This window comes from Methylobacterium sp. 2A (assembly GCF_009806555.1).
Lineage (GTDB): Bacteria > Pseudomonadota > Alphaproteobacteria > Rhizobiales > Beijerinckiaceae > Methylobacterium.
Genome location: NZ_VUOK01000019.1, coordinates 1 through 112,429 on the forward strand (window position 1 = coordinate 1; position 112,429 = coordinate 112,429).

Consider the following 112,429-nt stretch of genomic DNA (forward strand, 5'->3'; position numbering starts at 1 on the left):
CCCACCAGCCTACCCGCCACGCCCGCTTCGTCACCTCACACCCTCGACAACCCGTCAAAATTGGCCAAAGTCGAGCTTAGTCACCGTCCGGTGCGAAGCAGATCAAAGCGGGTCCGCGGGAACTCTGCGGTGGCTCGACCGACAAACATCGCGCGCAGCAGCCGACGCACTCGCTGCCCCTAGAAATCGCGGTCAACGACATCAAGGATTTGATGAGGAACGCGTCGACAAACTTCGGCTACCAGCACATGATTTGTGCGCGCGCCGGACGTTCGTCGGCAGGCGCGGGTATCGGGATTGCCCCGGATTGGTGGACGATCAGGGGACTTGGCTGAGCCGGGGTTCTTTAGCTGGTTCTGACCCGGCGTCCTGTTCGTAGACGGCGGGCGAGCGGTATCCGAGCGCCGAGTGACGGCGCAGCGGGTTGTGGAAGGCCTCGATGTAGCTGAAGATCGCCATGCGCGCCTCCGCCTGCGAGCGGAAGCGGCGGCGGGCCAGTAGTTCGCATTCGAGGGTCGAGAAGAAGCTCTCGACCAGGGCGTTGTCGTAGGCCTCACCGACCAAGCCCATCGCAGGGTTCTGCCCCATAGGCGCTAAGATAGTCGTTTTCTGTTGTAATGGATGGCCTGTCGTCGCTTACGTTTTGGGTTGGCGATGCGCGCGTGCAGATCGGCGGAGGCTGTCGTGAGCTGGCACAGGCCGATGGCTGGCGCGATCGCCGATCGGATAGCCTCCAGCGCCAGCCGTAGACCCGCCACAGCGACGGGCTCGCGCCCGCCGCCTCAAGCGCCGGGGGAAAAACGTCCAGGACATCCCGGCTCAGATCTTCGGTCAGCAGGGCGACCACCAGCAGCCCGTAGAGCCAGCAACGGGTCCCGGCCTCGGTCCGGGTCCGGATCTCGTCGACCCGGATCAGGGATTTCAGCCGCTTGAACGCCCGTTCGATCTGCCAGCGCAGGCGATAGACCGCCAGCACCTCGGGGTCGGGGAAGGCCTCGGCCGGCAGCGTGGTCGCCAGGATGATCCACTCCGCCGCGATCAGGCTGCGCGGATCGAGCGCATGCTGGCGGCGGCTGGTGTTGCGGCGCAGCGCCTTGGGGGCGGCCGCGATGGCCTCCGGCGTCTTGCGCTGCGCGATCAGGCGGATCGGGATCGGAGCCTGCCCTCGGCCGGGATCGGCCTGGACCACGACGGCGCGGATGGTGCCCGCCTCGGGGGGCGGATCCTGCGTCAGCCAAGCGATGAGGTCGAACGCGTCGCCGGCCGGCGTGGTCAGGCGGACCGACGACCAGCGCATCCGGACGATGAAGTCGCACCCCGCGTCGCCCTCCATGTCGCCCTCCTGCGCACCAGCCTCCCGCAGGAAGCGCTGCCAGGCTCGGGCGGCGGCATAGCCGCGGTCGGCGATGCGGATCTCACCCGCGGCCGGCTGCGCGCGGTCCAGGCTCTCCCCGCCGTGCCGGTCGGTGACCTGCAGGCTCGTGAACCGGCCCAGGGCCAGATCGAACACGCCGTGGATCCGCCAGTCGGTGCCGGAACTGGCCGGCCCGCTCAGGCTGGTGCTGTCGGCCACGCGCAGGACCCGGCCGTGCCAGCACGGCACCGGGCCGATCCGGCGCAGGAGCTGCTGGCTCAGGGCCTCGAGGAACGGCCCGGTCCGGTGCAGGCGCTGGCTCAGCGCCTCGTCGGTCAGCGCAGCGATGCCGTGCGCGCCGGCCCAGGCGGCCACGTGCTGCATTGAGGGGCCGCACGCCCAGGCCAGGGCCAAGCGCAGCAGATCGGTGCCGGAGCGGATCCCCCGCGGGCGCTGGAACGCCTTGGTCTGCCGGGCCAGGGCCTCGATGTCGAGGTCGGGCGGCAGGCGCGCGAGCAGGTCGGGGAACGCATCGGAGCGATGGGAAGCGGCGACCAGCATCGCACCGGTGAGTCACAACCCACACCCACCTGTCCAGGCTAACTTAGTGCTTATGGGGGCGCACACCCGCCTCCCGGCAGTGGTTCCCGAGGGCCAGCGACGTGTACTGCAAGCCTTGGTCTGAGTGATGGATCACGTCGCGCGGCTTGCGCTGCGTGACGGCCATCTCCAGGGCGTCCAGCACCAATTCCGCGCGCAGCTGGTTGGCCATCGCCCATCCCACGAGCCGCCGGCTGAAGGCGTCGAATACGACGGCGAGATAGAGGAAGCCGGCCGCCGTCGGTACGTAGGTGATGTCCGCGACCCAGAGCCGGTTCGGCGCCTCGGTCGCGAAGTCACGATCGACGAGGTCAGGGGCGGGCCGCGCCTCCGGATCGCGCCGGGTCGTGATGGGGCCGCCGCGCCGATGGCTGGCCCCAACGAGGCCAGCCGCGCGCATCAGACGGGCGACGCGCTTTCGAGAATGCCGCCCCCCTGCTCGTGCAGGTCGGCGCGGACGCGCGGCGCGCCGTAGGTCTCATGCGAGCCGAGATGCACGGTGCGGATGCGCTTCAACAGCGCGGCGTCCGCCAGCACCCGCGCCGAGGGTTCCCGGCTGGCCCAAGCTGAGTCGCCAGCCTTCGACACGCCGAGCACACGGGCCATGGCAGCGATCGGGAAGTCGGCCTGGTTCGCGCTCATGAACCGGAAGACCCTGACGGCAGGACCCCGGTCTCCCGCGCGAACCAGACCGTCGCGCGAGATAGGATATTGCTGCACTGACCTTCGGTTCGCGCTCCAGCTTCAGCTGCCGGTTCTCACGCCTCAGCCGGACGAGTTCCGCGCGCTCGGTCGCCGTCAGATCGGGATGGACCGCTGGCGACTTGGCCTCTCGATGGCCCTCACCGCGGTCAGCCTCCGCGACCCAGTTCTGGATGGTCTGGCGCGAGGGCTCGAACTCGCGGGCCAAATCAGTCGGATCGCGCCCGGTGCGGACCAGATCGACCATCTGCCGATGGAACTCGGCCGGGTATGCGGGGCGGGTCTTGGGCATCGGACAAACACCTCACGCGAAAGCGTTCTCGGTGTCCACCCAACTGGGGCAATCCTAATCCCCACTCGATCCATCTAGCCTTCGTCGGCAACGTCCGTGATGTGGTCGGCCTGTCCCTAGCGCCGCCGTATCTAGGAGCCTGTCCGAGTAATGGGGCTTGCAGCCGGGATTGAGATTGCGAGACCGGAGCCGCTGAGGGCTGATCAGCTGGCTCAGCGGTCGGCCTGTGCCAGCTTGAGGAGGTTGTGAGCGGTGCAGATTATCGCCCACTCGCTCCGGACCTGATCGAGGCCGCGGAGCAGGAACTGTCGGAAGCCTCGGGCCTGCTTGATCTGCCCGAACACCGGCTCGACCACCTGCTTCCTGAGGCGATAGCGGCTGCGGCGGCCAGCTCGTTTCAGGCGGGCGGCCATCGCGCTCATCAAGGGCATCCTGGTCAGCCTCCGGCGGCCGGCCGCGTTCGCCTCGCCGTGTCGCGCCCGGCCCGGAGCAAGGTAGCCCGTGATGCCTCGCTCCTGCAGCGCGGCGAGGTTCGCCTCGTTGGCAAAGCCGGCATCGCCCGAGACCTCCCGCGGCTTCTCGCCCGAGATGAGCCCGGACCCCGTCCACAAGCGGCACAAGCGCGCGGTAGTCGGTCGCGTTGGTCACGAGGCGGTGCGCGACGATCACCTGATGGGCTGCGTCGACCGCGATCTGGCCGTTGTATCCCTGCACGAAGCCGTCACGCGTGGGCAGGATCCGGCTGTCCGGGTCGGTGAAGTTGCGCTGCGCCCGGTCGGGCGGACCGCCATCCTCGCCGCGCAGTGGCCGCCCCTGCCAACGCATGCCCGACGAGGCGCCCGGCCCGCTCTCGTCCTCGGGATCGGGCGGATCAGCCGCCTCCGCCTCAAGCGCGGCCTTGGCGGCGCGGATCGCTTCCAGCCGCCGCTGCTTGTCGGCCATCCAGTCCGGCGTCTCGTCGCCGCGCCGGTCCACGCCATGAGTCCGATCCTCGGCCGCGTCAGCCTCGTGCGCGCGGTCCAACCAGGCTTGGACCTCAGCGGTCAGGGCCGGCTCGGCCGTCTTCATCCGCCCATAGCTCATCGCTTTGTGGCGGGAGGCGTTCGCCTTCAGCTTGGTCCCGTCCACCGCCACGTGGGCAAACGCGACCTGACCGGCCGCCCGACACAGGCGCAGCACCTGCACGAACAGATCCGACAGGGCCACGAGGTGGCGCTTGCGGAAGTCGGCGATGGTGCGGAAGTCCGGACGGTTCAGGCCGGTGACGGCCATGACATCGACCCGCTCCTCACAGGCCCGGGCGAGTTGGCGCGAGGAGTACAGGCCGCGGCTGTAGCCGTAGAGCAGGAGCGCCACCATCATGCCCGGATGGTAGGGCGGGTATCCGCGCTCCTCTTTGTAGGTGTCGAGAATGGCCGAGAGGTCGAGCGCCTCCCGCACCGTGTCGCGGACGAAGTGCGCCATGTGCCCGGGCGGCACGAACTCGTGCAGCGAGGACGGCAGCAGCCAGCCCTGATCAACATCCCACGCGCGAAACACCTTGGCCATGAGCCGAGTGAATCACCCCGCAGCCTCGCCGTCGAGACACTTACTCGGACAGGCTCCTAGGCGTGGTGGTGTGCGTGAACAATCCTTTCACAAGCTCGGGATGAGGAGCCCAAGATCTCGGTGCTGCTACACCACGTGGCAGGCGACGTGATGCCCCGGACCAATTAGGCGCAGCTGTGGAGTTTCCGTCAGGCAACGCGGCATCGCCTGGCGACAGCGCGCTTTGAACCTACACCCATCACCCGAGGCCGAAGTGCGGTGCAGATCCCACGCCCCGTCGGCCGGGGGCGGTGAGGCCGTTCCACTCCGCTGGCGCCCGAGAGAGGGGGAGGAGGCAAACAGCAGGCGTGTGTAGGGATGCGTGGGCGACAGCCAGAACGTGCGGCGCTCGGCGGTCTCGACGATCCGGCCGCCATACATGACCGACACCCGGTCCGACATGTGCTCGACCACCGACAGATCATGGCTGATGAACAGCAGGGCGATGCCGCGGCGATCCTGCAGATCGGCGAGCAGGTTCAGGATCTGGGCCTGCACCGAGACGTCGAGAGCCGAAACCGGCTCGTCGCACAGGATCAGCTCCGGCTCCACCGCCAGAGCGCGGGCGATGCCGATGCGCTGGCGCTGCCCTCCGGAGAAGGCGCGGGGATAGCGTGCGGCGGCCTCGGGCGGCAGCCCGACATCGCCGAGGATTCGCGCGACCCGGCTCGGCCGATCGGCCGCGGAACCGATCCCGTGGGTCTGCAGCGCCTCGGCGATCGACCGGCCGACGAGCCAGCGTGGATCCAGCGCTGCACCGTTATCCTGGAATACCATCTGGAGCCGATGCCGCTCGCGCCGGATCGCGCGCCGCGACATCCGGGTCAGGTCCACTCCGTTCAAATGGATCGAGCCCCGGCTCGGCGCGATCAGGCCCATGATGGCGCGGCTCAGGGTGGACTTCCCGCAGCCCGATTCACCGACGAGGCCGTGGGTCTCCCCGGAATGGATCGTTAGCGTCACGCCATCGACGGCGCGCACGGTGCCCTGAGTGCTCGCGAAGTCGACTGCGAGGTCGGTCACCGCGAGCAGCGGGACCGCCGCGGCGTCAGGGGACGGACCGAGCCGGTTCCGGCTGTTGGACATGGAGCGTCTTCCAATGGTGACAGGCGACGCGCCCGGCCGCCTTGCCGGTGCGATCGACCGGATCGGGAACCGGAGGGAGGTCGTGGCAGAGGCCCGTCGCGTGCGGACAGCGCGGCCCGAAACTGCAACCCGGTCCGAGGCCGCCGGGGGCCGGCACCTGGCCGGGGATCTCAGCCAGACGTCGCGGACCACTTCCGCCAGAGGGCCGGGCCGCTACGAGTCCGCGCGTGTAGGGGTGGAGAGGGGCGGCAAACAGCGCCTCCACCGACCGGCTCTCGACCGCGTGGCCGGCATACATGACCAGGATCCGGTCGGCGTACCGGCGGACCAGTTCGAGGTCGTGGCTGATCAGGAGCACCGCCAGGCCGGTCTCCCGACGCAGATCGTCGATCAAGCCGAGTATCTCGGCCTGCACCGTCGCGTCGAGGGCCGTGGTCGGTTCGTCGGCGATCAGGAGGGCCGGCGAGCAGGCCAGCGCCATCGCGATCACGACCCGCTGCCGCATGCCACCCGAGAGCTGGTGCGGATATCCGGCAAAGACGCGTTCGGGGTCTGGGATTCGCACCTGCGCGAGCAGGGCGAGAGCCCTGGCCCGGGCCTCCGATCGCGTCACGCGTTCGTGGGCGCGCAGGGTTTCGACGATCTGTGCGCCGATCCTCAGGACGGGATTGAGGGCCGTCATCGACTCCTGGAAGATCATGGCGGCCCGGCCGCCGCGCAGGCGCCTCAGGGCTTCGCCGCGCAACCGCAGGACATTGCGGCCCTCGAGGCCGACGCGCCCCTCCGCCCGGATGCCTTGCGGCAAGAGGCCGATCAGCGAAAAGGCCGTCAACGACTTGCCGCAGCCCGATTCCCCGACGATCGCCAGCGTCTCCCCCGCGGCGAGCGAGAACTCGAGGGCGTGCACCGTGCGGATGTCCCGGCCCCCGTCCCGAATCCAGATCGACAGGCCTTCCACCGCGAGGATCGGCGGCGCATCGCAGCGGCGTGAAGGTTCAAGCTCAATCGGCATGCGATCCTGGAATAAACATCATGGCGACCGGCGGATGTCCGGAAGATAATATTTATCGGCGTCTATGCTTATGCCGCAGCCCATCGGGCAAGAGGTGTGGCCGATCTCATGATCGAGTCGTGTCATAACCGCATCGAACAAGAATTTGTGCCCAAAATTCGGTTCGTTTATGAACTTTAATCCTTTAATTTGCGGCAACAAAGTTTGTAATGTTTCGTTGACGAGCCGAAAGATGCCGATCTATACGTTAGATCGTCAAATCGATCGGAACAGTTCTCGTGAGTATACAAGCGAAGAGCTTGGCGCGACATGTGCCGAAGGCCTCATTGGCGGACGAGATCGCTCAGGCCCTGAGACGGCAGACGGTGTCGTTCCACGCGCTGCCGCTCAGCTTCGGTGGATCCCTGCGTGGGTCTGCCCTCAAGGGCGCGTATCAGGAGATCCTGGGGACGCAGTGGCGCGGCGATCTGACGGTCGGTGCCCCCTATGTGGATAGTTTCTTCTTCCCGAAGGGCTCGATCGCGCATGCGGAAGCCCGGGCGGCGAGTGTCTTCGGGGCCGATGCGACCCTGTTTCTCACCGCGGGGACGACGCTGGCCAACCAGATCGCGGTTGAATCCCTGGCTTCGAACGGGACGCGCGTCCTGATCGACAAGGCGACGCATCAATCGATCCATTTCTCGCTCGATCGGCTGCGTGCGCGGGTCGACTACATCGAATCCCGCCTCCTGTGTCTCGATTCCGAGAGGACATCCTTTGCGCTGATCGATGTGCTGTCCAAGGTCGAGGCGGCCGAGAAGGAGGGCGACCCCTACCGGTTGCTGATCCTCAACGGCCAGTCCTACGACGGGGTGATCTACAATATCTCGACCATCCTTAGGGCCCTGTCGGAATTCGCTCCGTCGCTCCGCAACATCATCGTGGATGAGGCGTGGGGATCCTGGAGCTATCTCGATCACGAACTCCGACAATCGACCGCGATCTACGCGGCCCGGTTGCCGGACCTCGCCGGCCGATACAACATCATCGCCACGCAATCCGCGCATAAATCGTTGAGCGCCCTGCGTCAGGGCTCCCTGATCCATGCCGTGGGGGATGGCGGCCTCGGCGCACTGGTTCGTGCGGCCCGCTACAAGCATCACACGACATCGCCGAACTTCGCCATCCTGGCCTCCCTCGATCTGGCGTGCGCGCAGGCCGAGACCGAGGGGGTGCGGCTGGTCGAGCGCGCCATCCGCCTCGCATCCGAACTCCGCGATCGGATCGCTCACGATCCGCTCCTCGACGCGTACTTCGTAAACGAGACCCCGAGCGTCGAAGGATTGTTTCAAATCGATCCGAGCAAGATATCTCTCAACGTGAGCGCGCTCACGATCTCGCCGGCAGAGATACGAGATGTCTTGTACAGGGAGTTCGATATCTACATCAATCGGACGACGGTGACGTCGCTGCTGTTGAACTTCCATATCGGAATTAACGAGGATGACCTCGACCGTCTGTCCGAAGCCTTGAGGGCAATCCAGAAGCGGTATCAGACGCTTCCCGATCGGAAGCGCTACGCCACCGGGTTCGTCATCCCCTATCCACCCGGGGTGCCTCTGATGGTGCCGGGCGACGAGATCCGGCCGTCGACCCTGCGGCGGCTGCACGCGCTCCAGGCCTCCGGCATCAACCTGTTCACCATGGATCCCTCGGAGCCCCTGCCGCGATGATCCCGCTCGATCGTCTTCGACAGGTCGCTGCGGCCCGCGGCGAATACCCGGCCCTCGTCACGCCGGATACGGTGCTGACGTGGCACGCCTTCGCGGCCCGGGTCGAGCAGGTCGCGCATGTCCTCGCGGGCACCCTGCGGGAGCGGGAGGCGCGGACCGTCTGCAGCATCGCACCGAATTCCCCCGATCTGATGGCGGCGTTCGGGGCGGCCGCGACCCTGAAGCTGACCCATTTCGGTCTGGACTACAGTCTTTCGGAAGAAGCTCTCCGCCATCTGATCGACGAGACCGACGTCGATGCCCTGATCGTGTCCGCGGGTTTTCTGGCCGAGCGCCACATCGACGTGTGGAAACTGGCCAACGGGCGGCCGGTGATCGATATCGAGGGGCGGTTGCACGGCGCGTTTCATCTGTCCGACACCGACACGGCCGATACGGGTCCTTCCACAGGCGCCTTGCCGTCCGCGCCGGCGCGGGCCTTCCGCGCCGTCGCGTTCACCTCGGGCACCACGGGCCGGCCGAAGCCGGTCATACGCACGGCCTCCTTCGACACCCGGCGCTTCGACTACTTCGCCACCCGCTACGGCTTCTCCGCGTCGGATCGGCACCTCGTGACGATTCCGCTGTACCACGCGGCCGGGAACGGCTGGGCGCGCCTGTTCCTCAACCTGGGCGCCACCGTGGTCCTGGCCCCCCCGGACGATCCGGCGACCCTGGTCGATCTGATCCGGAGGGAAGCGGTGACCACGAGCGCGATGACGCCGCCGGTCCTGTCGGGTCTCCTGCGCCAGATCGCGGAGAGCGGCACGCAGATCGGACCGCACCGGCTCCGGTTCGTCCTCGTGGGCGGCAAGCATTTCCCGGTCGGCCTGAAGCAGGAGGCCATCACGGTCCTGGGGCCGGTCGTCCACGAATATTACGGCACGACCGAGACTGGCGTGAACACCATCGCGGAACCGGCGGACCTGCTCACCCATCCCGACAGCGTCGGCCGCGCGTATGATGGCAACCGGATCGCCATCGTCGACGGGCAGTCGAAGGCCCTGCCGCCGGGCCTCGTCGGATCGGTGGCCATCGCGAGCTACATGAACATGGACGGGTATCTTCAGGCGCCGAGCCGGAAGATCCTGCTGCAGGGCGAGCGCTATCTCGTCACCTCCGAGGTCGGGCATCTCGACGAGGCCGGGCGCCTCTACGTGCACAATCGGGCGACGGCGGGGGAGACCTTTGACGTCTATGCCCTGGAGAACCTGATCCGGGCCATTCCCGGGATCGACGATGTCGCGCTCAATGTCCGCGCCGCGGGGCGCGAGAAGGCAGTCGACATCGCGGTCTCGCTGCGTCGGACCTCGACCTGGACGAGCCGCTCGCTCGAAGAGCACGTCCGCCACCTGCTCAAGGCGGAGAGCGTGCGGGTCGAGCGCTTCGCGCTGTTGGACGCCATCCCCTACAGCCCGTCCGGCAAGGTCCGCCACGCCGATCTCGAACGGGCCCTGGCCTCGGTCGAGCCGGCGGTCCGGCGCGGGGTCCCGCGGACCCCGGCTTCGGGGCCGGTGCAGACCTCGCTCCTGACGGGCGCGCTGCTGCTGACCTTCACGACCCTGTCGTGGGGCGGCATGTTCCCGGTCGCCAAGTCGGCCCTGGAGGCTATGGACGGCTTTTATCTCACCCTGTTCCGGTACGGATTCGCCTCCGCGGTGCTGCTGGCGCTGCTCGTCCTGACGGAGGGGTGGGGTGCCCTCGCGCTGGAGGGGCGCGGCAAGCGCCTGTTCCTGCTCGGGGCCTCGGGCTTCGCGGGCTTCAGCATCCTGGCCTTCCTGGGACTCGCGCATTCGACCCCCGAGCACGGGGCCATCATCATGGCCCTGATGCCGCTGATCACCGCCGTGCTGCTCTGGGTCCTGCGCGGCATCAGGCCCGCCGGGGTGACCTTCTGGTGCATCGCGGCCGCCCTGACCGGCGTCGTCATCGTGGTGACCAAGGGCGACGCGCGGGCGCTGTTCGGCGGGGCAATCCTGCCGGACCTCGTCATCCTGGCCGGGGCGACGTGCTGGGTGGCCTACACGATCGGCGCGCAAGCCTTCGCCGACTGGTCGCCGATCCGGTACACGGCCCTGACCGCCGCGCTCGGCACGGTCTCGATCGCGCTCGTCACCGTGGTGGCCACCGAACTCGGCTTCAGCACCGCTCCGAGCGCCGCGCAGGTCTGGAGCGTCGTTCCGGAGATCCTGTACCTCGTGGTGATCGCGGCCGTCCTGGCGGTCTTCACCTGGAACGTCGGCATCGCGCGCCTCGGACCACTCAACGGCGTTCTGTTCATCAATCTCGTGCCGGTGACGGCTTTCGTGATCGGTGCGGCGCGCGGCAATCCGGCCTCCGCGATCGAGTTGGCGGGGGCCGCCCTCACCATCGCCGCCCTGGTCGCCAACAACCTGAATGCCCGGGGCGTCTTCAAGGCCTGGCCGCAGCCGCGCCAGGAGCCCCGTCATGAGCCCCGCCAAGTCCGCCGGGCCTTCGCCGACTGACCGAGCCACCACCGGAGATCAGAACCATGTCGACCCACGAACGAACCGCGCCCCAGACCCTTCTCGGCTTCGCCGACGCGCCGACGCATCCGAGCGCGCTCGCCAGCGCCGCGCTGGTGCTGATCGACATCCAGGACGAGTATGTCGGCGGTTCCCTGCCGCTGTCCGGGGTCGAGGACGCTGTCGCCGAGGCCAGGACCCTTCTCGACGCCGCCCGGGCCGCGGGGACCCCGGTGTTCCACATCGTGCATCACGGCAAGCCCGGCGGCCGCCTGTTCGACCCGGAGGGCCCCCACGCCGCGATCGTCCCAGCTTTGCGGCCGGCCGAGGGCGAGGCGATCATCGCGAAGAGCCTGCCGAACAGCTTCGCCAAGACCGATCTCCACGATCGGATCACGGCGACCGGGCGCAAGGAACTGATCGTCGCCGGGTTTCAGACGCATCTCTGCGTGAGCGCGACGGTCCGCGCGGCCCTCGATCTCGGCTACCGCACCACGCTGGTCGAGGCTGCAACCGCGACGCGGGACCTGCCCGACCCCCTCGGCGGCGTTCTGGCCGCCGACGCAATCCACCGGGCGACGATCGCGGCCCTCGCCGACCGGTTCGCCATCGTCGTGCGCCGGACCGAGCAACTCGCCGCCTGACATGGCAGCTTGACCTGGCAGCCGCGCGCTTCGAGGCGGCAGGCAGGCCCTGCGCGGCGAGGCGCGCCCTCTCCACAGAGATCGGACACACCCATGGACCGCCGCCAAATCCTGGCTCTCCTGGCCGGGCTCGCACCGATCCCTCTGACATCGGCGGCCCGGGCCGCCGGCGACGGGGCGCGGGAACTCCGGCTCGGTGTCGTCACGGCGCCCAATTCCCTGGACCCGCACTTCTACCAGTCGCCCACGAACAATCAGACCCTGAAGCAGATCTTCGATCCGCTGGTGGTCGAGAATCTCGAAGGCCGGATCAGGCCCTGGCTCGCCGAAACTTGGCGGCCGATCGACGACGTCACCTGGGAATTCAAGCTCCGGCCGGGCATCCGCTTCCACGACGGGACGCCGCTCGAGCCCGAGGACGTCGCGTTCTCGATCGCGCGGATCCCGGCGGTGCCCAACAGCCCGGGCTCGTTCATCCCGTTCGTGCGCAACATCGCGGACGTGATCGTCGTCGACCGCACGACGTTCCGGTTCCGCAGCAAGACGCCGAACCCGTTCCTCGACCGCGATTTTACCTCGGTGCTGATCCTGTCGCGCAAGATCCACGCGAATGCCGCGACGGCCGATTTCACCTCCGGCCGGTACGCCATCGGCACCGGTGCGTTCCGCTATGCCGGCTTCACGGTCGGCCAGCAGCTGGATCTGGTCCGCAATCCCGACTTCTGGGGCGCGCCGACGCCCTGGAGCCGCGTGCGGGCGCGCTTCATCGCGGATCCGGGCAGCCGCGTGGCCGGCCTGCTCGCCGGCGACCTCGACCTGATCGATGCGGTGCCGATCCAGGATGTCGCGCATCTGGCCGCCGGCCCCGGGACGGCGGTCTTCAGCGCCGCCAGCGCCACCACGGCCTACCTGTTCCCGGACTCGACGCGCGATCAATCGCCCTTCGTGACCGACCGCCAGGGCGCGCCGCTGCCGCGCAATCCGTTCCGGGATCCGCGCGTCCGGCGGGCCCTGTCGCTGGCGATCAACCGGGCCGGCATCGTCAACCAGCTCCTGGCCGGACAGGGCATCCCGGCCGACCAGTTCGCGCCGCCGCCAGCCGCCGATCGCCTGCCGGGCCGGCCGCCCCTGCCGTACGATCCCGCCGGCGCGAAGCGGCTGCTGGCCGAGGCCGGCTATCCTGAGGGATTCGGCCTGACGATCCACGGACCCAGCGGCTTCTTCGCGGGCGACAGCGCCGTCCTGCAGGCGATCGCGCAGGGTCTGTCGCGCGTCGGGATCGAGACCCGCGTCGACACGCTGCCGCCGGCAACCTTCTTTGGCCGCGCGACGAACCGGGATTTCTCCCTGTTCCTGACGACCTACGCCGCGACGAGCAGCGTCGACTTCCTCCGCCAAGTGGTCCTGACCAAGGATCCCGATCGGGGCACCGGTCCGTTCAACCGGCAGCTTTACTCGAACCCGCGCCTCGACGAGAACGGCCTCGCGGCGCTGACCGAGATGGAACCCAGCCGCCGCCTGAGCCTGACGCACGCGGCCCTGACCGAACTTGAGAGCGATCTCGGCATCGTCCCGGTCTTCTATCCGCGCTTCAACTGGGCCGGGCGCCGGTCCCACGTGACGTTCGAGCCGGGCAACCCGTTCGGGCACACCAACGCGCTCTTCGCGAAACCCGTTTGAACGGGTCTCGCGCGAGCCGCCCCGGTTTCACGACCCAGACAGGATCGTCCATGCCCGCCTTCGCCGAATACGCCGACCACGATGCGGTCGGACTAGCCGAGCGCATCCGCCGCCGGGCGGTCTCCGCCGCTGAGGTCGTGGAGGCGGCCCTGGCGCGGATCGCCGCGGTCAATCCGGCGATCAACGCGGTGGTCGATCTCTTCGCCGACGAGGCCCGCGCCGCGGCGGACGGACCCTTGTCTGACGGTCCCTTGGCCGGCGTCCCGTTCCTGCTGAAGGATCTCAACATCCAGTATGCGGGGCACCGCACCACCAACGGCAGCCGGTTCTGGTCGGAGCACAGGGCCGTCAAGGACTCCACCGTGATGGAGCGGTACCGCAGGGCGGGGCTGGTCACGCTCGGCTTCACCAACACCGCGGAACTGGGTCTCGCCTGCGAAACCGCGCCCGCCGCGCACGGGCCGACCCGGAATCCCTGGGCCCTGGCGCGCAGTGCGGGCGGCTCGTCCGGCGGGGCCGCGGCCGCCGTCGCGGCGGGCCTCGTGCCCGCCGCCCACGCGACCGATGGCGGCGGATCCATCCGCATCCCCGCCTCGAACTGCGGCGTGTTCGGGCTGAAGCCGACCCGGGGTCGAAACCCGTACGGGCCGGATCTGGGGGAGGGCTGGAACGGGCTCTCCGTCCACCATGCCATCACGCGCTCCGTCCGCGACAGCGCCGCCCTGCTCGACATCACGCACGGTCCCGCGCCCGGTGATCCCTACGCGGCGCCACCTTTCGAAGGCCGTTTCATCGACGCCGTCCGCGTGGATCCCCAACCCCTGCGCGTCGCGTTCCAGACCGTCGATCACGAGGGCCGGGCGATCGATCCGGCCTGCGCAGAGGCCGTCCGATCTGCCGCCGCCCTGCTCTCCGAGTTGGGGCATCGGGTCGAGGAAGCGCGGCCCAGGGCCGATGGCGGCGCGATGAAGTGGGCGACCCGCATCATCGTGGCGGCGAACGTCGCGAACGTGCTCCGCCTCCGCGCGGAGGCGCTCGGCCGTTCCCTCCGGGAGGACGATGTCGAGCCGATCACGTGGCTCTGGGCCGGGGAATCCCGGCGCTGGTCGAGCGACGACCTCGCCCGCGCGATCTGGACGATCCACGGGCTCGCGCGGGAGCTCGGACGCTTCTTCGAACGCTACGACGTGCTCCTGACCAGCACCTTCGCGGCACCGCCCCTGTTGCTCGGGACGGTGGACATGCAGTCGCGCGATCTCGACGCCTTCTACGAGGACCTCCGACGCTACAGCGCCTTCACCTCGCTCTACAATTGCACCGGCGTTCCGGCGGCGAGCGTTCCCTTCGCCTGGGAGGCGCGGGGGCCGATCGGCGTGCAGATCGCCGGCCGCTTCGGTGCGGATGCCACGGTGCTCGCGCTGTCCGCGCAGATCGAGCGCGCGCGGCCGTGGCAGCATCGCCGGCCGACGCCCCCAGCCTGAAGCGGGTCACCGACCGTGCTCGCCGATCCTCAAACTCCCGTGGATTCCAAAGGGATCATCCCTTTGGCGGGGTCTCGGGGCAGAGCCCCGAAGATCTTGGCCCCAACGCTTGGGCTTCGCCCGACACCAGGGCTCCGTCCTGGACCCGCAAAAGGTCGAAGTCCTTTTGAAACCATGACAAGCCCGCGGCATGATCCGGTCTTCATGACCGAACGATCATCGCTCACGAGACGATCGCAATCACGATGACCGTCTGGATCCCCGGCCGCCTGGTTCAAGCAGGCTGCGCGGTGATCGCGATGACGCTCATCGTCTTCGCCAGCCTGCATCTCATCGGGAACCCGATCGACCTTCTGCTCCCGCCCGATGCGGACGCGGCCGAGCGCGCGCGTATGATCGCGGCCTTCGGTCTCGACCGGCCGCTTGCGCTCCAGTACCTCGCGTTCGTCGAGCGCGTGCTCCACGGTGATTTCGGGCTGAGCTTCGTCTACGGCACGCCGGCCGTGGCGCTCGTCCTGTCGCGCCTGCCGGCTACGCTGGAACTCGCCGTCCTTGCGACGGCGCTGTCGATCGGCCTCGGGATCCCGCTCGGCCTCGCGGCGGCGCTTCGGCAGAGTTCGCCGGTCGGGCAAGCGCTCACGGGCTTGAGTACGCTGAGTTACAGCCTGCCGGCCTTCTGGACCGGCCTCCTCCTGATCCTCGTCTTCAGCGTCGTTCTCGGCTGGCTCCCGAGCACCGGACGGGGGCAGACGGTTGCTATGGCGGGCGGCGAGTGGTCGTTCGTGACGCTTGACGGGCTGCGCCACCTCTGCCTGCCGGTTCTCAACCTCGCGGTCTTCAAGACCGCCCTGATCCTGCGCCTGACGAAATCCGGAGCGCAAGGTACGCTCGTCGCCGATCACATCCGCTTTGCCCGCGCGCGGGGCCTCACGACGTGGCGGATCGTGTTCGTCCATATCCTCCGCACGATCCTCGTCCCCATCATCGCGGTGCTGGGTGTCGAATTCGGCGCCACGGTCGCCTTCTCGGTCGTGACAGAAAGCATCTTCGCATGGCCAGGGATGGGGAGCCTCTTCGTGGAGAGCCTGCACACGCTGGATCGGCCGGTGATCGTCGTCTACCTCGCCACCGTCGTCCTAATCTTCATCGTGTCCAACATGGCGGCCGACGTCCTGGTCCGGCTGGCCGATCCCCGCATCAGAACCGGTCCGCTATGATCCCGACCCTGCTTGGGCGCCGGGCGTCCGGCGATGGGGGCGGCTCAGCCGGGCGGTCGCGCTTCGCCTTCTGCGCGGCGATCGCTCTCCTAGGTCTCAGTCTGGCGGCCGTTGGAGCGCCCTGGATCGCGCCGCACGATCCCTACGACCTCGCCCGGATCGACATGCTGGACGGCCGGCTTCCACCGGGGTCCACCGGCGCTTCCGGACCGTACTGGCTCGGCACCGACGAGCAGGGGCGGGATCTTCTGTCCGCCATACTGTACGGTTTGCGCGTCAGCCTGGGCATCGGCATCGGCTCGGCCCTCGCCGCTGCCGTGCTCGGGACGGCCTTCGGCCTCTGTCTCGCGTGTGCCGGCCCTCGTCTGGCTCGTGTCCTGGCCCGCGCCGTCGACCTTCAATTGGCAGTCCCCTCGATCCTCCTCGCGATGATGATCATCGCGGTGCGGGGAAAGAGTGTCGTCAACGTCTTCTTCGCTCTGATCCTGGTCGAGTGGGCGTATTATGCGCGGGCCGCTTATGCCGCGGCCGTCGCTGAACTAGGCCGGCCCTATATCGAAGCGACGGAAGCGCTCGGGGTCGCGCCGTGGCGCATCGTCCTCCAGCACCTGCTCCCGAACTGCATGCCGCCTCTCACCGTGATCCTGACAGCGCAGATAGCCCGGGCAATCTCGCTCGAAGCGACGCTTAGCTTCCTGGGGGTCGGCGTTCCTATCACCGAGCCCTCGCTCGGACTCCTCATCGCGTCCGGAAGCCAAAGTTTCTTTTCCGGCCATTATTGGATGATCATTTTTCCTGGATTGTTCCTCGTGCTCCTCATCGTATCCCTGAATGTCATGGGCGACGAAATCTCGATCCGCATCGATGGATCGTTGCGATAGGCACGGGGTCGACACGCAATCACGACTCTCATCGGGCACACGCTCGCGAGCGTGAGCCAGATCCTTGAGACGTACCTGGGGTCATCTCAGAATGACCTGACCGGCTGGCTTTGGCCCGAGTTGATTGAGAGGATTAGGGTGTGAACCGAACCAAGGCATTGCGAGGTCTTTGGTTTTGTGATTCCAGGCAGCCGTTTTGCAGAGTGGAGGCTGCGATGGCGGACCTGTTCTGGCTCTCGGATGAGCAGTGGGCGGTGATGGCCCCGTTCATGCCCAAGGATCAGCCCGGACCGGAGCGGAAGGACGACCGGCAGATCATCTCCGGCATCCTGCACGTGCTCACCTCCGGCTGCCGCTGGCGCGATTGCCCCGCCGCCTACGGCCCGCGCACCACAGTCTACAACCGCTTCAACCGCTGGTCGCGGCGCGGTTTCTGGAAGGCGATGCTGGCGGCGCTGGCCAAATCCGGATGGGCCGGCGACGCAGCCGCCCTCGATAGCACCTATGTGCGGGCTCACCGCTCGGCCCACGGCGGCAAAGGGGGGCGAAAGCACAGGCCATCGGGTGCTCGCGCGGCGGCCAGACGACCAAGATCCACGCGCTCACCGATGTCCTCGGCCGCCCCGGCGTCCTGCTGCTGACACCCGGCAACGCCAGCGACGTGACGACCGCGCCTGCCGTGTTGGCCGAAGCGCCCGGCCGGATCCGGCGTCTGGCCGCAGACAAGGGCTACGACGCCGATTGGCTGCGTACCGATCTGCGGGCGCAGGGCATCACGCCGGTCATCCCGGGCAAGCGCGGCCGCAAGCGGAAGATCCGCCACGACAAACGCCGCTATCGCGAGCGCTGGCGGATCGAGGCCGCCTTCAATCGCCTCAAGGACTTCCGCCGGATCGCCACCCGCTACGACAAGCTCGCCCGCAACTACGCGTCAGCTCTCGCTCTAGCTGCCGTCATCGCCTTCTGGTGCTGATCGAGTCCAGACCCTAGCACTACTTTGGCAGATTGATTTCAGGGTGGCAGGTTGAGATCGGCGTCACAGTGCGGGCATCGCCGCGGTGGCGGCGGACTGAGGTGATCCAGGATGGCCTGCCGGATCGCCGGCATCGAGGGCTGGGGTGGTGGGCAGGCGATTCTTTTTTTTCCGCCCCGCCGCTGCCAGGCGCCGGGATTGGAGGAAGGCGTAGGCCATCATCGTCATCAGCGCGTGCCGATGCAGCCCGGTCCAGGATCGGCCCTCGAAGTGATCGAGGCCGAGTTCCTCCTTCATCTGCTGGTGGGCCTGCTCGCAGATCCATCGCGCCTTGATGGTTGCGGCCAGCTGCTTGAGGGTGGCCTCGGCCGGCAGGTTCGAGAGATAGTACTTGCGCTCGCCCGAGCCGCGCTCCTCGCGCACCAGCCAGACCTCGTCACCGGGCAGGTGCTGGTTGCCTTGTCCGCCGATCCTCTGGGTCGGGCCATCGGCCATCCGGACGCGCAGCGCGCAGAAGCGAGCCCGCAGCCGGCCCTTGGTGCCGCGCCGCCAGGTCACCGCCCGGCCGCTCATGTCCGCGAGGATCGTCTCCGCTGAGACCGAGACCTGATCCGGCACGTGACGCTTGCGCGGTCGCCCACGCCCCGCGACGGGGAAGATCAGCGTCACGTCGGCCGGGTAGACCTTGCTGCGTCCCGAGATCCCGACGGCCCAGCTCAGGCCACGCGCGCTCAGGGCCTGCCGGAACGGGGCGGATCCATATCCGGCATCGGCCAACACGCAGCCGAAGCGCACGCCGCCCGCCCGGACCCGGTCGATCTCCGCAACCGCGATCTTCAGCTTGGTGCGGGCCGCCCGCAGGCCCTCAGGTACGCCGGCCGAGACCATCCGATCCGGGTCGCGCGTCCAGGTCTCGGGTAGGAACAGCGCCAGACTGACCGCTACGGGGACCTCGCCGCGCGCCAGCGTGAGCGACACCAGCGTCTGGCAGTTGGCGGTCTTACCCAGCGTCGTGGCGTATTGCGGCGCCACCCCGACCGAGCGGTTGCCCTTCTTCGGCAAGGCGGCCTCATCCTGAGCTTGTCGAAGGATCGTCGACGACCAGGATCGCATCCATGCCGCCGACGAGGCGATCGGCCTCGCCGAGCAGCGCCCGCTGCAGCGGCGCCTCATCCCAGATCCCGGCCGCGATGAAGTGGTGGAGCCGGTCGTAAGGGATCCCCTCGGCCCGAGCCGCCATCGGCTGGACGCTCTTGCGATCACCGAGGCCGATCAACCCGGCCACATAGAGCAAGCCCAAGGACGGTCGTCCCCGAACACCCGAATGCGCGACGCGTTCGTGCCACAGCCCGGCGTGTATCACTCGAAGTCAGGACATCGCCTGAACGATCTCCGTCAGCCGTTCGGCGCGTAGGATCCGGATGGATGCCTTGTCGACCGCCACGATGCCGTCCGCCTGGAAGCGCTTCAGCATCATGGTCACCCATTGCCGCGTCGAGCCGATGAGGGCGGCAATCTCGTCATGCGTGATCCGGCGCTCGATCACGCGGGCGCCGGCTTCGTCCCGCCCGTAGAGATCGCCGAGGTTCAGCAGAAGCTGCGCCAGACGCTCGATCACCGAGCGCGTGCCGAGCATCTGCGCCATCGCGGTGTAGCACCGCCCCTTGGCCTCCAGCGCCTCGATCAGGCAGAGGGCAAAGTCCGGCATCTGGCGGATGAGCTGGCGCAGGGTCGCGGCGGAGAGCACGGTGACCGTGCAGGGCTCGATCGCCTCCCCCGACCATTGGTGCACGCCGCCGCCAGTCAGGCTCGGGCCGCCGATGAAGTGGCCGGGCGTCCAGTAGGCCAGCGTGATCTGCCGGCCCGACGGACCGGTGTAGAAGACGCGCACGCGCCCGGTCTCGATCAGGAAGATGCCGCCATGCAGCTCGCCCTGGCGAAAGACGCTCTGGCCAGGTCTGAGCGACAGGGTCCGCCCGGCCGCCCGCAGGCGCGTGATGTCGGCGGGCGGAAGGGCATCCAGGAAGCCGGCGCCCTCATCGAGACCCTCGATGCTCTCGCTCAGGAACAGGGCGCTGACGATCAGCGGCGCGCGCGGCGACGTCGGCAGAGTGGCGAGTGCGGGCGACATTGTCCGACGATCCGGAATCGAGCGGTGGAGCTCACCACTATGCGCGCCGCAACACTTCGAACCATTCCAAACATTCGGTGAAGCAGAGAATTCCGTCTTCTTACCGCCGGTTGAGAGAGACGTATCTTTTACATCGCTCCATCGGCACGATTTCGGTACCCATCTTCGCGCGGCGCGCAATTAATTGCTGTTTTGCAGCGCGGCCGACGGACGAACATCGGCGCCGTTCCGACACCGCCGCGATCCGCCCCGGTGTCTCCCCGATCGACGGAGCCGCCCGCGTGATCCTCCTTCGCCGCCTCGCCGCTGCCCTCCTGGCCGCCTCCGCCCTCGTAACGGCGGCCTCGGCGGAGACCATCCGCGTCGCCGTGGGCACCCAGGACACCACGATCAACTGCGCGACCGGTGGCCTCCTGATCCGCGAGCTGAAGCTCCTCGAAAAGTTCCTGCCGCATGACGGCAAATACAAAGGCGCCACCTACGATATCCAGTGGCGCAACTTCACCAGCGGCGCGCCGCTCACCAACGAGATGGTCGCCGGCAAGCTCGATCTCGGCGCGATGGCAGATTTCCCGGGCTCACTGAACGGGGCCGCCTTCGCCAAGGCGGGCCGGCGTAGCCTGTTCCTGAGCGTGCTGTCGGGCAGCATCAAGGGCAGCGGCAACGGCATCGTGGTGCCGAAGGCCTCGCCGGTTGAGTCCTTCGCGGAGCTGAAGGGCAAGACCATCTCGGTACCCTTCGCGTCGACAGCCCACGGCCTGCTGCTGCGTGCCGTCACGGCGCAGGGCTGGGATCCGGAGCGCGACGTCTCCATCATCACCCAGGCGCCGGAGGTGGCGGGCTCCGCGCTCAAAGCCGGCAAGATCGAGGCGCACGCCGACTTCGTGCCCTTCGCCGACCTGTTTCCCTGGCGCGGCATCGCCCGGAAGATCTACGACGGCGCCCAGTCGAACGCGCCGACCTTCCACGGCGCGCTGGTCGATGCGGCCTACGCCGAGCGCTACCCCGAGATCGTCACCGCGTATCTGCGCGCCGCGATCGAGGCGGACCGGCTGATCGCCGCCGAGCCCGAGCGTTACGCCGAGCTGATTGAGCGGGTGACCGGCATCGAGGCGGAGGTCGCCTACCTGTTCCACGGGCCGCTCGGCCTGCAGACCCGCGACATCACCTGGAAGCCCGAGTACCGGCAGGCGCTCAAGACCTCGATCGCCACCCTGACGCTCCTGAAGAAGGCCGATGGCGACCTTGACGTCGACCGCTTCATCGACGACCGCTTTGTGCGCGCGGCCGCCCGGGAAGCCGGGATCGACTACGAGGCGCGCCTCAAGGATTACGCCCAGACGCCGCTCCAGGCCGCCGACGCGGCGACCGGCCAGCCGATCACCGACGTGACGCGCGTCGCCCAGATCTGGGTGAAGGGCGAGGAGAAGGTCCGCCCCTACGCCTCGCCCGAGGGCGCCTTCGCGGCCCTGGCCACCCTCGAACAGGCGGGCGGCAGCGCCCGGGTCGTCTACGCGCAGGACCGGGACAGCGGCATCAAGCTGTTCGCCGCGCAGGCGTGGTACGTGCGCGATGCCGAGCGCCGCTTGAGCGCCTTCCTGCTCAAGGGCGACGCCGAGGCCTTCGCCAAGGTCCAGGGCGGCGAAGTGCTCGATTACGACGCGGCCCGGGCTTCGGTCGCGCGGGTGAGCGCCCGATGAGCGCCGGAGCGCTCGGCGCGCCGGCCCTCGCCGCCGGGCCAACGGCGCCGCCGCGGCGCTGGACGATCCGGCCGCGCCTTTCCCTGCGCCGCCTCGCGACCCGGGCGGCCGCGCTCGGCCTCGGTCTCCTGGCCTGGCACCTTGCCACGCGGCTCAAACTCGATTTCGGTCCCGTCACGTTCCGCAACGTGCCGACTCCCGCCGAGGTGGCGCGGGCGGCCTGGGCGCTGGCGCAGTCGCCGAAGCTCGGCGCGCATGTCGGTGCGAGTCTCGCGCGAGTGCTCACGGGCTTCCTGGCGGCGCTCGCAGCCGGAATCGCGATCGGGCTCGCCATCGGCCGCTCGCGGCTGGCGGGCGACCTGCTGCTGCCGCCGCTGGAGGTGCTGCGGCCGATCCCGGCCGTGGCCTGGATCCCGCTCGCGATCCTGATGTTCCCGTCCTCGGAAGCCTCGATGGTGTTCATCACCTTCACGGGCGCCCTGTTCCCGATCCTGCTGAACACCGTCCACGGGGCCGAGGCCGCGAGCCCGCGCCTCGTCGCCTCCGCCCGCAGCCTCGGCGCGGGCCGGGCCGCGATCCTGCGCGAGGTGGTGATCCCGGCCGCCCTGCCCAGCATCGTCACCGGGGCGGCGATCGGCATGGGCACGGCGTGGTTCTGCCTCGTCACCGCCGAGATGATCTCCGGCCAATATGGGATCGGCTACTTCACCTGGGAATCCTACACCCTGCAGAACTACGACGCGATCGTCGTCGGCATGCTGCTGATCGGGCTGCTCGGCATGGGATCGAGCCTCGCCGTGCGCGGCCTCGGCCGGCTTGCCATGCCGTGGACCCCGGGAGGCCGACCGTGAGCGCCGCGCCGATCCCGTCCGCCGGCCGCATCGAGATCGCCGAGGCCGCGATCCGCCTCGGCACCGGCGCCGCCGCCTTCGAGGTGGTGCGCGAGATCGACCTCGCCATCCCGCCACGCCAGTTCGTCTGCCTGCTCGGCCCCTCGGGCTGCGGGAAATCGACCCTGCTCGGCGCGCTGGCTGGTCATCTCGGCCTCGCCCGCGGCCGCATCGCCCTCGACGGTCAGCCCGTGGCGGGTCCCGACCCGGAGCGCGGCATCGTCTTCCAACAGCACACCCTGCTGCCCTGGCGGCGCGTGATCGACAACGTTGCCTTCGGCCCGAAGATGCGCGGCATCGCGAAGCCTGAGCGGCTGGCGCTGGCCCGCGAGTTCCTGGCCCTGGTGGGGCTTGCCGACAGCGCCGAGCTCTACCCGCCCGAGCTGTCAGGCGGTATGCAGCAGCGGGTCGAGATCGCCCGGGTGCTGATCAACCGGCCGCGGATCCTGCTGATGGACGAGCCGTTCGGGGCGCTGGACGCCCAGACCCGGCTGATGATGCAGGAACTGCTGCTCGACATCTGGACGCGCCTGCCGACCACCGTGGTCTTCGTGACCCACGATATCGACGAGGCTTTGTTTCTCGGCGACCGGGTCTTGGTCATGTCGGCCCGTCCCGGGCGGATCCTGGAGGACATCCCACTGGCCTTTCCGCGTCCGCGCGGGCGCGACTTGGTCACCGATCCCGATTTCGTGGCGCTGAAGCGCCGCTGCCTCGACCTGCTGCGCCCGCGGGATGGAAAGCCGCCGCTGCCGCGCCTGACCCCGCTCGGGTTGCCGCTGCCGGGGGCGGCGTGAGCGACGAAATCCGCAGGGCCTCGACCGAGCGACCGGCAAGGAATTGCTATCACGCGGCAGCCGCCCGGTCTCCTATCGGCCGATGACCGATCCAGCCATGCGCCTCCCCGCCGAACCGCCCTTCGATCCCGACGCGATCCCAAGCACGATCGTGCTCGCGGCCGGCGGCCGGGCTCTGCGCCTGACCTGGGCGGGCGGCAGCGCCGCGACCCTCGGCGCGGAGGCCCTGCGCCTCGGCTGCCGCTGCGCCTGGTGCACCCGCGACCGGATCCAGGGCCGCTTCCCGGCCGGGTTCGAGGCCGTCACGGTTACCCAGGTGGCGCCGTTGGGCGGGTACGCCCTCCATCTCGGCTTCTCTGACGGGCACGCCCGCGGGATCTACCCCTTCGCCTACCTGCGCGACCTCGCCCGTGAAGCACGGGCGACCGAGCCGACGCCCCGGGCGGCCTGAGCCCGACCTTCCCCATCCCGCACGAGGGCCCGTATGAGCGCGACCGAACCCAGATCTGAGATCATCGAAGCCGACATCCTGGTGATCGGCGGCGGCACCGGCGGACCGATGGCCGCCATCAAGGCCAAGGAGGCCGACCCGAAACTCCGCGTCATCCTGATGGAGAAGGCGAACGTGAAGCGCTCGGGCGCGATCAGCATGGGCATGGACGGGCTGAACAACGCCGTCGTGCCGGGTTACGCCACGCCCGAGCAGTACGTGAAGGAGATCACGGTCGCCAACGACGGCATCGTGAACCAGCGCGCCGTGATGGCCTACGCGCAGGGCTCCTTCCCGATGATCCAGTATCTCGACCGGCTCGGCGTGAAGTTCGAGAAGGACGGCTCGGGCGAATACAACATGCGCAAGGTCCACCACATGGGGACCTACGTGCTGCCGATGCCCGAGGGGCACAACGTCAAGAAGGTGCTCTACCGGCAGCTCCGCCGCCTGCAGGTCGGCGTGACCAACCGCTACATGGCGACTCGCCTGCTCAAGGGTTCGGACGGGCGGATCGCGGGCGCGGTCGGGGTCAACACCCGCACGTCCGAGTTCCTGGTGGTGAAGGCCAAGGCGGTGATCCTCGCCTGCGGCGCGGCCGGGCGGCTCGGCCTGCCCGCCTCGGGCTACCTGTTCGGCACCTACGAGAATGCGGCCAATTCCGGCGACGGCTACGCGATGGCCTATCATGCGGCCGCCGAACTCGCGAACCTCGAATGCTACCAGATCAACCCGCTGATCAAGGACTATAACGGGCCGTCCTGCGCCTATGTCACCGGTCCGTTCGGCGGATACACGGCCAACAACAAGGGGCAGCGCTTCATCGAGTGCGATTACTGGTCGGGCCAGATGATGCTGGAGTTCTGGCGCGAGTTGCAGAGCGGCAACGGCCCGGTCTTCCTGAAGATGGACCATCTGCGTGAGGAGACGATCGCCGAGATCGAGACGATCCTCCACACCAACGAGCGGCCCTCGCGCGGGCGCTTCCACGAGCGGCGCGGCACCAACTACCGCCGGCGCCCCGTGGAGATGCACATCTCCGAGATCGGCTTCTGCGCGGGCCACTCGGCCTCGGGCGTGTTCGTCGACGAGCATGCCCGCACCACGGTACCCGGCCTCTACGCGGTCGGCGACATGGCGAGCGTGCCGCACAATTACATGCTCGGCGCCTTCGTGAACGGCGGTATCGCAGGGGCCGACGCGGCGGCCTATTGCGCCGCCACAAGCCTCGCCGATTACGATGACGGCGATCTCCGCGCCGAGCAGGACCGCGTGCTCGCCCCGACCCGGCGCGCCGACGGCCTCACGCCGCACGAGATGGAATTCAAGACGCGCCGTCTCGTCAACGACTATCTCGAGCCGCCGAAGGTGACGGCGAAGATGGAGATCGGCCAGCGCCGCTTCGCCGAGATCCGCGAGGATCTCGACCATCTCTGCGCCCGCGACCCGCACGAGCTGCTGCGCGCCCTGGAGATGCAGACCATCCTCGATTGTGCCGACATGGCGGCGGCGGCCTCCCTCTACCGCACCGAAAGCCGCTGGGGCTTCTACCACCAGCGCGTCGATCACCCCGAGACCGACGACGCGAACTGGAACTGCCACACCGTCCTGTTCAAGGACGCGCAGGGCCGGATGGCTCACGCCAAGCGCGCCGTCGATCCCTTCATCGTGCCCGTCGCCGAGGCGGAGATGGGCGCCTACCATCAGCTCCGCATCCGGGCGGCGGCCGCGTGAGCGGCGCGACCATCGGGAGAGTGCATCATGCCGATCATCACCCAGGCCAAGAGCGCCGCCGTCGTCATCGATGACGACAAGTGCATCGCCGAGAAAGGCTGCCGCGTCTGCGTCGACGTCTGCCCCCTCGACATCCTCGCGATCGACGAGACCCGACAGAAGGCCTACATGAAATACGATGAATGCTGGTACTGCATGCCGTGTGAAGTCGATTGCCCGACCAACGCAGTGAAGGTCAATATTCCTTACCTTCTGCGGTGAGCGTCATGCCGATTTTCGACAGATTCGAGGACGACCTTGACGATCTCGCGGAGCGCTGCGCCAATCCCGATCCGGGCATCCGCCGGGTGGCGATGATGGAGTTGGCCGAGGCGGTCGGACCGGACGCCACGGTGCTGCTGCTGAAGGGGCTCGGCGACGACGACGCGGCGGTGCGCGCCGCGGCCGCCAAGGCCCTCGACGAGCATGACGGCGCGGACGTGGTCGCGGGGCTGGTGCAGGCGCTGGAGGATGCCGATGCCGCGGTCCGGCAGAGGGCCGCCGACACGCTCGCCGAGAAGAAGGAGCCCGGCTGCGGCCCGCTCCTCATCGCGCGTGCAGCCCATGCCGATCCCTTCGTCCAGGCGGCGGCCCTGCGGGCCCTGCGCGAGTTGGTCCTCCCGGACGCCCTCGCGGCGGCGCTGGACGCCTTGCGCAGCCCTGTGCCCGAGGTGCGGCGCGAGGCCCTCGGGGTGATCGGCTATCTCAAGGCCGAGTCGGCGCTGCCCGCCCTGATCGCCACCGCGAAGGATGTCGATCCGAGCGTGCGTCGGGCCACGATGGCGGCCCTCGTGTTCCTACGCCCGGGCAGTCCCGGTGTCGCGACCCTGGTCGCCGGGCTCAGGGACGAGGACTGGCAGGTTCGCGAGGAGGCCGCGATCTCGGCCGGCAAGATCCGCCTGCCAGAGGCGGTAGAGCTTCTGATCGCCTGCATGGACGATCCGGTCTGGCAGCTTCGGATCAAGGCCGCCAACGCGCTCGGCCGCATCAAGGCCGCGGACGCCGTCCCCGTCCTCGGCCACGCCCTCCGCTCGGAGATTGGCAACCTCCGTAAGGAAGCGGCGGCGGCCCTGGGCGAGATCGCCGATCCGCGCGCGCTGCCGGTCCTCAAGGCAAATCACGACGACCCCGACCCGGACGTGCGCAAGCTCGTTCGCTGGGCGATCGGCCGCTGCGGCGGATGACGCGTGATGAGCGCCGGACGCGCCGCCGCGTGCGGCACCGGCCCCTGTTGGCGCGTGTCCCTACACTTGAGATCCCGTCTCACGACGCGCGGCCGCCGCCCCTGCCATCACGCCGCGGATCTCGGCGAGCCCGCGCAGGCGGCCGATCAGGGAATAGCCCGGATTGATCCGCTCCTTGTCGAGATCGTCCGCAATCCGGTGGCCGTGGTCCGGACGGAACGGGATCTGCCAATCCGCGCGGCCCTCGGCGCGCCGACGCTCTTGCTCCTCCAACAGCGCGATGACGATCCGTGGCATGTCGGCCGAGCCGCCAAGGTGGTCGGCCTCGTGGAACGAGCTGTCCGGCTCCCGCGTGACGTTGCGCAGATGCGCGAAATGGATTCGCGGGCCGAATTCCCGCACCATCGCCAGGAGGTCGTTCTCGGCCCGGGTGCCGTAGGAGCCGGTGCAGAAGGTGATGCCGTTGGCCGGCGAATCGACCGCCGCGAGGATCCGGCGGACATCCGTGGCGGTCGAGACGATGCGGGGCAGGCCGAACAGCGGGAAGGCCGGATCGTCCGGATGGATGCACAGGCGCAGGCCATGCTCCTCGGCGACCGGCACGATGTCCCGGAGGAAGGCCGCGAGGTGGCCGTGCAGCACCGCCGCGCTGATGCCCTGGTACTCGGAGAGCGCCGCCAGGAAGCCGGCGCGGTCGAAATGGCGCTCGGCGGCGGGCAGGCCGGCGATGAGCGTGCGCTCGATCCGCTCCATCCCGTCCGTGCCCTGCAGGGCGAGCCGGGCCTCGGCCTCGGCGAGGCGCGCGGCCGGGTAATCGTCCTGCGCCCCCGGGCGCTTCAGCACGAACACGTCGTAGGCGGCGAAATCCACGGCGTCGAAGCGCAGCGCCAGGGCTCCGCTCGGCATCGGGTGGCGCAATTCGGTCCGGGTCCAGTCGACCACCGGCATGAAGTTGTAGCAGACCGTCCGCACGCCGATCCGGGCGAGCGCGCGCAGGCTGTCCTGGTACCAGCCGACATAGCGGGCGCGCTCCGCGCTGCCGGTCTTGATGGCGTTGTGGACGGGGATGCTCTCGACCACCGCCCAGTGCAGGCCCGCCGCCTCGATCAGGCGTTTCCGGGCGACGAGGTCCGCCTCCGGCCATGGGCGCCCATCGTAGATCTCGTGAAGCGCCGTGACGATGCCGGCCGCCCCGGCTTGGCGGATATGCGCGAGCGGCACCGAATCGTCCGGACCGAACCAGCGGAAGCATTCCGTCATGGGCGGCATGATGGGCTGCATGGGCGCTCCTCGGGCGTCTGACGCGCCGTCGTATTTGTTGGACCAGATAACCGTAGGTCTCGATCATGCTGTGGCGAAAGGCAAGGCGCTATGACCCGGACAGGATTTTTTTCGATAACGTCTCGCACGGCGATTGACCGAATCAGCACTCTGGTCCAACAAATCTAAAAACAGGGATAGAACGTTCGCCATGTCGGGCCGTACCGGCTTCCGTGCCGCCGTCGAACCGCTGAAGATCTCCGCCGTCGATCGTTTGGTCGACGAGATCCGCGCCTTCGTGGCCGAGCAGGGGCTTCAGGTCGGCGACGCACTCCCGACTGAACGCGAACTCGGCGAGCGCTTCCAGGCCTCACGCAACACGGTGCGCGAAGCACTGGTGATCCTGCGGGCCTACGGGCTCGTCGAGACCCGGCCGAAGGCCGGCGCGGTGATCGCCGGGGATCATGCCGAGGCGGTGCGGCGCGTCTTTGCCTTCCACAACGGCGTCTCGCCGGACAGCTTCCGCGATCTTCAGGGCTTCCGCCGGATCGTCGAAACCGGGGTCGGCGAGCACATCATCCTGCACGCCACCGGGGCCGATTTCGACCGGCTGGACGCGGTGAACGATGAGCTCCTCGCCGCCGACGGCGTGGAGGAACTGGCGCTGGCCGATTACCGGTTCCACGAGGCGCTCGTCGCCCTGGGGGGCAACCGGACCGCACTGGCGACCTACCGGCTGATGCGGCCGGTGATCGTCGATCTCATGCATGTCGGAAAGGCGGCGCGCCCCGCCCGCGCCGAGACGCACGAGACCCATGGCCGGATCGCGGCGGCCCTGCGCGCCCGGGATCGCATCGCCTTCGCCTACCTGCTGAGCCGTCACCTCGATTACGGCCTGCAATTCGTCACCGGTTCCGGTCCGGGCGCCCCTCGGGGGGATCCAGGCGACGGATAGGCGCGGATAGCGCCCAAAAACTTATCCCGGGGGCCGGGAGGGCAAACCCAACACGACGCAAAAAAATACAATGGGGGGACTTCATGCGTATCCGTCGACGCCACGCCATGCCGCTGGCGCTTGCCCTGATCGGCGTCCTCGCCTTCGGCTCACCGGCGCGCCCGGCCGAGCGGACCGTGGCGGGGGTCGTCCTGCAGCAGGACCAGTTCTTCCGCACCATCCAGCTCGGCATGCAGGCGGGTGCCAAGGCGGCGGGGGTCAAGCTGATCGAGGCGAACTCCGACTCGAAGGCCGAGAAGGAAGCGAGCCTGATCGACACCTTCGTGGCCCGGGGCGTGAACGCCATCGTGATCTCGCCTTTGTCGGCGACGGCCTCGGTCCCGGCGCTGAAGCGGGCGGCCGATGCGGGCATCCCGGTCGTCACCTTCAACGCGCCGGTCAATGCCGGCTTCCCGGTTGCCTACCTCAACTCCAGCCAGCGGGCGATCGGCGAGAGCACGGGCCAGGCCGCGGCGGCGTTCATCAAGGCGCGGCTCGGGGGCAAGGCGAAGATCGCCACCCTCGGCTTCAAGGCCCTCCTTCCGGAGATCTCCCGCGACCGGGTTGACGGCTTCATCGCGACCGCGCAGGCGGGTGGCGCGGTCGAGGTCGTGGCCCAGCAGGATGCGTGGCTCGCCGAGAAGGCGGTGGCGGTGGCCACCGACCTCCTCACCGCCAATCCGGGCATCAACGTCCTGTTCGGGGCGAACGAGGGCGGCACGGTCGGCGCCGTCCAGGCGGTGCGCAACGCGGGCCTGTCCGGCAAGGTCTTCGTCTTCGGCACCGACGGCAGCAAGCAGATCGCCCAGTTCCTGCTGGCCAATGACGACGTGCTCCAGGCGGTGACCGCCCAGCAGCCCTTCGAGATGGGCCGCCGCGCCGTCCAGGCGGCGGTCGATCACCTCGACGGGAAGCCCGTGGAGAAGACGACCATCATCCCGGTGGCCGGCCTCAACCGGTCCGACAGGCCCGGGGTCGAGGCGTTCCTGACCCAGCTCAACACCCTGAAGTGATCGGCCACGCCGTGTCCCTGCCGCTCTCCATGAGGCCGGAACCGGAGACGGGCGTCGCCCTGGAATTCCGGGGCGTCACCAAAAGCTTCGGGCCGGTCGTCGCCCTCGACGGCTTCAGCCACCGCTTCGAGCCCGGCCGGGTCCACGCCCTCATGGGGCGAAACGGCTCGGGCAAGTCGACGCTGGTCAAGATGCTGGCAGGCGTCTTCCCTCCCGATGCGGGCGAGATCCGGCTCGGGGACACCCCGTGCCGCTTCGACGGCCCCGCGGACGCGTTCCGGGCCGGCATCGTCACCGTCCACCAGGAATTGTCGCTCGTCCCGAACCTGTCGATCGGCGAGAACATCGTCCTCGGCCGGTTGCCGCAGCGGCGGCGCGCCGGCCTGCGGGTGGTGGACTGGCCGGCTCTGTTCGCCCGGGCGCAGGCCCAGCTGGAGGCGATGGGGCTCGACCTCGATCCCCGGGCCCCGGTGGCGACGCTCTCGGTCGGCCAGCAGCAGGTGGTCGAGATCGTCAAGGCGATGGCGTTCCAGCCCGCGGTTCTGCTCCTCGACGAGCCGACCTCGGCGCTGGCGACCCGGGAGGTGCGCCTGCTGTTCGACCTCGTGCGCCGCCTGAAGGCGAGCGGGGTGACGATGCTGTACATCACCCACCGGATGAGCGAGCTCTTCGAGATCGCCGACACCTGCACGGTGCTGCGCGACGGCGTCCGGATCGGCGCGCTCGACATGGCAACCGCCAGCCATGGCGCAATCGTCGAGATGATGTTCGGCGAGGCCGCCCACGAGGTGCCGCGCCGCCGCTCTCCCGCACGGGGCCGCCCGGTGCTCTCGGTGCGCGGCTTGAACCGGGCCGGCGCCTTCCACGACATCGGGTTCGACCTGCACGCGGGCGAGGTGCTGGGCATCGCGGGACTCCTCGGCTCGGGCCGGACCGAGGTGCTGCGCGCGATCGTGGGGGCGGACCGCGCCGAGTCCGGTTCGGTCCGCCTGCACGGTCGGGAGATGTTCGGCGCCCGCCCCCGCGACCTGCGGGCGGCTGGCCTCGGCTACGCCCCGGAGAACCGCAAGGAGGCCGGGCTCGTCCAGAGCCTGTCCACCGCCGACAACATCTGCATGGCGGCCGCCGGATCCGTGGCGCGGCGCGGCTTCCTCACCCGGGCGATGGAGCGGCCCCTGGTCCGGGAGCAGATCGACGACCTGCGCATCAAGGCCGGCGACCCGGAGCTGCCGGTCTCCGCGCTCTCGGGCGGCAACCAGCAGAAGGTGGTCATCGGCAAGTGGATGGCCACCGCCCCCACGGTGATGCTGTTCGACGAGCCGAGCCGCGGCGTCGATATCCGGGCCAAGCGGCAGATCTTCGAGATCATCTGGCGCAAGGCCGAATCCGGCTTGGCGGCCCTGTTCGTGTCCTCCGAGCTGGAGGAGGTGCTCGAAGTCGCCGACCGGGTGCTGGTGATGCGCCACGGCCGAATCGTCGCCGAGGTCGATCCGGCCGCCACCACCCTGACCGAACTCTACGGGCTCTGCATGGAGGGCACGCGCGCATGAACACGCACGTGATGGGTACGCAAGCGTTCTCCGCCGAAATGGACGCCGGTTCGGCGCAAGGGAGCGGGTCGACACAAGGCGCCAAGTCCGAGCGCAAAGCGATCGGGCACGGCTCCAAGCCGCCGCGCCGCGGGTTGCCGCGCGCCGTCCGGGCCTACACGATGGAGCTGATCCTTCTCGCCCTGACGGTGTTCCTGGTGGTCGCGGCGCCGGGCTTCGCCTCGCTCGGCAACATCCTCAACGTGCTCCGCACCGTCGCGATGCTGGGCATCATCGCCTTCGGCATGACGGCGGTGATCGTCGCGGGCGAGATCGACCTGTCGGTGGGGGCCGGCGTCGCCCTGGCGGGCAGCATCGTGGCGTGGTTCGCCGACGCACTCGGCGACATCCTCGGCCCCTGGCCGGCGACCGGCCTCGGGTTCCTCACGGCCGCCGGCCTCGGCTTCGGTCTTGGCGTGATGACCGGCAAGTGCCGGCAATACTTCAACGTGCCGACCTTCATCAGCACGCTGGCGCTGTTCACGGCCCTGCGTGGGGCGGCCAACCTCATCACCGGCGGCTTCCCGCTGGCCTCCTTCCCCCCGGGCTTCGGAATCCTGGGCGGCGGCTATCTCCTCGGCATCCCGGTGCCGGTCTACGTCTTCGCCGCGACCTTCGCGGCCCTGCACATCCTGATGAACCACACGCCCTTCGGCCGGGCCGTCTATGCGGTCGGCGGCAACATGGAGGCGGCCCGGCTCTCGGGGATCGACGTGTGGCGGGTGAAGGCGCTGACCCTCGGCCTCACGGGCCTGCTCACCGCGGTCTCGGGGACGCTCTACGCCTCGCAGATCGGGGCCGGCACCGGCACCACCGCCACGGGCCTCGAACTCGACGTGATCGCGGCCGTCATCATCGGCGGCACGTCCCTCTCGGGGGGAAAGGGCCAGATCTGGGGAACGCTCGTCGGCGTCGTCTTTCTCGGCTGCATCGCCAACGGCATGACGCTGATGAACGTCTCCGAATACTGGCAGTACGTCGTGCGCGGCGCGATCATCTTCGGCGCCGTACTGCTCAACCAGACCTTGGAGCGGGTGCGCTGACATGACCGGACACACCTCTAACAGCCCGAACGACTTCACGGGCAAGGACTTTGCGGGCAAGATCGCCCTGGTCACCGGCACGACCGGAATCGGCCGCGCCACCACCCTGCGGCTCGCCGAGGGCGGCGCCCGGGTGCTCGCCTGCGGCATCGACCCCGAGGCCAATGCTGCCCTCGACGCGGTCGCCGCCGAGCGGGGCTTGAGCCTCGCCGCGCACCTCACCGACGTGGCCGATGCCGCGGCAGTCTCGGCGGCGGTGGCCGCGTGCGTGGCGCGCCACGGCGGCCTCGACGTCATCGTCAACGCCGCCGCGGTCCATCCCTACGGCACGGTGCTCGACACCGATCCCGAGACCTGGGCCCGCTGCATGGCGGTCAATGTCGGCGCAATCCACCTGACCGCGCGCTACGGGATCCCCGAGATGGTCAAGCGCGGCGGCGGGGCGATCGTCAACCTCTCCTCGGCGCAGGGCCATGCCTGCCAACAAGGGGTGGCCGCCTACGTGGCCAGCAAGGGCGCGATCCACGCCCTGACCCGCGCCATGGCGCTGGACCACGCCGCGGCCGGCATCCGGGTGAACTCGGTCTCGCCGGGCTCGGTGCGCACGCCGATCCTCGCGCTGTCCGCCCGCATGCTCGGCGCGGGCCTGCCGGAAGATGAGGTGTTCGCCCGCTTCGGCGCCGCCCACCCGATCGGGCGGATCGGCGAGCCGGAGGAGATCGCCGAGCTGATCGCCTTCCTGGCCTCCGACCGGGCCGGCTTCATCACCGGCGCCGATCACCGGATCGATGGCGGCCTGACCGCCGGCCTCGGCGTGAAGTGAGGCGCCGATGACGGCCGCGTCGACCCTGCGCTGCGTCGCCCCCGTCGGCGACCGGTGCGGCGAGGGGCTGGTCTGGTGCGCGCCCGAGGCGGCGCTCTACTGGACCGACATCAACCGCTTCCTGATCCACCGCTACGACGAGGCCTCGGACAGCGTGCGCAGCTGGCTGTTCGACGAGCCGGTGGTCGCCCTGGCGCTCTCGACCGAGCCGGGGCGGCTGCTCGTCGCCCTCGGATCGCGGCTGATCTGGTGGTGGCCCGCGACCGACCGGCGGATCGACCACGGCTTCCGCCTGCCGGGCTGGCCGCGCGTGCGCCTCAACGACGGCCGGGCCGATCCGGCGGGCCATTTCTGGATCGGCTCCATGCGCAACAATGTCGGCCCCGGCGGCGAGCCGGGCGAGGCCGGCGGGACCGACGGCATCCTGGTCCGGATCGCCCCGGACGGCACGGTCACCGAGTGGGCGACGGGTATCGGGATCGCCAACACCCTGTGCTGGAGTCCGGACGCGCGCCGCTTCTACTTCGGCGACACGCTGGCGAACTGCATCTGGTCCTACGACTACGCGGCCGAGGGCCTGTCCAACCGCAGCGTCCACGCGGAAGGCCACGTCCGCGGCCTGCCGGACGGTTCGGCCATCGACGCGGCGGGCGATCTCTGGAACTGCCGTTACGGCGGCGGCTGCATTCTGCGCATCGGGCCCGACGGGCGCCTGCGCGAGACCGTCGACCTGCCGGTGCCCAACATCACCACGGCAACCTTCGGCGGCGCGGATCTGCGCACCCTCTACGTCACCACCGCGAGCGGCGGGGCGCCGGGGGGCCACCGTCTGGCGGGGAGCCTGTTCGCCCTGCGCAGCGCCGTGCCGGGCCTGCCCGAGAACCGCGTGCGGATCGCCTGACATGGCGATCCTCCGCAGGGCGCTAGCCTGGGATTACGGCGTCCTGGCGGTGCAGTCGCTCGGCGGTATGCTTGGCCCGGTGCTGTTCCCGCTCCCGGACGGGCGGACCGTGTCGCCGCTGCAGGTGGCGCCCTGGGCCAACGAGCCGGGCGCCGAGGCCCTGCCGCCGATCCTGCGAGCCCTGCGCGGCGAGTGGTCCTGCGTGCCGTTCGGCTTCGATGCCGAGCGCGCCCTCACGCCGGGCTGGCAGATCGCGGGCGAAAGCTTCGCCGGCGCCGAGGTTCCGCACGGCCACGGCGCGAACGCCCGCTGGACCTTCCTGGACGGACCGTCCGACAGACTGATCCTCGAATGCTTGTATCCGGCGGATCATCCGGTCCGCGGCCTGCGCCGCACGATCCGCCCCGACCCAAAGGCGCCTGCGATCGACCTGACTCTGGAGATCTCGGTGCGGCGGCCCTGCCGGCTGTCGGAGCGGCCGGGATCCGTTGTCCTCGAGCCCGGGCCCTTCCGCGCGGCCCACAGCTTCCCCGGTACGCTGGAGCCCGGCGCAGCCCTGTTCACCGAGAACGCGACGTTCACCGCGCTTGACGCGGCTCCGGCGCGAGGCGGCGGCACCCTGGATATTTCAGCCCTGCCACTCCAATCCCGTACCGTCTGAAGCCCAACCCTGCCGAGAGCGGCGGCGGCCGAGCGTGAACTGCCCGCGTAGATCGCCGACACAGCCAGCAGGCGCCGCGTCTGGGCGGAATCACGCGCGACCTTGGTCAAGGCGCGCAGGCCCTCTCCTCGGGCTCCAAACCTCAGGACAGAATCACCCCCTCAGCCGCCGAGGCTACCCCGTGAGTCCCACTCAACGAGCGTTGGTATGAGCCTGTCGAAGGACGGCGCGATCTGTTCCGGGAAGGGCAAGGACGCCGGTCACGGCCTGCGCGACTCGGCCTATCGGTTATGATCAATGCCGATTGGCGTGAGGCGTCGATCTCTGCGTGGGTCTTGGACTGACCGGCGCGGATATAGGCAGCGCGGACGACGTCACGCAGGGCGAGTTGGCCCTGGGGATCAGTGGCCTGGGCGAAGGCCGGCACGGTCAGCCAGAGGGCGTCCAGGAGGGTTCCGGAAACACACAGTCGCCCGCGTGCTGGGGGCAGGCCAAGGACCATGGTCGATCTCCGGATCGGTGAGTCTCAGAAGAGTGTTCGACGGGCCAGGGCGCGGCATGCACGCCGCGGGCGGACTCACCCGGGCCTCCGCCTTCGGTGACGGGAGCCATTTTGGCGAGAGGAGCTCCGACGCTCGAAGATCGGCCTGCCGTCCAATGCATGGGACGCGGCTTGCGATGTCGGGTTGAGCGTTCGAGCCCCACCAGAGCAGATCCGGATCGCCCGTCTCTGCGGGGGCACGCAGCAAAAGTGTGGCAAAAATGCTGCGCGCGATCGATCGATGCAGCTCGCAGATCTCACCGGGCAAGCAATATTTGTGCCAATAGGAAGAACAGCTGTTGTAATCGGTTAGCTGGCATCCGACCAACCTAAAAATTGACGTTGATTGAAAATACATTCCTCAGATTTTCAAATACATTTTCCGTCATAATCCGACGGTTGCGCTGAGATCAAAATTGTACCTAAGTTGTCGAAGCGCAAAAAATTGCGATCGGCCAGGGCATTGCTTTCTGTTCCGATGAGATATTTGCGCGTCGTTCCAGATAATGTCGCTTTTGGACTGATTGATGCGCAAGAAAACTGAGTCCTCGCGGGTCACTACGGAAAAGAAACGGCTTCGGGATTCGGTCTTATCGATCTCGTGCCGCGCGAGCCTGGGCCTCGCGGCTTTAGGATGGTCCGCTTCAAACTTCGCAATCGCGCAGAGCGCAGTCAGCACCGATCCGCGGTCCTGGCGCACTTCGGAATATCGGGCCGATTGGGGCCTGGAAGCCATGCACGCCGCCGATGCCTATGCGGCCGGCTACACGGGCTTGGGCGTCACGGTCGGCGTAGTCGATTCGGGCGTCTACAGCGCCAGCCCGGAATTCGCCGATGGCCGCGTGAAACCGCTCACGATCACCGGCACCTTCGGATCGGACGGCTACTACTTTCAAGACTTAAGGGCGCAACCGCAAGATTTGTCGCCACAACGCAGCTTCTTCTCCGCCGGTCAGTCCTACCGGGTCCCCGGCACGTACGATGCCGCCTTCAATGATCCACACGGAACGCACGTTACCGGAACGATCGGCGCCGCACGCGACGGCATCGGCATGCACGGCGTCGCATTCGATGCCAATGTCTTTGTCACTAATTCGGGGACGACGGATTCGGGGCGTTACGGACGGAATGTAGACTACGCGTACTTCAAGAACGCGTATGGGACCCTGGCCCTGGCCGGGGCACGGGCCATCAATTCCTCCTGGGGCACGCCGCCGGCTGCCGACGATTACGGCAGCGTTGCGGGCGAACGGATCGCTTATGCCCGGTTTGCCAGCAGGCCGAGCTTGCTCGACGCCATGGGCGAGGTGGCGAAGCAATACGACATCATCCATGTGATCGCCGCCGGCAATGCGGGCATGGATAATCCCAACGCCCGCTCGTCGCTTCCCTATTTCCGGCCGGATCTGGAGAAGAACTGGGTCACGGTTGGCGCGGCTGCTCCGGGTCAGAACGGAAGCACGGCCCCGGCGGATCTGCGCCTGATCTTTTTCTCGAATCGCGCCGGCATAGATAAATATTGGTATGTCGCGGCGCCCGGAGTTGATATCCTCAGCACCGCTCCTGTCTATACGCGGGGCGCGGCCTGGGCGCCCGGCAACTGGAACATCAATCCGAACGCTCAGACCGGCTACACGGTCGCCAGCGGCACATCGATGGCGGCGCCGCATGCCACGGGCGCGCTGGCCGTGATCATGCAGCGCTTCCCCTACATGACCAATGAGCAGACGCGGGACGTCCTGCTCACCACCGCGTTCCACCGCAACGCGGTCGACGGAGTCCCTGACACCAATCCCAACGCGCCGAACGCCGTCTGGGGCTGGGGCGTGATCGACCTCGCCAAGGCGATGAAGGGTCCGGGCCAGTTCCTCGGCCCCGTCGCGGTCAATCTCCCGGGCGGGACCCGGGACACGTGGTCCAACGACATCTCGGAAGATGCTCTGATCCAGCGCAAGCAGGAGAACGATGCCGAGGCCGCCGCCTGGGCGCTCCGCAAGGCCGCCCCAGACCCGAAGAGGCAACCCGACGCCCTGCAGGCCTCAATCCCTGCGGCCCGCACCGCGCTCAGCGCCGTGGCGCGCGCGATGCGCAGCGGAAGCCAGTCCGCCTTCCTCGATGCCCTCAAGGTGACCGATGCGGATCCCGTCGCGCATGCGGTGCTGACCACTTTCGTGAATGCCTACGGCTACAGTGCATTTTGGCCGCTCACCAGCGGTCCCTATGCGTCCGCTCGCGTCTTTCTGGGCGGAAGGCTCGCAGGCTACCTCGCCGGCCTGACAGACGCCGACTACGGGGCGGTGGTGGCGGATGTGGCTCAGGATTGGCCGACCGAGGTCCAGGTCGAGACCACGCGGATCGCGTCCTTCGCCAGCTTCCCGACCCGTGGCAGCCTGATCAAGCTCGGGGCCGGGACGCTGACGCTGAGCGGGACCAACACTTTCTCGGGGGGCGTCACCTTCGCGGGCGGCATCCTGTCGGTTTCCCGCGATGCCAGCCTCGGCGCCGGCGGCAGCCCGCTCACCTTCGACGGCGGCACCCTCCAGATCACCGGAACCGCTTTCACATCCACGGCCCGGCCAATCACCTGGGGCCAGAATGGCGGTGGCCTCGACATCGCCGATCCCGCCAACACCTTCACGCTCGCCCAGTCCCTCACCGGCACTGGCGGCCTGACCAAGGCCGGACCCGGAACACTCACCCTGGCGGGCACCAACACCTACACGGGCGCCACCACCATCGCGGCGGGCACCCTGTTGGCTCAGGGCGGACAGGCCATCGGCGATCTCAGCTCCGTCACCATCGCGACCGGCGCAACCCTGGCGCTTGCCGACAGCGAGACCATCGGATCCTTGGCCGGGCAGGGCCGCGTCGCGCTGGGCGCCGCCCGCCTCACCGCCGGCACCAACGGAACCTCCACCACCTTCGCCGGCACCCTCGACGGAACCGGCGGCCTCACCAAGATCGGAAGCGGCACGCTCGAACTGTCCGGCACCAACACCTATGCGGGCGGCACCAGCGTCTACGGCGGCACTCTTGCGGTGTCGCGCAACGCCAACCTCGGTGCGGACAGCGCCAGCCTCACTCTCGGCGGCGGCGGACGGCTGGGCGTCCTGGCGGACGGGTTCTCCACCGCGCGCCCGATCACCCTCGACGGCACAGGCGGCCTGCGCATCGATCTCGGATCCGCGACCTTCGCGGGTGTTATCGCGGACGGGACCCAGCCGGGATTCCTTCTGAAGGACGGCTCCGGTACGGCAATCCTGACGGCCACGAACACTTATACCGGCGGCACCACCGTCGCGGACGGCACGCTGGCGCTCACAGCGACCGGCCGCCTCGTATCCCAGGTCTCGGTCGGCCAGGGGGGGCGCTTCGTCAATGCCGGCCTCGCTGCCGGGAGTGTGACGAATGCAGGTATCCTGAGCAACACGGGCACGATCGCGGGTGGCATTAGGAACGCGGCCCTCGCGTATGCCGAGAATGCCAGCACCATCACGGGCGGCCTGTCCAATGCGGGAACGGTCCTCAACAGCGGGACCATCATGGGCGGCGCCGGCAACTCCGGCCGCCTGTTCAACAGCGGCACGCTCGCGGGCGGGCTGACCAACACCGGCACCGTCACGGCCAGCGCCGGCCGGATCGACGGCGCCATCCGCAACGACGCCGGCACCCTCGCCGTCACCGGCACGGTGGCTAGCGACGGCACCTTCGCCAACGCCCCCGGCGCAACCCTCGCGGTGACCGGTACCGGCGCCTACAGCCTCGCCGGGCCGCTCACCAATGCCGGCACCGTCGCGGTCGCGCAGAATGCCAGCCTCACCGCGCCCGCCGGCCTGAGCAATGCCGGGCTCGTCGCCAGCGACGGCATCCTCAACACCGACCTCACCAACACCGGCACCGCCCGCCTCTCCGGCCAGCTCAACGGCGCGCTCGTCAACACCGGCAATCTCCTCGTCACCGGACCGCTCGCCGGCCTGACCAGCCTGACCAATGCCGGACCGCTCGATCTCGGCGGCAGCGCGCTCACCCTCGCCAACCTCACGGGGCCGGCCTCCGGCGTGGTCGGCAACGGCGCCCTCACGGTCAGCGGATCGGCCGATTCGACCTATGCCGGCGCGATCCTGGAGAGCGCCGCCCCCACCAGCCTGACCAAGGCCGGATCCGGCACCCTCAAGATCACCGGCGCCGGCCGCTTCTCCGGCCCGACCACGATCCAGGCCGGAACCCTCTCGCTCAACGGCTTCTGGACCTCGCCGGTCGCGGTCGCCGCCGCCGGGACCCTGCGCGGCATCGGCACCGTGGCGGCCCCGCTCACGGTCGCCGGTGCCCTGCGGCCGGGCAACTCGCCCGGCACGCTCACCGTGCTCGGCCCGGTCGCCTTCGCGCCCGGCAGCCGGTTCGGCCTCGACATCGACGGACCGGGCACCGGCACCGGCGCGGGCAGCTACGCCCGCCTGCTGGCGCTCGGGCCGAGCGGCGCGGTCGCGGCCAACGGCACCCTGGTGCCGGTGCTGCGCGGCCTCACCGGCAACGCCACCAACGGCTTCACCCCGGCGCTCGGCCAGCGCTTCGGCGTGCTCGCCGCGCAAGCCGGGCTCACCGGCTCGTTCGCCGGGCTCGCCCAGCCGGAGATCGGCCTGCCGGCCGGCACGCGCTTCGACGCGCTCTACCGCGCCACCGGCCTCGACCTCGTGGTCACGCCGTCCGCCTACGGCGACCTCGCCGGGCTCGGGCTCTCCCAGACGGGCAACGCGCGCGCCGTGGGCGCGGCGCTGGACATCGCCCGTCCGGCCGCCGGCACGCGGCCGGACGCCGACCGGGCGCGGGTGTACGACGCGCTCTACGCGGCCGGGCCGGCGACCCTGCCGGGCGGGCTGGCGAGCCTGTCGGGGCAGGCCTACGGCGACGCCGTGATGGCCGATCTCGCCGCGCGCCGGCTCACCGCCGACACGATCGACCGGCACCTGCGCGGACAGGGGGCCGGGGCGGCTTCGTTCAGTGCGGGCGAGCCGGGGCTCGGCCCGAACCGCTCGGCGCTGCAGCTGCGCGGGGCGGCGGGCGCGCCGGACCAGCCGCTGGCCTCGGGCGAGGGGCGGATCTGGGCGGAGGCGCTGTACGGGTTCGGGTCCCGCGCCGGCGACCGGGCGGCAGCCGGGGCGGATCTCGACGCGGGCGGCCTGCTGCTGGGCGTCGACCGTCAGGTCGGGGCCGACACGCTGGTGGGCGGGGCGTTCAGCTACCTGCGCGAGGGCGGCACGTCGCGGGGCGCGGGGCTCGGGCGGTTCACCACCGACAGCTACGGCGGCACGCTGTATGCCGGCACGCGGCTGGGCGCGGTGATCCTGCGCGGCACGGCGGGCCTGTCCTACGCGGACGGGCGGATCGACCGGACCGAGGCGCTGGGCTCCGCGGTGTCGCGGGCGAGCGGGCTGGCCTCGGGCTGGGATGCGGGGGTGTCGGGCTTTGCCGGCTATGCGCTGGCGACCGGCCTGCCGGTCGAGCTCGTTCCGGAGGTGGGCTTCAGCTACGACCGGCGGACCCGGGCGCGGGTGGCGGAGCGGGGCGGTCTGGCGCGCCAGAGCTTCGCCACCGCCGACCTGAACGCGGCGCGCGCGCTGGTGGGCGGGCGACTGGCGAGCCTGGCGCTGGAGGGCACGGCGGCTCTGCGTCTGGAGGGCCGGGCCTACTGGGCGCATGAACTGGGCGACACGTTCGCAACGGTGCGCTCGAGCCTGTTCGGGGTTCCGTTCGCGAGCCGGACGAGCGCGCTGGGCCGGGACGGTGCGGTGCTGGGGGTGAGCCTGACCGGTCCGGTGGCGGAGGGCGTGCAGCTGTCGCTGAACTACACCGGCGAGGTGCGGCCCGGCGCCAGCGCCCAGGTGATCTCGGCCGGCCTCCAGGCCCGCTGGTGAGCGTAGCGCCGATGCGGTGAAGCTGGCCGAGCGGCTGGTCGGGGTCTCCGGTATGCTCGGCCCGCGCGTCACGTCGCGTGGGCCGAGTCGCCTGGGCCGAGTCGCCTGGGCCGAGTCGCCTGGGCCGAGTCGCCGGGGCCGAGTACACCGTGACCAAAGCTGGAGGAGAACGGGCTTGGCCGGGAGATAGACTCACGGACCACTCAAGGCTCCGCAGGTGCTCGATCGGTCGCCGTCACTACTTTCGCAGATTGAGGGAACGCCACAGGTTTTGGCGGATACGCATGCCATGGGCGTGGGTGCTCGCGATGTCAGAGACTGGCGGATGGCGGCGCGGGCCGAGGACACCCTACGATTGGCTGCACCACGTCATCGCGGCCGGGATCTGGGACGAGGCCCCACTGCAGCAGGCGCTTCTTGGCGAGGCCGATCGTCTGGTCGGTGGTGCGGATGCGATCCTGGTTGTGCGCGCGCCGGACGTTCGTCGGCAGGAGCGGGTTGTGTGTCGGCCTGGGCGCGCGACGTTTGTCGGCGCGTCAAGGCCTGCCGGGGATCACGGTATTCCAGCTCTGAATGCATGAGGCTGCTTGCTCATGCCCGGGGCATCGAGGCCGCGCAGGCCAAGCGTGTTTCATGCGATCGACGACCGGCATCGCCCGCACGCCGGGCCTGAGCCCGCGCATGGCGGAGATTCATCATGCCCGGGTGATGGAGGCGCCCGGTAACCCTACCCTGCCCGAAGCCGTTCTCGTCGCGACGGTCGTCGGCGTGCGTCCCGCCAATCACGACGGCGATCGGGTCGCACGGCCCCACGCCTGGGTCACAAGCAGACCGCCAGGAAGACTGCGGCGGCCGGCGAACGTCCGGGGTATCCGGCCTCGAATGCCGTAAGCCGACGCCGTCGCCGCGGCGCGCATATCCGTTGGCGGCGTTCCCGAAGCGTAGGAGGCCGGTTTTCTCAAACAGGGCACAGCCTCATGCGGTTTGGGCCGGCAGTACACGGGCTCGGCCGGCAAGATCACCAACTGCCAGATCGGCGTGTTTGCCGCCCCCGAGAACGACGCACGTCGCCAAGCTCGCAGGTGCCGTATCCATCCGAGAGATCCGCCCAAGAGATCCGCCAAAGAGATCCGCCAAAGAGATCCACCGCTTGGCGATGCCCTCGGCGCAGCAGCGCAGGGAACCTGCCGTCCCGCTCGCTTGGTCAGCTTGGCGACGCGCCCACGAAGCTGCCGCGCAACAGGCGAACCTCAGAGCGAGGAGCCACCTGCACTGCAAACCCCCTTGATGCCGCCCCATCGCCTTGGGCTGAACATCCTGCCGCACCGGCCATGCGGTGCCCTGTGTCTTTGCACCCTGCCGGTCCCCGCCGGGCCAGGGCGGGCCTGTGATCCGCAAGGGCGCGCATCATGACGGAGACCGGGAGCTGCCGGTCCACGCCGCATGAACGGCTCCGGTCGCCGTGTCGGGCTTCGCCGGGCCGATGAAGATCACCACCGGGCCATGGGCGTCGCGCCGGGGATCGTAGAAATCCAGCAGGCCGGGGTGGATCCGCTGGATGAAATCCGGGCGCCGGCCGCTCCGGCGCAGCAGGTGGTCGATGACGACCTGATCGCCATGCACCGCATTCGGCACGGGGCCGCAGGATCCCGGCGCCATCCAGCGATCGGGGTCGGCCGCAAAGGTCGTGTAGAGCGCGGCAAGTTCATCCCCGCGCCAGCGCAGCAGCGCGCTGGAGAGCCGCCCCGCGTGAAAGTAATCCTCCATCGCGGCGAGACCGGGCACGGCCAGGGCCTCCGCCGGTCCGGTGAGCACCGTATCGAGATCGCACAGGAGCGTCGGGCCGTCGGCCAGGTCGGGCCGGAACGCCTCCATCTTGGCCCACCAGGCCGGCCAGTCATGGCGCAGGGGAATCCGCTCCACCCCCGCGACGGCGAGCGGCAGGTCCGTGAGGCAGCGGATCCGCCGGAAAGCCGGTGCGTGACGGCGGACGCCGCGCGCGAGCCGCTCGACCCAGGTCGCATCGTAACGGCCGCCGCTCCTGAGGACCGTGATCAGCGTGGACATGCGGGTTCAACCTTCAGGCGGGTGCAGGCGCAGACGCCCCGACGCCGCCGCGGCCGCGAACCAGGCGCGCTCGGCGTCCCAGGGATGGCCCGGCCAGCCGGCGAAGCCGAAGCCGTAGGCATCCGCCGGCCGGATCCGCGCCGAGCGATCGCGCAGCAGCGCGAGGGTCACGAGGAAGCCGGTGCTGGGGTTCGGCGATCCCGCGGTCCCGGGTGCGAGCAGGTCGTGCGCCTGGCGGTGGAGCGCCTGCGGCAGGATGTGGATCGGGCGCCCGAGGGGACGCAGCCGGCGCGTGAGTTCGCGCGTCCAGCAGATGGGCTCGGGGACATTCTGCTCGGCCGGGAGCATCGGGAAGGGCAGGATGAAGGCCCGCGCCTCGCGCACGACCGGGCGCTCCAGGAAATGGCGGTCGGCCAGCCATTCCCGGGTCTGGCCGCCGCGGTTCACGAGGGCCAGATGCGTGACGCGTCGGCCGGCCCCCGCGCCGAAACCGGGGGCGTTGTTGAAGCGCACCACGCAGGCCGCCGCATCGATCGCCGGCCCGACGGGACCGATCCCGGGCGCGTTGCCGACGATGACGAGGGAGGCGGCGGCCGGCAGGTCCGGAAGGGGATCGGCGAGGGGGGCGGTAAGGGGATCGACGGCGGATGGCATCGCTGGCAAGGATCGGGGGACGCAGCCGCAGTCGCGGTGCCGGTGGCTGACAACCCGGCTCCGGCCGGATCGGATGCACCGGGACGACGACCATGCGACGCTGCTTCGTGTGCGCGGCCGACATGCTCGGATCCAGCGTGCGGGCTCTGACCTATCCCGACGGCCGCCGCCGCACCTTCCCGCGTGCCTGCGGCTCCTGCGGCGTGCTGCTGGCCCATGATGCGGACCCGGCCGCGTGCCGGGAGCACTTGGCCCGGCATCTCGCCGCACCGGTCTTCGTGTCCGACCCGGAGGCGCCCTACGGCCTGGACATCTACACCCTGCGAACGGCCGCGACCGGCCTCGACCGGGGCATCGATCCGCTCGACGCGGCGGGCCGTGCGGCGCTGCGGCATCCCCACGACCAAAACGCGGCGCGGGCCGATCTCTTCCCCCTCGCGGAGGCCGGTCGGCCGCCTGTCTCGCTCGGGCTGCTCTGCCGCCCTGCGGAACGGGATGCGGCGCTCGCGTCGCTGCCCGAGCGAGCGGGCTGGACGGACGATGTCGTGATCCTCCTCGACGGGCCGGCACGCGCCCCCCGGGCGGTGCCGGTCGCGGGATTCCCGGACGGGGCGGTGCGTGTCGCGGCGCGGCCCCTCGACGGCGATTTCGCCGCCCAGCGAAACGCGCTACAGGACCTCGCGCGCCACGCCTGGATGCTGCAGCTCGACGCCGACGAATCCCTCGACCCGGCCGCCGGACGGCGCCTGCCGGCGCTCGCCGCCCTGGCCGAGGCGGGGGACGCGGTGTCGATCGGGCTCGCACGGGCGAACCGGGTCGACGGCGTGCTGTCGGACGTCTTCCCGGATGTCCAGTACCGGTTGAACCGCACGCGCGTCCGTTTCGCGGGGCGGGTGCATGAGCGCCCGGTTCTCGACGGGGGCTGGCCGCGCAGCTTCATCGCGCTGCACGGGGTCATCGCGCATCGCCTGGAGGCCGCCCATGTGCGGGCGCGGTCGCGCCGCTACGAGGCCCTCGATCCCGGGCGCGGCCGGCTCGACGAGGAAGCGGCGCTGCTGCGTCCCTACGCCGATTGAGGGTCCGTGCCGCGCCAAACCCCGTTCAGGTTCGGCCGGCCGCCGCGATCGCCTCCCGGTACAGCGCCAGGGTCGCCTGTCCGAGCTCGGCCCGGCCGAAGCGCCCGGCCGCCGCCAGGGCCCGCGCGCGGTACAGCCGGCGCAGGCCGGGATCCCTGAGGATCGGACGGATGGCGTCGGCGACGGCCGGCCCGGTCGCGGCTCCGGCCAGGGGGCCGGCGCCCGGTAGGCCCACGAAGGCGCGGGCGCTCGCATCCTCCGCGCAGGCGACGATCGGCCGACCGTAGGCCAGGGCCTCCTGGTAGACCAGGCCGAAGCTCTCGTAGCGCGAGGGCGCGACCACCGCATGGGCCCGCGCATAGGCCTCCGCCAGGGCGAGGCCGTCGATCCGGCCGCGAGCCCGGATGTGGTGCCGTGTTTCCGGCGGAAGATCGGCCGGAAGATCGGCCGGGGTGACACCGACGAGGTCGAGGCGGAAGGGGGGCAGGCTGCCCCGGGCCTGCTCCAGGCCGAGGATCCCCACGGCCCCCAGGAGCGCGTCGAAACCCTTGCGCGCCTCGGCCCGCCCGACGAACAGCAGGCGCACCGGCCGCTCGGCCTCCGGATAGGCCGCGCCATGCGCGCGCGTCGCGACCTCGGGCGGGAGGCTGAGCCCGATCACCGCGTCGGGCTGCCGGCCGGTCAGCCCGTAGGAACGGGCGATCACCGCCGCGTGCGCCGCGGTGTTGGCGATGAGCCCGGCGCTCGCCTGAGCCTGTCGGCGCTCCAGGCGGTCGGCCGTGCCCCCGTCGAGGCGGTCGCGCAGGCTGCCGGCCGGGTCGCGGGTGAAGGCGGCCGGCGTCGAGCTGCGCGTGACCAATGGCAGGTCTCGGCGGCCGGCGAGCAGAGCGGCCGGCGCGTACCAGTTCGTCGCCTCGACCACGGCGAAGGGCGTCCGGCGATGCGCGTCGAGCACGGCGCGGCGGAAGGCGAGCGGAGCGGCGAGATGTCCGGCGGAGCCCCAGCGGCGCAGGCGCGCCAGGGGGCTTCCGGGCGCCAGGGCGAGGCCCGACACGGCGACGCCGCCGATCCGTTCGTGTCCGCTCCGGTCGAGGGTGAAGACCGTCACCTCCGCGCCGGCCTCGGCGAGGCTCTCGGCGATTTCCCGGGCGGCGGTGGAGAGCCCGCTCGGGGATGGCGGGTAGTCCCAGGCCAGGAGGGCTGTGCGCATCAGGCTCGCAGGCGGCGATAGAGGGCGAGATAGTCCCGGGCCATGCGTTCGGCGGTGAAGCGCGCCTCGAACCGGCGGCGGATGCCGGCGCGGTCGAGCTGCCCGATCCGGGCGAGGGCCGCGACGGCCTCCGCTTCGGTGGAGACGATGAAGCCCGTCACCCCGTCCTCGACGATCTCGGGGACCGAGCCGCGGTCCCAGGCGACCACGGGGGTACCGCAGGCCATCGCCTCGATCATCACGAGGCCGAACGGCTCGGGCCAGTCGATCGGGAACAGGAGCGCCCGGGCGCCCCCCAGGAGCTCGCCCTTCCGGGCATCGTCGACCGGCCCGAGGTAGGTCGCATCGGGACCGAGGAGCGGACGCACCCGCTGGTCGAAATAGTCCGGGTTGCCGACATCGATCGTGCCGCCGAGCCGGATCGGCAGGCCGGCGGCGCGGGCGACGCGGATCGCCACGTCGGGCCGTTTCTGGTCGGTCATGCGGCCCACGAAGGCGACATGGTCGTCCGGCACAGCGCGGAACCCGTAGCGGGTCCGATCGATGCCGTGATGCACGATGCCGGCCCGGTTCGCGGCGGGGATGCCGGCCGCCTGTGCGGCCGAGATCGCCGCCACCGGCAGGTCGGGGAAGCCCTGGAAGAACAGTGCCCGGTCGCGCTCGTCCACCCGCCAGTGGATCGTGGTCAGGCTGTGCCGGCGGCGCTCGCCCAGGAGCGCCGCATGGGCGAATTCGCCGTGGCAATGGACGATGTCGAAATCGTCGAGCCGCAGGCGCAGGGCCTCCAGCTGCAGGGCGTCCAGCGCCGCCGGCACACCGGGTGCGACGCGCCCGTGTTGCCGCTCCAGCGCCGCGAGACTCGGGTAATCGCCGACCCGCGGCAAGTCTGTCGCACTGTCCGAAGAAGCAAACAATGTTAGTTCGACCCCCAAGCTTCGCAGCGCCGTGCTCAGATCGTGCACAACCCGCTCGGTGCCGCCGTGATGGGCTGGGGGGACGGGAAATATGTTCGGTGCGACCTGGGCGACGCGAAGCACGGCAACCTCTTTACATATGTTAAGCCGGAGCGCGGCGACCGATTTACAGACGTCAAGTTTTCCGGGTCGTCCGGACGCCGCAGCCCGCGCCTGATGTTCGTCCTGCATATCGCCCTGCAGGGCTGCCTGCGCGGCGACGGTGTCGTCTACGGGCTCACCGCCGACACGGGCGGCCATATCCGTTATCTGCTCGATCTGGTCGCGGCCTCGGCGCAGGATTGCGACCTCGCGCGGATCGTGGTGGCGACCCGCCTGTTCCGCGGCCCCCTCGGCGCCGCCTACGCCGTGCCCGAAGAGCCGATCGCCGACAAGGTCACGCTCGTGCGGCTCGCGAGCGCGTCTCCGGATTACCGCGCCAAGGAGGCGATGCACGCCGAGGTCGCGTCCTTCGCCGAGAACCTCATCGCCTGGATCGCCGCGCAGGACCGGGCGCCGGATCTGATCCACGCGCATTATGCGGACGCCGCCACGGTGGCGGCCCTGGTCGAGGACCGGCTCGGCATCCCCTTCGTGTTCACCGCCCATTCGCTCGGACGCGTGAAGGCGCGGATGCTGGGCACCTCCCCCGTCCGCCCCGATCTCACGCGCCGGATCGCCGCCGAGGAGGAGGCCCTGGCGCGAGCCCAGCTCGTCATCGCGTCCTCGCGCGACGAGGCGGAGGTGCAGTATGCCGGCTACGCGGCCTACGATCCCGGCCGCGTCCGAATCCTGCCTCCGGGCAGCGACCTCGCGCGCTTTGCCGCGGCCCAGCCCCATCCCCGTATCGACGGGGCGATCGACCGCTTCCTGGACGATCCGGCCAAGCCGGCGATCCTGGCGCTCGCCCGGCCGGTGGCGCGCAAGAACCTCGCGGCCCTGGTCTGCGCCTACGGCGAGAACCGCGCGCTCCAGGCCTGCGCCAATCTCGTGATCGTCGCCGGCAGCCGCGACGACATCGACGCCCTCGACGGCGACATGGCCGCGACGATGCGCGACCTCCTGGTGCTGATCGACCGCTACGACCTCTACGGGCGCGTCGCCTACCCGAAGACGCACCGTCCGGAGGACGTGCCGGCGATCTACGCCCATGCCCGGGCGCGCGGCGGCCTGTTCGTCAACCCGGCCCTCAACGAGCCCTTCGGCCTGACGCTGCTGGAGGCCTCGGCCGCCGGCCTGCCGCTGGTCGCCACCGATAGCGGCGGCCCCAACGACATCGTCGAGACCTGCGGCAACGGTCTGCTGGTCGATCCGCGCGCGCCGGACGCGATCGCCGAGGCCTGCCTGCGGATCCTGGGCGATCCGGCCCTCTACGCCCGCTGCGTGGCCGGGGGTGCCCGGGCGGCGGCGGCCTATGACTGGGACCGGCATGCCGCCCGCTACCACGTGCTGCTGCGCGCGCTGCTGGCCGCGGAACCGCCCGCCCCGGCGCCCCGGCAATTGCTCGTCTGCGACATCGACAACACGCTGGTCGGCTGCGATGCGGCGATGGGCATCTTCCGCCGGTGGCGCAGCCGGCAGGCGGGGCTGGCCTTCGGCGTCGCCACCGGCCGGTCCTTCCACAGCGCCATGGCGGTGCTGGAACAGCAGGACTCTCCCCGGCCCCAGGTGATGATCACCTCGGTCGGCTCCGAGATCTACCACCTCGACGCCAACGGCGTGACCTACACGGCGGATGCCGCATGGCGCCGGACCATCGCGCCCGGCTGGGACCGGCCCGCGATACAGGCAGCCTTGACCGGGCTCGACGGGATCACCCCGCAGGGCCCGCTGGAGCAGCGCGCCCTGAAGCTGAGCTACTTCGCCGACGCGGCGGCCGCGCGGCGCATCCGCGCGCACCTCGCCCAGGCCGGTCTCGCCGCCCGCGTGATCCACAGCCACGGCCGCTACCTCGACATCCTGCCGGAGGCGGCCTCGAAGGGCACCGCCGTCGATCACGTCCGGGCGCTCTACGACCTGCCGGAGCACGCAATGTTCGTGGCCGGCGATTCCGGCAACGACATCGAGATGCTGGGCGCCCGCGTCCAGGCGATCATCGTGGCGAACTATTCCGACGACCTCGCGAGCCACGCCGCCCTGAAGCACTCCTACGTGGCCCGCCGCACCCATGCCCGGGGCATCATCGAGGGGGTCTCGCATTTCCGCCGGATGCTCGCCGATGTCAGCTGAGATGTCGGCTGATTTCCGGGCGGAGCCGGCTCCGAGCGTCCTGACCCTGGTCCGCGGCCGGGCCGACCGCCTGCGCAACCTGATGCGCGGGCTTGCCCGCCAGACCCTGCCCCCGCGCGACCTGATCATCGCCTGGATGCAGCCGGAGACCGCGCCGGACCTGCCGGATCCCGGCTGCCCCGTCCGCCATCTCCATGTCCCGGGCGAGCCGATGCCGCTCGCCGCCGCGCGCAACCGGGCCGCCGAGGCGGCCAGCGCGGATCTCCTCGTCTTCCTCGACGTGGATTGCATCCCGGCGCCCACGCTGGTGGCCGCCTATGCACGGGCCGGCGCCACGGCGCGGGGGCTTCTTCTCGGCGAGGTTCTCTACCTGCCGCCCGAGGCGGTCGCGGACGATCCCGATCCGGCGGTGCTCGACCGCCTGGGCCGTCCCCATCCGGCCCGGCCCGCCCCGCCGGAAACCGGCCTGCGGCCGGAGCCCGATGCGGGCCAGCTCTGGGGCCTGTCCTTCGCGCTGCCGGCCGCGTCGTGGCACGCGGCCGGCGGCATGGACGAGGCCTTCGTGGGCTATGGCGGCGAGGAGACCGACCTCGCCGCCCGGCTCGCCGCCTCCGGCCTGCCGGTCTTCTGGGTCGCGGGCGCCCGCGCCTACCACCAGCACCACCCGGTCCACGTGCCGCCGCTGCAGCACTTCGCGGCGATCCTCGCCAACGCGGCGCGCTTCCGCGCGCGGCACGGGCGCTGGTGCATGACCTACTGGCTCGGCCAGTTCCGCGCGGCCGGGCTGATCGACTGGCACGCCGACGCCGCCGCGATCCGCCTGATCCGCCCGCCCTCCGCGTGCGAGATCGCCGCCGCCCTGCGGCCCGACGCCCTGTTCTCCTGAGATCGAGCCCGAACCGCCCGCCATGAAGAAGCCGATCGCGTTCTTCGTCCATCACCAGGGCCGCGGCCACGCCAACCGCACGATGGCGGTGGCCGCCGAATTCGCCCGCGACCGGCCGGTCTCGGTGCTGACCGCCGATCCGCGCCTGTTCGACGGCTTCGGCCGCGACATCGAGATCGTGGCGCTGCCCAACATGATCGGCGCCGCGGTGCCGACCCCGCGCCTCTACGCCGAGCCCACGCCGCAGGTGATGCACTGCGTGCCCCTGGGGCTGTCCGAGATGCGCCGGACCATGCGGGCGATCCTCGACCATCTCGACGCGCGCGAGATCGGGCTGTTCGTGGTCGACGTCTCGGCGGAGATCGCGCTTCTGTCCCGCATCGCCAGCGTGCCCGCCGTGCAGATCCGCATGCATGGCGACCGCTCCGATATCGGCCATGTCGGCGCCTACGAGGCCTGCGTGGGGATGCTCGCCCCGTTCGACGAACGCCTGGAGCAGGACGATTACCCGGCCCCCTTACGCGCCAGGACCTTCTACAGCGGCGGCCTGTGCACCAGCGTCGACCGGGTGCCGGAGCGCGCGGAAGCCCGCGCCAGGCTCGGCCTCGACCCGGCACGGGAGATCGTCGTGGCGGTGACCGGCGGCGGCGGCAGCGGCACGCCCTACGCCCCGCTCACGGTCGCGGCCCGGGCCGAACCCGAGGCCCTGTGGCTCACCCTCGGTCCGACCCATCGCGAGGGCCACGAGACCGACTTTTCGAATTTGCGCGAGCTCGGCTGGGTGGCCTCGGTCACCGATTACCTCGCCGCCGCCGACATCGTGATCGCCTCGGCGGGCGACAACACGGTCCATGAGGTGGCGCGGGTCGGCGGCCGCCTGATCGTGATGCCGGAATGGCGCTACTTCGCCGAGCAGACCCGCAAGGCCGAGGCCCTGGTCCGCCTCGGCGCCGCCGTCCAGGCCCCCGCCTGGCCCGGCGATCTCCGGGGCTGGCGGGATCTCCTCGCCCGCGCCCGCGCCCTCGACGGGGCCGCGCTGCGGAGCCTCTACGCCCCCGACGCCGCCGCCCGCGCCGCCGGCTGGCTCGAAGGGCTGACCGACGCGCTCTGGGATCGCGGACCCGCCGGCGCCGAGCCCCTCCCGCTCCAGGGCATCGCGGCCGAATGACCGCTGCCCTCCCCCCGACCCAGAAGGAGCCCGACCGCCCCATGTCCACCGCCTCCGTGGTGACCCTCGCGAAGGGCCGGCCGGCGCATCTGCGCAACCTGCTCCGCGGCCTGGAGCGGCAGACGCAAGCTCCCGCCGCCTTCATCGTCGCGGTGATGCAGGAGACGCCCTACGACCTGCCCGAGGTCGGCTTCCCGGTGCATCAGATCCTCGTGCCGGGTCGTGAGCTGCCGCTGGCGGCGGCGCGCAACCGCGGCGTCGCGGCGGCGAGCGGGGATGTCGTCGTCTTCCTCGACGTCGATTGCATCCCGGCGCCCGACCTCGTCGCCGACTACGCGCGGGGGCTCGCCGACCTCGACGGCCTGCTGATGGGCGAGGTGCTGCACCTGCCCGAGCGCGCCACGACGGGCGCCTGGGACTATGACGGCCTCGATGCCGTGGCGGAGCGGCATTCCGACCGCCGCGGCCCCCCGGCCTCCGGCATCGAGATCTGCCACGATTACCGCTGCTTCTGGTCGCTCAACTTCGCGATCCGGCGGGCGACCTTCCTGGCGACCGGCGGCTTCGACGAGCGCTACACCGGCTACGGCGGCGAGGACACCGACTTCGGCAAGATCCTCGACCAGAGCGGTATCCCGATCGCCTGGATGAAGGGCGCGCGCGCCTATCACCAGTACCACCCGCACCACATGCCGCCGGTCCATCACCTCGACAGCGTGGTGCGCAACGCCGAATTGTTCGAGGCCAAGTGGGGCTACCGCACGATGGGCCACTGGCTCTACGCCTTCAAGGTGATGGGCCTGATCGACGACACCCCCGACCGGCCGATCCGCATCCTGCGCCGGCCCGACGCGGCCGATCTCGCGCTGACCGGCCAGCAGAGCCACCAGCCCTACACGAATTCGGCCTCGGTGATCCGCGCCATCGAGGCCCGGCACGATGCCGACGCCGCGGAAGCGCCGGCGCCGGTGACGGCGTGAGGATCGCGCTCCTCGCCCATCTGCGCCACCCGATCGCGCCGCCCTTCGCGGGCGGCCTCGAAGCCTATACCTGGACCCTCGCGGACGGCCTCGCCGCCCGGGGGCACGTTGTCACGCTGTTCGCCTCCGGCGACAGCGATGCGCGCTTCGCCCTGGATCCTGTGATCCCGGTCCATCACGAGCGGAGCCATGCCGGCCTGGAGCACCGGGGCGATGCGGGCCTGAAGGCTCATTGCGACACCGGCTACGCCGCCGCCTGCGACCGGATTGCCGCCGGCGGTTTCGACGTGCTCCACAACAACAGCCTGAGCCGCCTGCCGCTGGAGAAACGGCGCATTGCCGCGACGCCGACCGTCACGTCGCTGCACGTGCCGCCCTACGACGCCCTGCGCTGGTTCGTGCAGGCGAGCGCCGCCCCGGGGCACCGGATCACCGCGCCGTCCCGGGCCCATCTCGACGCGTGGTGGCCGGCCGGGGCGCCGCCGGAGGCCTCGGTGCTCCACAACGGCATCGATCCCGCCGCCTGGCCATATCGTCCGGACGGCGACGGCAGCGCCGTCTGGTGTGCGCGGATCACGCCCGACAAGGGCGCGCATCACGCGATCGCGGCGGCGCGCCGGGCCGGGCTGCCGCTGACCCTGTTCGGCCCGATCGAGGAGCCCGATTACTGGGCGGCGCAGGTCGCGCCGCGGCTCGGCGGAGCGATCCGCTACGGCGGTCGGCTCGGCGGCGCGGCGCTGGCCGCGGAGGTCGGCCGCGCCTCCGTGTTCCTGACCACCCCCTGCTGGGACGAGCCGTTCGGGCTGGCGGCGGTCGAGGCGATGGCCTGCGGGCTGCCGGTCGCCGGGTTCGCCCGGGGCGCCGTCCCGGAGGTCGTCGGCGAAGCCGGAGCCCTCGCGACACCGGGGGACGCGGCGGAGGATGTGGCGGAGGACGTGGCGGGTCTTGCCCGCGCCATCGGCGAGGCGCTCGCGATCCCGCGCCGGGTCCCGCACGGGCGCGTCCTGCGCCTGTTCACCCGCGCGCGCTGGCTCGACCGCTGCGAGGAACTCTACGCGCAGGCCCGCGCCGGGGGGTGACCCCACGCTCCCACGACCGTTCGCGCGTCCCGCGCCTCTTCCAGACTCTCCAAGCCAGAGCCGAGACATGACCCGACAGGACCTGATCGCCGCCCTGTGGCACGGCCGCGACCCGTTCGCGGATCCCCCGGCGGACCTGCGCGCCGCCGACCTTCAGGGCTGGCGCAGCATCCACCCCTACCTCGCGGAGGCGGTGACCGATCTTCGGCCCCGCGTGGTCGTCGAAATCGGCACCTGGAAGGGGGCCAGCGCCCTGTTTCTCGCGCGAACCATGGCCGAGCACGACGTCGCCGGCAGCGTGATCGCGGTCGATACGTGGCTCGGGGCGGTCGATCATTGGGCGGACGCGGCGCTCTTCGCGGAACTCGCCACCGAGCATGGCTATCCGAGCCTCTACCGCACCTTCCTGGCCAACGTGGTGCGCGAAGGCATGACGGACCGCATCGTGCCGCTGCCGCTCGACTCGGTGAACGCCGCGGAACTCCTGCATCTGCGCGGCGTGACCGCCGATGTCATCCACCTCGATGCCGGGCACGAGGAGGCCTCGGTCGCGGCGGACCTGCGCGCGTGGTGGCCGGTCCTGCGTCCCGGAGGCCTCCTGATCGCCGACGATTACGACCGCCTGGGCGGCCGCTTCCCGGGCGTGACCCGGGCGGTCGATGCGTTCTGCGCGGAGGCCGGCGTGCAGGGACCGTGGTCGCTGCGGGGCAAGTGCAAGTTCGTCAAGCCGGAATAGAGCCGGATTGAGAGGTCCGCCAGCCGGCAGGCCAGCGGGTAGAGGGAGCGGTCCGCGGCAGTTCAGTCTCGATCTGGAACGCGCGATCGAGACCGCCCAGAGGCAAGGGCTGGCCCTTCGACCTGCTGGGCGCCCTGCCGAAGGCGGAAGTGGCCTCAGGCGCGGCCTCGGCACCGGCCGCGGTCGAGCATGCCGTCCAGATCGGGGCCGGTTGGGCGGCGGGCGATGCGCGCCTGCGTCAGGCCCTCTTCGCGCTGCCGCGTCGTCGGCCCAGTCCCAGCACCCGACAGCGCGCCTCGGCGCATGAACGAGCCCCACGCAAACGCCCACCCCGAGCAAGCCAAGCTCGAGCCGCACGATCCAAGCGCCTATGGGGCGTCGCCCTCCAGGCGGCAGGCCCGGAACCCGCCTCCGCCAAGCCGGGATCCCGCGTTACCTGGCCCCGGCAGCCGGGCGCGGCGCTCGCACCGTCTCGAACGGGGCGAGCGATCCGATGGCGTCCCTGCGTCCTCGTCCGTCCTGGCAGGTCGGTCCGCATTCGGCGCTCGACCACGTGATCGGCGATGGCGGCAAGCCGGTCTCGAAGACGGGGCGCCCCGCCACGGCGTTGACGATGACGGCGCTGCGCCACGCCATCAGGCTGAGCTGCGGCTCCGCGATACCGTGGCTGATCAGGCCGCCATTGAGCACGAAGATGCGGTTCTGCGCCGGCCCGTCCCAGGCTGCGGCGAAGTCGGGGCCGATCTGCGGGCGCCCGGTGGAATCGCGGGCGAGCCGGTCGCGCAGCGGGTCCAGGCAGGGCGGCAGCGCGAAGCGGTAGCCGGTCGCCAGGATGACGAGGTCGGCCTGCGCGACGTCGATGCGCCCGTCGAAGCCGTTGCGCATCAGGAGGCGGTAGGCGCCACCCGCCCGCTCGACGTCCAGCACCTCGCGATGCGGCATCAGGCGTGCGGCGACCGGCGCGTCGGCCGCGTGCGGCCCGGCGAGATGCCGCAAAGCATAGAGGCGCCGGTAGATGGCCTGCAGCGTCGAGGGCGAGATGCCGTCGCCCGCGAGCTTCTGGTGCGCCACGGTCGCGCGGCGGCGTGCCTCCGGGAGGGCATGGAAGCGCTCGACATAGCCGGGCGTGAACAGCTCGTTGGTGAACGGCGTCGCGTCGATCGGCTGGAAGTTCGGGCGCCGGCTGATCCAGTCCACCGAGGCCGGGGCGTCCGGGCTCCGGTTCAGCAGGGTCAGAACGATCTCCGCGCCGCTCTGGCCGCCGCCGATCACCGCGACCCGCCGGCCGGCGGTGCGGTCGAGGAACGAGGCGGCCTGCGCGCTGTGTGCGTGGTCGCGCGGGTCGAGCTTGCCCGCGAAGGCCGGCAGGTTCGGCTGCAGGCCGATGCCGAGGGCGATGCTGCGCGCGTGGGCCGGACCGCCCTCGCCGCGCAGATGGAACCGGTCCGCCTCGAAGCGGACTTCGTGGATCGCCGTGCCGAAGCGCAGACTCGGGAGCCGGGCCGCCACCCAGGCGAGGTACTGCGCGAATTCCTGCCGCGGCACCGCCCCGAACTCGGCGTTGAGGAATTCGTAGAAGCGCTTCTGCGCCACGAGATAGGCCAGGAAGCTCCAGGGGCTCGTCGGATTCACCGCCGTGACGAGGTCCTTGAGGAACGAGGTCTGCAGCGCGACCTCCGGGAGCATCATCCCGGGATGCCAGTCGAAGGCCGGAGCGCGGTCGAAGAACAGCGCGTCGATGTCCTCGACCGCGTCGAGCTGCGCCGCGAGGCTCAGGTTGAAGGGGCCGATGCCGATGCCGGCCAGATCGAGCGTACGGTCCGTCATGATGCGAGGAACCCTGCCTGGGAGCCTGTCCGGGCGGCGGTCTCAGGCGCTGCCCGGGCCGCCGCGGCGATGTCTGCGCGGTGGAGGGGGTTGATCAGATCGCTGCCGAGCCGCGGCACCGGCCGCAGGTTCGAATCGCCGTATCCGAGGGCGAGGCGGACGCGGTTGATGCAGACCCGCGGCACGGTCGGCGCGAACAGCTCGAACAGGCGGAACCGGTCGGCGAGTTCGGGATGCCGGGACTGGTAGCCGCGCAGGACCCGCGCCAGCGCGCCGTAGAAGGCGATCTCCGGCACGCCCTGGTCGCGCAAAAGCGCGTCCGAGACGAAGCGCAGCAGGCTCGCGAAATGGCCGGTCTGGAGATGCTGCAGCAGATGGGCGTGCGGGCGGCGCAGGAGCGTCTCCCGCACGCCCGGCGGCAGATCGTGGCTTTCCGGGAAATCCTGATCGACGAGATCGGCATCGCCCTGGAAGTCCTTGAGCGCCACGCCGCAGGGCACGCCGTCCCGCAGGATCACGGTGACGTTCTGGCCGTGGGCGATGAAGCCGACGCCGTAGCGGCAGAGGAAATGGTAGAGCGGCACCGCCACATGGTCGAAGAGCCGCTCCAGCCACGCCTCCGCGCCGAGGCCCGAGCGCGCGATCAGGGTCCCGACGAGGGGGCGGCCCTGCCCGTCCGCCTTGAGGAGCGCGCCCATCATCAGGGCGGTGGTGCCGGGTTCGAGCCGGCCCTCGACGCCGTCGCGCCAGATCACCCCCAGCATCTCGCGATACTGGTAGGGCGCGTCGGCGATCCGCTCGTAGACGGGGTGCGGATAGAAGGCGCCGGCCCGCTCCCGCAGGATCACGGTGCCGGCGAGCGCGGGATCGGATGCGGCCTTGTCGGCGAGCCAGCCCGAGAAGGCCGGCCCGATCGCCATGTACTTGCCGGGCACGCCCCGCCACGCGGAGGTGTTGAGGATCGTCAGCGCGAGCTTCACGTCGAGGCGGCCGCCCGATTCCGCGGGGGCCAGGGTGCGCAGGGATTGCAGCGGCCTGTAGGCCCGGCCGAAGATCCCGAGCGGGACGAGGCGCCCGGCCGCGATCTCCCCCGCGAAATGCAGCGCGATCCGGCTCTGCCACTGCCAGGGATGGACCGGCAGCAGCAGGAACCGCTCCGGGTCGACGCCGCGGGCGGCGCAGGCCGCCGTCAGACGGGTCCGCTCCGGCCCGTCGAGGGCGTCGGCGAGGAGATCGGCCTCGGCAAGGCCGGGCTCGTGATCGAAGCGGCAGGCGGCCCGGTCGGCCGCGACCCAGAACAGCCGGATCTCCGGCTGGAATTCCGGCGCGTAGGCCTCGAACTCGGCCAATCCCCAGCCGATCCGCCCCTTGCTCGCCGGCGCCTTGGGATGCCCGTCGAGATAGGCCTGCAGGATGCGGTCGCTCAGCGCCAGGAGCGCCGGCCCCGTCCTGTCCCGGCCGATCGCTGCGATCCGGGCGTCGGCGGTCAGGGTGCTCAGCACCTCGGCGATGTAGGTGCAGAGCGTCGCGGGCGCGATCCCCAGCACCCGGCTCGCGTCGACCAGGAAGCCGGCGGCGTCGCCGGCCGGGCTCGCGCGGTCGCCGACGACGCGAACCAAGCTCGCGGGATCGATCGCGAGGTTGCCCCAGATCCGGCGCTCGGCCCGGAAGCGGTAGGCGATCCCCTCGTCGAGGCGCAGCAGCCATTCCGTGGCTTCGCGGTTCGTCGGCTCGGGCTCAAGCGCCTCCTCGAAGGCGAGTTCGGCGATGGTCTTGGCGATGAGCGCGCGGTTCAGGTCGCGCCAGAGCGGCGCCGTCACCGGGCCGCCACCCGGCAGCGGCCCGAGGCTCACGGGGCCGACGCTCACAGCGGCACCTCGCGGAAGAAGCGCGCGCGCTCGCAGCAGACGAGCGCCGCGCGCTTGTGGGGGAAGTCGAATTCCTTGAGCGTCGCGTAGGCCGCGTCCGCGCAGTAGCTCAGCATCTTGCGGTGCGAGGCCCGCGGCTCGCCCATGATCCGCCGGGTGCGGGGCTCGTCCAGGAACAGGTAGTGGGTCACGGCCTTGAACCACGCCAGGGTCTTCGGCCGGCCGAGATGGGCGGCGTTGCCGATGAGCCCGTGCCAGCCGCGGTCGAAATCCTCCGCGTCGTAATAGGGGCCGAGCCGGTCCTCCTTGGCCCAGTAGAACTCGAAATAGCCGACCGGCACGTCGTCGAAGCTGCCGATCACCCCGAACAGGTGCGGGTCGGCCTCCTGGTCTGCGAGATAGCGGTCGAGTTCCGCCGCGCCCTGCGCCAACTCCCAGTAATAGGCGACCCGGGGCTGGTTCATCCATTCGTGGAACAGCGCGAGGTCGCGCCGCCGGTCGATGGACCGGAACGACAGGGTCGTGCCGAGATGGGGCAGCCAGCGCCGGTACAGCGTGCCGTTCGGCTGCGGCGGCCGCAGGGGCGGCAGGCGGTCCTGCGGCCCGACGCGCGATCGGATCAGCGGGTAGGCGGCCCGCGTCCCCGGGCTCAGCCAGAGCAGCGGGAGCTGGTGGAACTGCGCCCGCTCGATCAGCGCGTCGGGCGTCGCGCCCGGTTCGGTGCGGATCTCGCCGGCCAGGGCGAGAAGCGCCGGGGCACCGCCGAGGCCGGCGACGCGCAGGCGTTGCGCGTCCGGGCAGCGCTGGAACGCGGCCTCGACCAGGGCGGCCAAGATCGCGGTCTCGCCGGGATGCCTTCCGTCCGGGTGCAGGATGTCCAGGATCGCCGTGTCGGCCCCGGCCGGTCTGCGCAGCTCCGCCTCGGCGACGGTCGCCCCGTTGCGCGTCGCCTGGAGCCGGGCGCTGTGGGCGTCGCGGGGCAGGCTCTCCACCGTGAGGCCCTCGCCAACGACCGGCCAATGCCGGCTCGTTCCCGTCCAGCCGTCGAGGGGGATGCCGACGAAGCTGTCGGTGCGGGCGCGCAGGGTCATGGGCGGACCTCCGCGGAATCGACGGCGAGCGGGTTGGGCAGGCCGACATGATGCGCCAGGGGATCGGTCACGTCCGTGTTCTCGTTGATGTTGCGGAAGCAGATCATGAAGTTGCCCTTGCTCCCGAGGGTCGGGGCCTCGAGCAGGAGGCGCAGGCAGGTCTTGTCGGGCAGATCCGTCCCGGCGAGCGCCTCGACGAACCGGCGCAAGTGCCGGATGAGCACGTCCTCGCGCGCGAGGCCCGCGACGGCGATGGCGCCGATCACCGCGAAGACGCTGTTGACGATCAGGTAATAGGCCACGATCCGCGCGGCCTCGGCGGCGGTGAAGAGGTGGCCGGATCCGAGGTCGAGCCCCGGCGCGGCCTCGGCGAGCATGGGCAGGAACTCGCGCACGAAGCCCGTGCCCTGGCAGTCGCGGAAGAAGGCCTCGGCCGGCCACCCGTCCGCGAGGCCGATGACGAGGTTCTGCTGGTGCGCGCCGAACAGCAGGCCATACGCGCATTGCAGTTCGAGGAGCGGCCGGACCGCGGCGTCGAGGAAGCGGTCGAACCAGTCGATGGCCACGGTCTCGGCCCCGCGCGCGCCGCCCTCCCGCGCGGCGATGCGCAGGATCGTGTCGGCCAGCGCGCTGCCCCGCCCGTCCGGGTCGATCTCGCACAGGGCCGCCAGGACCGCCGCCGGGCGCTGACCGGATCCGCGGAACGGATTGTCACGCAGCGCGACGATGGTCTGCGGCAGCAGCGCGCCGTCGGCGCCGCGCAGGGCGAGGTAGCCCGGCTCGCCGAGGATGTGGAAGCGCGGCCAGCGCGCCGCGATCGCCGCCCCGATCGGCCCCTGCAGCAGCGCGTCGACCGCGAGGCCGCGGGCGCACTCGACCGGCTTGATCAGGCGCAGCGAGTTGGTGAGCCGGAGGCTCAGCGAATGCTTCAGCATGAGGCGCGCATGCGGCGCGTAGAGGCTGCGCAGGGAGGTCGTGGCGAACCACGGGCTGCCCCCGGGGCCGTGATCGATCAGCTGCCCTGAGCGGAACAGGGCGTCGACCGCGGGATCGAGGGTGAGCCGGGCGGCCTGCCAGGGATGCATCGGCAGGAGGACGCGGCCCTCGGACGCCGCCAGGATCCGCCGGTCGAGGGCGGAATCCTCCGCGGCGAGGCCGGCGCTGAAATCCGCCGCACTCTCGGCCCGCGCGCTGCCCTGCACCACCGCCTCGGGCGCGGCCGACCACCAGCGCAGGGGGAAGCCCCGGCCGTATTCGGGCGCGAAGCTGCGCGCCTCCTCAAGCGTGAACGCATCCCGGCTGCGCGGGGTCGGATGCACCGCGTGGCCGAAGCGCAGGGCCCGCTCGGCGTCCCGGAAGCTCGGATCGCCGTGCCGGCCAAGGCCGGACGAAGGCGCGCGGGCGAGCAAATCCTCGATCGCAGCGAGGCTCTGGAAGACCCGGCCCAGGAAGGCCGGCGCGGCCCGGGCCGCCTCCGGACCGACGATCTCCGGCTCGTACGCGATGGCCGCGGCGAAATCCGGGAAGGCCATGATCCGGGCGGGCGCGCCGGCGCGGTACTCGCGGAACGGGAGGCGGAACACGTGCAGGCCGACCGCGGAGACGTGGACGAGCGCGATCTCCACCACGGAGCCGCGGCTCGGCAGCGGGATGCGCAGCCGCCGCGCGCCGGGGCCGGCATCCGGGTCGACCTCGGTGGCCGGGACGAGCGACCAGCCCCGCCATTCGCGCAGGAGTGCGTTCAGGAAGCCGCGCGCCGAGATCTCGCAAGCAACGTCGGCCAAGAAGATGCCCGCTTCGACCATTCATCCTCCTTCTATCGGCAATTTTTGGCAGTAGACGAAGATAAAGCGCGGCGCAAGCCCGTTTCTATACTATGGAATTATTTCAAAACAACAAAACAGATTTTGCAGGCCGGGCGAACGATGCGCTAAGAGGGCGCCCATCGACGAGGCGCCCATGGTTGCACATCCGATCGGCCCATCCGGACGCGCGGCGGCGCGGCTCTCCCTCGCGGCGGCTTCCGTGGGCTTCGGTCAGTCGGCCGTCCTCGCCCTGGTGCCGGTGACCGCGGCGCGCACCGGGCTCGATCCGGCGGCGATCGGGGGCGTCGCCCTGCTCGGATCGGTGGTGTTCCTGCTCTGCGCGCCGGCCTGGGGGCATCGCGGCGGCGCGTGGCGCCTGCGCGGCCTGTTCGGGCGGCTCGCCGCCCTGATGGGGCTGGGTCACGCCCTGTTCGGCCTCGCGCTCGTCCTGCCGGGTCTCCCGGCGGCCGGCGCGCTGGGCCTGCTGGCGGCGTCGCGGATCGCCTACGGGGCGGGCGCGGCCGGGGTGATGCCCCATGCCCAGGCCGCCCTGGTGCGCGGCCTGCCGCAGGCCCTGCGCCCGGCAGCGCTCGGGCGGCTTTCTGCCGGCCTCGCGGTCGGCCGTATCCTGGGCTCGCTGGTGATGGCGGGCGGCCTGTTCGGGGCGGTCGCGCCGCTCCTCGCGCTGGCGGCGAGCCCGCTCCTGCTGCTCGCCGCGCCGGACCTCGCGGGCGGGGCCCGGCCGGCGCGGGGTAGCGCGGGGCGGGACTTCCTGCGCGCCGCGGCGCCGCTCCTGGCGATCGGCTTCGCGCTGACCGTCGGCCTCGGGCAGATCCAGCTCGTGCTCGGCCTGTTCCTGCAGCAGCGCTTCGGCCTCGTCGCCGAGGCGGCCGCCGGGTTCGCCGGGGCGACCTTCGCGCTGGTCGCGGTCGCGACGATCCTGACGCAACTCCTCGTGGTGCCCCGCCTCGGCCAGGACCTCGGGCGCAACCTGGGCCTGGGGCTCGCTGGGTTCGCGGCCGGCTCCGGCCTGATCGCCCTGGCGCCGACCCCATGGCTCGCCGGGCTCGGCGCGGTCCTGGCCGGCGCCTGCCTCGCCCTCGCGACGCCGACCTATACCGCGGCCCTGGTGGCCCGGGTGCCGGAGGAGGCGCAGGCCGCCGCGGCGGGCTGGCTCGCGAGCGTCCACGTGCTGGGCCAGGGGATCGGCGCCCTGAGCGGCGGCGCGGCCTTCCGGATCGCCCCGACCCTGCCGCCCTGGTTCTGCGCGGCGCTCGGCCTCGCGCTGATCCCCGTGGCCCTTCGGCTCGGGCGCGGCGCGGACCATCAGGACGGGCCGCGGCCGGTGCCGAGCAGCCGCACGGTCGCCACCGTGGCGATCCCTGAGAGCAGCGTGGCGAGCCCGAACAGGGCGCCGTAGCCGAGGAGGTCGGCGAGCTGGCCCGAGATCAGCGAGCCGACGAAATAGACGATGAGCTGCGCGCAGGCGAGGATCGTGAAGTCGGTGCCGGGCTGGTCGGTCGAGGAGACCGCCATGAACAGGCTGTAGAGCGCCACGATCTCCATGTAGCGGATCAGCGTCTGGAATCCGGCCGCGCCGAAGAGCGGCCACAGGCCGACCACGGCGCCCAGCGCGTGGGCGGTGAACAGGGCGAAGCACAGGGTGCGCGCGGTCCCGAGCAGGCCGAGCGTGGCGGCGGTGCCGTAGCGGCGCACCAGCAGCGCGGCGAGCCCCGAACCGGCGAGCCCTGCGGTGGCCGCCGCGAAGCCCGACAGGTAGCCGATCCGGTCGAGCGGCACCCCGGCATCGACGAGGTAGGCGCCCTCCATCGCCTTCACGAGGCCCTCGCTGACCCGGTAGGTCAGGGCGACCCACAGGATGGTGCGCACCTCCGGCCGCCGCAGGAAGGCGCGGATCGAGGGGCGCGGCGCGCTCGGGCCGGGTGCGGGATCGCCCTCACGCATGCAGAAGGCGGCGGCGAGCGGCGGCAGGCAGAAGGCGGCCGCGGTGAGCAGCATCACCCGCCAGCCGGCCTGGTGGTAGAGCACGAGGCTCAGCGTCCCGCCCACCACCACGCCCAGGGCGACCGAGCCGCCCTGGATGGCATTGCCGATGGCCCGGTCCTCGGGCCGCAGCCGGGTCACGGCGTAGCCGTCGGTGGCGATGTCCTGCGTCGAGATCAGGAGCGCGGCGACGAAGCCGATGCCGATCAGGCCGGCGACATCGGTGGGGCCGAGCGGCAGCATCGCCAGGATGCAGCCGATCACGCCGATCTGGGTGACGATCACCCAGCCCGCCCGGTGCGCCCGCGCGAAGGGCCGGACCCGGTCGACCCAGGGCGCCCAGAGGAACTTCAGCACGAGCGGCAGGAACAGCAGGCTCAGATAGCCGATCGCCGCCCGCGAGACGCCGGCCTCGCGCAGGATCGGCGGCAGCGCGGCCGCGATCAGGTAGGAGGGGATCGCCTGCGCCATGTAGAGCGCGGCCAGTACGGCGAAGAGCCGCATCCGCTCGGACCGGGCGGCGCTGACGGGGATGCTCATCGGGGTACTCACGGGGGCATTCATGCGGAAAACGCCCGCACCGCGGCCCGGGCGGCGGCCTCGTCGGGCGCGATCCGGATCGGGAAGCGCCAGAGCCGGCGGAACACGTCCGCGCCCGCTTCGGTGAAGCCGGGCCGCACGAGGACGAGGCCGCGGCAGAGCCGGTCGAGCTCGGCGCGGGTGCGCTTGAACCACAGGGCCTGGGCGCGTTCCCCGGCCGGCGAGAGCTTGCCGATTCCGCCGAGCACCAGGATCAGCGCGAAGGGCCGGTCCTGCGCGCCGATCCGCTCCAGGGCATCGAGATAGGCCGCCTCGTCGCCGGACTGCGGCGGGCCGAGATAGCGCAGGACGACGAGGTCGTCGGTCTCCTCCACGGTGACCATCGGCTCAGAACGTCTTGCGGTAGCCGACCGTGACGGTGCGCCCGAGCCCGTAGACGGTCAGGTTGCGCACCGAGGTCGCGGTGGGATTCCAGTAGGTGGCGTCGAACAGGTTGTCGACGGAGGCGTAGAGCTCGCCGCCGGCCAGAGGCGCGCCGACGGAGGCGTTCACCGTGAAGGCGTCCTTGAGGCGGTAGCGGGTGCCCACGCGGTCGATGCGGGCGTCCCGGCCGGTGAAGCCCTCGCCTTCGAGGCGGAACGACACGCCGTTCTCGAACAGATAGGTGCCCGAGAGCGTGGCGCGGAAGGGCGCGCCGATGCGGTTGTTCGGCAGGTAGCTGTCGAGGCGCCCGTCCCGGTTGGTGTCGTAGCGGCCCTCGCGGTAGCCCAGCACGGTGCCGAGGCTGAGCTGCTCGGTCACCTGCGCGTTGCCGGTGAACTCGACGCCGTAGATCTCCTCCTTCTGCTGGCTGAGCCGGCTGGTCAGCGGGTCGAAGGTCGTGCCCTCGTCCGAGGTCGAGACGAAGCCGCCGAGCGAGCCGGAAAAGATCCCGACCCGGCCGCGGATGCCGAAATCGTAGGAATTCACGATCTGCGCCCGCGGCGCGATGCTGGAATACGCGATGGTGGTGCCCGCCGGCAGGCAGAAGGGCCGCGTCACCGGGCAGGCATAGGCGAGCGACAGGCCGGCGCGCCGCGTGAAGGCGCCGATATCGGCCAGCGCGTAGCCCTGGCTGAAGCCGCCGTAGAGATCGATGCCCGGCAGGAGGTTGAAGGTCGCGCCCGCGTTGAAGGTCGGAGCCGCGTAGGAGAAGCGGCCGCCCGTGACGGCGACCGCGGGCAGCACGAAGGTGGAATAGCCGAGGGCGTTGCGGGCCGCGGTCGCCGCGAAGGTGGTCGGCCGCGTGTAGCCCGCGACGTCCAGGTCGAAATGCTCGTAGCGCATGCCGGCGCGCAGGGTCAGCCGCTCGCCCACGGGCAGCTGCAGCAGGGCGAAGCCGGCATAGCTGTTCTGCTGGAGCGGCGTGAACACGTCCGCGCCGTCGCGGGAGCGCTGGCGCGTGGATTCCGCGATCACGTCGGTGCCCCAGGTCAGCTTCATGCCGGGGAGGAGGACGCTCAGATCCGTGTCGAGGGTGAGGTTGATGCCGCCGCGCTCGGTCGCCAGCGCCGACTGGTTGGCGAGGCTCGTGGGCGCCGAAGGCCTGAACGAGTAGGTCACGAACGGGTTCGCCGGATAGGCGAATTCCGTGTAGTTGGTGCGCTTGTTGATGTCGTTGAAGAAGCCGAGCAGCGAGAGCGACCCGAGCGGCGTGTCGCGGTCTGTGTAGCGCAGGTACAGCGACCGGGTATCCTCGGCGACCGGCAGGCCGGGATAGGACCGCGCAAAGTTCGGGCGCGCGTAAGCGCCGGTGTAATCCGTGAGGTAGCGCGGGTCCTGGTTGAGCAGGATCTGGGTGAGGCCGAACTCGATGCGCTTGGCAAGGTCGAGGTCGTAGCCGAGCCGCAGGTTGATGTTGCCGAGCTGGAGGCGGTCGCCGCCGCCCTGGCCGAGCTGCCCGTCGGAGGGCATCTCCCGGCCCTTGCCGTCGTAGGTGCGGCCGGCGAAGCGGCCCGATCCGGTGAAGGCGTAGTCGATCCCGTCCGGCACCTTGCCGGTCACGCTGATCGAGGTCTCCGGCGCGATCCCGTGGACGGGGTCGGCCGTGAAGGTCCGCACGGCGGTGTTGACGGTGACGACCGGCTTCCCGTCGGTGGGGCGGCGGGTGATGAAGTTGACCGTGCCGCCGGTGGCGCCCGCGCTGTAGAGGCTGGAGGCACCCGCCACCACCTCGATCCGCTCCACGGAGTTGAGGTCGATCAGGTTGAGGATGCGCGAGACGTCGCGCAGGGGCGTGTTCACCGGCACCCCGTCGATCAGGACCAGCAGGTTGCGGCCCCGGAAGGTCTCGGAGGCGCTGGAGATCGTGCCGTTCGGGACCGAGAAACCCGGCACCAGCTTCGCCAGCACGGCCGACGGGCTCGGCGTCAGGGCGAGCTGCTGGCGGATCTGCTCGCGATCGACCACCTGGACGCTCTGCGGCACGTCCTCGATCCGCCGCGGGGCGCGGGTGGCGGTCACCGAGATCTCGTCGAGCGCGACGGTCGGCGCGGCCGTCTCCGCCCGGGCCGGACCGGCCAGGATCGTCCCCGCACCGAGGATCGCGACGAGACCGACATACCGCATGACGCTCAGTTCCACCCTTGTGCGCCCCTTCGAGGCGCCCCGCCGCCGCCGCGCCCGATGCCGCCACCCGTGTAAAACGGGCACCGTCGCGGCGTTGTGCGCAGTTTAAAATTCGTCTAATGAGAGAATTGCGGGGCGACTGAACGCTACCGCACAGTAAATCCCGCAAAAATCCCTCGACATGATCTTGGGCCTCTAGCATGGTGATTGCCCGCTCGCTTGGACTCGGGCGAGCAACAGTACGGACTGCCGCGCAGGATCCGGCTGCACTGGGCATGCGATGACGAAGCGGACAGATCCGGCCGGGGCTGCGGCCTTGATGGCGCACGGGGACGCACCGATGAGCGCCGATCGGGCCGAGCCGGCCGGCGGTGCGCTTCCACAGACGATCGCGGGGCCGGATGCCCTTCCCTTCCGTGGGCGGACCGCGATCCGCCTGGATCCCGATCTCGGCATCGCCTCGGTGTTCGGCCCGTCCCGGACCTGGTGCGACGAAGGAGCGGTCGAGCGCCTGCTTCTGGTCCGGCCCGCGGTCGGGCGTCTTCAGGTGACGCAGGGCGGGCGCACGCTGGCCTGCTGCTCGCGCGATGCGCTGCTCGTCGCGGCGAGCCGGGGGGCCGTGTTCGCCGCGACGGCCGTCGACCGGATCGACGTCCTGGCGATCGAGCGGACCCGGCTCGCGGGGCCGCTGGCCGCCCTCGAATCCGGCTTCCTCCGGCGGATCGGGCGGGACCATCCGGGCCTGCAGACCCTGACGGCCTATGCCGCGGGGCTGCTGCGCGGGCTGATTCCGGCCGCCACCGCGGCGCTGGCGGAGCTCGCCCGGGCGCATCTGGCCGAACTCCTCGCCTTCATCGTGCGCGAGCCCGACCTCCAGGCGAACGCGCCCATCCCGAGCCGGCGCGATCTGCGGATCCAGGCGCTCAAGGCCGAGGTCGAGCAGCGCCTCGGCAGCCCGGACCTGAGCCTCGATACCGTGGCCCAGGCCCAGCGGATCTCGAGCCGGCAGATCCAGGCGCTGTTCCAGGCGGAAGGCGAGACCTTCTCGGGCTTCGTCCTCGCCCGCCGCCTGGACCGGGCGATGCAGCGCCTCACGGATGGCGACGACGCGCGGCCGGTCGGCGCCATCGCGTTCGATGTCGGCTTCGGCGACCTGTCCTACTTCAACCGGACCTTCCGCAGACGCTTCGGCCTCACCCCCTCGCAGGCGCGGCGGTCGCTGCGCAGGGCGGACCGGTTCCAGACCGTCGCCGCGAACCGAGTCCCGGCCGCGGACGGGTGAACCGCGCTCCGTTCCCGGAGGGTCATCGGTTCGGGGTCCGGCTGACGCGGTGCCGGATCGTGGAGGGCTGTCCGGGGACGCCCGCCCCGCCCTGTCGCGGCCCGCTGCCTTCGGCTAAGCTGTCGGCATGATGCGACGCGCCGAATCCCGTCCGTTCCGACGGCTCGCAGCCGGTCTCGTGCTCGGAGCCTGCGGCCTGCCGGCAGAGCCCGCCGCCGCCCAGGCCCTCCTGGGGTCGTCGCTCGGCTTCGCCCCCCTGCCCGCCTTCGCGTGGCCCGCCCCCGTCGCGGACGCGGCCGGCCGCTGGACCGGCTCCTACGCCAGCCTGTCGACCGGCTACGCGGTGACGAGCTCCCGCCACTTCGGCAGCTATTCCGGCCCCACGATCGGCTTTGAGGGCGGGCGGATGTGGCAGGAGGGCCCGATCCTCTACGGTATCAGCGGCGGCTTCGATTACCTCGCCGGGCTCGACGGCCCCCTGACGCCCGGCTACGGGCGGCTCGCCTACAGCCGCGACTTCGCCGGCGCCCTGGAGGTGAAGGTCGGGACCCTGCTGACGCCGGATGTCCTGGTCTACGCCAAGACGGGGGCCGTGGCCCTGCACGAGACCCTGCGCGTCGGGCCGACGCCGGCCACGGTCCCGTTCAGCCGCCAGGACATCGCGGTGCGGCCGGTGGCGGGCGTCGGGGTCGAGTGGGCCGTCACCGATCGCCTGACGCTGGGGGTCGAGGCGGGCGTGGTGGGCGGGGGGATCCGCTGAACGACCCTCAGTTGCGCCGGGAGCCCGGATCGCAGGCTGCCGCCAGGGAGGCGAGATCGCGCCAGCCGTAGGCGATCTCGGTGAACCGGCCATGTCCGCGGACGGCCTCCGGCCCGTCGAGCGGGGTGCCGCCGAGGCTTTCGGCGAAGCGCCGGCCGGGCGCGTTCGTGCGCAGCACCCAGGCGCCGGCCGCTTGGTATCCGGCCTGCTGCAGGCCCCTCGCCATCGCGGCGACCAGGGACCGGCCAGCGCCGCGCCCCTGGGCGGCGCACAGGACGTAGAGCCCCCGGATCTCGCCGTCGAAGCCCAACGCCGCCAGGGCGCCCGCGCGTTGGGCGTTGCCGAGGCCGAATCCGACCGGCTTCCCATCCATCTCGGCCAGATAGACCGTTTCGTCGGCATCCGGCTGCGGGCGGCTGAGAACCTGCGCCCACCACGCCTGCCGCACCTCGACCGTGAGGGCGTCGATCATCTCGGCGGGCAGCAGACCGCCATAGGCCTCGTGCCAGGCCGTCACGTGGACCGAGGCGATGGCAGCCGCGTCCTCAGGTCCCGCGCGGCGCACGACGAGAGCGGTCGTCTTCGCGCGCTTGGTTACGGCCATAGGCTCACTGTCCGGGCGCCGGGCCCCGCCGCGCGCTATTTCGGCACGAATGCCCAGTAGTCGAGATCGAGGATCACGGCGGGATCGTAGCCCTCCCCGGCGCGGTCCGGGAAGGCGCCGCAGGGCTGGTTCTTGGTGGCAACGGTGCGCAGGCGCAGGAGCCCGACATCGGCGCGGCCGACATCCGCCGTCGCCAGCACCTCGCTCCAGGCATAGACCGTGTCGCCGGCAAAGAGCGGCGCCACGTGCCGGCCGGCATTGATGCCGGCGATCGCGAAGGCGTTGGCGAGCCCGTTGAAGCTGAGCGCCCGGGCCAGCGAGATCACGTGCCCGCCATAGATCAGGCGGCGGCCGAACCGGGTGTCCTTGGCGGCCAGCCCGTCGAAATGCACCTTGGCGGTGTTCTGGAACAGGCGCGTGGCGATCTGATGCTCGGCCTCCTCGACGGTCATGCCGTCGACGTGGTCGATCTTCTCGCCCACCGCGTAATCCGCGAATCGGTGCGGGCTGCCGGCGAGCTCCGCATCGTAGGCGGCGGCCGAGAGCGGCGGCAGGGCGCCCGCGAGGTCCTGCGGATCGACCACCTTGGCGAGGGTCGGCACGTGCTCCGCGGCGATCGCGGCTTCGGGGTCGCGCTTGCGCACGAGGACCCAGCGGCAATAGCTCAGCACGGTCTCGCCGCGCTCGTCGGACCCGACCGAGCGGACATAGACCACGCCGGTCTGGCGGTTCGAGCTCTCCTTGAGGCCGATCACCTCGGAGACGGTCGACAGGGTCTCGCCCGGATAGACCGGCCGCCGGAAACCGCCCTCCGCGTAGCCGAGATTGGCCAGCGCGTTGAGGGAGACGTCCGGCACGGTCTTGCCGAACACCATGTGGAAGGTGAGCAGATCGTCGAGCGGGCTCTTCGGGTAGCCGAAGGCGCGCGCGAAGGCGTCCGAGGACTGGACCGCGAAGCGCGGCCCGTAGAGGCCCGTGTAGAGCGCCACGTCGCCCGCCGTCACGGTGCGCGGGGTGGCGTGGCGGATGGTCTCGCCGAGGCGGAAATCCTCGAAGAAGCGGCCGGGATTGGTCTTCACGGGCGGGCGATCCTACTGCGCGTAAACGTAGGTTGCGGGCACGGCATATTCGTGCAGCAGGCGGCTGATGAACAGCAGCAGCAGGATCAGGATGATCGGCGAGATGTCGACGCCGCCGAGATTGGGCAGGAGGTTGCGGATCGGCCGCAGCACCGGTTCGGTGAGCCGGTAGAGCACCTCGCCGATCTGGGCGACGATCGGATTGCGGACGTTCACCACGTTGAACGCCACGAGCCAGCTCAGGACCGCGCTGGCGATGAGGACGTAGATGAAGAGCTGGACGACCGTGTCGAAGAGCCAGATCAGGGCGTTCATGCGGGTCCGCGCGCTATCCTCAGGGCGCCCGCGCCCCGGCGCCGGAGCGGCGCTTTGGCGGGCGGCGTTGAAACAGGGAATTGACAGGCTGAGCCGCCCGCGCCTACAAGGCCGGCGCCTCGACGGGGCTGTAGCTCAGATGGGAGAGCGCCGCAATCGCACTGCGGAGGTCAGGGGTTCGAATCCCCTCAGCTCCACCAGAGACCCACGGGTCCGGTGGTCGTCACGTAAGGCACTGTCAGCGCTCAGGGATTTTCGGGTGCGGAAACGCCGTCACCCAGGACGCGACCCACGCAAGACCCATATTGAAATTCACCGAGACCCACGAGCCCAGGGATTTTCCACACGGATTACCCGGCCGTCGTGATCGTCAGGCGTCGATGGCGTCGCCGATCCACTCGTAGCGGCGGCAGATGTTGAACTCCTCGTCGCCGACCTTGCACCAGCCGCCCGCCGGCGCCTTCACGCAGACGACGGTGAACGCGTCCGGGGCGTAGCCATCGGAGCCGTTGTGCTCGACGACGCGGTGGATGTCGGTGCCGTCGCGGGTCACCAGGTCGCCAACCTTGAAGAACCGGTTGCCGAACCTGTCGACGAGGGCCCCCTCCACGGGCGCCGGCTCGGGCTCGGGGAGCTCGAACGTTGCTGCCCAAGTCCGATCGGCCTCGTTGACCTCGATGACGCCAGTCAACAGCATCGTCTGGCGCCAGATCCGAGCCACACCGGTCGGCAGGTGAACCAAGGCCGCATCCACGGCCACCCTCTCTTGCTCGGTCATGGGGTCCTCGGATCGGAAGGTGGTGCCCCGGGGACGAGTCGAACGTCCCTCTCCGGATTTTCAGTCCAGCGCTATCACCGGGTCAGCTGCCGGGGCGTGCGGTGATCGTCTCACCGAGCCGGCGATTCGGACAGGGCGGCCTCGCAGCGACAAAGCTCTCGCGGCCGCGACAAACCGCATGATTCAGAGGGCGAAATCGACAAAGCTCGCGCGGCTCAGGCCCGCTCCGCCTCGGTCGGCTCCCGGAGAAGGGCCCAGGATTTGATGAAGGCCACCTCGACCCATTGCTCGGGCTCCACCGGCATCATGCAGCCGTCCATGTCGATCATGACCTCCTGCTGGATGCTCCAGCCGTCGCGGTCGTAGTCGTAGGACAGCAGGATGCCGTCGCTGGCCCGGACGCTCTCCTGGTTCACGTGGATGTGTCGGCAACCTTCCTTGGTGATGTTGGGGTAGGTGAGGTCCACGTGGAGCGTGTCGCCGCGGGTCACGATATGGAAGTTGCCGGGGCCGCCGCCATACCTGGATTCGTGGATCTTCACGCTCCCCTCCCGTTCAGATGTGCCTGGAGCCGGTCCATGCCGGCGCTGACGAAGCGGGTGAAATCGAGCAGCCCGAGCGCGACGCTCTCGCCCATGGCGGCCCCCTGCCGGGCGGCCCGGGCGGCCTGGAGATCCCCGCCGAACCGGATCGCCTCGCGGCGGATCTCGGCTTCGGCGACCTCGGCGGCGAGGCGCCTGGCCTGCCGTCGGCTGGCGTGGACGGGGACGCCCGATCGGCGGAGTTCCCGACGGATGGTGCGCTCTATCGTCATGGCTCCCCCAACTCCATCGGCGCGCGGGCCAGCGTCCAGGATCCGTCGCTCTCGACGACGAAGTCCGTGACGGTCGTTCGAATCTCGACCCCGGTCTCGGCTTGGGACAGCGCGACGCGCGGGAAGTGGTAGCCGTCCGGCGTGGTGATGGCGTAGGTCCCATCCCCGTTGGGGGTGATCCACTTGACCTTCATCTCAGCGGCCATGTCAGACCTCCCACTCGGCCGTCCGGTCCACGCGCCGGCGGCCCCGAAGGTCGTTTCGGATCTCCCGCGCCATGAAGAAGGCCAGTCGCCACAGCGATACGCTGATGACCACGACCCCGATGGCGATCAGGAAGGCGGCCGGGATCCCGAACAGGATGAAGGCAATCCCAGCCGCGATGAGTTCGAATGTGCTCATGGCCTGTCCTCCGCCCCGGCGACGGCGGCCTCGTACTTGGCGAGGTCGCTACGCAGGATCATCCGCATGACGTGGGCGACCGCGCGCAACAGGGCGACGGCCTCGGCGTTGCCGCAGGCCACCGGCCAGACCTCCGCGCGGATCGTGGTCTTCCGCTCGATCTCGGTGAGCCGCTCGTCCGGTGGCGGATCGACGAAGACGGCGCGGTGCTCTCCATGCTCCGCCAGAAGCCCAAGCTGGCACCCCGGTAGCACCCGGCGGGCGAAGCCCTGGGCGACCTGCACGTTGGCGGTGAAGACCTGGACGCTCTCCCCTTCCTCGTAGTCGCCGAATTGCGCGAGCTGCTGGGTGATCTCGCGATGGGCTTCCTCCGTGGAGAGGTCGCCTTTGAGCAGGGTGTCGATGCGATCGAGCCGCTCCACCTGCCCCCGGACGCAAGCGAGCAGCATGCGATCCATCGCTCCCTTCTGCATCGTGAAGGGGGTGTCCTCCTGAACGTAGATCTGCTGGATCACGCGAGCCATTTTCCCCTCCCTCAACCGAAAGACCCGACGGCCGGGTACCCCGTATTCACGCGGGCTTGCCTCGGGACCCGGGCGGACTCAGACTCCGGCGCATGCCGATGAGCGTTCACGATGCCCTGGAGGCCTGGAGCGAGGGCCGCCTCTCCACCGAGCAAGCGCTCTCGCTGACCGGCTGCGCCGACGTCGCGGAGCTCCTCGGGGCGTGCGATAGCAGCGACGTCGAGCGCCCCCGCGACGACTGGCACGCCCGCCGCGCGACCCTGAAAGCCCGGGACGCCGCCCTCGACGCCGGCCGGGAGAGCATGCCCGCCCGGGGCGGCCCCGCCGACGAGGCCACCATCGAGGCCGAGGCCGTCGCGGCGTGCCGGGCCCCCTCCGCCGTCCGCTGGAGCGTCGAGGACGGCACGGGCTGCTCCAGCCGCGTCGAGCTTCGCGTCAGCGTCCTCGTCGGCACGAAGCGGTCCACCGTCATCGTTGCCGACCCGATCACCGGGCGCGCCCATTTCCACGGGGTCGTACCGCACGGGAGCGAGACCGCCAGCGCCGCCGAGGCCGTCCGGGCCCTGATCGGGGCCCGCGTGGATCTCAAGCCAGCGACGGTGGGCGGGGCTATTCCCGAACCGCTTGGCGAGCGCGGCGAGTAGCTCCGGAGAGGGGGCGGGGCGGGTCACCAGTCTTCTCCCGGGTAAGCCGGCTCGGGAACCGGATTCCCGGCTGCGTCGAGGACCTGCCAGCCCTGGTGCCTGGCCCTGCACCACGTGTTCCGCCGGTCCTCGGCTGCGTTCTTGCGATCGAGGGCGGCCGAGACGAGCGGCTGCAGGTAAGCGACCGCCTTGGGGTCCAGCGTGTACTCGTCGAGGTGGTGCCCCTCGCCGACGGTGCTCTCGAACACGCACGCGCCGCGGAACTCGCGGACGTCGAGGCCCGTGGCCGCCGAGGCCGCCTGCAGCTCTTCGAGCGTGAAGGTGATCTGGTGGTAGGACACCTCAGGCTCAGACCACCGGTGATCGAACCTCATCGTCCCCCTCCGTCAGCCATGACATCGGCCAAGGCCACCACCCGGGCGGCGATCTCGTCGAGCATGAGCTGCTTGAAGGCCTGGTCCCCCACCTCCTGTCGGAGGACGCGGAGCTGCTGCCTCTGGTCGCCCAAGATCACCGTGGCGCGCACGGACTCGGTGTAGTCCCGCGGGGCGAGGAGCCGACCCACCCACGGGTGGACCGTGCCGCTGACGATCGCCAGCATCCTGAGCGTCCGCTCGTCGTCCTGCGTGAGGGGGTAGCGCTGGCGCGGGGCCATCATTCTGCTCCCGGATGCGCGAGGATCTGGCCCCCGCCGCTGGTGAAAAGGACGTCCACCTTCCGCCCGGCGGCCCCGGCCTCGCGCCGGCCCGCCTTGGTCAGGCGGACACGCAGGGGACCGGCGCTCTCCAGCAGGCCGAGGGTGACCAGGCGCAGCCAGGTGTCCGTGAGGAAGTGCAGCCGCTGGCCCGAGGCGACCACGGCGCCGTGGCGGTCGATCGCGCCCTCGCCGCCGGCGTCGCGCAGGGCCCTGATCGCGGCCCGCTGGGAGTCCGTGAGCGTCACGGTCAGGCTTGCCAGGCCGGGCTAGAGACCGGACTTGCCAGAGCTTCCTTGAGAGCCACGACGTCGCCGCGACGCCCGCTGAACATCGCTTCCCGACCATCGGCCATCTTCACTGTGAAGGCCGCCCTCTTACCCGCCGCTTGCTCAACGACGGCCAAGCGCAGATCTAGGTTCATGATGTTTGGAACCTCGCGCGCCTGGCAGAGGCCTACGACGTTTGCGTACTTCTCAGAGTACCTGGCGGCGTTGCACATGAAGGCGTCCTCGAACATCGCCCTGGCGTCGCCCAGGGAAATGTCGAACGTCGTGCGGATCCACTTGATCGCCAGGACCTTCGACGTGGCTTCGCCCTTTCGCTTATTGGCGTCGATGGCTAATCGAACGATCGCCTGCAAGTCGACCATGAATCCCTCCGTCACTTGGAGGTATTGAACCACCGCACCCCGCGAAACCGCTGATGCAAGCCAGCAACACTATGCCGACCTCGTGGGAATTCTTTTCCACAGGGTGGACCTAGATGATGGATGGCTTAGTTTGATTGGCACGCCCCGCCGCGAGGCCGGGGATGAACCGACCATGGTTTTAGGAGAGAGTGCCAAGCGTGGCCCCCGGTCTTCGGGCCGAGGATAGTCCGCCCCTGCGCTTGGACACCAAGGAAGCTTACCCACCCCGCCAACGCGGGGATGACCCGGCGTCGAGCAGGTGCTTCGGCATGCCGAAATCACAGTTCCCCGCCCCGGCGGGGGTGACCCACAATCCCGCCTGGTCCGGTTCCAAGTTCGACACCCGGCCCAGGCGGGGATGACCCATCGTCCAGCGTCGTCTTGCGCAGGACATGCCCCCCCCGCACATTCGCGGGGATGCCCTTCTGGGCTCCGGCTCACGCCGGTGTTTCCTCCCTAAACTGAGCGGGCCTCGACAGTCGTCGGGGCCCGCTTTTTGTCACCTGCAGGTTACATTTCAGGCCTGGATGGCTCTGATGTCACCTGTGGGTGACTTCGGCATGTCGTTCCGTCCAGGGAAATCTTTACCGTCCCGGCGATCTGCTATTGCCTGGGCGCCGGCAAGGACTCAGTATCCGGTCCATGACCCAGCGCCTCTTGAAACGCGTAGCCCGAAAAGCCTGAGCCCGCCGCTCGGCAGCCTTCGCTCGCTCCGTTTCAAGACCGCTGAGATCCTCCCATGCCCGCCTCCACGAAGCCCGGCGACCACGTCGCACGTCAGCGCGCCTCCTCGATCCGCCGCATCCGCAAGGAACTCCACCTCTACACCGAGGCCAGACGCTACAAGGGTGCCAGGGCGCAGGACCTCCTCGCCGGCATGGAGTTCCTGGGCGGAAGCTCCCACGAGGATGTGCGTCTGGTGATAGGGGCGTGGCTCGATCCCGGCAGCGAGCACAAGCTGCCCGGGTCGCTCGTCGGTCCGATGGAGCGCCTGCGCGACAAGCCCACCGTCCGGACGGCCCGGTCCCTGCGCAAGGCCCTGCTGCGCGTCGACGCCGCCGTGCGGGCCAACGCCCTGAAGATGATCGCGCTGACGCACGTCGAGCTCAACGACCTGGCGGACCGCTGCGACGTCTGGGCAGCGGAGTGGGGTGATACCGACGCAAGCCTGCGCTGCGCCAAGCGGGCCTACGCCGGCTATCGCTACACCGCGTCACCGGGGGTCACGATCAGCCAGGACGGATGGGGCCTGCTGCGCTGCATCTTCCACTACCTTGACAGGGCGCTGGGGGACGACGTCGGGCTCATCAGGCACCGGGAGGATAGGGCCACGGAGCTGCGGCACCTCTCGTCTATCCTGCGCGGCGTCCAGGACAGCATCGGCGTGGTCTTCGACGCGATCGACGCCGGGCCGTGGGACGATGAGGAGGACGAGCCCGCATCGGCTGCGCGGTCCGATGACCGGCCCAAGGACGCGCTCGACGGATTCGATCCGCTCGACGGCCTCGATGACGACCGGGCCGGGATCGTGCGCACGGAGCCTGCCTCCGATACCGCGGCGCGGGATTTCTTCAAGAACGCACGCATCGTCCATAAGGGCGATGACCTCGCGTTCGCGCCTCCACGCCCCTCCCTCAGGGTGCTGGGGTCGATCGAGCACCTGCCGAAGGGCGGGTCGGGCGGTCGCGGCGACGCGCGCAAGGACGCCGAGAAGATCGCCGAGCTTCAGATCCCGCTCGCCCAGTGCGAGGACCTCGTCGAGGCGCGCGAGCTCCTCGACGACGAGTTCCCCCACCTCGCGGCGATCACGTCCAGGCTCCTGACGACGCAAGTCGGCCGGGATTGGGTCAAGCTGCCCAACGTCATCCTGCTCGGGCAGCCGGGCATAGCGAAGACCCGATACGGCCGCCGCCTCGCCGAGATCCTCGCACTCAAGCCGGTCGTCTACCCGTGCACCGGCCAGTCGGACGCGATGTTCGGCGGGACCAACCGCGGCTGGTCGTCGGGCCGGCCCTGCAATCCCATCCAGGCGATCATCTCGGCGAAGATCGCGAATCCTTGCTTCGTCATGGACGAGGTCGAGAAGGCCGGTGAAAGCCGCCACAACGGCAACGTCCTCGACGTGCTCGTCAACATGATGGAGCCGGAGAGCTCGGCTCGGTACGTCGACCCGTATTTCGAGGCGCCCCTCGACCTCTCGGCGGTCAACTGGATCCTAACGGCCAACTCCCTGCAGGGCATCCCGCAGCCGCTCCTCGACCGATGCACGATCATCTCCGTCCCGGCCCCGGGGCCCGAGCACCTGGAGACGCTCGCGAGTTCGATCCTGGACGACCTGCGGTTCGAACGCGGGCTGGACGAGGCGTGGTGCCCGAATCTCGACGGCGTCGAGCTCCAGGCCCTGCGCGAGCATTGGGGCGGCGGGAGCCTCCGCGTCCTCCGCCAGCTCGTCGCGGCCGTCCTGACGACGCGCGACGCCACCGCGCCGAGGCAGTGATGCCGGGCCCCACGGACGTCTACTGGAACCGGACGCGCAAGCTCTGGTCCCTGCGCGAGGACGGCCGCGTCGTCGGCCACGTCCCCGCGGTCATCCTCGGGCGGGTGACCTTCCATGCCAGCGAGCCGGGGCGGCAGCGCTGGATCCGGACAGGCGAACGCACCGTCCACGCCTACGCGCGCGGCTACCGCGTCGACGATTGGCTGCGGCCGCTCGATGCCCTGCGGCTGCGCTACGCGCCGCAGGACGGACCGGGATTCGTGGTCTGCGGCCAGCGCGTCGCGCGCGCCGTGGGGGTGTGGTTCGAGCCGGACGGCTCGGCATGGGCATGGGGGCCGGCATGAAGACGCTTCTATTCGCCGCCGCGCTCGCCGCGGCCCCCGCGCCACCGCCCGGCCAGGGCCCCGGGCGATGGCTGGTCATCGTGCGCCAGGTCCGGCCCGACGGTGCGCTCCTGGCTCGGCTGACATTCCAGCGGCTCGTCTCGGGCACGCGGTGGGAGCTGCGCTGCTACGACACGACGGTCAGCCCTCCCGAGGCCAGGCACTTCGACGGCGTCGCCAAGCCCGAATCCGAGTGGGTCATGGGCGAGGTCCCGAGGGTCGGGAACTTCACCTTGGCCCTCAGGGGGGACCCGCTCTGGGCGGCGTGGATACCCGGCTGCCCGGGCATGGCCGAGCCCGACATCATCGCCCGCGCGCCGGGCTCCTGGTGACTTTCTCCCCCCGATGAGACCCTGCCCGAAGGAGGCCCCGATGCCGAAGTTCCGCCGCTACACCCTCGCCGAGCTCAAGGCCCGCAACGACCTGCTCAACGCCGACCTGGACCGCCTGCAGCGCGGCGAGGAGCCGTCCGAGGCCGAGCTCGCCGACGCCCCGTTCCTGGATCGGTGGCGCCTCGTCGGCTACCCGGGGTTCGGCCCGGGCGCCGGGCGCCTTTGCGCACACGGGAACGTGCAGCGCCACCCGCGCCTGCCTTCGGGCCCGTGCTGGACGTCGCCCATCGTCGCGATGGGCGACGGCTGGATCCGGACTGAGTCACGCTTCTACGCCCTGGGCGAGCCGTACAAGCCTTCGCCCGACATCCCGGACGAGGTCGCCGAGGCGCTGGGCCTCAAGCGTTGAACGGAAGGTCCCCGATCAGGGCCCAAACCGTTATATCCTCCACATAAGCGGCCCGGGACCGTTATATCTTGAACATAAGGCCCCGGCCGCGACGCTATCTTGCACGAGAGAGCCGGAAACCCGCGCTATCTTGAGCGAGAGGCGTCAGGCGGCCTTCACGACCGGCATGGTCGCCGCGTCGTACGCCTTCAGGATCCGGATCGTCTCGGGGCTCAGGATCCTGCCGTCCAGGAACGTCCCCGCGTCGATCGCGTCGAGCAGGATCGCGCACGTCGCCCGGATATGGGCGAGATGGCTCACGCCGCTCTGCTCGTCCGCATCCTCGCCCGCGGCCCACAGGGTCAGGTGCCGCTCGATCGCGCCGACATACGTCTCGGCGTCGATCGGATCCTTCCTCCAGTTGTGGCGCCCGTAGGCCTTGGCCGGGCAATCCGCCCCTAGGCCGAGGACGGCAGCCTCCTGCACCAGGGCCACGCGCGGGATCAATTCCAGCGGCAGCTTGCGCATGCCGGCGGTCCGCTTGGGATTCTCACTTGGCATAGAAGGCCTCGACCATGTCCGCCCCCGAGGTGAAGCCGCCGGCGGCGGGCTCGCGGGTGGTGCGCCACCGTTGGGTGGCAAGGCGATAGACGCTGCCCTGCGATCCGAACGGCGACGCGCCGTCGAGCGCCTCGTGGATGTCATCCAGGCTGGGGCGGCCGCCACGGCAGAGGGCGACGGCGCGCAGGTAGCCGGGCGTGTCGTGCTCGCCGCGGGCCGGGATCGTCCAGGCGAACCAGGCGCCGTTGTCGTCCGGATCCGGGCTCTCGTCGCGCCGGGCGATGACGGCCGTCTCGTAGCGATGCCCGTACCGCTCGGACTCGTGCGGCACCGCCGTGGAGGCCTCCAGGCTGGCGATCGCGTCCTCGATGCTGACGCCATGCGCCTGCGCGGTCCGCAGCAGGTCGACGGCGAACCGCAGGCCGGTCTTGGCGCCCTCGCACCACATCCGGGTCTGGTCGACCATGGGGGCGGCGTGGATCTCGGGCAGGTAGGCCCGACCGAGGGATTCCTCGCGGGTGGATGGGGCGTAGGTGATCATCAGGCGTGTCCCTCGGGTTGCGCGTCGAGGATCGCCTCGCGGGCACGCGAGACCTCCCCGTACGACCGGTGGTAGGTGATGGTCTGGAGCGAGCGCCCCGACAAGAATCCGGCTCCGTGATGCCACGCGTCCTGCGCGACCGGCGCTTGGTGGCTCTCCCCCACGACCGCCCCGGCCTCGAAGCCGATCAGCCGCTTGTGGTGGATGTGGAAGCCATGGGCATACCTGAACCGGGTCAGGCCCCAGTCCTCGGCGCGCCGGGCGGCCATGACGCCGGGCAGGTCCTGGAGCTTGGTCTCGTGCCCGTGCGTCGCGGCCAGCATCACCCGGCCGTGGCGCCAGTACCAGAACAGGGACGGGTCCAGGTCGACGGTCACCCGCGGCTCGTTGCGGTACCAGGCGTAGAGGAAGTGGGCGATCGCGACGGCGCAGTGCTCGTCGTGGTTCCCCTTGAGGATCCGGACGACGACCTTCCGGTGCCGGCGCAGCATGGCATCGACGGTCCGGACGGTCAGCCGCGACGCGACCTCGAAAACCTTCGGATACCTGCCGTCGACGTCGAGTTGGTTGCCCGATCGGGCCGTGCGGTTGTCCTGGTTGTCGGCGTGCATCAGGTCGCCGCCGCCCAGCACGACGCCGAGGTCCGAGGCCGGGGACCGCTCGACGACGGTCTCGACGGCGCGGCCGATGACTTCCTCGGCGATCTTCAGGTCCCAGTCCGTGCCGGTCTCCCGGCCCCAGGAGTGGGCTCCGATGTGCCAGTCCGCGAGGGGGAGCAGCGTCAGCAGGTCGGTCGACGCTGCCGCCGGCGCGGGGATCGGCTCGTGCCGGCCCTCGTAGCCCTCGAAGGCCGCCTTGATCGCCTCGACAACGTCGCGCGGGTCCACGCCCTCGCGGGTCTTCACCCACTCCTGGGTGACCCGCCCCATCGCGTCCCTGAGCTGGGACACGCCCTTGACCACGTGGCCGGCCGGGATCTCGCCCTGCCGCCCCGGGGCCTTGGCCTGGGTCACGTACTCGCGGGTGAGCTCGCCCTCCTTGCCGTACACCGCCGTGGTCCGCTTGATCGCGTACCCGGGCAGGACGGGCTCGGTCCCGAGAAGGCCCCGCTCGGAAGCGAAAGCCATTTCGGTATCATTTGCCTGCACGGCTCCGGTGAGCTTCTTGAACCGCTCGCCGATCGACGAACGGGCCATCCCGAGGGCCCTGGCGGCGGCCTTGACGTTGCCGGCGGCCCGGACGGCCGCGAGGATCTCGGCATCGGTGACCTTGGCGACGGGCATGTCAGGCGGCCTTCCGTGCGGGCTTGGACCACGTCTCGCCGGCGGCCTTCATGCGACGGCCCTCCTCGGCGACGCGATGAAGGAGGGCGCGGTCCATCCGGTAGCGGGCCGCGGTCACGCCCACGCCGTGGCTCTCGATCATGGCGGCGACCTTGCGGGGGTCCGCCTCGGCGATGGCCTCGGCGAAGCGGGTGGCTGGCTTGGCCATCAGAACCTCCAGGTGGGGAGCGGGCCCCACACTTCCTTGGCGAGCTCGGCGCCTAGCATCGGGATGCCGGCGGCCATGGCCCACCACCACACGGTGAACCTGACGGGGGTCATCGGATCCATGTCGGGGTCCTCTTGGCCGGGGGCGTCTCGACCCGGGGGGCGGGCCCCTCGGACGGCAGCGGATCGCGGACCGGGCATGTGAAGCCCGGCAGGACCTGCCCCGAGCCGAACGCGAGGCTGAGGCAGACCCGGATCGCGATCGGCAGGGCGGCCGGCATCAGGCGGCGAGCCTGAATTCGAGCAGGTGCCGGGAGCGGATGAGCATGTGGTTGAGGGTGGCGGCCAGGACCATCGCGGTGCTGACGCCCACCCGCTTCGGGGCGAGCCGGGCCCGCTCGACCTCGGCCTCAAGGTCGATCTCGTCGAAGGCGTCGAGCAGCTTGCTCCCCGAGTCGCGCCAGTCCTTCCGGTGGTGGAGGACGTCGCACAGGGCCTTGATCACCGGCCCGGTGAGGAGGCCCGGCTCCTCGCCGTTCGAGGTCTCGCTGACGCACTGGAGGGCGGTGATCAGCGTGTCCCGGCCGTAGGTCCGCAGGGCCTCGGCGAGGGTGGCGACAGCCATCGTCTGGAGCGGCTTCTGCGCCTTGGTCGGGACCGGGTACGTGAGGATCTCCACGCCGGCGCGGTGGCAGGCGTCGTCGATCGCCACGGCCTCGGGGTCCCCGGCGGCGAGAGCGGCGCGGTGGATCGCCTGCCGGTTCATCTTGGTCGTCGAGCCGTTGATCGCCTTGAAGGCGTCGGCCTGCTCGCCGGGGGCGGCGACGACGACCTGGCAGGGGACCCGCTCGATCCCAACGATGGCGGCCGCCGTGGTGCGGTGCTGCCCGTCGATGATCGCGAAGCGGCCGCCCTCGACAGGGGCCACGACGACCGGGGCGAACCGGCTCCACTTGAACGAGGCCGCGATCTTGCGGACGTTGCGCTCGCCCTCGCCGCGGATCGGGCGCTGGTAGCGATCGTCGACGACCAGGTCCCCGATCGGGATCCACTGGAGCATCGGCGCGGCGCCCGGCTCGGCGCGGTCGTTGGGCTTGGTGAAGCCGGCGGTGTCGATCGGGCGCATGGTCCCCTCCGTGCGCGGGCGGGTCAGATGGACTTGCGGGCCCGGCGGATCGCCTCGGCGATCGCCGCCCCGACGTCCGCCGGATCGTAGGTCGACGCGGGGCCCTTGGTCGGGCTCATCGAGCCGATCAGGGCCTTCTCGGCCTTGAGCAGCCGGATCCCGGCGTCGGTGGTGGTGAAGGCGGCGGGCCGCTCCGAGGGCCCCGGCGCCGGCTCGGGCCGCACCGTCAGGAGGGCGGCCGCGAATGTGATCAGGACGCTGAGTCCGACCGCGGCGATCCAGGCCAGACCCCAGACCACTAGCGCCTTGGCGATCCCGTAGAGGATCCTGCGGATCCAGACGAGGACGCCTTCGAGGAAGCCCGGCGCCGCGATGGGCGTCCAATGGACGGGGGTGAAATCCGTCTTAGGCATGCCGTCCGTGATGACGGTCTTCGGGTGGCAGAACTGGTTCGTATGGACGGCGATGCACTCCCATGCCTCGCCGCGCACCCGGACCCTGTCGCCCCGGCGGTAGGTGCGACCGCCCTGGAACGCCGCGATGCTTGTGACCCGAGCCTCGGGGAGGTCGACGAACCGCCACAGCAGCACGGCGATGAGCGCGGCCAGGGCCACGAGCTGCGGGAAGGACGCGAGCGAGAACAGGACCTGGAAGATCACGGCTTGGCTCCACGGGAGGTGACGGGCGGGATCACGAGGGGCACGCGCCACAAGCCCAGCCACCCGGGGAACCAGGCGGTCTGCTCGACGACGAGGTCGTCGCGGTCGGTGACGTGAGGGGGGAGGAGGACGCAGAACGGCAGGTCGTGCGTGCCGACGCCCATGGCGCCGGAGCGGGACCACGGCATGCCGGTGTCGCGGTTGAACACGGCGACGCTGTACCGATTGGGCCAGTCGCCCCCGACCACCAGGTGGACGTCGATGTCGTCCGAGGCCACGGCGCGCAGCTTGGTCGAATGCCAGACCCAGCAGAGCCGGGAGCCGCGCTCGACGACCTGGATCTCCTGCTCGACCCGGATCGGCCGGAAGCGGGCTTCGAAATACGGGGCCGCGACCCAACCGGCCCAGAGCAGGGCCCAAGCCGCGAGCAGGTAGGGAGCGAGCCGCCTCACGGGTGGCCTCCCGAGACGAGGCGCTCGATGATGATCTTCACCAGCGTGCCGACGACGGGCGTCGCGACCACGCCGATCACGATCCACACCGTGCGGAACCGGCCCTCGATCGCGGTGATGCGGCCCTCATGGCCGACGCGCAGCTCGACGTAGTCGGCCTTGGCGACGTAGTTCTCGCGCAGGCCGGACTCGATCCGGTCGAGGCGGCCGCCGAGGTTGCGGACATCGCTCTTGATCTCGCCCACCCCGGCGAGGACCTCCGCGAGCTTGGACGTTTCCATGGTCACGGGAGCCTCACGATCGGGGCGCAGGCCTGGGCCGTGGGCCGGGTAGCGGTGCCGTAGGCGACCAGCCCGAGGCCGGTCGCGGTCAGGAGAAGGGCGGCGGGCAGGGCGAAGCTGCGCGGGCGCGGCTCATCGAGACGGGCCCCCGGGCGCTGGATGGCGCGGAGGATCTCCAGGTCGGCGATGAGGCGGGCGCGCTCGCGCAGCACGTGGGTCACGACGCGGGGGACTCCGCGGCGGGGGCGGGATCCGCCGGGGCGGCCGGCGGCGGGGTCGGCTCGGACAGGCGCGCCCGGACGGTGTCCAGCTTGCGCCGGCAGTCCTCGCCGGCCTCGGCCAGGTCGACGACGTACGGGGCCACGGCCCGCATCTTGGCCGTCGGCGCCGGGGCGGCCGGCTCGGGCTTGCAGGACAGGAGGCTCGGGGCGATCGCGGGGCGCACGAACTGGATGCGGTCGACGTAGACCGTGTCCGTCTGGCAGCCGGCGAGGCAGGCCCCGAGGGCGATGAGGGCGACGAGGCGGCGGATCACCGGTTCCTCCCCTTGTGCTTCACGCCGAGGGCCTCGATCGCGGCCCGGAGGCTCGACGGCATCGAGGCGTCGTCGCCGAGCGGCTGGCCGCGCAGCGCGCGATGGACCGCGTCGTCGACGAGGGGAGCGGGCTCGGCCGGCTTGGCCGCGAGTTCCTTGCGCAGTTCGGCGAGCTCGGCCTGGGCGGCCCGGCGGCCGGCCTCGGCGGCCTGGCGCGCCAGCTCGAACCGGTCGGCGTCGTCGCGGGACCGTTCGGCGTCCGCGGCGTAGGCCAAGGCCTGCTGCTCGTTGTCGGCTGCGAGCTCACTCGCGGTCTTGGCGTTGGCCTGCGCGGTGGCGGCCATGTGCCGGGTGTCGGCCTCGGCGCGGGCCGCGCGCTCGACCGCGACCGCGGCCTCGCTGCGGTCGTACCGGATTCCCGCGGCGAACAGGGCCGCGACGATGGCGAACAGGACCGATCCGCCCGCCAGGTAGCGGCCGACCGGTCCGAGGGCGATGGAGACGAAGGCACCCATGGATCAGGCCTCCTTCTTCCGGCGCGAGGGCGCCTTGCGGGCTGGGGCCTCGGCAGCAGGGGCGGCCGGGGCGGGCTGGGGATGCGGGGCCGGCTCGGGGGCGCGGTGACCGCCGAAGGCGATCCCGCCGCCCCCGCCGCCGTGCGAGAGGAAGGAGTCCATCAGTGCACTCCGGGGAGCGCGACGAGGTGATCCGGGGCCGAGGGGAGCTCGGTCACCGGGGCCGGCTCGGCCGGGTGCGGCACCTCGTGGAAGGCCACGATGCGGGGATCCTCGACCGTCGCGGGCTGCACCACGGAGCCGGGCGGCAGCTCGAACACGGCCCCCGGCGTCATGGCGTGAACCGCGATCGCGGCCTCATCCGGGGCGGCGGCAGGCTGCAGCGGGACGGGATCCGGGGTCGGCGCGGGGGCCGGGGCATCATCGGCCGCCGGCGGGATCGCGGCGGGGGCCAGAAATGCCACGGGGCGAGCGTCGAGGGCGTCGGCGAGGGCGTGGGCCTTGCGGGTCGCCCAGGTCCGATAGAGGAAGCCGCCCGTCGCCGCGAGGCCGCCGACCGCCGTGACCACGCCGACCACGGTGCCGACCGTCGGCAAGGTGTTCGCGAGCGGGTTGAGAGCGGTGGTGATCTGGTCGACGGCAGTGGCGAACAGGCCACCGCCGGTGACCGCGTCGGCGACCGCGGGGGACGGCGCGGTCTTGGCGTCCGTGATGTAGGCCCGGGCGTCCATGCCGACGAGGTACGTCGGCTGCGAGCCGTACGAGCCGGAGGCATGCTCCTGCCCGAGCTTCAGGAGCTGATCGCAGCGCGAGTTCCAGCCCCGGCCGTACTTGCGGTAGCCCTTGAGCGCCTTGAGGAACGCCTTGCGACGCTCGATGGCGGCGGCCACGAGGAGATCGTGGTCCGGGTAGGCCTCGATCGCGGCCAGGGTCGCGGCGGTCATCACGCCGTCGACGCGGACCGTGCCGAGGGCGCGCTGGATCCACTTGATGGACTGGACCGGGCCGGAGTGGACGGAGCCGTCGAACACGACCATGTCGATGCCGCTCGGCAGGTCGTCGCCCTTCACCATGTCCCAATACTGGAACCGGTAGATCGCCTGGACCTCGGCGTCCGTGATTACGAAGACGTCGCGCGGGGGCAGGCTCTTCCGCCGGCGCCACGAGTCGTAGACGTGCTGCGTCACGCCCCGATTGGTGCGGCCGCCGGGATCGTCCTTGTCGTCGACCTTGCCGCCCTCGAACACGAGGGTCTTGGCCAGGGCGATCTGGAAATCGGCTGCGCTCACTGCCAGTACCTCTGGACGAAGTGCGGGACGGCCTCCGGCGCCATGGCGATCCGGGCCGCGTCCTCCTTGGACAGCAGCCGGCGCACGGGCTCGGGGGTCGCGGGGGAGAGAGGGGCCTGCCGGCTGCGCGCGCGGAGTTTGTGGTCGCTCAGGACCGCGAACGCGAAGGTGGCCAGCAGGCCGAGGGCGGTGCGGGCGCGCATCAGTCGTGCGCCCGGATGTGGGCCTCGTGCAGGGCCCGGAGCTTGTCGCGGGCCGCACGAAGGACGATGAGGCCACCGCGCTTGTAGTCGCGCTCGGTGGCGGGGAAGGTCTCGGAGATCCGGGCCGCCTCGCAGCTCATGTAGAGCTCGTCGCCATCGACCTGGGCGACCAGGACCGTGGCCGAGATCTCGATCTTGTCGCCGATGAAGCGGTCGGGCTCCCGGACGATCTGGGCGATGGAGAAGTCGAGGCGCATCAGGCGCTCCTCTCGGCGGGGGTGGAGAGGATGCGGGTCACTGGAGCGTCTCCAGGACCGGCGGCTGCCACACCCCGGCGATGACCTCGATCGCGTCGACGTCGAGGGCCTCGCAGAACACCTGCAGGCGCTCGACGCCGATGCAGGTGCGGCGGGCCCGGATGTGGGCGAATTCGTTGCGAAGGCTCCCCGCGCCGCCCTCGGACTCGCCGAGGAGGATGCGCATGTCCTCGGCTCGCAGCCGGCGGGCCCTGATCGTCAGGGCCAGCGCCGTGACCAAGCGCGACCGGATCAGGACCGAGGTCTTGGCCCGGCGATGCCGGCCGGCCGACGCGCGCCGCGCCGTCGACCGGATCGGCGTGGGCGAAGGGGCGTCAACGCTTGGGTTGAGTGAGGGTTCCATCGTGGAGTTATGGTTACGACCCACGACGATTCGCGGAAGGGTTGTGCAATAGGAAATCGTGCCGGATCGGTACGAATGCCTGAAAATTCACGAGCGTTTTGCGGCCTAGGCCGTTGCCAAGGCTTCCCGATCGCGCCGCGATGATACGATCCGGCCTTCCGGCCTAGGCCTGCGGTCGAATCCACACTCCACCGCCGCCACCGGTCGGACCCGACCGCTTACCGTAATGGACACCCCGCCTTGCAGTACGCGTCGTCGTGGTCGAGAATGCTCATCGAGGCAGCCCGCCCCGGATTCTTCCGGGAGAAGAGGAAGCCCATCAGCGCACGCGACCGGACAGCAGGATGAGCAGCCTCCCTCCCGACGACACCGACATCTTCGTCCAGGCATTCCTGGCGCGCTTCCCCGGCGCAGAGGTCGTGGCCCCCGATGCCCCCCGCGGCATCAGCACCGGGCCCTACAGCATCGGATTTCCGTTCTTCCGCGACTTCGCGCCCGACATGCGCGCGCGGGGCTGGAGCATCTTCCCGCAGCGGCGCGACGAGCGCCGGGGGCCTTCCTCCGTCGACGGATCCCCGATCCGCTGGAAGGCCTACACGGACACGCTGCCCCCGGCCGAAGAGGTCGCCTGGTGGGCCCGCCAATGCCCGACGGACAACTCCGCGGCGATCATGGGCCCCGCCTCGGGGCACGCCTTCGCCCTCGACGTGGACGTCTCCGACGAGGCCCTGTCGCTGGCGATCGTCGCGGCCGCCGACCGGATCCTCGGCCGCTCGCCGCTTCGCCGCGTCGGCTCCTTCCCGCGCGTCGTCCTGGTCTACCGGCAGGCCCCCGTTGCCGCGCGCGCCCGCGACGAGGCGATCGTCAATCGCACGCACCGATTCGCCGATGGCGGCCACGCCATCGAAGTCCTCGCGCACGGCAAGCCCGTCACGTTTCACGGCATGCACTGGAAGACCGGAAAGGTGTTCGAGTGGGTCGGTGACCATCCGTGGCGCGTCGGCCCCGAGGCCGCCCCGCTCGTCACGCGCAGCCAGCTCGACGCATTCCTCGACGCTATCGCCGAGCTCGCGCCGTTCGCGCATCGTTCCCATGAGGTCGCCGACGTCGCGTGGGCCTACGACGACGGCGCAGGACTCCACCGGCCCCTGTCCGTCCCGGCCGAGGGCGTCGTCGTCGAGGGCGGCCTCGTGGTCGATGGCCGCGAGTCGTGGCTCTTCGGCATCGTCCGCGAGACCGTGCGGGCGAACGAGGGCGCGGCCCGCGCGCCCGAGGGATTCGGGAAGCTCTGCGCCTTGGTCGAGGACCAGTTCCGCGCCGGGGCCTCGCTCGACGGTTGGCACGACGGTCTGATCCGGTCCGAGATCGAGCAGAAAGTCCGCGCGCAGATCGACCACTGCGTCCAACGCGGCGGCTTCCTCCGCTCGATCCGGCGCGGCCTAGCCCAGTCCGTGGAGCAGGACGGGACGGTGGCCTACGCCCCGTCGGTCGTCGACGACGATACGTACGTCCCGCCGGCGGTCGCGGAACTCGCGCACCTCAAGGACAGGATCGGCAGGACGGCGGTCAAGCGCCGCCTCCTCGCCGTGGCCGATCCGGTCCGCGCCATGGCACGCGACCTGATCCAGGACGAGGACCTGCGCCTCGCCGCGGCGCGCAAGGCCGTCCAGACGGTCCAAGGCTGGGAGGCCGCTTGGCTCCAGGAAATCCACACCCGGGCCCGGCTGCCCAAGAGCCAGCGCGACGTCGGAGAGGTCCAGATCCTCAAGGGGGATGCGGGCGTCGGTAAAACCAGCGGTTTCTGGCGCGCCCTGCGGAAGCACGTCGACCGGTTCGGCCGGATCGGCATGCCGATCGGATTCGCCATGCCCACGCACGCCAACATCGCGGACACGATGGTCTTCGCCGCCGGCGACGAGATCGGGGCCTTCGAGACTGCGGCCGAGCAGCTCGTGGCCCAGGGTGACCGGCTCGGCCTGCGGGTCGTGGTCTTCCGTGGCAAGACCCGGACGAACTGCGGGTTCAAGGCCCAGATCTCGACGCTGTCGGCCGCGTCGATCGGCACGCAGCACCTGTGCAAGGCGAAAGTGGTGGTGGGCACGCCGATGCCCGGCGAGAAGCCTACGTACGAGGAGAAGCGCTGCCCGATGTGGGAGGCCTGCGAGTACCAGCGCTCGCTCGTGGAGCTCGCCGAGGCCGACGTCGTCCTGTTCGCGTCGGCCTACCTCGACGTCACGCCGCCCAAGGCCCTGACTGACGCGCTCGCAGGACTCGTTGTCGACGAGAGGCCGTACGGGGGCCTTATCCGCCACAACGCCTCCGAACCGATGCCGCTGCGGGTGCTGGAGACAGGCCGCGCCCCGCCCCGTCTCCTGGAGGAGGAGCTGAAGCCTCTCCTCGATCGCGCCGATGCGAAGCGCGCGATCGACGAGGCCAAGGAGGGCTACCTCGCCGAGCGCAGCGCCGCCGTCGAGATCCTCATGCCGCACCTGCGCAAGGCCGACGCCGGGGCCGCGGTCCAGGCGCTGTTTCGGTACCGCGAGGGCAACCGCCGCGCCGGCCTCGATTACGCCAGGTCCGCATACGCCGTCGTGTCCCGTGGCTCGGACGCGGCGCGCCACGTCACCCCCGGAATGACCGAGGAAGCCGCCAAGGAGCTGGCGGACACGCCGACGGGCGACGGCCTGTGGGACGAGCGGCGGTTCTGGTCGATCGTCATCGACCGCCTGGAGGCCATGGTCCGCGACGAGGAGAACCCCGGCTCGCCGAAGACGGCCATGGGGGCGAGCGATCGCCGCCTGCAGGTCGTCACCGTCACGGGGGGCGCCCTCGCGGTAATGATGTCCTGGAGGGCCAAGCCCAGCTTCCCCTCGACGCCTTTGCTGCTCCTCGACGCCTCGGCCGAGCCGCGCATCGTCGAGAAGATCTGGAGCGATCGCGTCGTGCGGCTCCTGCCCGTCGAGGCCCCGACGCACCTTCGCGCCGTCCTCGTCACCGGCAGCACCTTCTCCGACTACTCGATGCTCCCGAGCCGCCACGACACCCGCGCCGGGATGACCAAGGCGGCCGAACGGGTCGCCCTCAACCGGCAGGTGATCACGCGGCTCGCGGGCGTACACGGCGATGGCAGGCTCCTCGTCGGTGGCAACAAGGGCGTGATGTCGGTCCACCGCGCCGGCTGGCTGCCCCCCGAGAACGTGGACTGGGTCCACAACGGGGCCATGCGCGGCTTGGACTTCGCCAAGCATCACACGGCCGCGATCTGCTTCGGCAGGTTGGAGCTGCCCCCGAGGGTTCTGGACGCCGTCGTGGCGGCGCTGACCTACGACGATCCCGAGCCCGAGCAGCCGGTCGACCCGTTCGGCACCGGCAAGGACGCGTCAGGCCAAGCCCTGCAGGCGACGAAGGGCGAGAAGCGCGTGGCGCTGCGCGACGGCCGCGACGTCGCCATCGAGGACACCGTCTACGACGGCGCATGGGCCCGGATCGTCCAGGCGCAGTACCGCGAGGAGGAAATCCGGCAGTTCGCCGCCCGCCTGCGTCCCGTGCACCGCGTGGGCAGGCCGCCGGTCGTGTACCTCGCCACGGCCGCGATTCCCGAGGGCCTCATCGTCGACGACATGATCGACGTCGCAGACCTCGCCTGCCCGGTCGGGACGCACGCGACGGTTTCGGCCTGGGAGATCGCCCGGTCCACGGGCGGGCTCCTCGACACGCGCTTCGGATGGACCGATCGCCCGGACCTTCACGCCGGCTCGCTCAAGGCCCTGAAATTGGACGTGCCGGGCCACCCCGAGGCACAGGGCACGGTGCGGATCCGCTGGCGGATCGCCGACGGCCCGTGGACCGTCTCGTCGGTCACCGCATGGCACGAGGACCCGGCCACCCCGCTGCGCGCCGCCCTCATCCGGGAGGACGGCTACACGGACGAGGACCTGGACGAGGCCCTGGAGGTCGAGGTGCTGTGGCGCGGCCGCGAGCGTCGCCCGTCGGGCACGCGCCCCCCGGACGCGATCGACATGCAGCTGACGAACCTGCCCGAGGGCGCAACCCGAGACGAGGTGCGCCGGGTGTACGCCGACCAAGAAGCGGTGGCCCGCGAGGCCACGATGGCCCGCGTGACGTCCGAGATCTCCGGCCTGCCCGAGCATGCCGAGCCTGAGGCGATCCAGGCCGCGCTGCGCGCCAAGCGGATCGACGCGATCGACTGGACGCGCCGGCCGCCCTTCCCCGGCGTGCAGCGCAAGGATTCCGTCGTCTGCCTCGACACCCTGGTCCTGCTCGATGCCTACGGGGCCGGCGAACTCGACCCAGACAGCTGACGCGTGCGCCGGCCGCCCCGGCGCTCGACCCGCTTCTCGATCGGCTTGCTCCGCCATGCGGTGATCCGCAGGCCGATGGCCGTCTTACGGTTGCCCGTCCCGAGCCACTGCCACTGCGTCTTCAGGCCGATGCCGACGCTGGCAAGGTCCGCGTGCACGGGACCGCCCTCGCCTCGCGCCCCGAGGGCGTTCAAGTTCCACTGCTTCACCGTGGTGAGCGTCCCGATCCCGAAGGCGTAGGGAAGGTCCTCGACGGGGACGGTGACCGTGACGCGATCGCCGGGGGGCGTGCGGTGCCAGGCCCTCGGCGTGTTGGCCCCGTTCATCCAGGCCAGCACGCGCAGGTACAGGAAGGCCGCGAAACGCGTGCGGAACGCCGCTAGGCCCTCGACATCCAGGACGATGGGGTGCGCCTTCCCATGGATCATCCCGTAGACCACGGGGATCCCCGGAAAATAGCCGACCTCCACTGGGTGGCCCCTATGGATTGGCGTGCCTTCCCACCCCTCCCAGAGCCGATACGTGGCGTCGTTGCCCCGGCCCGCCTGCCCGATACGAATCCGGCTTTCCCCGAGGCGCTCGAAGGGGCGGACCAGCTGCGAGTGAGACCGCATGCCGGTGGCGTCCAGCAGGGCCTTACCGTGGACCCACAAGTTCGCCCCGTCGATCGCCCACCGGTCGCGCAGGGTCAGCCCCTCCGCGTCGGGCTCATCCTCGATGGTGAAGGCGTGGCCCAACGCCCCGAGCCACATGGCGAGATCCAGGGGCGTCAGGGGGCCTTCGACGAGCGTCATGCCGGCCGCGAGATCCCGCGAGATCGATACGTGGAAGGGCATGGACGGTGGCTCCGCAGCGAGTGACAAACTCCATACCACACCGGGCATGCGAGTTACAAACTACGACCCACACGTGGGATGCTGTTTACGCCCGTATACCAGAAACACGGCAACGGCTTGGCCGTTTTTTCGGGGCGGAAAATTCGCCTTCTAAATATATATCCTGAACCGTGGTCTGGCAGGCTGTCCCATGGGAGGTCTGGCTGGCCTTTCGCCCTCACGGGCGTCGCGCTCCGGGACCGGCCTGCTGGCGCAGGCCGTGCGTCAGCAGAGGCGGCAAGGGTGCTGGGGAGGGGCGGACGGGACCTCGCTCCCGTGCTCACGACTGGAGCCTCGTCGCGTTCGCCATGGGCCGCGATCGGGGCCCGGCGAGTCCCTTCGGCCACACGTTGCCGCAACCCGCGATTTTCCGCTTGACATGGTTTGCCCCTCGCGCGCGCGCAGGGTAAATTGATTCGACTCGTCCCATCCGGGGCGTGTGCGCGACTTGGCCGCCTTTGAGCTTCGGCTCGGGCGGCCGCCTTTCCTTTCCGTGGGGATGCGATGGCGGGGTTCGGTGTCACCGTCGATCTCGCCCGCGCCGTCCGCGACGCCCAGCGCGAGTTCGAGGCGTTCGGCCTCGACCGCTTCCCGAGGGCGGTGCAATTCGCCCTGACCGGCGTCGCCATCGATGCCACGAACACGTTCCGCGACCGCGTCCCCGAGATCTTCCACGGGCCGAACAAGCTCACCCGCGACGCCCTGCGCTACAACGTCGACAAGGACCTGCTCGGGCGCGTCACCAGCGTCGACGAGGCCAAGGCCGACGTGTTCGTCCTGCCGCTGCAGAGCTCGTGGCTCAAGTATGCCTTCGGCGACGGCGAGAACGTGCGCCAGCCGGGCGACGTCGGCATCGAGGCGTATTTCGGCGACCAGAACTCGATCCGCGTGCCGGTCGGGCAGAACCTGTCCAGCACCTTCGGCATCCGAACGCGCGGCAAGGACAAGATCGCCGGTTCTGACGCCAGGCGGATCGCCGCCATGGCCGCCGCCGGCTACAAGTCCAGCGGCAACTTCGGCCCCGGCGGCTGGGGCGTCTTCGAGGTCAAGCCCGGCGACAAGGCGATGAACCGCGGCTTCATCAGCGGGGCCGGCATCTACGCCAGGCCGCCCCGCGCCGTAGTCACCGAGGCCAGGTCGAGGGTGCGCGACAAGCTGGATCGCACGCGCGTGCGCAAGAAGGACAGGCGCAACGTCGAGAACCGCTACAGCCTCACCAGCGCCCCGACCACGAGCTTCACCGCCGCCGGCGGCCGAACCGTCGAGGTGCCCAAGGTCGTCAATCAGGGCGTGCCCCGCATGCTATTCCTGTCCACCGGCGCCGCCCGCTACAAGCCCGTTGCGCAGGGCGCGTGGCTCGATGCCATGACGAAGGCGGCCGAAACCATGCCGGACCGGCTCGCCCGCGAGCTCACCGACCGCCTGTCTCACAAGGCATCGAAGGGGCGATGACCATGCGTACGCAGTTCCGACGCGTCGATTGCGTCTTCATGCCGGGCGGCTCCATGGTCTTGGAGTACGTCCCGCTCGACGAGTTGACCGAGGCGTTCGAGGTCGCCGTTGTGAGGTCTGGCCTCTCGCTGGCCTCGATGCCGGTCGTCCAGGCGCAAGCCGACATGGTCGGGTACGCCTTGATCTGCAGGGACAGCCAGTGGGGCACGGTCCTCACCGCAGACGCCGCCCGCGATGCCCTTGCGCGTGCCCTGCGCAGGCTCGGCCTCGAACCGGTCGCCGAGCCGCCCCGCGGCGGACGGGTGCTGCAGTGACCCCCGAGGAGCTGGCCCACCGCGAGCGCCGGGCGTCCGAGGCCATACGGGTCGCGATCATCGTCACGGTCGCCGTCAACCTGGCGCTCCTCGCGTCCATCGCACGCCAGCTCGGCATGTGGTGATGCGCGCGCGTGCGTACGTGCGCACCTCTGCGCACACGAGTGTTAACGAACCCCAATCGTGGGATGTGGCATGCCAAGAACCACAGGCTCGCATGCACGCGTGGTGCTATCCTGTTCGCGTGGGCCAGCCGAGGGGGCGGGGCACGGGGGGGCAGTGGGGTAGAGGCATGGGGCGCGGGGGCGGCGAGCGGGGCGCGACGGCCCGGCCGACGGGCGTTCGAGGGGGCCTACCCCCTTGGCGGGGTCCCCTGGAGCCCTCGAAACGTGCGGGGTTGCGTTAGCGGTCCACCCCCTCTCCCGTTGCAAAAAATCCTGAAAAACGGGCCGAGGGAAGCAGCAGGGTCGCGCGCGCGTACGCGCATCTCTGCCCGGCGACCGATTCGCGCCCCGTAGCCTGCTCTCCGGACCCCCTCGACCTGCTCCCGGCGCGCGCTTCGCTCGTATCTTTTACACGCCGCCCCGCCTGGACTCGGGGTCATGGCACGCTCAGCCCCCAAGCCCGCCGAGGCCGTCACCCCGGCCGCAGGCCTGCGCCGCACGAAGGTCCCCGCGGGGGACGTCGGCAAGTCCGTCCGGGTCGTCTCCGCCGCGCAGTTCGCCGAGATGATCGCCGTCTCCCGGAACACGGTGACCAAGTGGATCCGGGACGGCATGCCCCACGAGGGCGACGAGAAGGCCTATCGCATCGACATGGGGAAGGCCGTCCGGTGGCTCCAGGAGCGGGCCGCGATTGAGGCCCGCGAGGAGGCCGGCGGCGAGGAGCCGGCCGCCTTCAAGCCCCTCGACGGCGGCGAGGACTTCGAGATGGCCAAGACCCGCCGGGCCCGGGCCGACGCCGACACCGCCGAGAGCACGGCCGCCATGAAGGCGATCGAGGAGGCCAAGGAGAAGGGCCTCGTCGCCCCGATCGGGATCATGCTGGACATGGTCCGCCGGGAGTACAGCGACCTCGCCGTGGCCCTGGCCGAGGTCGGTCCCCACGTCGAGCTGCGCATGCGGGGCGACACCCCGGAGCGGATCGGCAAGGAGGTCGACCGCCTGATCCGCAAGGCGCTCGCGGAGAAGCTCAAGGGGCAGGTCCACCGGCACACGGCCCCCTATCCCGAGCCCCCCGCGACCGAGGCGGCCCATGAAGCCGCGTGAGGCGATCGACGGCGCGGCCGCCGAGTACCTCGCCCTCGGCATCGAGGCCTTCCACGACGGCCTGGTGGGCCTGCGCTCCGTCCTCGACATCCCCGAGGATCTCGACGTCGTCGAGTGGATCGAGCGGCACTTCTACCTCTCGGCCGAGACGACCGGGCAGACCCAGCTGGCCAAGCTGTTCGGCTACCAGCGCGGCATGGCCCGGGAGATGTGCAACCCCGAGGTCGAGGAGTGGTACGGGCCCAAGTCGACCCGCACCGGCGTGACCCAGATCGGCGCCATGGTCGCCGCCTACCAGGTCCGCCACAAGCACACCCAGTGCATGATGGTCCAGCCGACCGAGCAGAAGGCCCAGGAATTCGCCAACGATTACTGGACCCCGGCCTTCCGTGACTCGCCGATGCTGGCCGAGATCGTCCGGAAGCCGATCAAGGGCGAGCGGCTCGATACCTGGGACACCCGCCTCTACTCGAACGGCGGGATGATGCGCCTCGGATGGGCGATGTCCGACGGCACGTTCCGCGGCCGTACCGCCCAGATCCTGATGGGCGACGAGGTCGACGACGACGGTTGGATGCCCTCCGGCGAGAAGAGCCAGGGCGACAAGTTCAAGCTGTTCAAGGACCGCGGCAAGACCCGGCACGGGTCCCGCCTGCTCCTGTGGTCGTCGCCGCTGCGCCTCCGGACCAGCCGGATCTGGCCGCAGTGGGAGCGCTCCGACAAGCAATACTATTTCGTGCCCTGCCCCCACGAGGGGTGCGGGCACATGCAGCGGCTCCAGTGGGGCAGCAAGGACACCCGCTACGGGGTGAAGCCGCACTACGACGACGAGGGGCGGTTCGTGGCCGCCTTCTACATGTGCGAGGCCTGCGAGCAGCTCATCGAGGACGATCGCAAGACCCGCGAGTGGATGGACGAGCACGGGGAGTGGCGTGCCACCGCCGTCGCCGCTCGCAAGGGCATCCGCGGCATGCACATCTCTGCCCTCTACAGCATGGCCCCGAACGTCTCGTGGTCGAAGCTCTGGGAGGAGTGGATGGACGCCCAGGGCGACCCGGCCGCCCTGCAGCACTTCTACAACTCGAACCTCGGCCTGCCCTTCGACGACGTCTCGGCCGAGAAGGGGGCCGACCCCGGATCCTTCGCCGAGATGCGCCCCGAGCCGTACCGGGCCGAGCTCCCGGCGTGGGTGCGGGCCGTGACGTACGGCGCCGACGTGCAGCGCGGCAAGGACGATCCGGACGCCAAGGACTACCTGCCGCCCCGCGTCGAGGTCCAGGTGATCGGCTGGGGGGCGCAGGAGGAGAGCGCCGTCATCGGGTACTTCGTCATCCCGGCGACCACGCCGCTCGACCCCGCCTGCGCCGCGGCGCTCGATGCCCTCAAGGATCGCGTGTGGATCCGGGAGGACGGGCGGAAGATCAAGGCCGTCGCCGGGGCGATGGACTGCTCCTGGATGATGGAGGAGGTCATCGGGTTCTGCCAGGCTGCGCACCGGGCCCGGTTCTGGACCCCGGTCCGCGGCGAGAACGAGTACGGGGTGCGGCTCGCCCCCTTCATCATCTCGAAGCCCGGCGTCCACGCCCAGACCGGCAGCCAGTTCACGAAGCTCGGCACCCGCACCGGCAAGAACCTCGTCATGCGGCGCCTGCAGAACGAGACCCCGGGGCCCGGCCACGTCCACTTCCCGAAGAGCCTCCAGGCGGCCATGCCCGACGGCTACGACTACTTCGAGGGCCTGTTCGCGGAGCGGAGCTACCACGACCGCAAGGGCGTCCTCGTCTGGGAGCGGATCTCCAAGGCGAACACCGGCGAGCCGTGGGACACGATGCTCTATGCCCTCGCCGCGCTACGGATCGCGTGCGGCCGCAACCCGGCCCTGAAGGCGGCCATGATCGACCAGCGGCCCCGCGCCGAGGAGGTCCGCTGGACCGGCGAGGACCGCTCGGCCATGGCGCAGGCCGCCCTCGACAAGCTCGTGGGCAAGGGCACCGGGGCCCCGATCGCGGCCCCGCTCCCGCGCTCCGCCCCGAAGCCGGTGCGGCGGCAGCCGATGGCGCCGGTGCGCTCGACGTTCGGCGGCATTCGCCGCTGATCGGCGTTTCGCTCGTATCTTTTACACGCGGGCCGGGGGGACCGTGGGGGCCTTAGGAGCCCCCGCGTGACGCTACCCATCGGCTACACCCGCGGCGAGAAGCGCGTCCAGTTCCTCCGCGAGGCCATCGAGGCCATCGAGGACGGGCTCGCGACGGCCGCGGGGCGGATCAGCTACCCGAACGCCGGCGAGATGGACACGCTCAGCCGGGCGGACGCCATCGCGCGCCTGCGGCTGCTCTACGCGACGTACGCCCAGGTCACGAACGATCCCGTCCTGGCGCGTGAGGCCAGCACCGGGGCCACCCTGATCAGGGTGATCTCCGGGCGCGGCTACCGTGGCGGCGGGGGCATCTACTGATGGCCACCTCCCGCCAGCACCGCGTCGCCAAGGCTACAGGCATCGCCCCGCCGCCCCCGGCCCCGCGGGCCCCGTCCGAGGCCCAGCCCAAGCCCTCGATCTTCAAGACCGCGGCGCGCAAGCTCGCCCGCCTCGTCGGACCGGTGGCCCGCTCCGAGTTCTACTGGCAGTCGCAGGCAATCAACCAACCCTTCGAGGCGCTGGACCCGCAGCAGAAGCTGCCCAGGCCGCCGAACGTCGGTCCGAACCAGACCATCCAGTCCGCGCCGATCTTCCTCGGCATGGCCCGGAAGCTGTACCGCGACGACGCCAAGGTCCGGAAAGGCCTGCGCTCGATCGCCGGCAAGGTCGTCGGCAAGGGCCCCCTGCCGTGCCCGCGCTTCCCCGAGCTGCAGGAGATCATCCGCGCGTGGCTGCCGCAGGCCGACGCGCGGGGCCGGGATTCGTGGGCTGGCCTGCTCAAGCGGATCTACCTCACCGAGCGCGTCGACGGCGAGCTCGTCATCCGCCTGCGCCGCCGGTTCATGTCCGACGGCCTGGTGCTGCCCCTGCAGCTGCAGCTCCTGGAGACCGACCACCTCCCGGTGACGTGGACGTGGCCGATCGGCGCCAAGGGCCCGAACCGGATCGTCCAGGCCATCGAGCTCGACGCCCTCGACCGGCCGGCCGCCTACTGGCTCTACCGCATCCACCCGCATGACTGGGTGATGCAGGCGACCGATCCGCAGAACGCCTCGCAGGCCATGATCCCGGAGCGGATCCCGGCGAGCGAGATCCTGCACTTCGCCAACCCGCTGCGCGCGTCCTCGCTGCGCGCCGACTCGACCATCATCCCGATGCTGGTCACGGCGCACAACCTCAACAGCTGGGACCAGGCCGAGCAGGCCCGCAAGCTCGTGGGGGCCCTGTTCGCCGGCTACATCAAGCGCCTGCCGGGCGAACAGGGCGGCAACGTCATCGGCGAGGAGGAGGATCCGGACGCCGTCGACCGGGCGATCAAGCAGCTCGTCCTGGAGCCGGGCATCCTCGCCGAGCTCCCCGCCGGCATGGACATCGAGTGGTCCAACCCGCCGGACACGGGCCAGTCCTTCGAGCCCTACACCCGCTGGAAGCACATGTATTTGGCGTCGTGCTGCGACGTCTCGTACGAGGATTTCACCGGCGACTGGCGCGGCGCGAACGATCGCACGTGGCGCGCCTCCGAGGTCCAGACCCGGACATTCGTCGACGGCGAGCGCGATCGGATCGAGCGCCAGGTCCTGCAGCCGCTCTACCGGGCGCTGGTCAAGCTCGCGATCGAGATGGGCCTGTGGGCCCCGCCCCCGGGCACGCCCCCGCACCACATCTTCGATTGCCGCTGGACCTGGCCGGGCAGCAAGAACCCGAACGAGTACCAGGAGTGGAACGCGTTCGCCCTCGCGGTCCAGAACGGTTTCATGTCGCGCGACGAGGCCATCGAGGCCACCGGCGGCGACCCCGTGGAGGTCGATCGGCGCAACGCCGAGGGGCTCACCCGGGCGAAGAAGTTCGGGCTCAACTACGCCACCTACCTGCCCCCTGCCGGGGCCCCGGCCGCCGGCATGGGCCACAACGGCGGCCCCGCCCTCGACGACGACGAGGAGACCGGGCCCGGCGGCGCCACGGGGCAGGCCGCGCCCGCGACGAATCCGTTCCAGACGATGATCGAGCAGCTCGTCGAGAAGGCCCTGATGGACCGGCTCGCGCCGCTCGTCGCCAACGCCGGCGGCGATCAGCAGGTCCCGGCCGACGCCGACGGGGCCTCGGAATGACGTCCCCGATCCCCTGCGTTTCGCTCGTATCTTTTACACGCGCCGCTCGGGATCCTCGCTTTCACGGAGATCCCCTCGTGCGTCTGACCCGCTCCCGTCTCGTAATCGCCCGCCCCCAGGCCCGCGTCGGCTCCGCCGGTGACGTGCGCAGGTTCTGGACGGTTCGTGCCTTCGCGCCGATCACCGGGCAGCCCACCCGCGCCGAGATCGACATCTACGGCGTCATCGGTGAGGACACGGACGAGTGGACCGGCGAGCAGGTCGGGGTCTCCGCCCAGGCCTTCCTCGACGAGGTCCGCGCGATCGGACCGGTCGACGAGCTCCAGCTCAATATCAATTCCCCCGGCGGGGACGCCTTCGACGGCAGCGCCATCTACGGCGTGCTCTCGCAGCTCCCCTGCCGCAAGGTGGCGGTCATCCAGGGCCTCTGCGCCTCGGCCGCCACCGTCATCGCCTCGGCGTGCGACGAGGTCCGGATGAGCGCCAACGCGCTCTACATGATCCACGACCCGTCGACGATCGTGGCCGGCAACGCCGCCGACCTGGCGCAGGCCACGGCCATGCTCGGCCAGCTGAAGGCCGCGATGGTCGCGGCCTACTCGGCCAAGAACCAGGCCATGGACGACGAGGCCATCGAGGCCGCGATGTCGGCCACGACCTGGTACACCGCCGAGGAGGCCAAGGCCGCCGGCTGGGTCGACTCCGTCCTGGAGCCGGTCGCCGCCACCGCCTTCTCCGGCCTCGACCTGGCGCGGTTCCGCGGCAAGGTGCCCGAGGCCCTCGCCCAGGCCGTCGCCGAGGCCCCGGCCCCGGAGGCCGAGCCGGCCGCCGTCGAGACGCCCGCCCCCGTCACGCCCGAGCAGGTCGCCGCCACCGTGGCCACCTCGGTCGCAGAGGCCTTCGCCGGCTTCCGCTCCGAGTTCGTGACGCTGCTCGAAGGCCTGAAGGCCTCCCTGCCGGCCGCCGCCGCGAAGGCCGAGGTCACGCCCACGGCCGCCGTCGTCGAGCCGCCCTCCACCGCCACCCCCGAGCAGGTCGACGCCGCCTCCCGCGAGGCGCTGCGCGCCATCGCCGAGGAGAACGGCTTGGTCTCCGTCTTCGACAGCTGGGTTCGCGCCGGTTCGACGACCGCGCAGATCCGGGCGGTCATCAACAACCGGGTCGCGGCCAAGGCCGTGAACGTCTCCTCCGTCCCTGAGCAGCAGCCCCAGCGCGAGGTCCCGGCCCCTAAGGCCGAGCTGACCCCGAAGGTGGTCGGCAGCTGGTTCGACACCCTCAACGCCGCGACCGCCAAGGCGGCATCGGGAGCCTGACATGACGACCTACACCCGTCGCCGCCGCGAAGGCGTCCACCTCATCTCCGAGGCGCCGTTCACCTACTCCCGCGAGAGCGGCCTGGTCGATCCGGCCGCGGTCGCCCTGATGCGGCCCGGCAAGCTCGTCCAGAAGGGCCCCAACGGCCTGGTGGTCTACGACGGCACGGCGCTCGCCGGCGTCTGCTACGGCTACCCCGACGGCATCGGCGGCATCGCCTACACGGCTCGCAACACCGAGCTCAAGGGCGGCTACCTGGACTTCCGCCAGCCCGGCCCGACCACGGTCACCGGCGCGGCCGGCGCCGCGATCGCCACCGCCGGCAACCTGTCGATCGACGGCACGGTCATCGCGATCTCCGCGAACGAGACCCTGGCCGCCGTGGCCGCGGCCATCGACGCCGCGGTGCCCTCGATCACCGCCACGGTCGTCAACGGCAACGCCCTTCAGCTCGTGTCCTCGGTCGGCGGGGACATCGTCATCGCCGGCGACGCCGCGGTGCTGAACGAGCTCGGCCTCACGGCCGGGACGACCCACGGCGACACCGTCGAATCCCTCCGCGCGGCCGACGTCGCCGCCCTGGCCGCACAGGGCCAGATCGTCCGCTGATCCCCGAAACCCCGCCGTCGGCCCCCGCCGAGCAGAGCCGCTAGGAACCGCCCCGATGCCCATCATCAACCCGGAGACGGGGACCGCCCATGACTACGCGACCCTGACGGACGCGTTCCGTCGGCTCCCCTACGTGCCGCAGCAGATCAACGCGCTGCCGTGGAACGCCCAGGGCGTCGCCACCCGCACGCTGCTCGTCGACACCCGCACCGAGACCTTCGACCTCGTCGACCCGCGCGCCTGGAACTCGGGTATGTCGCAGGTCGATCTCGGCGACGCCGAGGACGATCAGTCGGTGCCGCTCAAGGTGCTGCACTACCCGCACGGCTTCACCGTGCGCGCCTCCGAGGTCTCCGAGCAGCGCGCCTTCGGGTCGGAGTCCGAGATCGAGACCACCGCCGACCGTCTCGCCCGCGAGATGGCCACCTGGCAGACCTCGATCGACTTCACCTGGGAATTCACCCGGATCGGCGCCGCGCTGTTCGGCGTGATCCTCGGTCGATACGGCAAGGTCTACGTCGACCTGCGCAAGACCTTCAAGCGCCAGCCCCTGCGCCTCAAGTTCAACTTCGGCTCCGGCGAGAACTTCTTTGAGTTCCTGAACGGCGCCAAGTACCTCGCCCGTCAGCGCCTCGGCGGCAGCTACAACGTCGCCGGCTTCCAGCTGCTCGGCGATTACGCGATGAACCAGAAGGTGATCTACGACCCGTCGGTCCAGAACACCTACGCCGGGTTCCAGGAGCGCCAGTTCATGCGCGCCGACAACTCGAAGGGCTTCACGATCTGCGACGAGGTCGAGGTCAAGCTCTACCGCAACCAGTTCATCCCGCGCACCAACCAGCTGGCCTTCCCGACCACGGTCCTGGCGCTGATCCCCAACGCCCCGAACCTGTTCCAGTCGCGCTTCGCCCCGGCCCAGGTCATGGGCGGCGTCAACACCGCGGGCGCGCCGGTCTACCTGTTCCCGAAGGACCTCGACTTCAACGAGGGCGTCCAGGTCAAGGGCCAGACCAACATCATCAGCTGGAACCAGCGCCTGGAAGGCATCGTGCTGATCGAGCACGGCCCGACCACGGACCTGGCGGCCCTCGGCTTCTACGGCGAGTCCGCCTCCTCGCCGTTCGACACCCTCGACGACCTCACCGACGCCGACCTCGGCCTCGCCCCCGGCACGAACATCATGCCGCGCGGCCTGACCGAGGCCCTGTCGGACGAGCAAGCCGACGAAGTCGCCTGATCCCGCCACCCGCGGTTTCGCGGGCGGCGCCCCCTCCGACCGCCCGCGAACAGGGGCCCGGGGTCCACCAGGGTCCCGGGCCTTCTTCATCTTTGAGCGTGAGCCGTCATGCCCCAGCAGCAGCCCCCGAAGCGCCCCCTCCAGGTCACGGACGCCCGCGGGCAGGTCGTGACCTCCTTCGCCGAGGGGCCGGCCGTGCGCTTCCCCGTCCCGGATGACGGCAAGTTCCACCGCGTCCCGAACGGGTCCCTCGCGGTGCGCCTGCACATCTTCGGGGCCCGGAAGGGCGTGATCTACGTGACCTCGAAGAGCGGCGCCGTCGCCGAGGGCGATCCGGTCGCCACCTGGCTGCAGAACGCCATGCCGCTCGCCGCAGGGGCCCCCTACACGCTGACGTTCTCGGATCCGACCGACGTGTTCGTCGCGGCGGATCCGGATTCGAATCCCGGTTCCGCCGCGCCGATCGTCGGCGTCGTCCAGGCCTCGATGGCGGTGCTCTGATGGGCATGGAGTTCTCCACCGGCGGGCCTCCCGCCGCCACCCTGATCGGGCTTGCCTTCACTGGCGGCCGGAGCGTCGGCACGTTCTCGGACGGCCGGATCGCCGATCTCGGCCCCTCGCAGATCTTCGACGCGACGACGCTCAACACGTCGATCGCGAACCTGCAGAGCAACCTCACGGCGGTGCAGGGGTCCGTCGCGGCCGCGCAGACGGCGATCTCCGCCCTCCAGGCCGCCAAGACCACGGACGAGGCCGCAGCGGCCACGGTCGCCTCCGCCGTGGCGGCCCTGACGACCCGCGTGACGGCCGACGAGGGCACGATCGCCTCGATCCAGACCCTGGTGGCTGCCCTGCAGGCCGCCAGGGGCACCGACGAGGCCAACATCGCCGCTCTGCAGGTCCAGGCCGCGAGCCTGATCGCCTCCAGGACCTCGGACGAATCCGCCATCGCCGCCGCGCAGGCCGCGATCGCGGCCCTGCGCACGTCCCAGACCTCGGACGAGGCCGCGATCGCGGCCAACGCCTCGGCCATCGCGGCGCTGCGCACCTCGCAGACCGCCGACGAGGCGACGCTGACGGCCGCCAACGCCGCGATCGCCGCCATCCAGAGCCGCCTCTCGGCCGACGAGGCCCTGATCACGGCCCTCCAGACGCGCGCTACCACGGACGAGGCCGCCATCGCCGCGAACGGGGCCTCGATCACGGCCCTCCTCACGAGCGGCCCCCAGGGCGTCGTGCGGGGCCGCAGGGCCTTCGCGAGCCCGGCCTCGGGCCTCGCGGCCTTCGCCTACGCGGCCGTCGGCGACCAGCTCACCATCCAGGGCTCAGGCGCGGCCGTGACCTACGCCGTGGCGGCCAACGACACGCTCGCGACCCTCATCGCCGCCGTGAACGCTCAGACGGCCGCCCGAAAGGTCCAGGCCGCCCTCGACGCGCAGGGCTACCTGCTCCTCCAGACGACCGACGCGACGCCCCTGACCGTCACGGGGACGTCGTCCCTCGTGTGGGGCGTCCTGGGCCTCGTCGATAACGGGCAGGCCCTCTACAGCCTCTCGCCGGCCGCCACCGAGACGGACATCCGCGCCAAGGTCGCCCTGGCCTACGAGCTCGCCAACTCGACCTCGAAGCCCGTGGTCGTCGAGCTCCCCGCCGCGAAGGTCGCCTTCACGTCGCCGCTCGTCCTCGCCGACCGCAAGGCCGACAACGTCTACCTGCGCGGCAAGGCCACGACGAGGAACAACCTCGTCTCGATCGGCGCCGTCGCGGCGGTCGCTGGCTCGACGTACCAGTTCGACGTCGCCCTCACCCTGGACTCGGTCGCCGGCGTCACCGTCGGCGGCAAGCTTTGGCTGCAGTACCTCGGCATGAACCAGGGGCAGTACACCGGCAACGCCGCGTGGACGGCGCTCTGCGGCAACTGGCCGGTGCAGTCGATCTCGGGGAACGTCGTCACCGTCCGGATCACGTCCCGCAACACGGGCGGCCCCGTGACCAACCTTCAGGGCATCGCGGTTTCGGCCTCGACCGCCGGGTCGAACGCCTACCCGTCGTTCGCCGCCGTTGTCGTGCCGTCCGAGCTCGCCTTCCCGGCCGGGGCGGGCGGCATTGCCCTCATCGACACCACTCTCGGCGTGACCAGGCTCGCCGTGTCGAACACCGATGGCGCGTCGAACACGGTGATCCCCGGGGCCGACGGCTTCACGATCATCGGCTCGAAGGCGCGGCTCAAGGCCGGCGCCCTCGCCGTGACCGGATTCGGCGGGAACGGCGTCTCCACCTGGGACGGCGGCCGCCTGTCCCTGCACGCGATCTCCGGGGCCACGTTCTCCGACGGCGCGGAGTGGCAGAGCGCCGCCTTCAGCGGGAACAGCAACGCGGGCGTCTTCCACTACGGTATCTCGCACGGGACGTTCTCCGGCGCGCAGGTCGGCGCCACGGCCGTCTCGCTCCTGCACATCGCGACGTGCGGCAACGGCCAGAACGGCTACCAAGTCGAGACCGCCACCGCCTCGCTCCGTCCCGGCAAGGGCCTGGTTTCGGGCTGCAACACCAACAACGGCCTTGTGGTCTACCGCGGAACGAACTCGTTCGTATCCATGCCGGACTACACGATCCGGGACAACATGGACGGAAGCAACCGCCAATGCTTCGCGTTCGAGCAGGCGTACTGCAACAATACGGGCGTGCACCCCTCAATCGTCACGTCCCCGGCTGCCGGCACCGTCGGCAACACCAACTCGCTCTTCAGCTGAGGATCCGGAGATGATCGTCGTCGCGAACGCGTCAGGCACCGGCATCTTCGCCCTGCACGAGGACGGGCAGCAGGTCCTGGCCCTGGTCCTCGCGAGCCTGGAGACCGGTGCCTACGCCGGCCTGCGGGTCTACTCGTACGCCGGCATTCTCGGGGCGAACGATCCGCTGCCCGCGACTGGCCTGACCTGGCTCAACGCGCCGCAGACGCTCGCCGGCTACGCGAACGCGGCCCGGAAGGCCCTCTCCGAGGGGCCGGGGCCCGGGCAGTTCGGGCGCATCCTGCAGGTCACGATCGCGTCGGGCACCTATCCCGTGCCGATCGATGCCACGACCCGATCCTCGCTCGGCGACGCGGCATTCGAGACGACGCTCACCAACGGGGACCAGTACACGATCGAATCCTGGCTGCTCCCGACGGGGCAGTTCATCAGCCTCGACGCCCCCTCGATCATGACCTTTGCGAAGGCGTGCTCGGCCGCGTTCCAGGCCCTGTTCAACGCCCAGAAGCAGGCCGTCGCCGGGATCGTCGCGGGCACGATCACCACCAAGGCGCAGGTCGACGCCATCCTGGCGGCGTCCGCGCCGGCCGGCAGCACCGGGGGGTGACATGCCGACGGCCTACCTCATCGAGGCGATCGCGAAGCCGGGCAAGGTCCAGACGGTGAACCCGTCGCGGCAGCAGCTGATGCGGGCCGCGATCGCGGCCGCGACGGGATACCGGTTCTGGACTACCCAGACCGCCTGCAAGGAGCAGTCGGACCTTCCGGCGGACAGGCAGCCCTTTCCCGGATTCGACGACGTCTCGGTCACCAGTTCGGGGACCGTCACCGTAGCCTCGGCGGCCACTGCGATCTCCCTCGTCGGCCCCCCGGGGAAGGACGGCCAGCCCGGTGCCAATGGCAAGGATGGCGCGCCGGGCAAGGATGGCTCTTCCGGTACCAACGGCAAGGACGGTGGCCAGGGCATCCAGGGCGTCCCGGGTCCCAGCACACTCCACTTCGCCGGGTTCACCACGACCGACTCCAAGGGGGCCTTCTCCCTGACGTGGAGCAAGCCCTTCGCCACCGGGGTCGTCCCGATCGTCAAAGTCGATCCCGCCGTCACGGATGGCTACGTCTACCGGATCACCAAGCTCGACACCGCCACCGGTACGACGGGGGCCGTCCTGCGGGCGCTCCTGTCGACCGGTGTCCTCGGGGCCTTCACCGCGGCCCCGGCCGGCGTGACCCTGTCCATCCTCGCCTTCGAGCCGTACCCCTGATGCCGATCCCCGCCCCGTTCCGCTTCCTGGCGAAGACCCAGACCCGGTCGCCCCTCGCGGACCGGTCCGCGGTCCCGATCCTCATGGACGGCGTCTGGATCGACAGGACCCCGGACGGTCGGGACCTGCGGGCGATCTGCCGGGACCAGACCGTGTCGATCGACGTCGGGGACCGCGAGGACTACGTCTCCCGCGTGGTCGTCAGCTACTCCCTGGCCGACCTGCCGCGGGAGCCCCGGCGCGGCGACAAGGTCCGGGTCGACGGCGTCGAGCTGATCGTCGGGAATCCGATGGCCTACCGGGTCGGCGTGGTCGACTGCATCTGCCTGGCGCCGGGCGAGAAGCTGCCCACCGCCGCGCGGAAGGGGGCCCGGACCGTCGCCCCGTAGGCCTGCGTTTCGCTCGTATCTTTTACACGCCGCGCTCGGGATCCTCGCTCCGTTGGAGTGAGCTCCCTTGCACGATCGCCGCCTCATCCGCCACGCCGTCCGGGACCGCCTCGAACAGGTGGTCGGTCCGGACGCGCCCGAGGGCCTCGGCTTCTACGCCGACCGCGCCGCCGGGTTCGCGGACGCCGGCGAGACCGGCCTGCTCAACGTGGCCGTCGCCAACTCCGGCGGTGACCTCGTCGACCAGCAGGCCTCGGACGTCTTCCGCACGTACGTCGTCACCGTGCAGCTCGCCATCGACGGGCTCGCCTCCGACCTGGACGTCGACAGCGACGAGCCGTCCTGCCCCGACCTCATCGACGACCTCGCCCTGAAGATCGAGGGGGCCCTGAAGCGCAACGACGTCCTCGACCGCGAGGCGCCCGCGCTCGGCTTCCTGCCGGTCAACTGGGAATTCGTCGACGACCAGGTCGCCTTCAAGCCGGGCGGCCGCGGCCAGGTCGGCAACCTCTTCATCCGCTACGCCCTCACGCTCCGTCAGCTCGACGGCGCGCCCACCAGGAGCTGACCCGTGCCCGCCATTTACCGTTCCGCACCGGCGACGACCCAAAAGGTCCTCTCCGGCCAGTTTCTGTTCCAGCTCGCCGGCCTCGACGCCAACGGCCTGCCGCATCCGCTGCGCAACCTCGGCAACGTCGAGGTGGTCCGGACCGTCAAGACCGAGACGCTGGACATCTACTCGAACGAGATCCCCGAGAAGCCGATCCTCAAGAGGGTGACCATCACCCTCAACGAGGAGCTCAAGATCACCTGCATGTCGTTCCTCCCGCTCGTCCAGGGCCTGTCGCACATGGCTCCCGCCGGCGAGAACTTCCAGCAGGTCGCGGTCCCGGATGGCGAGGTCAACATTCCTGCCACGGCGAAGGACTACGACATCTACGAGTGCCGGGACCACAACGGCAATCGCGTCTACGGCGTTACTTTCACCAGCCCCGACAAGACGAAGTACAACTACGACTCGCAGGGCGGACGCGTCGAGGTCATCGGCGATCGTAGCGCCTCCGACCAGGTGGCATTCACCTGCCCGGCGATCACCACCGCCAACGGCCTGGCCGTGCTGCGCATGCTGCAGCTGCGCGAGATCCGCGGCCGCGCGGTCATCCGGGAGAACAACCTCCTGGGCGCCCCGTACGACCACGACTACCCGACCATCTCGATCCGCATGAACTCCAGCCAGAACCTCATCGACAACGGCAAGGAGCCGTCGAAGGTGGAGCTGGACGCCCTGGTCGAGTTCGACACGACCCAGCCGATCGGCCTGGAGCGTGGCCAGGTCGTCGAGATGCCGGGCTACGTCCCGAACTGAGCCAACCCGGGGGCGCCCCCGGGCGCCCCCTCCCATGACGCGTCTCCGGAGGGGAAACCGAGACCATGACGAAGCTGACGAAGGCCGAAGCCGACGACCTGTTCCAGTTCCTGGACGAGGGCGATTACACCGAGTTCGAGTGGGCCCCGGCCCTCGGAGACCGTCCCGCCAAGATGGTGAAGGTCTACGGCGCCTCGGCGGCTGAATACGTGAAGTTCGTGGTCCGTCGGATTCCTGCGGTCGCAGAGCTCTACATCGACGGCGTGCGCCAGGGTGTCCGCCAGGCCGCAGCCGACGCCGAAGCGAAGGCCAAGGCCGCCGCGGAGACGGTCGACGTCCCCTTCGGTACCCGCGCCGCGCCCGCCGTCGTGGAGGCCTCCACGGCCCCCGTCGCCGAGGACCCGGACGCCGACCTCGACGTGATCTCCCGCGCCATCCTCGACGGCGTGCGGGAGAACATCGCCGAGGGCGCCCTTGAGGAGAAGGCGGCCCTGATCGCGGTGTGCATGGGGCGCCCCGGTGACGAGGCGTTCGAGCGCAACATCCTCCGCCATCCGCGCTTCCAGGACCTCGCCGACCTCGCGAACCAGAAGACGCGGGGCGCCGACCCTTTCGGTTTTTCCGGGGACGTGAACGCCCTGCTGATGGGCAGGCCGGCGGCTCCGGAGGCTCCGGCCGACCAGCCGACCGAGACCGCGGCCTAGAGCTCCAGTCGAACTGGCTGGTCGCCCTGATCCGGGCGATCCGCCTGCTCAGGATCCTGGGACACCCGGATCCTTGGACGCTCACCCCGGCCCAGGTCTTCTTCGACCTGGAGCTGCTCCGGGAGGACCGGCGCCAGGAGCGGGTCTTCAACATCAACGGGGCGCGGGCGGCCAGCCCCGAGGTCCCCCAGGAGGCCTTCCAGGCCTTCCTGGAGATCACCCCCTAACCGAGTAGGAGCCCCCACCCCGTGGCGATGCGGCGCGAAATTGCCGACCTGCGCACCACCTTCTCGGTGGCCGGCGTTCGGGACGTCGTCGACGGGGCCAAGGCCGCGGCCACCGGGCTGGACTCGGTCGCCGCCGCCTCCGCGCGCCAGGCCGCCGCCGCGGCCGCGGCCGCCCGCGACACCGCCACCGCCCAAGCCGCCGCGGCCCGCGCCGCCGCCGCCTCGCGCGAGCAGGCCGTGGCGATGGCCCAGGACGCCGTCCGGGTCGCCCGGCAGCGTCACGACGAGCTCGTGCGCCTCGCCGAGGACGAGCTTCGGGTCGAGGCGGACGTCGCCAAGCGCCGCGAGACCCTCCGGACCCAGAATGGGGGAGACGCGTCCAAGCGCGAGGCGGATCTTGCGCGCGAACGCGAGCGGATCGACACGCGGGCCGAGGCGCGCCGCGCGCTCCTGGACCGGGCGCGGCAGCGCGCCGCCGAGCTGCAGGCGCGGCGGGATCAGAACCTCGCAAAGGAGTCCGAGGCCAAGCAGAGGCTGCAGGCCACGGAGGCCGAGACCCCGAAGGACCTGGAGAAGCGCGCCTACGCCCAGTTCGAGCATGCCGGCGAGGATGCCCAGGAGGCGGAGTACCAGCGCCTGCTCCGGGAGCGCATGAAGCGCGTGGCCGACGGTCGGCGCGAGGTCGAGCGTCTGACCAAGGTCAACGCGACCCCCGATCCCAAGCTGCCTGCGGCCCAGCTAAGGCTCTCACGTGCCGAGGCGGTCGACGCCGGCCGCACCCCGCGGGACGAGGCGCGAAAGGCGCAGATCGACGCCGAGATCCAGGCCGTTCGCGCCGCCGAGGCCGATAAGGTCACGATCGTCCGCAAGAGCCGCGCCGAGGAGATCGCAGCCGCCCGCCAGGCCCTGGAGTTCGCGCAGGACCTCCTGGACAAGGACACGGCCGCCGCCGAGGCCGCGGCCGCCGCGCGGACCCGCGCCGTCCAGCAGGCCGCCGCCGCTGAGGCGAAGGCCCGGCGCGAGGCTGCCTCCGCGTCGGCCCAGGCCGATGCCGACGCCGCCCGCGAGCGGGCCAAGGCCGAGGTCGCCGCGCAGGCCGCCACGGACCGCCAGGGCGCCGGGGGCGACACCGCCGCCGCGGTGCGCGCCGCCGAGGAGCGCCACGAGCGGACCAAGCGCGAGGCCGCCGACCGGATTCGGCGCGAGCAGGCCCAGGTCGACACCCAGGCCGCCGATCGCCGCGACGCGGGCGTCCTGAAGAAGGCGTCCGACGAGGGGGTCCTGCGCAACGCCCGGGCCAAGGCCGACGCGCTGCGCAAGCAGCTCGCCGACTGGGAGAAGGCGAACAAGGGCCGCCGGGAGGGCCCGGAGAAGGAGGCGGAGCGCGCCGACCTCCAGGAGCAGCTCAACGGCTGGGTCGGCACCGCCGCCAGCCTGAAGCGCAACCAGTTCAAGGGCGGGGTCGCGTCCAAGCGGGCCGAAGAGGACGCGCAGCGCGACGCCGCCGAGCGCATGCGCCTGTTCCGCGAGGTCGAGGAGGCGCGCGTCGCCGCATCGGCCCGGGCCCTCGACGAGGTCCGCCGGATCCTGGCGCAGGAGACGATCGCCGCGAAGGAAGCGGCCGCCCAGCAAGCCGAGGCCGCCAAGGAGGCTGCCCGGGCCCGCGCCAAGGCCGCCGCCGAGGGGGCCGCCGCGGTCGCGCGCGTCGCCGCCACGGCCAAGGCCGCCGCCGACAAGGCGAAGGGCAAGCGCGAGCTCGACGAGACGATCGCCGCCGGCATGGTGGATCCGGACGCGCTCCGGGCCAAGGCGAAGTCGTCGGCCGAGGACCACGCCGCCTACGCCGCCAAGGTCGCGGACCGTCTGCGGATCTCGCAGGCCAAGGTCGCCGGGGCCCGCGGCACCGACCGCGAGGCCGAGGTCGCGGAGCAGGAGGCCCGGTCCGCGAAGGGCATCGAGGCCGCCCTCATGGTGAAGGAGCGGGCCGCGAACCGGTTCGCCGCCGCCCTCGTCGAGGTCGAGCGCCGCCTCAAGGCCGTGCAGGCCGAGGCCGATCGGCTGGCCAAGGCGCAGCAGGGCGAGGCCGAGCGCGTCGCCGCGTCGATCGACAAGCTCGGGGCGTCCGCCCGCAAGGTGCAGGGCGACCTCGCCGGGGCGCGTCGGTTCGAGCGCGACGTGGTCCTGGCGAAGGGCAACGCCCGCCAGACCGAGGGCCTGGCGAAGGCATGGGCGGATTCCTACGAGCGCGCCGTCGCCCGCGTGGTGAAGGCGGCCGCCGAGGCCAAGGTCGCGATCGCCGCGGCCGCCGGGGATCCGGAGGAGCTCGCGCGCGTGACGGCCGCCGAGTCCGAGAAGGTCCAGCTCGCGCAGCGGACCGCCGATCGGATCGGCGGCGAGGCCCGGCGCATGAAGGCCCTGTGGGCCGAGGTCGACCGGGCGCAGCAGCGCTCGGCCTCGGACGCGGCCCGGGCGCAGGAGGCGGCGGCCCGCCGCTCCGCGCGCGCCTGGGAGGACGCCATGCGCCGCCTCTCCCGCGTCCAGTCCGCTCTGCCGAAGTTCGGCGACGGGGCCGGCCGGGCGCGCCGCGCCGGTGGCGTCGTGTCGAGCGCCGTGGGCGCGGTCGGCAGCCTCGCCGGCACCGTCCTCGGGGGCGCCCTCGGTATCCTGCGGGCGGTGGCCAGCGGGGCCGCGGGCGCGGCCCGGGCCGTCCTCAACGTCGGCGTCGCGGCGGTCACGGCCGCCGGGCGCATCGTCCTGTGGCTCGGATCCACCGCCCTGTCGGTCCTGGCCAGGCTCGGCCAGGGCGCGTTCGACGTGGCGAAGAAGGTCGCCTCGATCGGCCGCACCGTCATCGTGCGCGCGGTCCTCATCGGGGGCGCGGGCGTCGCCGCCGGCGCGGCCGCGGCGCGCAAGGCGGTCGCGGATTCGGCCGAGGCCACGAAGGGCGTCGTCGACGGCGCCATGGCGACCGGGTCCAGCGGGTTCGGCTTCCAGCAGATCTCGGCCGCCGCCCGGCGCGCCGGCCTCGACATGGCCGAGTTCCAGGGGGCGCTGACGAACGCGCACAAGGCGATGGCAAGCCTCGGGGACAACCCGACGCTGCTCGCGGCCCTGAACCGCTTCGGCATCGCGACGCGCGACATGAACGGCCGCCTCCGCGACACCGGCTCGGTCATCCAGGACCTCATGTCCCGGATCCAGGAGCTGTCCTACGCGGAGCAGGGCCAGATCCTGACGGAGCTGTTCGGGTCCCCCGAGGACGCGGAGCGGATGCTGCCGCTCCTCGCCCAGATGGCGCGCGGCGCCGGAGCCCTGAACGCGGCCACCGAGCGGCAGCGCCAGCTCGGCTCCCTGATCGGGCCCGG

The 112,429-nt window shown here is 70.7% G+C and carries 106 protein-coding genes, 2 tRNA genes and 5 pseudogenes (1 of these 113 cut by a window edge); 60 read left to right on the forward strand and 53 right to left on the reverse strand.

Translation table 11 applies throughout. The features are described 5' to 3' along the window. Positions 1-318: 318 nt before the first annotated feature. From FVE89_RS10040 to FVE89_RS10075, 7 genes and pseudogenes are all read right to left on the reverse strand, one after another. Positions 319-576: pseudogene (locus tag FVE89_RS10040) on the reverse strand (integrase core domain-containing protein); the annotation flags it as partial. Then, on the reverse strand, positions 554-1,915 hold the full coding sequence (locus FVE89_RS10045; RefSeq protein ID WP_160533898.1) for an IS4 family transposase: 1,362 nt from the start codon (positions 1,913-1,915) through the stop codon (positions 554-556). The pseudogene FVE89_RS10040 and the gene FVE89_RS10045, both read right to left, overlap by 23 nt. Positions 1,916-1,958: 43 nt before the next feature. Then, complete coding sequence (locus tag FVE89_RS10050; protein WP_160533899.1) at positions 1,959-2,354, reverse strand: DDE-type integrase/transposase/recombinase; 396 nt, start codon at positions 2,352-2,354, stop codon at positions 1,959-1,961. Beyond that, positions 2,354-2,596 carry an IS3 family transposase gene (locus FVE89_RS31055; RefSeq protein WP_246730608.1) on the reverse strand — a complete coding sequence of 81 codons (243 nt, stop codon included), beginning with the start codon at positions 2,594-2,596 and terminating at the stop codon, positions 2,354-2,356. Before FVE89_RS31055 ends, FVE89_RS10050 begins: the two co-directional genes overlap by 1 nt. Positions 2,597-3,160: 564 nt before the next feature. Continuing rightward, positions 3,161-4,496 (reverse strand): annotated as a pseudogene (locus tag FVE89_RS10065) (IS1182 family transposase). Positions 4,497-4,622: 126 nt separating this feature from the next. Beyond that, a complete protein-coding gene (locus tag FVE89_RS10070) occupies positions 4,623-5,558 on the reverse strand; it encodes an ABC transporter ATP-binding protein (protein WP_342389747.1) in 936 nt (311 codons plus the stop codon). A 25-nt stretch (positions 5,559-5,583) separates the two neighbouring features. Then, on the reverse strand, positions 5,584-6,633 hold the full coding sequence (locus tag FVE89_RS10075; protein ID WP_160533903.1) for an ABC transporter ATP-binding protein: 1,050 nt from the start codon (positions 6,631-6,633) through the stop codon (positions 5,584-5,586). A 326-nt stretch (positions 6,634-6,959) separates the two neighbouring features. Between FVE89_RS10075 and FVE89_RS10080 the strand changes: the two genes are divergently transcribed. From FVE89_RS10080 to FVE89_RS10115, 8 genes and pseudogenes are all read left to right on the forward strand, one after another. Then, the gene (locus tag FVE89_RS10080; protein WP_160533904.1) at positions 6,960-8,345 is read left to right on the forward strand and encodes an amino acid decarboxylase; all 1,386 of its coding nucleotides are present in this window, start codon (positions 6,960-6,962) and stop codon (positions 8,343-8,345) included. Continuing rightward, complete coding sequence (locus FVE89_RS30490) at positions 8,342-10,870, forward strand: AMP-binding protein (protein WP_202130719.1); 2,529 nt, start codon at positions 8,342-8,344, stop codon at positions 10,868-10,870. Before FVE89_RS10080 ends, FVE89_RS30490 begins: the two co-directional genes overlap by 4 nt. Positions 10,871-10,896: 26 nt before the next feature. Then, positions 10,897-11,514, forward strand: coding sequence for a cysteine hydrolase family protein (locus tag FVE89_RS10090; protein ID WP_160533905.1), 618 nt, complete (start codon positions 10,897-10,899; stop codon positions 11,512-11,514). 93 nt (positions 11,515-11,607) lie between these two features. Further along, on the forward strand, positions 11,608-13,194 hold the full coding sequence (locus tag FVE89_RS10095; protein ID WP_160533906.1) for an ABC transporter substrate-binding protein: 1,587 nt from the start codon (positions 11,608-11,610) through the stop codon (positions 13,192-13,194). Between the two features lie 50 nt (positions 13,195-13,244). Beyond that, positions 13,245-14,675 carry an amidase gene (locus FVE89_RS10100; RefSeq protein ID WP_160533907.1) on the forward strand — a complete coding sequence of 477 codons (1,431 nt, stop codon included), beginning with the start codon at positions 13,245-13,247 and terminating at the stop codon, positions 14,673-14,675. Between the two features lie 245 nt (positions 14,676-14,920). Then, on the forward strand, positions 14,921-15,892 hold the full coding sequence (locus tag FVE89_RS10105) for an ABC transporter permease (protein ID WP_160533908.1): 972 nt from the start codon (positions 14,921-14,923) through the stop codon (positions 15,890-15,892). Further along, positions 15,889-16,773: an ABC transporter permease gene (locus FVE89_RS10110; protein WP_160533909.1), complete on the forward strand. Its 885-nt coding sequence runs from the start codon at positions 15,889-15,891 to the stop codon at positions 16,771-16,773. The genes FVE89_RS10105 and FVE89_RS10110 overlap by 4 nt, the downstream gene beginning before the upstream one ends. Positions 16,774-17,042: 269 nt before the next feature. Continuing rightward, positions 17,043-17,746 (forward strand): annotated as a pseudogene (locus FVE89_RS10115) (IS5 family transposase). A gap of 63 nt (positions 17,747-17,809) precedes the next feature. On the opposite strand, the pseudogene FVE89_RS10120 reads toward FVE89_RS10115, so the two are convergent. Both FVE89_RS10120 and FVE89_RS10125 read right to left on the reverse strand, forming a co-directional pair. After that, a pseudogene (locus FVE89_RS10120) lies at positions 17,810-19,037 on the reverse strand (IS701 family transposase); the annotation flags it as partial. A gap of 78 nt (positions 19,038-19,115) precedes the next feature. After that, a complete protein-coding gene (locus FVE89_RS10125) occupies positions 19,116-19,877 on the reverse strand; it encodes a Crp/Fnr family transcriptional regulator (protein WP_160533911.1) in 762 nt (253 codons plus the stop codon). A 281-nt stretch (positions 19,878-20,158) separates the two neighbouring features. On the opposite strand from FVE89_RS10125, the gene FVE89_RS10130 reads away from it, so the two are divergent. The 7 genes from FVE89_RS10130 to FVE89_RS10160 all read left to right on the forward strand — a co-directional run bounded on the left by FVE89_RS10130 (position 20,159) and on the right by FVE89_RS10160 (position 26,711). Beyond that, a complete protein-coding gene (locus FVE89_RS10130; protein ID WP_160533912.1) occupies positions 20,159-21,577 on the forward strand; it encodes an ABC transporter substrate-binding protein in 1,419 nt (472 codons plus the stop codon). After that, a complete protein-coding gene (locus FVE89_RS10135) occupies positions 21,574-22,428 on the forward strand; it encodes an ABC transporter permease (RefSeq protein ID WP_160533913.1) in 855 nt (284 codons plus the stop codon). Before FVE89_RS10130 ends, FVE89_RS10135 begins: the two co-directional genes overlap by 4 nt. Beyond that, the gene (locus FVE89_RS10140) at positions 22,425-23,264 is read left to right on the forward strand and encodes an ABC transporter ATP-binding protein (protein WP_160533914.1); all 840 of its coding nucleotides are present in this window, start codon (positions 22,425-22,427) and stop codon (positions 23,262-23,264) included. The genes FVE89_RS10135 and FVE89_RS10140 overlap by 4 nt, the downstream gene beginning before the upstream one ends. Positions 23,265-23,361: 97 nt before the next feature. Beyond that, entirely contained in the window at positions 23,362-23,715 is a 354-nt protein-coding gene (locus FVE89_RS10145; protein WP_160533915.1) for a DUF971 domain-containing protein, read from the forward strand. Positions 23,716-23,748: 33 nt separating this feature from the next. After that, on the forward strand, positions 23,749-25,488 hold the full coding sequence (locus tag FVE89_RS10150) for a fumarate reductase/succinate dehydrogenase flavoprotein subunit (RefSeq protein WP_160533916.1): 1,740 nt from the start codon (positions 23,749-23,751) through the stop codon (positions 25,486-25,488). Positions 25,489-25,515: 27 nt separating this feature from the next. Next, positions 25,516-25,749: a 4Fe-4S dicluster domain-containing protein gene (locus tag FVE89_RS10155; RefSeq protein WP_015952121.1), complete on the forward strand. Its 234-nt coding sequence runs from the start codon at positions 25,516-25,518 to the stop codon at positions 25,747-25,749. A gap of 5 nt (positions 25,750-25,754) precedes the next feature. Next, positions 25,755-26,711: a HEAT repeat domain-containing protein gene (locus tag FVE89_RS10160; RefSeq protein ID WP_160533917.1), complete on the forward strand. Its 957-nt coding sequence runs from the start codon at positions 25,755-25,757 to the stop codon at positions 26,709-26,711. A 60-nt stretch (positions 26,712-26,771) separates the two neighbouring features. Here FVE89_RS10160 and uxuA read toward each other — a convergent pair whose 3' ends face one another. Beyond that, the gene (uxuA, locus tag FVE89_RS10165) at positions 26,772-27,971 is read right to left on the reverse strand and encodes a mannonate dehydratase (protein ID WP_160534054.1); all 1,200 of its coding nucleotides are present in this window, start codon (positions 27,969-27,971) and stop codon (positions 26,772-26,774) included. Positions 27,972-28,182: 211 nt separating this feature from the next. Here uxuA and FVE89_RS10170 point away from each other — a divergent pair, with 211 nt between their 5' ends. From FVE89_RS10170 to FVE89_RS31065, 9 genes and pseudogenes are all read left to right on the forward strand, one after another. Further along, a complete protein-coding gene (locus FVE89_RS10170) occupies positions 28,183-28,926 on the forward strand; it encodes an FCD domain-containing protein (protein ID WP_160533918.1) in 744 nt (247 codons plus the stop codon). 83 nt (positions 28,927-29,009) lie between these two features. Beyond that, a complete protein-coding gene (locus FVE89_RS10175) occupies positions 29,010-29,978 on the forward strand; it encodes a substrate-binding domain-containing protein (RefSeq protein ID WP_160533919.1) in 969 nt (322 codons plus the stop codon). A gap of 11 nt (positions 29,979-29,989) precedes the next feature. Continuing rightward, positions 29,990-31,528: a sugar ABC transporter ATP-binding protein gene (locus tag FVE89_RS10180; RefSeq protein WP_348644681.1), complete on the forward strand. Its 1,539-nt coding sequence runs from the start codon at positions 29,990-29,992 to the stop codon at positions 31,526-31,528. Further along, positions 31,525-32,610: an ABC transporter permease gene (locus FVE89_RS10185; protein WP_160533920.1), complete on the forward strand. Its 1,086-nt coding sequence runs from the start codon at positions 31,525-31,527 to the stop codon at positions 32,608-32,610. Before FVE89_RS10180 ends, FVE89_RS10185 begins: the two co-directional genes overlap by 4 nt. A gap of 1 nt (position 32,611) precedes the next feature. Further along, positions 32,612-33,433 carry an SDR family oxidoreductase gene (locus tag FVE89_RS10190; protein ID WP_160533921.1) on the forward strand — a complete coding sequence of 274 codons (822 nt, stop codon included), beginning with the start codon at positions 32,612-32,614 and terminating at the stop codon, positions 33,431-33,433. Positions 33,434-33,440: 7 nt separating this feature from the next. Beyond that, positions 33,441-34,334 carry an SMP-30/gluconolactonase/LRE family protein gene (locus FVE89_RS10195; protein WP_160533922.1) on the forward strand — a complete coding sequence of 298 codons (894 nt, stop codon included), beginning with the start codon at positions 33,441-33,443 and terminating at the stop codon, positions 34,332-34,334. A gap of 1 nt (position 34,335) precedes the next feature. Next, positions 34,336-34,995 carry a hypothetical protein gene (locus tag FVE89_RS10200; protein ID WP_160533923.1) on the forward strand — a complete coding sequence of 220 codons (660 nt, stop codon included), beginning with the start codon at positions 34,336-34,338 and terminating at the stop codon, positions 34,993-34,995. A 1,275-nt stretch (positions 34,996-36,270) separates the two neighbouring features. After that, on the forward strand, positions 36,271-41,448 hold the full coding sequence (locus FVE89_RS10210; protein WP_160533924.1) for a S8 family serine peptidase: 5,178 nt from the start codon (positions 36,271-36,273) through the stop codon (positions 41,446-41,448). Between the two features lie 945 nt (positions 41,449-42,393). Continuing rightward, a pseudogene (locus tag FVE89_RS31065) lies at positions 42,394-42,861 on the forward strand (transposase); the annotation flags it as partial. Here FVE89_RS31065 and FVE89_RS10225 read toward each other — a convergent pair. Both FVE89_RS10225 and FVE89_RS10230 read right to left on the reverse strand, forming a co-directional pair. Beyond that, a complete protein-coding gene (locus FVE89_RS10225) occupies positions 42,856-43,515 on the reverse strand; it encodes a hypothetical protein (protein WP_160533925.1) in 660 nt (219 codons plus the stop codon). The pseudogene FVE89_RS31065 and the gene FVE89_RS10225 sit on opposite strands and share 6 nt — an antisense overlap. A 6-nt stretch (positions 43,516-43,521) precedes the next feature. After that, the gene (locus FVE89_RS10230) at positions 43,522-44,169 is read right to left on the reverse strand and encodes a hypothetical protein (RefSeq protein ID WP_160533926.1); all 648 of its coding nucleotides are present in this window, start codon (positions 44,167-44,169) and stop codon (positions 43,522-43,524) included. 92 nt (positions 44,170-44,261) lie between these two features. On the opposite strand from FVE89_RS10230, the gene FVE89_RS10235 reads away from it, so the two are divergent. Further along, complete coding sequence (locus FVE89_RS10235) at positions 44,262-45,245, forward strand: hypothetical protein (RefSeq protein WP_160533927.1); 984 nt, start codon at positions 44,262-44,264, stop codon at positions 45,243-45,245. 25 nt (positions 45,246-45,270) lie between these two features. On the opposite strand, the gene FVE89_RS10240 is transcribed toward FVE89_RS10235, so the two are convergent. Together FVE89_RS10240 and FVE89_RS10245 are read right to left on the reverse strand one after the other, a co-directional pair. Next, positions 45,271-46,455 (reverse strand): glycosyltransferase family 4 protein, encoded by a 1,185-nt coding sequence (locus FVE89_RS10240; protein WP_160533928.1) that lies wholly within the window; start codon positions 46,453-46,455, stop codon positions 45,271-45,273. Further along, a complete protein-coding gene (locus FVE89_RS10245) occupies positions 46,455-47,492 on the reverse strand; it encodes a glycosyltransferase family 4 protein (RefSeq protein ID WP_160533929.1) in 1,038 nt (345 codons plus the stop codon). Before FVE89_RS10245 ends, FVE89_RS10240 begins: the two co-directional genes overlap by 1 nt. Positions 47,493-47,585: 93 nt before the next feature. On the opposite strand from FVE89_RS10245, the gene FVE89_RS10250 reads away from it, so the two are divergent. The 6 genes from FVE89_RS10250 to FVE89_RS10275 all read left to right on the forward strand — a co-directional run bounded on the left by FVE89_RS10250 (position 47,586) and on the right by FVE89_RS10275 (position 54,486). Further along, a complete protein-coding gene (locus FVE89_RS10250; protein WP_160533930.1) occupies positions 47,586-49,637 on the forward strand; it encodes an HAD-IIB family hydrolase in 2,052 nt (683 codons plus the stop codon). 1 nt (position 49,638) lies between these two features. Continuing rightward, the gene (locus FVE89_RS10255) at positions 49,639-50,523 is read left to right on the forward strand and encodes a galactosyltransferase-related protein (protein ID WP_160533931.1); all 885 of its coding nucleotides are present in this window, start codon (positions 49,639-49,641) and stop codon (positions 50,521-50,523) included. Positions 50,524-50,545: 22 nt separating this feature from the next. Beyond that, positions 50,546-51,691 (forward strand): glycosyltransferase, encoded by a 1,146-nt coding sequence (locus tag FVE89_RS10260; RefSeq protein WP_160533932.1) that lies wholly within the window; start codon positions 50,546-50,548, stop codon positions 51,689-51,691. Positions 51,692-51,732: 41 nt separating this feature from the next. After that, complete coding sequence (locus FVE89_RS10265; protein ID WP_160533933.1) at positions 51,733-52,671, forward strand: galactosyltransferase-related protein; 939 nt, start codon at positions 51,733-51,735, stop codon at positions 52,669-52,671. Continuing rightward, positions 52,668-53,750 carry a glycosyltransferase gene (locus FVE89_RS10270; protein WP_160533934.1) on the forward strand — a complete coding sequence of 361 codons (1,083 nt, stop codon included), beginning with the start codon at positions 52,668-52,670 and terminating at the stop codon, positions 53,748-53,750. The genes FVE89_RS10265 and FVE89_RS10270 overlap by 4 nt, the downstream gene beginning before the upstream one ends. A 67-nt stretch (positions 53,751-53,817) precedes the next feature. Next, positions 53,818-54,486, forward strand: a complete 669-nt coding sequence (locus tag FVE89_RS10275) for a class I SAM-dependent methyltransferase (RefSeq protein WP_160533935.1) — start codon at positions 53,818-53,820, stop codon at positions 54,484-54,486. Positions 54,487-54,918: 432 nt separating this feature from the next. Here FVE89_RS10275 and FVE89_RS10280 read toward each other — a convergent pair whose 3' ends face one another. Genes FVE89_RS10280 through FVE89_RS10295 form a run of 4 tightly spaced genes read right to left on the reverse strand, consistent with a single transcriptional unit; the run spans position 54,919 to position 61,077 of the window. After that, on the reverse strand, positions 54,919-56,313 hold the full coding sequence (locus FVE89_RS10280; protein WP_160533936.1) for a SidA/IucD/PvdA family monooxygenase: 1,395 nt from the start codon (positions 56,311-56,313) through the stop codon (positions 54,919-54,921). After that, positions 56,310-58,181 (reverse strand): IucA/IucC family siderophore biosynthesis protein, encoded by a 1,872-nt coding sequence (locus tag FVE89_RS10285; protein WP_160533937.1) that lies wholly within the window; start codon positions 58,179-58,181, stop codon positions 56,310-56,312. Before FVE89_RS10285 ends, FVE89_RS10280 begins: the two co-directional genes overlap by 4 nt. Then, a complete protein-coding gene (locus FVE89_RS10290; protein WP_160533938.1) occupies positions 58,178-59,272 on the reverse strand; it encodes a GNAT family N-acetyltransferase in 1,095 nt (364 codons plus the stop codon). The genes FVE89_RS10285 and FVE89_RS10290 overlap by 4 nt, the downstream gene beginning before the upstream one ends. Further along, positions 59,269-61,077: an IucA/IucC family protein gene (locus FVE89_RS10295; protein ID WP_160533939.1), complete on the reverse strand. Its 1,809-nt coding sequence runs from the start codon at positions 61,075-61,077 to the stop codon at positions 59,269-59,271. The genes FVE89_RS10290 and FVE89_RS10295 overlap by 4 nt, the downstream gene beginning before the upstream one ends. Positions 61,078-61,231: 154 nt before the next feature. Here FVE89_RS10295 and FVE89_RS10300 point away from each other — a divergent pair, with 154 nt between their 5' ends. Further along, entirely contained in the window at positions 61,232-62,497 is a 1,266-nt protein-coding gene (locus FVE89_RS10300; RefSeq protein ID WP_160533940.1) for an MFS transporter, read from the forward strand. On the opposite strand, the gene FVE89_RS10305 is transcribed toward FVE89_RS10300, so the two are convergent. The 3 genes from FVE89_RS10305 to FVE89_RS10315 are packed head-to-tail and all read right to left on the reverse strand — an operon-like array spanning position 62,404 to position 66,228. Beyond that, entirely contained in the window at positions 62,404-63,621 is a 1,218-nt protein-coding gene (locus FVE89_RS10305) for an MFS transporter (RefSeq protein ID WP_202130720.1), read from the reverse strand. The two genes, FVE89_RS10300 and FVE89_RS10305, sit on opposite strands and share 94 nt — an antisense overlap. A gap of 20 nt (positions 63,622-63,641) precedes the next feature. Continuing rightward, positions 63,642-64,004 (reverse strand): hypothetical protein, encoded by a 363-nt coding sequence (locus FVE89_RS10310; protein WP_160533942.1) that lies wholly within the window; start codon positions 64,002-64,004, stop codon positions 63,642-63,644. A 4-nt stretch (positions 64,005-64,008) separates the two neighbouring features. Beyond that, positions 64,009-66,228, reverse strand: coding sequence for a TonB-dependent receptor (locus FVE89_RS10315; protein ID WP_160533943.1), 2,220 nt, complete (start codon positions 66,226-66,228; stop codon positions 64,009-64,011). 340 nt (positions 66,229-66,568) lie between these two features. On the opposite strand from FVE89_RS10315, the gene FVE89_RS10320 reads away from it, so the two are divergent. Both FVE89_RS10320 and FVE89_RS10325 read left to right on the forward strand, forming a co-directional pair. Then, positions 66,569-67,510 carry a helix-turn-helix transcriptional regulator gene (locus FVE89_RS10320; protein WP_160533944.1) on the forward strand — a complete coding sequence of 314 codons (942 nt, stop codon included), beginning with the start codon at positions 66,569-66,571 and terminating at the stop codon, positions 67,508-67,510. A gap of 127 nt (positions 67,511-67,637) precedes the next feature. Beyond that, positions 67,638-68,270, forward strand: coding sequence for a hypothetical protein (locus tag FVE89_RS10325; RefSeq protein WP_160533945.1), 633 nt, complete (start codon positions 67,638-67,640; stop codon positions 68,268-68,270). 7 nt (positions 68,271-68,277) lie between these two features. On the opposite strand, the gene FVE89_RS10330 is transcribed toward FVE89_RS10325, so the two are convergent. The 3 genes from FVE89_RS10330 to FVE89_RS10340 are packed head-to-tail and all read right to left on the reverse strand — an operon-like array spanning position 68,278 to position 70,268. Next, a complete protein-coding gene (locus FVE89_RS10330; protein WP_160533946.1) occupies positions 68,278-68,874 on the reverse strand; it encodes a GNAT family N-acetyltransferase in 597 nt (198 codons plus the stop codon). A gap of 35 nt (positions 68,875-68,909) precedes the next feature. Continuing rightward, entirely contained in the window at positions 68,910-69,953 is a 1,044-nt protein-coding gene (locus FVE89_RS10335; RefSeq protein WP_160533947.1) for a MaoC family dehydratase, read from the reverse strand. A 12-nt stretch (positions 69,954-69,965) separates the two neighbouring features. Further along, positions 69,966-70,268, reverse strand: a complete 303-nt coding sequence (locus FVE89_RS10340) for a YggT family protein (RefSeq protein ID WP_010684838.1) — start codon at positions 70,266-70,268, stop codon at positions 69,966-69,968. Positions 70,269-70,392: 124 nt separating this feature from the next. Between FVE89_RS10340 and FVE89_RS10345 the strand changes: the two genes are divergently transcribed. Beyond that, positions 70,393-70,468, forward strand: a tRNA-Ala gene (locus FVE89_RS10345). A 170-nt stretch (positions 70,469-70,638) separates the two neighbouring features. Here FVE89_RS10345 and FVE89_RS10350 read toward each other — a convergent pair. From FVE89_RS10350 to FVE89_RS10380, 7 genes are all read right to left on the reverse strand, one after another. Further along, entirely contained in the window at positions 70,639-71,046 is a 408-nt protein-coding gene (locus FVE89_RS10350) for a hypothetical protein (protein ID WP_160533948.1), read from the reverse strand. Between the two features lie 20 nt (positions 71,047-71,066). Continuing rightward, positions 71,067-71,142 (reverse strand) — tRNA-Phe (locus FVE89_RS10355). 119 nt (positions 71,143-71,261) lie between these two features. Further along, positions 71,262-71,588: a hypothetical protein gene (locus FVE89_RS10360; RefSeq protein ID WP_160533949.1), complete on the reverse strand. Its 327-nt coding sequence runs from the start codon at positions 71,586-71,588 to the stop codon at positions 71,262-71,264. Next, entirely contained in the window at positions 71,585-71,860 is a 276-nt protein-coding gene (locus FVE89_RS10365; protein WP_160533950.1) for a hypothetical protein, read from the reverse strand. The genes FVE89_RS10360 and FVE89_RS10365 overlap by 4 nt, the downstream gene beginning before the upstream one ends. After that, on the reverse strand, positions 71,857-72,066 hold the full coding sequence (locus FVE89_RS10370) for a hypothetical protein (protein WP_160533951.1): 210 nt from the start codon (positions 72,064-72,066) through the stop codon (positions 71,857-71,859). Before FVE89_RS10370 ends, FVE89_RS10365 begins: the two co-directional genes overlap by 4 nt. 1 nt (position 72,067) lies before the next feature. Then, on the reverse strand, positions 72,068-72,262 hold the full coding sequence (locus FVE89_RS10375) for a hypothetical protein (RefSeq protein ID WP_160533952.1): 195 nt from the start codon (positions 72,260-72,262) through the stop codon (positions 72,068-72,070). Further along, entirely contained in the window at positions 72,259-72,786 is a 528-nt protein-coding gene (locus FVE89_RS10380) for a hypothetical protein (RefSeq protein ID WP_160533953.1), read from the reverse strand. Before FVE89_RS10380 ends, FVE89_RS10375 begins: the two co-directional genes overlap by 4 nt. A 98-nt stretch (positions 72,787-72,884) precedes the next feature. Between FVE89_RS10380 and FVE89_RS10385 the strand changes: the two genes are divergently transcribed. Continuing rightward, entirely contained in the window at positions 72,885-73,430 is a 546-nt protein-coding gene (locus FVE89_RS10385; protein ID WP_160533954.1) for a hypothetical protein, read from the forward strand. 23 nt (positions 73,431-73,453) lie between these two features. On the opposite strand, the gene FVE89_RS10390 is transcribed toward FVE89_RS10385, so the two are convergent. The 4 genes from FVE89_RS10390 to FVE89_RS10405 are packed head-to-tail and all read right to left on the reverse strand — an operon-like array spanning position 73,454 to position 74,776. Then, positions 73,454-73,804, reverse strand: coding sequence for a hypothetical protein (locus FVE89_RS10390; protein ID WP_160533955.1), 351 nt, complete (start codon positions 73,802-73,804; stop codon positions 73,454-73,456). Beyond that, positions 73,801-74,085: a hypothetical protein gene (locus FVE89_RS10395; RefSeq protein WP_160533956.1), complete on the reverse strand. Its 285-nt coding sequence runs from the start codon at positions 74,083-74,085 to the stop codon at positions 73,801-73,803. Before FVE89_RS10395 ends, FVE89_RS10390 begins: the two co-directional genes overlap by 4 nt. Next, complete coding sequence (locus tag FVE89_RS10400; protein WP_160533957.1) at positions 74,085-74,372, reverse strand: hypothetical protein; 288 nt, start codon at positions 74,370-74,372, stop codon at positions 74,085-74,087. Before FVE89_RS10400 ends, FVE89_RS10395 begins: the two co-directional genes overlap by 1 nt. 2 nt (positions 74,373-74,374) lie before the next feature. Then, positions 74,375-74,776 carry a hypothetical protein gene (locus tag FVE89_RS10405; RefSeq protein ID WP_160533958.1) on the reverse strand — a complete coding sequence of 134 codons (402 nt, stop codon included), beginning with the start codon at positions 74,774-74,776 and terminating at the stop codon, positions 74,375-74,377. A 778-nt stretch (positions 74,777-75,554) separates the two neighbouring features. On the opposite strand from FVE89_RS10405, the gene FVE89_RS10410 reads away from it, so the two are divergent. From FVE89_RS10410 to FVE89_RS10425, 4 genes are read left to right on the forward strand one after another with little or no spacing between them, the layout of a single operon-like run. Then, positions 75,555-77,312 (forward strand): AAA family ATPase, encoded by a 1,758-nt coding sequence (locus tag FVE89_RS10410; RefSeq protein ID WP_160533959.1) that lies wholly within the window; start codon positions 75,555-75,557, stop codon positions 77,310-77,312. After that, positions 77,312-77,656, forward strand: a complete 345-nt coding sequence (locus tag FVE89_RS10415; RefSeq protein WP_160533960.1) for a hypothetical protein — start codon at positions 77,312-77,314, stop codon at positions 77,654-77,656. The genes FVE89_RS10410 and FVE89_RS10415 overlap by 1 nt, the downstream gene beginning before the upstream one ends. Continuing rightward, positions 77,653-78,027 (forward strand): hypothetical protein, encoded by a 375-nt coding sequence (locus FVE89_RS10420; protein WP_160533961.1) that lies wholly within the window; start codon positions 77,653-77,655, stop codon positions 78,025-78,027. Before FVE89_RS10415 ends, FVE89_RS10420 begins: the two co-directional genes overlap by 4 nt. Before the next feature lie 40 nt (positions 78,028-78,067). Further along, positions 78,068-78,436: a DUF6634 family protein gene (locus tag FVE89_RS10425; protein WP_160533962.1), complete on the forward strand. Its 369-nt coding sequence runs from the start codon at positions 78,068-78,070 to the stop codon at positions 78,434-78,436. Between the two features lie 144 nt (positions 78,437-78,580). Here the strand turns inward: FVE89_RS10425 and FVE89_RS10430 are convergent, their stop codons facing one another. From FVE89_RS10430 to FVE89_RS10510, 17 genes are all read right to left on the reverse strand, one after another. Then, entirely contained in the window at positions 78,581-78,976 is a 396-nt protein-coding gene (locus tag FVE89_RS10430) for a dATP/dGTP diphosphohydrolase domain-containing protein (RefSeq protein WP_281408961.1), read from the reverse strand. Next, entirely contained in the window at positions 78,966-79,517 is a 552-nt protein-coding gene (locus tag FVE89_RS10435; RefSeq protein WP_160533964.1) for a hypothetical protein, read from the reverse strand. The genes FVE89_RS10430 and FVE89_RS10435 overlap by 11 nt, the downstream gene beginning before the upstream one ends. Further along, entirely contained in the window at positions 79,517-80,800 is a 1,284-nt protein-coding gene (locus tag FVE89_RS31070; RefSeq protein WP_246730612.1) for a helix-turn-helix domain-containing protein, read from the reverse strand. The genes FVE89_RS10435 and FVE89_RS31070 overlap by 1 nt, the downstream gene beginning before the upstream one ends. Before the next feature lies 1 nt (position 80,801). Beyond that, the gene (locus FVE89_RS10445; RefSeq protein WP_160533965.1) at positions 80,802-81,008 is read right to left on the reverse strand and encodes a hypothetical protein; all 207 of its coding nucleotides are present in this window, start codon (positions 81,006-81,008) and stop codon (positions 80,802-80,804) included. A gap of 109 nt (positions 81,009-81,117) precedes the next feature. After that, positions 81,118-81,288, reverse strand: a complete 171-nt coding sequence (locus FVE89_RS10450; RefSeq protein ID WP_160533966.1) for a hypothetical protein — start codon at positions 81,286-81,288, stop codon at positions 81,118-81,120. After that, positions 81,288-82,133 (reverse strand): ParB/RepB/Spo0J family partition protein, encoded by an 846-nt coding sequence (locus tag FVE89_RS10455; protein ID WP_160533967.1) that lies wholly within the window; start codon positions 82,131-82,133, stop codon positions 81,288-81,290. Before FVE89_RS10455 ends, FVE89_RS10450 begins: the two co-directional genes overlap by 1 nt. A 23-nt stretch (positions 82,134-82,156) precedes the next feature. Further along, positions 82,157-82,792: a hypothetical protein gene (locus tag FVE89_RS10460; RefSeq protein ID WP_160533968.1), complete on the reverse strand. Its 636-nt coding sequence runs from the start codon at positions 82,790-82,792 to the stop codon at positions 82,157-82,159. After that, positions 82,789-83,244: a hypothetical protein gene (locus FVE89_RS10465; RefSeq protein ID WP_160533969.1), complete on the reverse strand. Its 456-nt coding sequence runs from the start codon at positions 83,242-83,244 to the stop codon at positions 82,789-82,791. The genes FVE89_RS10460 and FVE89_RS10465 overlap by 4 nt, the downstream gene beginning before the upstream one ends. Beyond that, positions 83,241-83,531, reverse strand: coding sequence for a hypothetical protein (locus FVE89_RS10470; RefSeq protein WP_160533970.1), 291 nt, complete (start codon positions 83,529-83,531; stop codon positions 83,241-83,243). Before FVE89_RS10470 ends, FVE89_RS10465 begins: the two co-directional genes overlap by 4 nt. Continuing rightward, positions 83,528-83,746 carry a hypothetical protein gene (locus tag FVE89_RS10475; protein ID WP_160533971.1) on the reverse strand — a complete coding sequence of 73 codons (219 nt, stop codon included), beginning with the start codon at positions 83,744-83,746 and terminating at the stop codon, positions 83,528-83,530. The genes FVE89_RS10470 and FVE89_RS10475 overlap by 4 nt, the downstream gene beginning before the upstream one ends. Beyond that, entirely contained in the window at positions 83,743-84,060 is a 318-nt protein-coding gene (locus FVE89_RS10480) for a hypothetical protein (RefSeq protein ID WP_160533972.1), read from the reverse strand. The genes FVE89_RS10475 and FVE89_RS10480 overlap by 4 nt, the downstream gene beginning before the upstream one ends. Then, on the reverse strand, positions 84,057-84,575 hold the full coding sequence (locus tag FVE89_RS10485) for a hypothetical protein (RefSeq protein WP_160533973.1): 519 nt from the start codon (positions 84,573-84,575) through the stop codon (positions 84,057-84,059). The genes FVE89_RS10480 and FVE89_RS10485 overlap by 4 nt, the downstream gene beginning before the upstream one ends. A 3-nt stretch (positions 84,576-84,578) precedes the next feature. Continuing rightward, complete coding sequence (locus FVE89_RS10490; protein ID WP_160533974.1) at positions 84,579-84,737, reverse strand: hypothetical protein; 159 nt, start codon at positions 84,735-84,737, stop codon at positions 84,579-84,581. After that, positions 84,737-85,864, reverse strand: coding sequence for a glycoside hydrolase family 108 protein (locus FVE89_RS10495; RefSeq protein ID WP_160533975.1), 1,128 nt, complete (start codon positions 85,862-85,864; stop codon positions 84,737-84,739). Before FVE89_RS10495 ends, FVE89_RS10490 begins: the two co-directional genes overlap by 1 nt. Then, positions 85,861-86,067, reverse strand: a complete 207-nt coding sequence (locus FVE89_RS10500) for a hypothetical protein (RefSeq protein WP_160533976.1) — start codon at positions 86,065-86,067, stop codon at positions 85,861-85,863. The genes FVE89_RS10495 and FVE89_RS10500 overlap by 4 nt, the downstream gene beginning before the upstream one ends. Then, on the reverse strand, positions 86,067-86,324 hold the full coding sequence (locus tag FVE89_RS10505) for a hypothetical protein (protein ID WP_160533977.1): 258 nt from the start codon (positions 86,322-86,324) through the stop codon (positions 86,067-86,069). The genes FVE89_RS10500 and FVE89_RS10505 overlap by 1 nt, the downstream gene beginning before the upstream one ends. A gap of 37 nt (positions 86,325-86,361) precedes the next feature. Then, positions 86,362-86,550, reverse strand: coding sequence for a hypothetical protein (locus tag FVE89_RS10510; RefSeq protein WP_160533978.1), 189 nt, complete (start codon positions 86,548-86,550; stop codon positions 86,362-86,364). Between the two features lie 521 nt (positions 86,551-87,071). Between FVE89_RS10510 and FVE89_RS10515 the strand changes: the two genes are divergently transcribed. Next, positions 87,072-91,049 carry a bifunctional DNA primase/polymerase gene (locus tag FVE89_RS10515; RefSeq protein WP_160533979.1) on the forward strand — a complete coding sequence of 1,326 codons (3,978 nt, stop codon included), beginning with the start codon at positions 87,072-87,074 and terminating at the stop codon, positions 91,047-91,049. Here FVE89_RS10515 and FVE89_RS10520 read toward each other — a convergent pair. Then, positions 91,016-91,885, reverse strand: a complete 870-nt coding sequence (locus FVE89_RS10520; RefSeq protein ID WP_160533980.1) for a hypothetical protein — start codon at positions 91,883-91,885, stop codon at positions 91,016-91,018. The genes FVE89_RS10515 and FVE89_RS10520 overlap by 34 nt on opposite strands. A 543-nt stretch (positions 91,886-92,428) precedes the next feature. On the opposite strand from FVE89_RS10520, the gene FVE89_RS10525 reads away from it, so the two are divergent. The 19 genes from FVE89_RS10525 to FVE89_RS10610 form a co-directional block, all read left to right on the forward strand. Beyond that, positions 92,429-93,376, forward strand: coding sequence for a hypothetical protein (locus tag FVE89_RS10525; RefSeq protein WP_160533981.1), 948 nt, complete (start codon positions 92,429-92,431; stop codon positions 93,374-93,376). After that, a complete protein-coding gene (locus FVE89_RS10530; RefSeq protein WP_210254049.1) occupies positions 93,373-93,690 on the forward strand; it encodes a hypothetical protein in 318 nt (105 codons plus the stop codon). The genes FVE89_RS10525 and FVE89_RS10530 overlap by 4 nt, the downstream gene beginning before the upstream one ends. Next, positions 93,687-93,815, forward strand: coding sequence for a hypothetical protein (locus FVE89_RS31510; protein WP_281408962.1), 129 nt, complete (start codon positions 93,687-93,689; stop codon positions 93,813-93,815). The genes FVE89_RS10530 and FVE89_RS31510 overlap by 4 nt, the downstream gene beginning before the upstream one ends. A 477-nt stretch (positions 93,816-94,292) precedes the next feature. Further along, positions 94,293-94,958, forward strand: coding sequence for a terminase small subunit (locus FVE89_RS10535; RefSeq protein ID WP_160533983.1), 666 nt, complete (start codon positions 94,293-94,295; stop codon positions 94,956-94,958). Further along, positions 94,945-97,053, forward strand: a complete 2,109-nt coding sequence (locus FVE89_RS10540) for a terminase gpA endonuclease subunit (protein ID WP_160533984.1) — start codon at positions 94,945-94,947, stop codon at positions 97,051-97,053. The genes FVE89_RS10535 and FVE89_RS10540 overlap by 14 nt, the downstream gene beginning before the upstream one ends. A 66-nt stretch (positions 97,054-97,119) precedes the next feature. Beyond that, positions 97,120-97,413: a hypothetical protein gene (locus tag FVE89_RS10545; protein ID WP_160533985.1), complete on the forward strand. Its 294-nt coding sequence runs from the start codon at positions 97,120-97,122 to the stop codon at positions 97,411-97,413. Beyond that, on the forward strand, positions 97,413-99,203 hold the full coding sequence (locus FVE89_RS10550; protein ID WP_160533986.1) for a phage portal protein: 1,791 nt from the start codon (positions 97,413-97,415) through the stop codon (positions 99,201-99,203). Before FVE89_RS10545 ends, FVE89_RS10550 begins: the two co-directional genes overlap by 1 nt. Before the next feature lie 77 nt (positions 99,204-99,280). Then, positions 99,281-100,516: a head maturation protease, ClpP-related gene (locus FVE89_RS10555; RefSeq protein ID WP_160533987.1), complete on the forward strand. Its 1,236-nt coding sequence runs from the start codon at positions 99,281-99,283 to the stop codon at positions 100,514-100,516. A 1-nt stretch (position 100,517) separates the two neighbouring features. Then, positions 100,518-101,126, forward strand: coding sequence for a hypothetical protein (locus FVE89_RS10560; RefSeq protein ID WP_160533988.1), 609 nt, complete (start codon positions 100,518-100,520; stop codon positions 101,124-101,126). Between the two features lie 55 nt (positions 101,127-101,181). After that, positions 101,182-102,363 carry a major capsid protein gene (locus FVE89_RS10565; RefSeq protein WP_160533989.1) on the forward strand — a complete coding sequence of 394 codons (1,182 nt, stop codon included), beginning with the start codon at positions 101,182-101,184 and terminating at the stop codon, positions 102,361-102,363. Between the two features lie 108 nt (positions 102,364-102,471). Further along, on the forward strand, positions 102,472-102,864 hold the full coding sequence (locus tag FVE89_RS10570) for a hypothetical protein (protein ID WP_160533990.1): 393 nt from the start codon (positions 102,472-102,474) through the stop codon (positions 102,862-102,864). Continuing rightward, positions 102,864-105,116 carry a flagellin hook IN motif-containing protein gene (locus FVE89_RS10575; RefSeq protein ID WP_160533991.1) on the forward strand — a complete coding sequence of 751 codons (2,253 nt, stop codon included), beginning with the start codon at positions 102,864-102,866 and terminating at the stop codon, positions 105,114-105,116. Before FVE89_RS10570 ends, FVE89_RS10575 begins: the two co-directional genes overlap by 1 nt. Before the next feature lie 10 nt (positions 105,117-105,126). After that, complete coding sequence (locus FVE89_RS10580; RefSeq protein WP_160533992.1) at positions 105,127-105,723, forward strand: hypothetical protein; 597 nt, start codon at positions 105,127-105,129, stop codon at positions 105,721-105,723. A 1-nt stretch (position 105,724) separates the two neighbouring features. Continuing rightward, positions 105,725-106,378: a collagen-like protein gene (locus FVE89_RS10585; protein ID WP_160533993.1), complete on the forward strand. Its 654-nt coding sequence runs from the start codon at positions 105,725-105,727 to the stop codon at positions 106,376-106,378. Next, positions 106,378-106,767, forward strand: coding sequence for a hypothetical protein (locus FVE89_RS10590; protein ID WP_160533994.1), 390 nt, complete (start codon positions 106,378-106,380; stop codon positions 106,765-106,767). The genes FVE89_RS10585 and FVE89_RS10590 overlap by 1 nt, the downstream gene beginning before the upstream one ends. A 67-nt stretch (positions 106,768-106,834) precedes the next feature. Beyond that, positions 106,835-107,335 (forward strand): hypothetical protein, encoded by a 501-nt coding sequence (locus FVE89_RS10595; protein ID WP_160533995.1) that lies wholly within the window; start codon positions 106,835-106,837, stop codon positions 107,333-107,335. 3 nt (positions 107,336-107,338) lie between these two features. Continuing rightward, the gene (locus FVE89_RS10600) at positions 107,339-108,133 is read left to right on the forward strand and encodes a hypothetical protein (RefSeq protein WP_160533996.1); all 795 of its coding nucleotides are present in this window, start codon (positions 107,339-107,341) and stop codon (positions 108,131-108,133) included. A gap of 65 nt (positions 108,134-108,198) precedes the next feature. Next, positions 108,199-108,837, forward strand: coding sequence for a hypothetical protein (locus tag FVE89_RS10605; protein WP_160533997.1), 639 nt, complete (start codon positions 108,199-108,201; stop codon positions 108,835-108,837). A gap of 248 nt (positions 108,838-109,085) precedes the next feature. After that, positions 109,086-112,429: the 5' portion of a hypothetical protein gene (locus FVE89_RS10610; RefSeq protein WP_160533998.1), read on the forward strand. It continues 2,458 nt past the right edge of the window; only the first 3,344 of its 5,802 coding nucleotides appear in the window; its start codon is at positions 109,086-109,088; the stop codon falls past the right edge of the window.

Bases quoted from the DNA above. Each gene is read 5' to 3' on its own strand.
- FVE89_RS10045 (WP_160533898.1), bottom strand. From the start codon at position 1,915: ATGCTGGTCGCCGCTTCCCATCGCTCCGATGCGTTCCCCGACCTGCTC.
- FVE89_RS10050 (WP_160533899.1), bottom strand. From the start codon at position 2,354: ATGCGCGCGGCTGGCCTCGTTGGGGCCAGCCATCGGCGCGGCGGCCCC.
- FVE89_RS31055 (WP_246730608.1), bottom strand. From the start codon at position 2,596: ATGAGCGCGAACCAGGCCGACTTCCCGATCGCTGCCATGGCCCGTGTG.
- FVE89_RS10075 (WP_160533903.1), bottom strand. From the start codon at position 6,633: ATGCCGATTGAGCTTGAACCTTCACGCCGCTGCGATGCGCCGCCGATC.
- FVE89_RS30490 (WP_202130719.1), top strand. From the start codon at position 8,342: ATGATCCCGCTCGATCGTCTTCGACAGGTCGCTGCGGCCCGCGGCGAA.
- FVE89_RS10090 (WP_160533905.1), top strand. From the start codon at position 10,897: ATGTCGACCCACGAACGAACCGCGCCCCAGACCCTTCTCGGCTTCGCC.
- FVE89_RS10095 (WP_160533906.1), top strand. From the start codon at position 11,608: ATGGACCGCCGCCAAATCCTGGCTCTCCTGGCCGGGCTCGCACCGATC.
- FVE89_RS10100 (WP_160533907.1), top strand. From the start codon at position 13,245: ATGCCCGCCTTCGCCGAATACGCCGACCACGATGCGGTCGGACTAGCC.
- FVE89_RS10105 (WP_160533908.1), top strand. From the start codon at position 14,921: ATGACCGTCTGGATCCCCGGCCGCCTGGTTCAAGCAGGCTGCGCGGTG.
- FVE89_RS10110 (WP_160533909.1), top strand. From the start codon at position 15,889: ATGATCCCGACCCTGCTTGGGCGCCGGGCGTCCGGCGATGGGGGCGGC.
- FVE89_RS10125 (WP_160533911.1), bottom strand. From the start codon at position 19,877: ATGTCGCCCGCACTCGCCACTCTGCCGACGTCGCCGCGCGCGCCGCTG.
- FVE89_RS10135 (WP_160533913.1), top strand. From the start codon at position 21,574: ATGAGCGCCGGAGCGCTCGGCGCGCCGGCCCTCGCCGCCGGGCCAACG.
- FVE89_RS10145 (WP_160533915.1), top strand. From the start codon at position 23,362: ATGCGCCTCCCCGCCGAACCGCCCTTCGATCCCGACGCGATCCCAAGC.
- FVE89_RS10150 (WP_160533916.1), top strand. From the start codon at position 23,749: ATGAGCGCGACCGAACCCAGATCTGAGATCATCGAAGCCGACATCCTG.
- FVE89_RS10155 (WP_015952121.1), top strand. From the start codon at position 25,516: ATGCCGATCATCACCCAGGCCAAGAGCGCCGCCGTCGTCATCGATGAC.
- FVE89_RS10160 (WP_160533917.1), top strand. From the start codon at position 25,755: ATGCCGATTTTCGACAGATTCGAGGACGACCTTGACGATCTCGCGGAG.
- uxuA (WP_160534054.1), bottom strand. From the start codon at position 27,971: ATGACGGAATGCTTCCGCTGGTTCGGTCCGGACGATTCGGTGCCGCTC.
- FVE89_RS10170 (WP_160533918.1), top strand. From the start codon at position 28,183: ATGTCGGGCCGTACCGGCTTCCGTGCCGCCGTCGAACCGCTGAAGATC.
- FVE89_RS10175 (WP_160533919.1), top strand. From the start codon at position 29,010: ATGCGTATCCGTCGACGCCACGCCATGCCGCTGGCGCTTGCCCTGATC.
- FVE89_RS10185 (WP_160533920.1), top strand. From the start codon at position 31,525: ATGAACACGCACGTGATGGGTACGCAAGCGTTCTCCGCCGAAATGGAC.
- FVE89_RS10190 (WP_160533921.1), top strand. From the start codon at position 32,612: ATGACCGGACACACCTCTAACAGCCCGAACGACTTCACGGGCAAGGAC.
- FVE89_RS10195 (WP_160533922.1), top strand. From the start codon at position 33,441: ATGACGGCCGCGTCGACCCTGCGCTGCGTCGCCCCCGTCGGCGACCGG.
- FVE89_RS10200 (WP_160533923.1), top strand. From the start codon at position 34,336: ATGGCGATCCTCCGCAGGGCGCTAGCCTGGGATTACGGCGTCCTGGCG.
- FVE89_RS10210 (WP_160533924.1), top strand. From the start codon at position 36,271: ATGCACGCCGCCGATGCCTATGCGGCCGGCTACACGGGCTTGGGCGTC.
- FVE89_RS10225 (WP_160533925.1), bottom strand. From the start codon at position 43,515: ATGTCCACGCTGATCACGGTCCTCAGGAGCGGCGGCCGTTACGATGCG.
- FVE89_RS10230 (WP_160533926.1), bottom strand. From the start codon at position 44,169: ATGCCATCCGCCGTCGATCCCCTTACCGCCCCCCTCGCCGATCCCCTT.
- FVE89_RS10235 (WP_160533927.1), top strand. From the start codon at position 44,262: ATGCGACGCTGCTTCGTGTGCGCGGCCGACATGCTCGGATCCAGCGTG.
- FVE89_RS10240 (WP_160533928.1), bottom strand. From the start codon at position 46,455: ATGCGCACAGCCCTCCTGGCCTGGGACTACCCGCCATCCCCGAGCGGG.
- FVE89_RS10250 (WP_160533930.1), top strand. From the start codon at position 47,586: ATGTTCGTCCTGCATATCGCCCTGCAGGGCTGCCTGCGCGGCGACGGT.
- FVE89_RS10255 (WP_160533931.1), top strand. From the start codon at position 49,639: ATGTCGGCTGATTTCCGGGCGGAGCCGGCTCCGAGCGTCCTGACCCTG.
- FVE89_RS10260 (WP_160533932.1), top strand. From the start codon at position 50,546: ATGAAGAAGCCGATCGCGTTCTTCGTCCATCACCAGGGCCGCGGCCAC.
- FVE89_RS10265 (WP_160533933.1), top strand. From the start codon at position 51,733: ATGTCCACCGCCTCCGTGGTGACCCTCGCGAAGGGCCGGCCGGCGCAT.
- FVE89_RS10275 (WP_160533935.1), top strand. From the start codon at position 53,818: ATGACCCGACAGGACCTGATCGCCGCCCTGTGGCACGGCCGCGACCCG.
- FVE89_RS10280 (WP_160533936.1), bottom strand. From the start codon at position 56,313: ATGACGGACCGTACGCTCGATCTGGCCGGCATCGGCATCGGCCCCTTC.
- FVE89_RS10290 (WP_160533938.1), bottom strand. From the start codon at position 59,272: ATGACCCTGCGCGCCCGCACCGACAGCTTCGTCGGCATCCCCCTCGAC.
- FVE89_RS10295 (WP_160533939.1), bottom strand. From the start codon at position 61,077: ATGGTCGAAGCGGGCATCTTCTTGGCCGACGTTGCTTGCGAGATCTCG.
- FVE89_RS10300 (WP_160533940.1), top strand. From the start codon at position 61,232: ATGGTTGCACATCCGATCGGCCCATCCGGACGCGCGGCGGCGCGGCTC.
- FVE89_RS10305 (WP_202130720.1), bottom strand. From the start codon at position 63,621: ATGAGCATCCCCGTCAGCGCCGCCCGGTCCGAGCGGATGCGGCTCTTC.
- FVE89_RS10310 (WP_160533942.1), bottom strand. From the start codon at position 64,004: ATGGTCACCGTGGAGGAGACCGACGACCTCGTCGTCCTGCGCTATCTC.
- FVE89_RS10315 (WP_160533943.1), bottom strand. From the start codon at position 66,228: ATGCGGTATGTCGGTCTCGTCGCGATCCTCGGTGCGGGGACGATCCTG.
- FVE89_RS10320 (WP_160533944.1), top strand. From the start codon at position 66,569: ATGAGCGCCGATCGGGCCGAGCCGGCCGGCGGTGCGCTTCCACAGACG.
- FVE89_RS10325 (WP_160533945.1), top strand. From the start codon at position 67,638: ATGATGCGACGCGCCGAATCCCGTCCGTTCCGACGGCTCGCAGCCGGT.
- FVE89_RS10330 (WP_160533946.1), bottom strand. From the start codon at position 68,874: ATGGCCGTAACCAAGCGCGCGAAGACGACCGCTCTCGTCGTGCGCCGC.
- FVE89_RS10340 (WP_010684838.1), bottom strand. From the start codon at position 70,268: ATGAACGCCCTGATCTGGCTCTTCGACACGGTCGTCCAGCTCTTCATC.
- FVE89_RS10350 (WP_160533948.1), bottom strand. From the start codon at position 71,046: ATGACCGAGCAAGAGAGGGTGGCCGTGGATGCGGCCTTGGTTCACCTG.
- FVE89_RS10365 (WP_160533950.1), bottom strand. From the start codon at position 71,860: ATGACGATAGAGCGCACCATCCGTCGGGAACTCCGCCGATCGGGCGTC.
- FVE89_RS10370 (WP_160533951.1), bottom strand. From the start codon at position 72,066: ATGGCCGCTGAGATGAAGGTCAAGTGGATCACCCCCAACGGGGATGGG.
- FVE89_RS10375 (WP_160533952.1), bottom strand. From the start codon at position 72,262: ATGAGCACATTCGAACTCATCGCGGCTGGGATTGCCTTCATCCTGTTC.
- FVE89_RS10380 (WP_160533953.1), bottom strand. From the start codon at position 72,786: ATGGCTCGCGTGATCCAGCAGATCTACGTTCAGGAGGACACCCCCTTC.
- FVE89_RS10385 (WP_160533954.1), top strand. From the start codon at position 72,885: ATGAGCGTTCACGATGCCCTGGAGGCCTGGAGCGAGGGCCGCCTCTCC.
- FVE89_RS10390 (WP_160533955.1), bottom strand. From the start codon at position 73,804: ATGAGGTTCGATCACCGGTGGTCTGAGCCTGAGGTGTCCTACCACCAG.
- FVE89_RS10395 (WP_160533956.1), bottom strand. From the start codon at position 74,085: ATGGCCCCGCGCCAGCGCTACCCCCTCACGCAGGACGACGAGCGGACG.
- FVE89_RS10405 (WP_160533958.1), bottom strand. From the start codon at position 74,776: ATGGTCGACTTGCAGGCGATCGTTCGATTAGCCATCGACGCCAATAAG.
- FVE89_RS10410 (WP_160533959.1), top strand. From the start codon at position 75,555: ATGCCCGCCTCCACGAAGCCCGGCGACCACGTCGCACGTCAGCGCGCC.
- FVE89_RS10415 (WP_160533960.1), top strand. From the start codon at position 77,312: ATGCCGGGCCCCACGGACGTCTACTGGAACCGGACGCGCAAGCTCTGG.
- FVE89_RS10420 (WP_160533961.1), top strand. From the start codon at position 77,653: ATGAAGACGCTTCTATTCGCCGCCGCGCTCGCCGCGGCCCCCGCGCCA.
- FVE89_RS10425 (WP_160533962.1), top strand. From the start codon at position 78,068: ATGCCGAAGTTCCGCCGCTACACCCTCGCCGAGCTCAAGGCCCGCAAC.
- FVE89_RS10430 (WP_281408961.1), bottom strand. From the start codon at position 78,976: ATGCCAAGTGAGAATCCCAAGCGGACCGCCGGCATGCGCAAGCTGCCG.
- FVE89_RS10435 (WP_160533964.1), bottom strand. From the start codon at position 79,517: ATGATCACCTACGCCCCATCCACCCGCGAGGAATCCCTCGGTCGGGCC.
- FVE89_RS31070 (WP_246730612.1), bottom strand. From the start codon at position 80,800: ATGCCCGTCGCCAAGGTCACCGATGCCGAGATCCTCGCGGCCGTCCGG.
- FVE89_RS10445 (WP_160533965.1), bottom strand. From the start codon at position 81,008: ATGGCCAAGCCAGCCACCCGCTTCGCCGAGGCCATCGCCGAGGCGGAC.
- FVE89_RS10450 (WP_160533966.1), bottom strand. From the start codon at position 81,288: ATGCCGGCCGCCCTGCCGATCGCGATCCGGGTCTGCCTCAGCCTCGCG.
- FVE89_RS10455 (WP_160533967.1), bottom strand. From the start codon at position 82,133: ATGCGCCCGATCGACACCGCCGGCTTCACCAAGCCCAACGACCGCGCC.
- FVE89_RS10485 (WP_160533973.1), bottom strand. From the start codon at position 84,575: ATGGGTGCCTTCGTCTCCATCGCCCTCGGACCGGTCGGCCGCTACCTG.
- FVE89_RS10490 (WP_160533974.1), bottom strand. From the start codon at position 84,737: ATGGACTCCTTCCTCTCGCACGGCGGCGGGGGCGGCGGGATCGCCTTC.
- FVE89_RS10500 (WP_160533976.1), bottom strand. From the start codon at position 86,067: ATGCGCGCCCGCACCGCCCTCGGCCTGCTGGCCACCTTCGCGTTCGCG.
- FVE89_RS10505 (WP_160533977.1), bottom strand. From the start codon at position 86,324: ATGCGCCTCGACTTCTCCATCGCCCAGATCGTCCGGGAGCCCGACCGC.
- FVE89_RS10510 (WP_160533978.1), bottom strand. From the start codon at position 86,550: ATGCGCATCCTCCTCGGCGAGTCCGAGGGCGGCGCGGGGAGCCTTCGC.
- FVE89_RS10515 (WP_160533979.1), top strand. From the start codon at position 87,072: ATGAGCAGCCTCCCTCCCGACGACACCGACATCTTCGTCCAGGCATTC.
- FVE89_RS10520 (WP_160533980.1), bottom strand. From the start codon at position 91,885: ATGCCCTTCCACGTATCGATCTCGCGGGATCTCGCGGCCGGCATGACG.
- FVE89_RS10525 (WP_160533981.1), top strand. From the start codon at position 92,429: ATGGCGGGGTTCGGTGTCACCGTCGATCTCGCCCGCGCCGTCCGCGAC.
- FVE89_RS10530 (WP_210254049.1), top strand. From the start codon at position 93,373: ATGACCATGCGTACGCAGTTCCGACGCGTCGATTGCGTCTTCATGCCG.
- FVE89_RS10535 (WP_160533983.1), top strand. From the start codon at position 94,293: ATGGCACGCTCAGCCCCCAAGCCCGCCGAGGCCGTCACCCCGGCCGCA.
- FVE89_RS10540 (WP_160533984.1), top strand. From the start codon at position 94,945: ATGAAGCCGCGTGAGGCGATCGACGGCGCGGCCGCCGAGTACCTCGCC.
- FVE89_RS10550 (WP_160533986.1), top strand. From the start codon at position 97,413: ATGGCCACCTCCCGCCAGCACCGCGTCGCCAAGGCTACAGGCATCGCC.
- FVE89_RS10560 (WP_160533988.1), top strand. From the start codon at position 100,518: ATGACGACCTACACCCGTCGCCGCCGCGAAGGCGTCCACCTCATCTCC.
- FVE89_RS10565 (WP_160533989.1), top strand. From the start codon at position 101,182: ATGCCCATCATCAACCCGGAGACGGGGACCGCCCATGACTACGCGACC.
- FVE89_RS10570 (WP_160533990.1), top strand. From the start codon at position 102,472: ATGCCCCAGCAGCAGCCCCCGAAGCGCCCCCTCCAGGTCACGGACGCC.
- FVE89_RS10575 (WP_160533991.1), top strand. From the start codon at position 102,864: ATGGGCATGGAGTTCTCCACCGGCGGGCCTCCCGCCGCCACCCTGATC.
- FVE89_RS10580 (WP_160533992.1), top strand. From the start codon at position 105,127: ATGATCGTCGTCGCGAACGCGTCAGGCACCGGCATCTTCGCCCTGCAC.
- FVE89_RS10585 (WP_160533993.1), top strand. From the start codon at position 105,725: ATGCCGACGGCCTACCTCATCGAGGCGATCGCGAAGCCGGGCAAGGTC.
- FVE89_RS10590 (WP_160533994.1), top strand. From the start codon at position 106,378: ATGCCGATCCCCGCCCCGTTCCGCTTCCTGGCGAAGACCCAGACCCGG.
- FVE89_RS10605 (WP_160533997.1), top strand. From the start codon at position 108,199: ATGACGAAGCTGACGAAGGCCGAAGCCGACGACCTGTTCCAGTTCCTG.